Below are 112,461 nucleotides of genomic sequence, written 5' to 3' on the forward strand. Positions count from 1 at the left end.
CCGGGCCATCGGGCCAGATGATGCTTTCGACGTGTTTAAACGCCTCGGCTTCATCGTGCATGTAGGGTTTGCTCAGAACAGACATGGCGGTTTCCTCAACTCTATGAGTTAAATATAGGAATCCGCCTTGGGTTTGTCAAATATACAATCGCCTTTCTTTTTATCTGAGACGGCCGCGAGGTCAGTGCGCAGTGGCGCCCTGCCCCTTGTTATCCAGCGCGGCCTGGGCGGCGGCGGCCTCTTCGGCCTCCTCGTCCCAGTCGATGCCTTCCGGCTTGGCCGTCAAGGCCTGCTCCAGAACCTCCGAAACGTGACTGACGGGGATGATGGTCAGCCCCTCCTTCACGTTGTCGGGGATTTCTGGCAGGTCCTTTTCATTCTCTGCCGGGATCAGCACCGTGGTGATGCCCCCGCGAAGCGCGGCCAGCAGCTTTTCCTTCAACCCACCGATGGGCAGCACGTTGCCGCGCAGCGTGACCTCGCCGGTCATGGCGATGTCCTTTTTCACCGGGATCTGGGTCAGCACCGAGACGATGGAGGTCACCATCGCGATGCCGGCGCTCGGCCCGTCCTTGGGCGTGGCGCCCTCGGGGACGTGGACGTGGATATCCCACTTGTCCAGACGCGGCGGCTTCACCCCGATGGACGGCGCGATGGACCGTACGTAGCTGGCGGCGGCGTCGATCGATTCCTTCATCACGTCGCCCAGCTTGCCGGTGGTCTTCATCCGGCCCTTGCCCGGCAGGCGCAACGCCTCGATCGACAACAGGTCCCCGCCGACGCTGGTCCAGGCCAGCCCGGTCACGACACCGATCTGGTCCGCTTCTTCGGCGAGGCCGAACTTGAAGCGGCGCACGCCAAGGAAATCCTCGAGATTGGCGGGGGTGACGGTCACCGTCTCCTCCTCCTTCTTCAGGATCTTGGTCAGCGCCTTGCGGCAGATCTTGGCGATCTCGCGTTCGAGGTTCCGGACGCCGGCTTCACGCGTGTAGTAGCGGATCGCGTCGGTCAGCGCGGCCTCGGTCAGCTCGAATTCCTTGGACTTCAGGCCGTGATCCTTCACCTGCTTGGGGATCAGGTGGCGGATCGCGATCTCGCGCTTTTCGTCCTCGGTGTAGCCGGCCAGCGGGATGATCTCCATCCGGTCCAGAAGCGGCCCGGGCATGTTATAGGAGTTCGCCGTGGTCAGGAACATCACGTTCGACAGGTCGTATTCCACCTCGAGATAGTGGTCGACGAAGGTCGAGTTCTGTTCGGGGTCCAGCACCTCGAGCATAGCCGAGGCCGGGTCGCCCCGGAAATCCTGGCCCATCTTGTCGATCTCATCGAGCAGGATCAGCGGGTTCGTCGTCTTGGCCTTTTTCAAAGCCTGGATGATCTTGCCCGGCATCGAGCCGATATAGGTCCGGCGGTGGCCACGGATCTCGGATTCGTCACGCACGCCGCCAAGGCTGATGCGGATGAATTCGCGCCCCGTGGCCTTGGCGACCGATTTGCCAAGCGACGTCTTGCCTACGCCCGGCGGGCCGACGAGGCACATGATCGGCCCCTTCAGCTTTTTCGAGCGCTGTTGCACGGCAAGGTATTCGACGATGCGTTCCTTGACCTTTTCCAGCCCGTAGTGATCGGCGTCGAGAATGTCCTGCGCCCGGCCAAGGTCTTTCTTCACGCGCGACTTGACGCCCCACGGGATGGACAGCATCCAGTCGAGGTAGTTGCGTACGACGGTGGCCTCGGCCGACATGGGCGACATGTTCTTGAGCTTCTTCAGCTCGGCCTCGGCCTTTTCGCGCGCCTCTTTCGACAGCTTGGTGGCGGCGACCTTTTCTTCGAGTTCGGCCACTTCGCCGCCCTCTTCGCCGTCGCCCAGCTCGCGCTGGATCGCCTTCATCTGTTCGTTGAGGTAGTATTCGCGCTGCGTGCGCTCCATCTGCGATTTCACGCGCGTCTTGATCTTCTTTTCGACCTGCAGGACCGACATTTCGCCCTGCATCAGGCCAAAGACCTTCTCCAGCCGTTCGGCCACGTCCAGCGTTTCCAGAAGATCCTGCTTCTGGTCCACCTCGATGCCGAGGTGACCGGCCACGAGGTCGGCCAGCATCTCGGGGTCCTGCGCCTCGGCGACGGAGGCCAGCGCATCCTCGGGGACGTTCTTCTTGACCTTGGCGTATTTCTCGAATTCCCCGGAAACCGACCGGGTCAGCGCCGCGACCGAGGTCGGATCGCCCAGGCGTTCCTCAAGCTCGATCACGCGGGCTTCGAAGTAATCGTCGGTGGCGGTGAATTCCTCGATGCGCACGCGCTTCTGGCCTTCGACCAGCACCTTCACGGTGCCATCGGGCAGTTTGAGCAGTTGCAGCACGTTGGCGAGCACACCGGCGCGGTAGATCGCATCGGGCGTGGGGTCGTCCACCGCCGGGTCGATCTGGCTCGACAGGAGGATCTGCTTGTCGTCCTGCATCACCTCTTCCAGCGCGCGGACGGATTTCTCGCGGCCGACGAAGAGCGGCACGATCATGTGGGGGAACACCACGATGTCGCGCAGAGGAAGGACGGGATAGGTCGAGTTCTGGTCTGGCATGTTGCCTTCCTTGGTTCTTGGCAAGGGGGCCCGGCCCTGACTTGGCAGCAGCCCCGGCCCCTTCCGGGTAAGGATGTCATAACTTGGGGCGCGCGCAGGTGTGTTTCAAGCGGTCCAAAGCGCCGGTTTGCCCGTCAGCATGCTCTGCCACCGCCCGCCGCGCAAGGGAGGGATAGCGGTTTTGCACGGCGCGCACACAAAATGCTGTGGAAAGCGGCCGCGACGGCCATCCTTTGGCCGAAAGGCCCGGTCCAAGCCAGGGATCGGCGCGCGCACGAGACGAAACGCTCACACACCCGGCGCGACAGGCCACGTGCGCCAAGGACCCTCACGCCCCGAATAGCCCAACAGCCTTAAGACAAATCAAGGCTCTGAAATCGTTGCGCGCGCAACATTTTGCATGTGTCCGCAATTGTGTGCGAGGGTATGATGCGATCTTGAAACCTGGCCCTATTCGGGGCCGTGCCTGGCCTGCCCGGGGCCGGTGGGGCCATGACCTGCCCCAATCGCGCCTATACCGGCGCAACGGCAAGCTACACAGGCATGCGACTTTGCAGCCCGCAAGTGCTGTCGACCAAGACAACGGGGGTGCCATCCATCGTCCTGCGGCATCCCGAGGGCGCGGGTCTATGCCGCCGCGCAGCCCATCTTCACCTTCTGCCTGAGCCAGATGCAGGGGTATCGGCTGATATCTCGACGCCGACAGCAGTTGCGACACGACGCTTTTGATCAACGCCGCGGACGGGTCGTGGCATTTCAACAATGACTGCGGCGATGGCATCAGCCGGGCGGCCCATGCCGATACCGAGGCTGGCTACGGCTCCGTCGTGCGCCATCGCCCTCGGCCCGCAGAGCGTGGAACTCGGCCTCCCACGCGTCGAAGCGCCCCTCCGAGATGGCGGCGCGCATGCTCGCCATCAGCTCCTGGTAGTAATGCAGGTTGTGCCATGTCAGGAGCATCGAGCTGATGATCTCTCCTGCGCGGAAGACATGGTGCAGGTAGGCCCGCGAATACCCGGTGCAGGCAGGGCATGTGCAGGCCTCGTCCAGCGGGCGCGGATCATCGGCATGGCGCGCGTTCTTGATGTTGACGACGCCGCGGCGGGTAAAGGCCTGCCCCGTCCGCCCCGACCGTGACGGCAGGACGCAATCCATCATGTCGATCCCGCGCTTGACCGCGCCCACGATGTCGTCGGGCTTGCCCACTCCCATCAGGTAGCGCGGCTTGTCTGTGGGCAGCATCTCGGGCGCGTAGTCGAGGCAGCCGAACATCGCCTCCTGCCCCTCGCCCACGGCAAGGCCGCCCACGGCATAGCCGTCGAAGCCGATCTCCTTCAGCGCCTCGGCACTTTCTTCGCGCAGGTCCTGTTCCAGGCCACCCTGCTGGATACCGAAGAGCGCGTGTCCGGGCCGATCGCCAAAGGCTTCTTTTGAGCGCTCCGCCCAGCGCATCGACAGGCGCATGGACTGCACGATGCGGTCACGATCGGCGGGCAGCGCGGGGCATTCGTCGAAACACATCACGATATCGGAGCCCAGAAGCCTCTGGATCTCCATCGAGCGTTCCGGGCTGAGCATGTGTTTTGAGCCGTCGATATGGGAGCGGAAGGTCACCCCCTCTTCGGTCAGCTTGCGCAGATCGGCGAGGCTCATCACCTGGAAACCGCCCGAGTCCGTCAGGATCGGGCCGGACCAGTTCATGAACCTGTGCAAGCCCCCCAGCGCCGCGATGCGTTCAGCGGTCGGGCGCAGCATCAGATGATAGGTGTTGCCCAGCAGGATGTCGGCGCCGGTGGCCGCGACGCTTTCGGGCATCATCGCCTTGACGGTCGCCGCCGTGCCCACGGGCATGAAGGCCGGTGTGCGGATCTGGCCACGGGGCGTATCGATCACGCCGGTGCGGGCACGCCCGTCGGTGGCCTTGAGGGTGAAGGAGAAACGCTCTGTCATGGCCGCTCTGTGGCGTATCGGACCGCGCTTGCCAAGCCCTGCCCTAGTGTTCCAGCACGAGCGCCGCGACGCCGCCCGGGTCGGCGATCCGCCGCACCGGGAAGCGCGCCGCCCAGTCGCGCGCCTGCCCCGCCGCCTGCCCGATCAGCGGATCTCTTTCCGGCAGCATCCGGGAAAAGCGCCAATCCCCGTCGCCGGAGAGACCCGCGCGTGGCGCCACAAGGGCCGCGAATACCGCCTCTCCATCCGGCAGCCGCAGATCCTCGGCCTCTGGCCCGGCCCACGGGTCGCGCAACAAGCGCAGCAGGGACACGGGCCGCGCCGGGACGTCTCCCGACAGGCCCGGCGGCCGGTACGGGTTCACGCCGTCCCGAACCGCGCGCAGGCCGACAAGGTCCGAGGGGATGGGCACCTGCCGATAGATTCTTTCGCTGGCAAGCACGGGAAGCCCTGCGGCGTCGGCGAGATACGCCCCGAAACTCAGGCACCCCGCGCCGCCGCCATTCCAGGGGTCTTCCAGCAGACCGTAGCGCCGGGCGCGCTCGGAGGTTGCGAACCCTGCCAGCCGTTGGCGCATCGCGTGGCAGTCGGTGCTCTCCACCTCGACGGCCAGCACCGCGCCACGCCCCGTGGCGAAGGCCCTGTCCTGCGCCGCCGGGAAATCGGCCTCGGGCACCATCCCGCCGGTATCGTAAGTCGCCAAGACCGCCGACAGGCCCCAGCCCTGCGCCATCAGGCGCAGCGCCCGGCGGTCCCTGTCCCCGCTATGCGATGTCACGCCCTGACGGCCATCGCACTGCCATGCCACCGCGAGGTGCCCGATCCAGGCCGGGGACATCGCCACCGCCACCGGGTTCGACAGAAGCCGCACGAGACTTTGCCGCGCGAGGTCCGGGCCGCGCATGTCGAAGGGCACGCGCGGCGGAAGGTACGCCAGGATGACGTAATCGCGCGACGGGTCGAGCGTGATACGGTTCAGGAAACTGGGCCAAACCGCCTCTTCGAAGGGCGCAAGGGTCAGGTCGGTGGCATCGCGTGCCACGGCCGGCGTGCCGTGCATCCCGCTGGCTACGGCACGGGCGTCATGGCCTGCCTCGGGGCCAGCCGGCCCCATCGCGCATCCTGATAATGACAGGGCCAACAGCCCGGAGATCACAGCGCGCCGGGTTGCCCGTCTTGTCCTGTTGCGCCGCATGTGCCCCCGTGCTTTTGTCGCGCCGAACCCGCCTTCGACCCTGACGAGCGATTCCGCCCCCGCCAAGCCATCGACATGTCGCACGGCCCGCACACCGCGCCCGCCGTGGCCGAGGCACAACGCCCCTGCAAAGGACACCGCATGACCGAGAGTGACACGCCCCTTCGACTTGGATGGGAAGAATGGGTCGCCCTTCCCGGCCTCGGCCTGCCCGCGCTGAAGGCCAAGGTCGATACCGGCGCGCGGACCTCGGCCCTTCATGCCTTCGATATCGAAACCTTCGGCTCCATCAACCGTCCCAAGGTGCGCTTCGCCGTGCATCCCGTCCCCGGCCGCACCGACCTGACCATCGCCTGCTCGGCCGCCATCAAGGACCGGCGCGAGGTGACAAGCTCCAACGGCGAGGCGGAACTGCGCTACGTGATCGAGACGGACCTTGCCGTCGGTGGCACCTCGACCCCGATCGAGGTGACGCTTACCGACCGGGGGACGATGGCCTACCGGATGTTGCTGGGACGGCAGGCGATCCAGTCCGACTGGGTCGTCGCGCCGGCCGAAAGCTTCTGCCAGGAAAAGCTGAGCTACGACATCTACAGCACGGCCCGCGTGAAACAGGCCGCGCCGAAGCGCGCACTCCGCATCGCCGTCCTCAGCCGCGAGGACAATTACTCGACCCGCCGCCTTGTCGCCGAGGGCGAGGAACGCGGCCATACGATCGAGGTGATCGACACGACGCGCTGCTACATGGCGATCAATGCGCTGGCCCCCGAAATCCACTACGACGGCGCCCGCCTGCCCCGCTACGACGCGGTCATTCCTCGCATCGGGGCCAGCGTCACCTCCTACGGGACCGCCGTTCTGCGCCAGTTCGAGACCATCGGCACCTATTGCGTGAACGGGTCGGCCGGGATCACCGCCAGCCGTGACAAGCTGCATGCCCACCAGTTGCTGGCGCGCCACAAGATCGGCATGCCGCAGACCGCCTTCGCCGCCTCGCCCAAGGATACCGACAATATCATCGGGCTGGTTGGCAGCGGACCGCTGATCATCAAGCTGCTGGAATCGACACAAGGAAAAGGCGTCGTGCTGGCGGAAACCAAGAAGGCCGCGCAATCGGTGATCGACGCCTTTCGCGGGCTGAAGGCGAATTTCCTTGTCCAGAGTTTCGTGAAGGAAGCCGCCGGAGAGGATATCCGCTGCCTCGTGGTCGACGGAAAGGTCGTCGCCGCCATGAAACGCACCGCGGGCGGCGACGATTTCCGCTCGAACCTGCATCGCGGCGGCAAGGCAAGCGCCGTGCGGATCACCAAGGCCGAGCGCGAGGCGGCGTTGAAATCGGCCAAGCTGTTCGGGCTCGGCCTCGCCGGGGTTGACCTGCTGCGCTCGGAAGACGGGCCGAAACTGCTTGAGGTGAACTCTTCCCCCGGCCTGCAAGGCATCGAGGAAGCGACGGGCAAGAACGTCGCGGCCCATCTGTTCGACGCGATCGAAAAACATGTACGGCCACGGCCCGTGCGCAAACGGCGGGGCGCCTAACCCTTTGCCCTTCGCCGCATTCAAACGCGTCTCGCGCGGGTTTACGCCCCCGGAGATACTCCTTATATAAATGGTCGGATACTCAATGAGGCACAGAGCATGAGCGACCAGCAAGAGCATCTCGAAGGCACGCCGCTGATCAAGCCGTCGTCGACGGATCATCCTCTCTACGACCAGGTCGTCGAGGCCTGCCGCTCGGTCTATGACCCGGAGATTCCGGTGAACATCTATGACCTCGGCCTCATCTACACGATCGACATCTCGCCCGAGAACGAGGTTCACGTGACCATGACGCTGACCGCCCCGGGCTGCCCGGTGGCCGGCGACATGCCCGGCTGGCTGGCCGACTCGATCGAACCGCTCGATGGCGTCAAACAAGTCGATGTCGAGATCACCTGGGATCCGCCCTGGGGTATGGACATGATGTCCGACGAGGCCCGCCTCGAACTGGGCTTCATGTAAACAGCGGAAAACCTTAGTCTTTCAGCGCCCCGCCAAGACTGGACGGGGCGTTTCTTGCACGCCATGATCGGGTCGGAAGACGGAGGTGCGCCACGCGTGCCGCGACGGAGGACCTTGATCCAGACATGGCCGCACAGACCTTCGCCGCGCTGTTTCTCGCCCACGTGATCGCCGACTACCTCGCGCAGACGACATGGCTAGTCGAGAACAAGCGCCGCCCCCTCGCCCTCGGCGCACATATCACTTTGGTTTTCCTTGCCATGCTGCTGACAACATGGACGTTTTCGCCATGGTTCCTGGCGCTGACCGGGGCACATCTGCTGATCGATATTCTCAAGACCTTTGGCCTGCCCAATGGGCTGCCGGCCTATATCGCGGACCAGGTGCTGCATCTTACCTCGATCGTCGGGGTGACGCTGCTTGCCCCCGGCCTTTGGGCCGAAAGCCCGCTCTCGGACACTTCAACCTTGCCCATTATCTACCTGGTATTGGCCGGAATCATCTTCGCAGCGCGGGGCGGGCAATATGCCGTTCTGACCCTTGTCGCGCGCGAGGCGCCGCCCTCCCACGAAGGTATTGTGCTGGGCTGGATGGAACGCGCGGCCTTTTGCGTCGTGCTTTTGATGGGGCTGCCGGGTCTTGTTCTGCCGGTCATCGGCATCAAGATGATCTACGCCTGGCGCAGTTGGGCAGAGCGCAATTCCGAGGCGCGGCGGCGCCTTGTCCTTGGGACCCTCGTCAGTTTCGCCTGGGGGCTTGGCACCGCGATCCCCCTGGCCATGCTTGCGCCTACCCTTCTCGCCGGTTGAGCGGCGCGGCCACAGCCCCTACATTAGGCGTGACACGCGCAGGAGATTTCCGATGTTCTCTATTCCCGGCAAGCAGGCCGTCACCCTTACCCCGTCCGCGACCAGGCAGATCGCGAAGCTCATGGCGCAGGGGGGCACGAAGGGGCTGCGCATCGGCATCAAGAAAGGCGGATGCGCGGGCATGGAATACACCATGGATTACGTGACCGAGATCGACCCCAATGACGAGGTGGTCGAACAGGATGGCGCGCGGGTGATGATCGCCCCCATGGCGCAGATGTTCCTGTTCGGGACCGAGATCGACTACGAGGTGTCGTTGCTGGAGGCGTCCTTCAGGTTCCGCAACCCGAACGTGACCGACGCCTGCGGCTGCGGCGAGTCGATCAAGTTCAAGGAGCTTGACGAATTGGAAGCCGCCCGCCCCGCCACGCAAGGCGACTGACTTGGCCGTCGGCCGGGCCGATTTCGACCACGCGGTCGAGTTGTTCTTGGGCCTTGGCGACATCACCACGCGAAAGATGATGGGCGGGTTGTGCCTGTATCACGCGGGCACGATCTTCGCGATCCTGATGAGCGACGGCTCGCTCTGGCTGAAGGGCGCAGGCGAGATGGCCGACGTTCTGGAGGCCGAGGGCTGCACGCGCTGGACCTACCAGCGCGAGGGGAAAGCGCCGACGCAGATGCCGTATTGGTCGATGCCGGACGCGGCGCTGGACGATCCCGATCTTGCCTGCGACTGGGCGCGCCGCGCGCTGGCGCACCTATAGACCTGACAAACGCGGCGCACCGCCCCCCAAGTCACCCTTTTGCCTGCAAATGGACGTAGGTCTCGTTGTAGCGCCGCGAGAGATGCTCTCCGGCAAGGATCACGTCGCTCGACCCGATCGGAGCGACATTCGTGTCATGGTTGGGGTTGAAGAACAGCGGCACCGAGATCCGCTCGTCCGGGCCGCCAACGACGCGATGAAGCGTGGCGCGCACGCGCCCGCCGGTCCACATCTCCAGCATTTCGCCGAAATTCACCACGAAGGTCCCCGGCTCGGCCTGCACGCCCAGCCACGAGCCGTCGCGCATCTCGACCTCCAGTCCCGGCTGACCGTCTGTCGCCAGCAGCGTGACACAGCCATAGTCGGTATGGGCGGCGATGCCGAAATCCTTGTCGCCCGCCCAACCGGGCCGCGCCGGATAGTAATTGCCGCGCAAAAGCGCCATGGGGCGCGAGAACTTGTCCGCGAAATAGGCGCCATCCTCGCCGATGGCCCGCGCGATCCCCGACAGCAGGTCCAGCGCGACGCCGCGCGCGGCCTCGAAATACCCCTCGACCTCGGCCCGGAAGCCGTCGGGCGCAGCCGGCCATCGGTTCGGGGCGTAGAACTGCATGCTGGTCAGCGGATCGCCCTCGGGCAGCGTGATGCCGCAGTCGAACACCTCCTTGTAATCCGGGTTCGCGGTCGGATCGACCTGCTCGGATCGCGAGGCGCCCCAGCCCCGGTTCGAGCCGGTGGCGGCCATGTCGACACCGGCCTTCTCGGCCTCGGGCAGGTGAAAGAAGGCGCGGTAGGTCTCGATCACCCGCGACACGCGCTCGGGCGTCAGCGCCGTGTTTTCCAGCGTGAGAAACCCGGTCTCGAAAGCCCCTTCGCGCACCTGCGCCATGGCCTCGGCCTCCCCGCGCGCCAGTGCCGCCGCGTCGATTTTCGGGATCATCGTATCCTTCCCCTGCCTCATGGCCGCCTTGACCACTTGGCGCTTCCTTGCCATCCCAAGGGGACAAAGGACAAGGAGTGAGTGGCATGCGCGTCAAGCTGGCGGCTGGAAACTGGAAGATGAACGGCACCCGCGCGGCGTTGGCCGAGGTGGACACGCTGGTGGCCGAACATGGCGCGGCCTCTGTCGAGGTGCTGCTTTGCCCGCCCGCGACGCTGCTTGGCGCGATGGCCGAGCGGATCGGCGAGGCGCAGATCGCCGTCGGCGGCCAGACCTGCCATCCCGAAGCCTCGGGCGCGCATACCGGCGACATCTCGGCCGAGATGCTGGCCGATGCGGGCGCGACCTATGTCATCCTCGGCCATTCCGAACGCCGCGCCGACCATGGCGAGAGCAACGACATGGTCCGGGCGCAGGCCCGCGCCGCGCTGGCGGCCGGTCTGAAATGCGTCATCTGCGTGGGCGAGACCGAGGCCGAGCGCGATGCCGCCAACACGCTCGACATCATCTCGGGGCAATTGGCCGGGTCGATCCCCGACCTGTCGACCGGCGAAAGCCTTGTCGTGGCCTACGAACCCGTCTGGGCCATCGGCACCGGCCGCACGCCGACGCTGGACCAGATCGGCGAGGTGCATGACTACATCCGGGCCGAGTTGGAGCGCCGTTTCGGCACCGGCGTCGGGCGCTCGGTCCGCCTGCTCTATGGCGGGTCGGTGAAACCCTCGAACGCGGCTGACATCTTTGCCGTCTCGAATGTCGACGGTGCGCTGGTCGGGGGCGCCTCGCTGAAGGCTGCGGATTTCGGCGGGATCATCGACGCGCTGGAACAGGCCTGAGCCAAGGTACAGTCCAACGAAAAGGGCCGCCCGCTTTCGTCGCGGGCGGCTCTTCCTGTTTTTGCCGGCTCACTCGGTCGCGGGGACGAACCGTTCCGTCGCGATCCGGATGATGCCCTGGTAGCCCTCGGAATACTGCACCACCGACAGCATGTAGCGGCCCGGATCGAGGCGGACGGCCAATTGGCTGTTGAGCGTCCCGTTCGCATCATCGTTGAAGGCGATCTCGCGCCCCAGATCATCGAACAGCGCGATCATCGGGTCGCTGTCGGTCACCTCGACCGCGTCGATCAGGAGCATCCCGCGCGATGGCATCTCGAAGGCGAACCATTCCGCGTTGCGGCCAGACACCTGTGTATCGCGCACCGCGCGCGGCGGCAGCGGCCCCATGTCGACGACGGGCCAGGAGCCGTCCATCGGCGGCGCGGCCTCGCCCGACGCATAAAGCTCGTTGAGCGCGGCCTGCTGGTCGTAACGCATCACACGCACGGTCACCGGCAGGTCCGGGTTGGAGAGCGCCCGCATCCCGATGCAATAGTCGCCCGCCGGCAGCGGCTCGGTGAAATCGATCCGGCTGTTGAGGCTCTGGTAATCGTCGTTCTCGGCCAGAAGCGTCCCCTGCCCGTCGAAGATGTAGATATAGGGATCGGCGCTGGGGTTCTCGGCCCGGATCGTCAGGGGCTCCGGCGCGCCGAGCGTGAAGCGGTAATAGGGAACGCCGCTGATCGTGTTGGTCGCCTCGGCCCCGCCCTGGTCCAGAACGGGCGCAAGCGGTCCGGCCCCCAGCATTGTCGCGGGCGTATCGGGAAGGCACGGGTCGATGCCTACGAAAATCGGGCCATCCGGCGGGAAGACATCGCCACCGCCGACGAACCCGCCCGAGAGGCCCTGGGTGATCGCGGCATGCTCCAACTGGCCGACAGCGACATCCGCGACCAGGCCGGCACCGCCGAAACCGCGCGTCGCAAGGCAATACTCGCCCGGCTGAAGCAGGGTTTCCGCGCGCGAGGCCAGCCCCCCGCCCGAGTCGTCATCGGTCACCACCAGGGCCCCCGAGGCGTCGTAAAGCTCGATCACCGAGTCGCCGCCGGGCGCGGGTTGCGCCTCCACCCGGATCTCCATCGGCTGGCTGAGAGAGAACAGGGCCACGGCATTGCCGCCCGAGGGGACATCTTGCCCCGTCAACACGAGAGCGCCCGTCGCGGCAGCGATATCGGATTGCTCCGGCGACCCGCCGATCCAGGTGCCCCCCGCACCGATGCCGCCGCACTCGACGCCCTGAGCCATCACGGGCGCACCGGCAAAGGCCAGAATGGCCCCGGCTGCGGCAGCGCTCAAATTCAATTTCATCGCAAGTCCTCCAATGAGCCGGGGCGTGGTCAGTCCACCGGCCCAGGGAGCCTAACAAGGGCCGCCGCGCCAGCGCCAGAAAAAGCGGCGCGGCGCTGCGGGGAATTTTCTACCTTTGATGACGCAGCTTTGCCCGGCGAACGGATCGGGTCAGAGGTTTTCGCCGCGGATCGACTCGCACACCGCGTCCGTCACCTCTTGCGTAGTGGCGCTGCCGCCCACATCCGGCGTCAGGACGCCATCGGCGCAGACCTTTTCGACGGCCCGCATCAGGCGCGCGGCGGCCTCCGCCTCGCCCAGGTGCTCCAGCATCTGGCTCGCCGTCCAGAAGGTCGCCACCGGGTTGGCGATGCCCTTGCCGGTGATGTCGAAGGCCGAGCCATGGATCGGCTCGAACATGGACGGGTTGCGGCGTTCGGGGTCGATGTTTCCGGTGGGCGCGACGCCAAGGCTGCCCGCCAGCGCCCCGGCGAGGTCGGACAGGATGTCGGCATGCAGGTTGGTCGCCACGATCGTGTCGAGGCTTTGCGGGTTCTTCACCATGCGCACGGTCATGGCATCGACCAGCATCTTGTCCCATGTCACGTCCGGGAAGTCCTTGCTGACCTCGGCCGCGATTTCATCCCACATCACCATGCCGAAGCGCTGAGCGTTCGATTTCGTGACCACGGTCAAAAGCTTGCGGGGGCGGCTTTGGGCCAGGGCAAAGGCAAAGCGCATGATCCGCTCGACGCCGGTGCGGGTGAAGATCGACACCTCGGTCGCCACTTCCTCGGGCTGGCCCTGGTGCGCGCGGCCGCCAACGCCGGAATACTCGCCTTCGGAGTTTTCGCGCACGATCACCCAGTCGAGGTCACCGGGACCGACACCGGCCAGCGGTGAGGTGATACCGGGCAGGATCTTGGTGGGGCGCACATTGGCGTATTGGTCGAAGCCCTGGCAGATCGGCAGGCGCAGACCCCACAGCGTGACGTGGTCGGGCACATCCGGCGCGCCGACGGCCCCGAAGAAGATCGCGTCGAATTCCTTGATCTGGTCGCGGCCATCCTCGGGCATCAGCGCGCCTTCACGCTTGTAGCGCTCCGACCCCCAGTCGAACTCGGTGACGTCCAACTCGAACCCGCCATCGCGCCGCGCCAGGGCCTCCAGCGCCTGAAGGCCTGCGGCAATCACCTCGGGGCCGATACCGTCGGCGGGAATGGCTGCGATCTTGTAGGTTTTCATCTTGAGGGTCCTTGCTGAAGGCGCGGAACAGTTTGCGATGATCGCAACGCCGCGCGCGTCATCTTGCGCGGGACATGTCGCAACTCTGCCCTGCAACGGCAATATCCGCTCGATCATATAAAAATTTGATATTATTAGGGCGTATGGACCTACGCCAACTCAGGTGCCTGATCGCCGTCGCCGACACGCTGCATTTCGGCCGCGCGGCGCAGAAGATGGATATGCTGCCCGCCTCGTTCGGACGGCAGATCAAGCTGCTTGAAGACAGCCTCGGCAGCCGCCTGCTGGTGCGCACAACGCGCCATGTCTCGCTGACCGAGGCCGGGCGCAGTTTCGTCGAGGGCGCGCGCGATATCGTGGCGCGCGCCGACCGACTGGAAGCGGCCTTTCGCGCCGAGGAGCAGGATCGACGGGCCGTTTTGCGCATCGGGGCGATTGACAGCGCGGCGGCGGGCATGCTGCCGCAACTGCTGCCGCATCTGCGCCGCGCCCATCCCGAGATCGAGGTCGAGATCTTCGAACAGAAGACCATCCGGCTTTTGCCGCGTCTTCTGTCGGGCCGACTGGACATCGCCCTCGTCCGCCCGCCCGAGAGCCGCGATCCCCGCCTGCGGTTTCGCACGCTGTTCCATGAAACCGCCGTCGTCGCGGTGCCCGAGGGGCACAGGCTGGCCAAACATGACGCCGTCACGGTGGGCGACATGGCCGACGAGCCGTTGATCGTGCCCGACCGGCGGTCGCGCCCGCACAGCCATGACCTGACGATGAAACTGTTTCTCGAAGCCGGCTACAGCGCGCGCGTGGTCCAGATCGCCGAGGAAAAACAGACGATTGTCAGCCTCGTCGGCACCGGTGTAGGTCTTGCCATCGTGCCGAAATGGGCATCCCGGCTGGCTGTCGATGGCGTTGCGTTCGTGCCGCTGACGCTGCCGTCCGACACGGTACGGGACAAGCTGTCGCTATCGGCCGTCTGGCTGCGGGATACCCGCCACCCCGCCCGGAGCGCATTTCTCGACGTGCTTGAAGCACAGTTGGTCGAACTGGCCGAAACCGCGTAGGTTTATACAAGAATCCATGTATTCTCACTTTCCGCATCGCTCCAGTTTTTACCTTGAGCGAGGCACCGCGTGCTCTATACCATCATCGCAATGCGCCTCAGCAGGGTGCATGCCGCGAGAGACAGGGCTTGAGGCCCGGCGGCAAAGAACAGTGGAGGATTACATGAAAACGAACGCATTTGCGAAATTCACCGTCGTTGCGACGGCGACGGCCCTGACGACGGGCATGGCCTTTGCCGAAGCGCACGCGGACCGCGAAGGTTGGCCGGAAAGCTTTACCGTCGGTACGGCGTCGCAGGGCGGCACCTACTTCGCCTACGGCTCGGGCTGGGCAAACCTGGTCGCAGAAGAGCTGGGCCTTTCGGGCAGCGGCGAAGTCACCGGTGGCCCCATGCAGAACATGGCGCTGGTGCATACCGGCGAAGCGCAGTTCGGCATGACGACCATGGGCCCGGCGGCTGAATCGCTGGCCGGCACCAACCCGATCGCGCCCGGTCTGCAGATGACCAACGCCTGCGCGATGTTCCCGATGTACCAGACGCCGTTCTCGATCACGGCACTTTCGTCGTCCGGTATCACCTCGGTGTCGGAAATCCCCGAGGGCGCACGCATCGGCTTTGGCCCGGCAGGCTCGACCTCGGACACCTACTTCCCGCGCATGATGGAAGAGCTGGGCGTCGTTTTCGAGCGCCGCAACGGCGGCTGGTCGGACCTTGGCGGCCAGTTGCAGGACGGCCTGCTTGACGTCATCGCCTTCGCCGCCGGCGTGCCGGTTCCGGCCGTGTCGCAGCTTGAAGTGCAGACCGACATCAACATCATCGAGTTCACCGAGGAAGAGCAGGCGCAGATCCTCGAAGCCTTCCCGGTGTCGCAATTCGACATCGCCCCCTCGACCTACACCACGCTGGAAGAACCGGCGCGCTCGGTGTCGATGTGGAACTTCGCGATCGCCAATTGCGACCTACCGGAAAGCTTTGTCTACGCCGTCGTGGACATCGTCATGTCGGATAACGAGCGCATGGTGAACGTGCACCGTGCCGCCGCCTCGACCCTGCCCGAGAACTGGGATCGCAACACGGTCATGATGTGGCACCCCGGTGCGGCCCGCTGGTTCGAAGAGAATGCCGGCGCCGACATTCCCGATGACATGATCCACGGCGACATGTAAAACGTCCGGACCGGGTGCAACGGCCCGTCCGGTCCGATACGAAAAACGGCCGCGTCCAACACTGGGCGCGGCCTCTTTACAAGCTCCGAAGCACAGGGGCATGACGACCGAAACTCGGGTCACGGGGGGACAGCACATGAGCGACCAGGACAAGAAGGTCGATGACGACCAGGTCGGGGGAACCGTCCTCGCCGAGGGCGTCGATGAAGAACCGATCGAGTCCAACCGTCGGCTGTTCGAGGGCAAGGGGTACCTTGTCATCGCCACGCTCTCCACGATCTATGCCGCGTTCCACATGATCGCGCTGAACGGCGTGTCGATTTCCGATTGGACGGGGATCGAGATCCCGTTCCTGCCGCAATTCCCGATGGAGACGTGGAATTTCCGCATCGTCCACATCGCCGGCGCGCTGGCGCTCGGGTTCCTGTTGTTTTCCGCCCATACCTTCGACGGCAAGGCGCACAAAGACACGCCCTGGCTGTCCATCATCGCAGCGATCCTGTTGATACCGGCGGGCGTGGCGGGCTTCACCGCCATCGGCTTCATGCAGACCATCGCGTCGGGCGAGCTGCCGCAGATGGGCGGGCTGACCACATGGGCCGCCTTTCCCGGCACCGAGATCTACCAGACCGAGATCCGGTGGTTCGGCATTCCGCTGCTGATCGCCACCGGCGGCGCTATCGTCACCGGCTGGCTGGAACGGCGGGGGCGCGAACGTTACGCCGCCTCTGACGTGGTTCTGGCCGCTTGTGCTGTTGTCGTGGCTATCTACCTTGTCGCGATCTACGGCACGGCCGCGCGCAACTCGGTCGGCACGCCCTTCGTGCCGATCGGCGTCGCCTTTGCCGCGACGGCGGGGGCCGCGATGATCCTCGAACTGACGCGCCGCGTGGCGGGCCTCGCGCTGGTGGTCATCACGGGCATCTTCCTGCTCTACACGTTCACGGCCCATTTGTTGCCCGGCATCCTGGCCGTTCAGAATGCCTATAGCTGGCAGCGCTTCTTCGGCCATGTCTATTCGGACGCGGGCATCCTCGGGCCGACAACCGCCGTGTCCTCGACCTACATCATCCTCTTCATCATCTTCGCCGCCTTCCTGCAGGCCTCGAAAGTGGGCGACTATTTCGTCAACTTCGCCTTTGCCGCGGCAGGGCGCGCGCGCGGCGGCCCCGCCAAGGTGGCGATCTTCGCCTCGGGCCTGATGGGGATGATCAACGGCACCTCCGCGGGCAACGTGGTCGCCACCGGGTCCCTGACCATCCCGCTGATGAAGCGGGTCGGCTACCAGAAGAAGACCTCGGGCGCGATCGAGGCCGCGGCCTCGACCGGTGGGCAGATCATGCCGCCGATCATGGGCGCGGGTGCCTTCATCATGGCCGAGATCACCGGCATCCCCTACCAGGAGATCGCCATCGCCGCGATCATCCCGGCGATCCTCTATTTCGCGTCGATCTACTTCATGGTCGATTTCGAGGCGGCCAAGCTGCACATGCGCGGCATGCGCGAAGACGAATTGCCCAAGTTCCGCGCACTGGCGAAACAGATCTACCTGTTCGTGCCGATCATCATCCTGATCGTGGCGCTGTTCCTTGGCTATTCCGTGATCCGGGCCGGAACGCTCGCAACGGTCGCAGCAGCCGTGGTCAGCTGGCTGACGCCGCACCGGATGGGGCTACGGTCGATCCTCAAGGCCTTTGAACTGGCCGGTGTCATGTCGATCCAGATCATCGCGGTCTGTGCGGCGGCTGGCATCATCGTGGGCGTCATCAGCCTGACCGGCGTGGGCGCACGGTTCTCGGCGGTTCTGCTCGATCTGGCCGGGGCATCGAACCTGCTGGCCCTGATCTTCGCCATGGGCATTGCGATCCTGCTTGGCATGGGCATGCCCACGACGGCCGCCTACGCGGTTGCGGCCTCGGTCGTTGCGCCGGGTCTCGTCAGCCTCTTCGTCGAGAATGGCATGGAGCAAAGCACCGCCACGCTGACGGCACATTTCTTCGTCTTCTACTTCGCCGTGGTCTCGGCCATCACGCCCCCGGTGGCACTGGCCAGCTACGCCGCCGCCGGCATCTCGGGGGCCAATCCGATGGAAACCTCGGTCGCGTCCTTCAAGATCGGCATCGCGGCCTTCATCGTGCCCTTCATGTTCTTCTACAACAGCGCCATCCTGATGGAGGGCAGCGCGTTCGAGATCATCCGCGCCGGCATTACCGCGACCTTCGGCGTGTTCCTTCTGTCCTCGGGCGTGCAGGGCTGGTTCATGGGCGGGCGCACCGCGTGGTTCCTGCGCGTGGGCCTGATCGTCGCCGCCCTGTTCATGATCGAGGGCGGGCTGGTCAGTGACGTGATCGGCATAGGTGCCGCGGTCGGCATCTTCTTCATCCAGAAGGTCATCCGCCCGGATCCGAACGCGACCATCTCGGTGCGCGGCGCCGACTGACCGTCCATCCGGACATCCAAGCAAACCGGCTGTGCCTGGGGGCGCGGCCGGTTTTTCTTTTGGCCGGGACTGGGAACAGGGCAGCCTTTGCGCCACAACCACGGCCATGAAGACCTTGCACCAATCCCCCACCGACGACGCGTTCGTCCAGAACCCCTACCCGTTCTATGCCCGCGCCCGCGCTGCCGGTCCGCTTGTGGTCTGGGCCGACTACGACATGCCGGTGGCCACGACGCATGAGGCCGTCAACGCGCTTCTGCGCGACCGGCGGTTCGGGCGCGAACCGATCGCCCCCTTGCCGATCCCCGACCACCTCGCGCCGTTCTACGCCGTCGAGGCACATTCGATGCTGGAGCTTGAGCCGCCCCGCCATACGCGGCTGCGCGGCCTCGTCCTGCGCGCTTTCACCTCGCGCCGGATGAAGGCCATGGCGCCCGAGATCGACACCCTGTCCCGCAACCTGATCGCGCGATTTCCCGACGCGCCCTTCGACCTGCTCGATGCCTTCTGCCGCCCGATCCCGGTGATCGTCATCGCCCGGCAGCTGGGTGTGCCCGAAGAGATGGCCCCCGACCTGCTGCGCTGGTCCAACGCGATGGTCATGATGTACCGGGCCGGGCGCACACGGGCGGACGAAGACCTTGCCGTCGCCGCCACGGAAGAGTTCGTCGCCTTCATGCGCGGCTATATCGACCGCCGCAGGACCGACCCGCGCGATGACCTGATCTCGGCGCTGATCGCGACAGAGCAGGACGGCGCCAGGCTCTCGACGGACGAGATGATCACCACCTGCATCCTGCTCCTGAATGCCGGGCACGAGGCGACGGTTCACACGATGGGCAATGGGGTGAACCTCGCGCTCGACCGCGGTCTTCGCCCGACGGGCGATGCCGAGGGCTTCGTCGAAGAGATCCTGCGCCTCGACCCGCCGCTGCATCTGTTCACGCGATGGGCCTATGAAGATGTCGCGTATTTCGGCCACCAGTTCCGGCGCGGCGACCAGGTGGGCCTTCTGCTGGCCTCGGCGGGGCAGGACGACAGGGCCTATCCCGAGGCGACCCGTTTCGACCCGACCCGCGGTGGCCCGGCCAACCTCGCCTTCGGCGCGGGGCTGCATTTCTGCGTCGGCGCCCCGCTTGCGCGATTGGAGCTACAGATCGCGCTGAACAACCTTTTCGCGCTTTGCCCCGACCTGCGGTTGTCCGAACCCGCGCGCTACGCCGATATCTACCATTTCCATGGGCTGGAGCGCCTGATGGTCACGCCTTGAGGGTCAGCCCCGCCGCCTCCAGCGCACCCGCGATCTGATCGCGCTTGGCCAGCGCCGCCTTGCGCCCCGCCTCGATCGCCTTTTCCGCCTCGAAGAAGGACAGGGCCGACAGGTCCGTCAGATCGACCTCGATGCTCACATCCGGCGGATCGGCCGCCGCGCGGGTCCGGCGCAGGTATTCGGTCAGCATGTCGAGCGCCGCGTTGACCGCTTCGATAGCTTGCGGGGCCGGCTGGCCAGCCGCCTCGTCCGGCTCCGGACGCCAGTCCTGGGGCAGCAAATCCATGAATCGCTGCTCCAGCGCGGCCCAGATCCCCGCGCCCTCCCCGGCCTCCGGCACCCAGACCCGCCCCGAGGGTTTGGCATTCGGGTTGACGGCGATGATTACATCCGCCCCGCGCGCCCGGGCCACGGAGACAGGGACCGGGTTGGTCAGGCCACCATCGACCAGCCAATGCCCGTCGATGGACTGCGGCGTGAATAGCCCCGGAATGGCCAGGGACGCCCGGACAGCGGGCAGCAACGGCCCCTGCCCCAGCCAGATCTCGCGCCCGTTATCCAACCGGGTCGCCACGGCGGTGAAGGAGCGCGACAGGCTCTCGATCTCGCATTCGAGGCCCCATTCAGACAGGACATTGGCGATCTCGCGCCCCGCCACCAGCCCGCCCGCGGACAGGCGCAGGTCGACAAGGCTGAGAAACCTGGAATGGGTCAGCGCCAAGGCCCAGTCCGTCAGGTTCGACCGGACACCGCCCGCCTCGGCCGCGCCCACCAGCGCCCCCATCGAGCAGCCCGCCACGATATCGGCCTCGACGCCCATCTCGTCCAGAACGGACAGAACCCCGAGGTGGCACCACCCCCGCGCACCGCCCGACCCTAGCGCCAACCCGATTTTCGGCCGTCGTGCCATCACACCACCCCCGGTGACCAGTTCGCCCGATCTTTATCCTGAAAAATATGCCCGCCGGAGGCAAGCCGCGGAGGGGGCTCAAGGCCCCCGCCGTGGCTTCACCGGGCGACGCGTGACACGCGGCGCACCCTCTGGCCGATCACTCGGCGGCGTGCTTGCGGGGCTGCAACATCGGCTTGAGATAGCGCCCGGTATGCGAGCGTTCGACCTCGGCCACCTCTTCCGGCGTGCCTTCGGCCACGATCTGGCCACCGCCATCGCCGCCTTCCGGGCCGATATCGACGATCCAGTCGGCGGTCTTGATGACATCGAGGTTGTGCTCGATCACCACCACCGTGTTGCCCTGCTCCACCAGTTCGTGCAGCACCTCGAGCAGTTTCTTCACATCCTCGAAATGCAGCCCCGTCGTCGGCTCGTCGAGGATGTAGAGTGTGCGCCCCGTGGACCGCTTGGCCAGTTCCTTCGACAGCTTGACCCGCTGCGCCTCGCCGCCCGAAAGCGTCGTCGCCTGCTGGCCCACCTTGATATAGCCCAGCCCGACCCGCACCAGCGCGTCCATCTTCTCTCGGATCGAGGGCACCGCCTTGAAGAATTCCTGCGCGTCCTCGACCGTCATGTCGAGAACATCGGCGATGGACTTGCCCTTGAACTTGACCTCCAGCGTTTCGCGGTTGTAGCGCGCGCCCTTGCAGGTCTCGCAGGTGACGTAGACGTCCGGCAGGAAGTGCATCTCGATCTTGATGACCCCATCGCCCTGGCACGCCTCGCAGCGCCCGCCCTTGACGTTGAAGCTGAAGCGCCCGGGCTTGTAGCCCCGCGCCTTGGCCTCGGGCAGGCCCGCGAACCAGTCGCGGATCGGCGTGAAGGCGCCGGTATAGGTCGCCGGGTTCGACCGTGGCGTGCGCCCGATGGGCCGCTGGTCGATGTCGATCACCTTGTCGAGATGTTCCAGCCCCTTGATCGTCTCGCAGGGCGCAGGCGTCTGGCGCGCGCCGTTCAGTTTCATCGAGGCGGTCTTGAACAGCGTTTCGATGGTCAGGGTCGACTTGCCGCCGCCGGAGACGCCGGTCACGCAGACGAACTTGCCCAAGGGGAACTTGGCGGTCACCTCCTTGAGGTTGTTGCCGGTCGCCTTGACCACGGTCAGGGATTTCCCGTTGCCCTTGCGGCGCTTGGCCGGCACCGAAATTTCGCGCGTACCCGACAGGTACTGCCCGGTGATCGAGGCCGGATCGGCGGCGATTTCCGCCGGCGTCCCCTGCGCCACGATCTGGCCGCCATGCACACCGGCGCCGGGGCCGATGTCGAAGACGTAATCGGCCTCGCGCACGGCCTCTTCGTCATGTTCGACGACGATGACCGTGTTTCCCTGATCGCGCAGGTTCTTGAGCGTCGTCAGCAGCCGGTCATTGTCGCGCTGGTGCAGACCGATGGAGGGTTCGTCCAGCACGTAAAGCACCCCGGTCAGGCCGGACCCGATCTGGCTGGCCAAGCGGATACGCTGGCTTTCGCCGCCCGAGAGCGTCCCGGCATTGCGGCTGAGCGTCAGGTATTCAAGGCCGACATTGTTCAGGAACCCAAGCCGCTCGCGGATTTCCTTGAGGATCGCCCGGGCGATCTCGTTCTTCTGTTGCGTCAGGTGCGCCGGCACCGTCTCGCACCACTTGAACGCCTCCTTGATCGACATCTGCACGACCTGCCCGACATGCAGGCCTGCGATCTTCACCGCCAATGCCTCTTCGCGCAGGCGGTAGCCGCCACAGGCGCCGCAGGGGCGGTTGTTCTGGTAGCGTTCGAACTCTTCGCGGATCCAGGCGCTGTCTGTCTCGCGATAGCGGCGCTCCATGTTGGGGATCACCCCTTCGAAGCTGCGCTCGACCTGGTAGACGCGCCCGCCCTCGTCGTAGCGGAACTTGATTTCCGTCTCGCCCGACCCGCGCAGGAACACCTGCTGCACGTCGGGCGGAAGGTCCTTCCACTTGGTCTTGGGGTTGAACCCGTAGTGTTTGGCGATGGCCTGGATCGTTTGCAGGAAATAGGGCGACTTGCCCTTGCGCCAGGGCGCGATGGCCCCGTCTTCCAGCGACAGGGCCGCGTCGGGCACCATCAGGCGTTCGTCAAAGAACAGCTCGACGCCAAGCCCGTCGCATTTCGGGCAGGCCCCGAAGGGGGCGTTGAAGGAAAACAGGCGCGGCTCGATCTCGGGGATGGTGAAACCCGAAACCGGGCAGGCGAAATTCTCGGAGAAGGTGATGCGTTCGGGCTCCCCCTCGTCCTCGCGCGGGGCGGTTTCGAGGATGGCGATCCCGTCGGCGAGGTCCAGCGCGGTGCGGAAACTGTCGGCCAGCCGCGTCTCGGCGCCCTCGCGGACCACGATACGGTCGACCACGACGTCGATGTCATGGCGGAATTTCTTGTCCAGCGTCGGCGGTTCGTCCAACTCGTAGAAGGACCCGTCCACCTTCACCCGCTGGAAGCCCTGCTTGCGCAGTTCGAGGAATTCCTTGCGATACTCGCCCTTGCGGTCGCGCACGATGGGGGCCAGCAGGTAGGCGCGCGTCCCCTCCTCCATCGCCATGACCCGGTCGACCATGTCCTGCACCTGCTGCGCTTCGATGGGCTGGCCGGTGGCGGGCGAATAAGGCGTGCCCGCCCGCGCGAACAAAAGGCGCAGGTAGTCGTAGATCTCGGTCACCGTGCCGACCGTCGAGCGCGGGTTCTTGCTGGTGGTCTTCTGCTCGATGGAAATCGCGGGACTCAGGCCGCTGATGTGATCGACATCGGGCTTTTCCATCATGTCGAGGAATTGCCGTGCATAGGCCGACAGGCTTTCGACATAGCGCCGCTGCCCCTCGGCATAGATCGTGTCGAAGGCAAGCGAGGATTTGCCCGAGCCGGACAGGCCCGTGATCACCACCAACTGGTCGCGCGGAATATCGAGGTCGATATTCTTGAGGTTGTGCTCGCGCGCGCCGCGCACCTCGATCTGCTTCAACTCGGGCATGGGGGAACCTGTCGTTAACCGTCCTAGCGTAGATAGGGGAGCGGCCGTGAGTCTCCAACTGAAATTTGAGAACATTGCACGAACACGTCCGCCGCATGATGCCGAAATCCGCAGAATGCGATTTCATTGGGCGGACCCGTTTCGCCCTGCCTGCGTTTGGAAATTGCACCGCGCGGAGGCACCATGACGGATTTCATTGCACAGCACGCCCAGGTGATCTCTCCCCTGGCCAATCTGGCCATGGTGGCGATCTGGTTGATCTACCTGCAGGTTTTCCTCACGACCTATCGCCGCCAAAGGCGCAGCTCGATCCACATCGACCGCGGCGCGGCCAAGGGCGAAAATGCGCGCTGCCTCGTCACCAACATGGGACAGGAGCCGATCTACCTGCTGGCGGTGGTCGTGGATTTCGGCCAGCGGGACAGCACATCGCGCGCCGTTGTGACGGATCGCGATGAATTGAATGACGAGGCCGTGACGTCCCCGTTGGAGCGCACGACGCAAGGCCCCCTGGGTCAGGGCGAGGTACGTGACCTCGGCAGCCTGGCGGATTTGATGAACCGGGCCCGTGCGCGCCTGAACGTGGAAATCGAGCGTGATGCGCTCAGGTCCATGTGGGTCACGGTGGTCGCGATTTCGGATCAGGGGACTCATCTGGTGGCGGCCAGCAAGTGCTTCGAAGCCAAGCATTTCGAAAGCGGTGCGCCGATCTTCGTGCCGCAAACGATCTTGACGAAGCAGATCCGGTCCAGGTGGCAGCGCCGAACGCTGCGGAATTGGCTGGAAGACCGCGACGAGCTTTAGCCCCGGACGGGCAAGGCCCGTGTCGCGGCGCGGTATGCCACCAGCGTCGCCGCGCCGCCCAACACTCCGATCGCGATCGCAAAGGGCAAGGAGGCGCCGGCGCCCAGGGCGGCGAGGAGCGGGGTGCCCGAGAAGGTGCCGACATTGCCAAGCTGCGCCAAGGCCCCGTTGGAAAGCGCCCGGTCGGGCGCCGTGTCGTTCAGCCAGGGCACGGCGGCGAACCCGGCCCCGGCCACCACTCCGCTGACCGCCATAGCGATCACGGCCAGACCCGGCGCCAGCGGCCCGGCCGCCCATGTCGCCGCGAAAAGGATCGCCATGAGGAAAAACCCGAACGGGACCAGACGCCCCGGCGCGATGCGACGCGCCAGAAGGCCCGCCGCCAGGGACCCGGCCAACCCGGCAAGGGGCAAGACGGCCGCCAGCCAGCCGGCCCCAAGGGCTTGGGGGAGATAGGTGACCAAGGCGAGGAACAGGACCGCGTAGATGCCGTGGCCAAGCGCCGGGGCGAACAGGCGCGGCGTGGCGTAGATCGCCAGATGATCGGCAAGGCCCGGCGCGGCGCGACGTTCCCCGCTGACACCGCGCGGCAGCATGCGCCAAAGGACAAAGGCAATAAGCCCGGCAAGCCCGGCATGGACGCCGTAAACCCAACCGGCGGATTCGCCTGCCAGAACCGCCGTCAGGCTGAAGCCCACCCCGAAGAAGGTCGCCCAAAGCCCCATCACCATCGGGCGGTCGCGGTCACTGGCCAGCCCCGCCATCAGCGTGGGGATCGCGACAACAAGGCCGAGATGCCCCGCGCCTTCGACGACCCGCAGCCCCATCAACACGGGAAAGGGCGGCAAACTCGCCTGCAACGCCCCGGCGAACGCCGAGACACCAAGCGCGATCAGGATCGCGCGCCGCGGTCCGAGGCTGGCCACAACACCCCCGGCCAGCACACCGAAAAGCACCCCCATCACCGCCACGCCGGACACGGCAAAGGCGACGGGCGCGCCGGGATAGGCACGCTCCAACGCGTCGAGGGTGACGGAAACCTTGGCGAATTGCGCGGCGGCCACCAGCCCGGCAAGATACAGCGCCCCGATCAGGGGCCAGGGGGTGGCTTGACGCGTCATCCGGCGGGCTTCGCACCGCGCCACATGGCCGTCAAGCAAGCATGCGATGACGCTGCGGAAATCCCGACCTTTGCGGAAATGGCGACTCGGCCTAGCCTTCGGACGAGGCGGTGGTGTCTCACTGCCAATGCGCAAGCCAAAATTTCATTCTCGACGACAAGGACATCTTCAGATGCGCCGCATGATTTACGCCCTTCTCACCTTGCTTCTTCTGCCCTTCGCCGCCGTGGCGCAAGCTCCTGACCGGGCGAACACGATCCTCGTGCTGGACGGGTCGGGGTCGATGTGGGGCCAGATCGATGGCGTGAACAAGATCGTCATCGCCCGCGAAGTCATTGCGGATTTGCTTGGGGATATGCCGGACGAGCAATCGCTGGGGCTGACCGTTTACGGGCACCGCCAGCGCGGCAGTTGCACCGATATCGAGACCATCGTCGAGCCTGCCCCCTTCACGCAGGACCGCATCCTGGAGGCGGTCAATGCCATCAACCCGCGCGGGCGCACGCCGATGACGGATGCCGTGGTCGCCGCGGCCCGGTCGCTGCGGCATACCGAGGAACCGGCAACCGTCATCCTCGTCTCGGACGGGATCGAGAACTGCAACCCCGACCCCTGCGCCATGGCCGCCGAGCTTGAGGCCGCAGGCGTGGGCTTCACCGCGCATGTCATCGGCTTCGACGTCGCCTCTGAACCCGAGGCGCGGGCGCAGATGCAGTGCATCGCCGACAATACCGGCGGCCTGTTCCTGACCGCCGACAACGCGTCGGAGCTTTCGGCAGCCCTTGAGCAAGTCGTCATGGCCCCGGCGGTGCAACCCACGCCCCTGCGGATCGAGGCGCGGCTGACCCCCTCGGGCGGCGTGCCGACGCGGCCCATTGGCTGGACGCTCCTGTCCGGCGCGGGCGAGGTTCTGTCGACCGGCACGCAAGGCCCTGCGATCACGACCGAGCTGATGCCCGGCGACTACGTGGCCCGCGCCACGCGGGCAGAAGCCGATGGCCCGGCCACCTACCAGACGGCGTTCAGTGTGATTGAGGGAATGCCCGGCCCGATCGTCGTGTCCATGCCCGAGATCGTGGAAACCGTGCCCGTGACCTTCACCGCGCGGGTCGAGCCGGACATGACCGTGCCTGCCTCGCCCTTGATCTGGACCCTGTTCGACGGCGCGGGGCAGCACTTGCTCGGGCCGGTCGAGGCGCCGGGCGGCAATGTCGCGCTGTTGCCGGGCGATTACCGCCTGTCGGTCTATCGCGTGGCTCAGGAAACCACGCATGAGGCCAGCTTCACCGTCGCCGCGAACACTCCGCAAGAGGTGATCTTCCCCCTGCCCGCGCTGATGGTCGACGTGACCTTCTCGGCGCGGATCGGCGGCGAGGCCGGCCCCCTGATCACCGATCCGGTCATCTGGGAGGTCACGCCCCTTGCCACCGCCACCGAGATCGCACCGGCGAACCCGGCCGCGTTGGGCCTGACGCGCGGGGCCTACCGCGTCACCGCCTACTGGACGGCTCAGGAAATCGAACAGAGCGTTGATTTCGTCATCGTGGATCAGCCGCGCGAGATCGCCGTGGTCTTCCCTGAACCGCAACAACGCGCGACGATCACCGCGCCGGCCAGCGCCGTGGCAGGCTCGACCATCGAGGTTGGCTGGGACGGCCCGAACGAGGCCAATGACTATATCGGCATCGGTCGCGCCGACGGCGAAGGCTCGGCCTGGGTGAACTATACCGAAACCAGCCGTGGCAACCCCGTCAGCCTTCTGATGCCCATCGAAGCGGGCGACTACGTGATCCAGTATTTCCTGCGCGACGGTCGCACGCCCATTGCCAGCTCGCCGATCGCCGTCACACCGGTCGAGGCGTCGATCACGGCACCCGGCACCGCCGTGGCCGGCTCGACCATCGAGGTCGGATGGACCGGGCCCGATTACGACCACGATTATATCGGGATCGGACGGGCCGATGGCGGGGGCAGCGGCTGGGAGAACTATGTCGAAACGCGCAACGGCTCTCCGATCCAGCTTCTGGTGCCCGTGACGCCCGGGGAATACCTGATCAGCTACTATGCCCGTCAGGACCGCACCCGGATCACCTCGGTGCCGATTTCGGTCACGCCGGTCGAGGCCAGCATCACGGCGCCTGAGACCGCCGCTGCCGGATCGACCATCGAGGTCGGGTGGACAGGGCCTGACTACCGCGACGATTATATCGGCATCGGACGCGCCGATGGCCAAGGCAGTGCATGGGAGAACTATACCGGGACACGGCAGGGCAATCCGCTGAGCCTGACCGTGCCGGAAACCCCGGGGGACTATGTAATCCAGTATTTCCTCCGGCAGGACAGAACGCCCGTCGCCAGCGCGACGATCACGGTGACCGAAGTCGCGGCCTCGATCACCGCGCCGGAAAGCGCTGTTGCCGGGGCCACCATCGAGATCGGTTGGACCGGACCCGCCTACGAGGGCGACTATATCGGCATAGGCCGCGCCGATGGCCAAGGCTCGGCCTGGGAGAATTACTTCAACGTCTCCGACGGCAATCCCGGCCAACTTCTCGTGCCGGAAACGCCGGGGGACTACGTGATCCGGTATTTCCTCCGGCAGGACAGAACGCCCATCGCCAGCGCCACCATCGCCGTGACCGAGGTCGCCGCGTCGATCACGGCGCCGGCCACGGCAACGGTGGGATCGACCATCGAGGTCGGCTGGACCGGGCCGAACTACCGCGACGACTACATCGGCATCGGGCGCGCGGATGGACAGGGGTCCGCTTGGGAGAATTACGCCTACACCCGCGACGGGACCCCGGCGCGCATCCTGATCCCGACGGAGCCGGGCGATTATCTGATCCAGTACTTCCTGAACCAGGATCGCACCCCCATCGCCAGCGCCCCCATCACCGTGTCCGAGGTCGCCGCGTCGATCACGGCCCCGGCCAGCGCCACCGCCGGATCCATGATCGAGGTCGGATGGACCGGACCCAACTATGCCGATGACTATATCGGCATAGGACGGGCTGATGGTCAGGGCTCGGCCTGGGCCAACTACAGCTACACCCGCGACGGAAACCCGCTGAGCCTTCTGGTCCCCGCAGAACCCGGGGAGTACGTGATCCAGTATTTCCTGAACCAGGATCGCACCTCCATCGCGTCGGTTCCGATCACGGTCAGCGCCGTCGAGGCATCCTTGACCGCGCCCGCAAGCGCCGTGGCGGGCTCGACCATCGAAGTGGGGTGGACGGGGCCGGATTACCGCGACGACTATATCGGCGTGGGGCGTGCGGACGGTCAGGGCTCGGCCTGGGCGAATTATCGCTATACCCGAGACGGCAACCCCGCCCGCCTGGTCATGCCGCCGGAACCGGGGGCCTACGTGATCCGCTATTTCCTCAACCAGGATCGAACCGCGATCGCCGAGGTTCCGATCACGCTCAGCCCGGTCGAGGCCGCGCTGACGGTGCCCGGCACGGCGCAGGCCGGCACCACGATCGAGATTGGGTGGACCGGACCGAATTACGATGGCGACTATATCGGGATCGGGCGGGCCGACGGGCAAGGCAGCCAGTGGGCACGATACGCCTACACCCGTGATGGTTCCCCTGCGCGGCTTCAATTACCCGAAGAACCGGGCGCCTACGTGATCCGCTATTTCCTCGACCAGGACCGCACCGCCGTGGCGTCGGTGCCGATCACGCTGGAGTAAGGGACGAAAAAGAAAAGGGCGGCCCCAATCGGGCCGCCCCTTGTCCTGGGCGCCGTGGCCTTCAGATGTGGATAACCCGGTCGAAGGCGTCGAGCACGGATTCGTGCATCATCTCGCTGAGTGTCGGGTGCGGGAAGACGGTTTCCATCAGGTCCTCTTCCGTGGTCTCCAGCTTCTGCCCCACGACATAGCCCTGGATCAGCTCGGTCACCTCGGCCCCGATCATGTGTGCGCCAAGCAATTCGCCCGTCTTGGCGTCGAACACCGTCTTGATCATCCCCTCGGGTTCGCCAAGCGCGATAGCTTTGCCGTTGCCGATGAAGGGGAAGCGACCGACCTTGACCTGATGGCCCTTCTCCTTGGCTTTCGCCTCGGTCAGGCCGACGCTGGCGACCTGCGGATGACAATAAGTGCAGCCTGCGATGCTTTCGGGTTTCACGGGGTGGACGTTGTTCTTGCCCGAGATCAGTTCGGCCACCATGACGCCCTCGTGCGACGCCTTATGCGCCAGCCATGGCGCGCCCGCGATGTCGCCGATGGCGTAGAGCCCCTCGACGCCCGTGCGGCAGTAGGCGTCCGTCACGACATGGGTGCGGTCGATCTTCACGCCCAGCTTTTCAAGCCCGAGCCCCTCGGTGTTGCCGACAATGCCCACGGCCGAGATCACCGTGTCGAACTCGTGCTTTTCGACCTTGCCACCCACCTCGATATGGGCGGTCACCGTGTCGGCCCCGCGATCGAGTTGCTTGACCATCGCCTTTTGCAGGATCTTCATCCCCTGCTTTTCAAAGGACTTCTTGGCGAAGGCGCTGATCTCGGCGTCTTCGACCGGCAGGATGCGGTCCATCACCTCGACCACGGTCGTCTCGGTCCCCAGCGTATTGTAGAAGCTGGCGAACTCGATGCCGATGGCGCCCGAGCCGATGACGAGCAGTTTCTTGGGCATATGCGGCGGGGTCAGGGCCGTCTTGTAGGTCCAGACGCGCTTACCGTCGCCCTCCAGCCCGGGCAATTCGCGGGCCCGCGCCCCGGTGGCGAGGATGATGTTCTTGGCGGACAGCTCCTCGGTGCCCTTGTCGGTCTTGACCGAGACCTTGCCCTTGGCAGGGATCGTGGCCTCGCCCATCACGACGGTGACCTTGTTCTTCTTCATCAGGTGCGCCACGCCCGAGCTGAGCTGCTTGGCCACCCCGCGCGAGCGTTTGACCACCGCGTCGATGTCGTAACCGATGCCATCGGCCTTCAGGCCGAACTCCTTGGCGCGGTGCATCAGGTGGAACACCTCGGCCGAGCGCAGCATCGCCTTGGTGGGGATGCAGCCCCAGTTCAGGCAGATCCCGCCCATATGCTCGCGTTCGACGATGGCCACCTTCAGGCCAAGCTGGCTGGCCCGGATCGCGGCGACATAGCCGCCCGGCCCCGCCCCGATTACCACAACGTCAAAAGTCTCTCCGGCCACGGTCTGTCCTCCCGGCGAAATCCAATTTGTTCAACGTTAAACAAATTGGCCACGGGACGCAAAGCCACGAAATTGCGCGCAAGGCAGGTTTTCCCGTCACGCAAGGCACCCCCGGGTCAGGCCGCCTGCACCTCGGACAGGATGGCGCCGTAGCCACCGTTCTCAAGGAAATCGCGCTCGGCCTCGGTCGAGACCCGGCCAAGGGCCGCGTTCCGGTAGGGAAAGCGGTTGAAGCGGCGGATGATCTCGCGATGCACCCGTGCATGCAGCAGGTTGTCCGTGCCCTCCATCCGCCCGGCCATCAGGCGCACGCAATGATCCTGATCGGTCAGCCGTTCGGAATGCATGAAGGGCATGTAGAAGAACTGCCGCATCGGGCCATCGACACGCATGTCCCAGCGCCGTTCCAGCGCGTAGCAGGCAATCGTACGGGCGCGATCATCGGTGGCGAAGGCGCGCGGATCCTCGCGGAAAATGTTGCGCGGGAACTGGTCCAGCAGGATGATGAGGGACAGCGCCCCCTGCGGATTGGTCGCCCAACCTTCATCCAGCGCGCCGCCGGCGGCCTCGTCCCACAAGGGTCCGAAACGCTCGGTGATCTGCGCGTCGAACCCGTCGTCTTTCCTGTACCACATCTCTGGCCCGGACTTTTCCCAAAAGGCCAGCACCTCGTCTGCTCGATCGTCCATCTGCCGTGTTTCCTCCTCCAACAGGTGCCCGGTCTTGTCCCTTGGGACATGAAGCCGGCATCACTCCTTCGTTGCCGCCTCCTCCTCTGCGGCTTCGGCCATTTCCTCGGCCGCTTCGACATACAACTCCTGCGCGGTCTCGACCGCAACCGGCGACGCGGCACCGGGCAGGATCGCGGCGTAGGAGACGGCCTCGTAATCCCCTTCCTCGGCATAGGCCGACACACGCTGCGTCATCCGCCAGACCCCGTAGGCCGCGACAAGGAACAGGATTGCCGACATAAAGGACCAGTAGGCCGCGGGCCCCACCTGCCCCATGATCAGACCCATGACAGGCGGACCGGCGATGGCGCCCAGACCGTTCACGAAGATCAACCCGCCAGAGGCGGCGGCCATGTCCTCGGGTTCGAGATAGTCGTTCGTATAGGCGATGATGAGCGCGTAGAGCGGCTGCACGAACCCGCCGGAGACGACGCCGACCGCCAGGACGACGGTGAAGACGTCCCCGAACATGGCCCCGACCAGCCCCGCCACCCCGGCCAAGACCGCAGCCCCAATGATCAGCAGGCGACGGTCCATCCGGTCCGACATCCAGCCGATGGGATATTGGAACAGGATCGCCCCGATGAAGAAGCTCGACACGAAAAGCGACAGTTGCCCAAGGCCAAAGCCCGCCTCGGTCGCATAGACAGCGGCCATCGCGTATTGCCCGGCAAAGACGGCCCCCAGCATCAGCATGCCGACGACGCCGAAGGGCGACGCGGTGTAAAGCTGGCGCAGCGTCATCGGGCGCGCCGCCTCGAAAGCCGGGGTCGGCGTCGCGGACAACAGGATCGGCGCAAAGCTGAGCGAGACGAGGATCGACGGGATCACGAACAAGAGCCAGCCGGACGGATCGCCCGCCGACAGGATACCCTGCGCCGCGACGAAGCCGAGCATCTGAACCAGCATGTAGGCCGACAGGGATTGCCCGCGCGTTTCATTGGTCGCGGAATTGTTCAGCCAGCTTTCGGCTGTCACGTAGACCCCCGACAGCGAAAAGCCGATCACGACCCGCAGCGCCATCCAGACATAGGGATCACTGACGATCGGATAAGAGATCACCACCGCCGAGATCAGCGAGCCAAGCGCCGCGAAGACCCGCACATGCCCGACGCGCGCGATGAACTTGGGCGCGATGGACGAGCCGCCGAGGAACCCCAGGAAATACGCCGACCCGATCAGCGACAGCTGGAAGGTGGTGAACCCCTCCAACGCCCCGCGCACGCCCATCAGCGAGCCCTGCAACCCGTTTCCGACCTGCAAAAGGAACATTCCGAAGAGCAGGGCCCAAGAGGCCCGGATCACGTTCAACATGGCGCGTTTCCTTCGCTTTCCGGCAGGCTCACCCACCGATAGCGCCGCCGTCTGTCAGATTCGCGACGGAATCAAAAGCGATGCGTCGCCATAGGAAAAGAAGCGGTACTCGTTCGCCAGGGCATGGGCGTAGATCTGCTTGATCCGATCCTGCCCCATCAGCGCGGAAACCAGCATCATCAGCGTCGATTTCGGAAGGTGGAAATTCGTCATCAACGCATCGGTCACGCGCCAGACATACCCCGGATAGATGAAGATATCGGTATCCCCCTCGAAGGGCCGCATGGTGCCGTCCGCGTCCGCCGCCGTCTCGATCAGGCGCAGCGCGGTGGTGCCGACGGGAATGATGCGACCGCCCGCCGCGCGGGTCGCGTTGATCTCGTCGGCCGCCTTTTCGCGCACCTCGCCCCATTCGGCATGCATCTTGTGGGTGGTTACATCCTCGACCGTGACCGGCAGGAAGGTGCCCGCACCGACATGCAGGGTGACGAAGGTGAAATCGACCCCGCGTACGGTCAGCGCCGCGATCAAAGCCTCGTCGAAATGAAGGCTCGCCGTGGGGGCCGCGACGGCCCCGGCGCGCTTGGCCCAGATCGTCTGGTAATCTTCGCGGTCACGTTCATCCGGGGCCCGCTTGCCCGCGATATAGGGGGGCAGCGGCATGGCGCCGGCCGCGTTCAGCGCCGTGTCGAAATCGGCGCCCGACAGGTTGAAGCGCAGCCGCAAGCACCCCTCCAGCTCCACGACATCGGCGCTCAGATCCTCGGAGAACACCACCGTTTCGCCCAGGGCGAGCTTTCGCAGCGGCTTGGCCAGCGCAGACCACGCCCCGTCCGGCTGCGGCTCCATCAGCGTGACCTCGATCTTCGCCGAGACCGGGCCTTGCGCGGTATCGCGGTGCCGCCGCCCGGTCAGACGCGCAGGGATGACGCGCGTGTCGTTCAGAACCAGCCGGTCACCGGGCTGCAACAGGTCCGGCAGGTCGTGGACATGACAGTCCCGCGTCTCGGGCCCATCGGCCACCAGCAGCTTGGCCGAGGACCGTGGCCGCGCGGGCCGGGTCGCGATGCGATCCTCGGGAAGGTCGAAGTCGAAATCGTCCAGTTTCATTGGCCTTGGTCCTCGTCCGAGAAATCGGGCGGCGGCGCGCGAAAGATCTCGCGGAAGATGCCCGGCGTCAGGATCGAAAGCGGGTTCACCGTGACGTTCGTCGCGCCCCGCGCTCCGGTCAGCTGGTACGAGAACCCGAACAGCCCCTCGCGACGTGGCGCGAAGATCGCGCCGAACAGCCCGTTGACCATGTAGAACGGCGAAATGACACCCTGCATCTCGAATTGCCGGGTCGCGATGTCATATTCGCCGTCCATCGACAAGCCGAGAGACGGACCGAGGGCCGTTCCCTCGCGCAGGCGAATGCGTTCCGGGCTCAGCCGGAAGCGCGCGTTCACATCGCCCAGGCTGATCCCCTCGCCGCCAAGCTGTTCCAGCAGGCCCACGACCGAGATCAGATTCAGCAACTCGGCCACGGCGGGTGCGTTGCGCAGTCGGGGGCCGTCGATCGACAGGCGCCCGTTGTAATGGCCCGGCTCACCCGTCGCCCGCAGGATCAGGTCCATGTCACCGCCATAGGCATCGTCATAGATGCCGGCGGCCCGCATGACCGCCCCGCCATCGGCCGATTGCAATCGCACGGATGTGCCCTCGGCCGAGGACACCAGTACGCCCGAGACCTGCGCCGCCCCGTTGATCGCCCCGCGAAACTGGCCCTGGAGCCCGCCGACGCTGGTCAGATCGGCCCTGAGACCGGTCAAGGCGATGCCGTCGGCCACCTGCAACCGGTCCAATGCGACTGAAATCGGCCCCGATGCCTGATCGTTCGCACCGGCTCCGCCAGCGCCCTGCCCGGCACCGCCACCGGCGACCGCGGCAAGGTTGCGCATGTCCACGATGCCGCCCGTGATGTCGATCAGGGGCGGGCCGCCGCTACGCGCGACAAGCGCCCCCTGCACGTCAAGCCAGCTTGCGATGCTGAACCGGTCGGCGACGAGACGCCCGAACCCGCCTGCCGTGGACAGGCGCACGGCGCCGTTCAGCGTCAGCCCGGCGGCGTCGAGGTCCAGCCGCGTGATTTCGGCGTTGTCCCCAAGGCGGGCCTCGACCTCGAGACGGCCTGTGCCATCCCGGCCAAGCTGCCAGCCGAGCGACGGAATGGCGAGGCTGATCCCGGCCAGATCCGATTGCAGGGTCAGGGCGGGCGGCGCGTCGGGCATCAGGCGCAGATCGACCGCCGCGCTGCCGCGACCCGCGATCAGCCACTCGGGCAAGACCACACCGAGAGAAGCCAAGCCGCCCCGGCTTACCTCGGCCCTCGCGTCGAGCCGCGATCCCGGCGCGGCACCGCGCCCGATCTCGCGCTGCCAACTGCCGGTGATCGGCACACCGTCAAAGCTGGCGCGACCTGACACGACAAGCTGCCTGTCCGAGATCGCAACATCCAACCGATCCGCAGCCAGCCTGCGCCCGGTGACAAGGGTATCCGCGCGGTACGTTGCCACCGCGCCGGTCACGGTCAGGTCCACGCCCTCCAACGGGTCGCTGCCCTCCGGGCGGCGCTGCAACCGGGTGACGATCTGCGTGCGAGCGCTGAGTTGCCCGCGCCCAATCCGCTCCGGCGTCATCGGGCCGCTGCGCAGCACGTTGAGCGGGGGCGCATCGAGAACGTGCATCACTTCAACCAGATCGCCCGCAAGGCTCAGGTCCATTTCCGCCGTGGCAGGCCTGAGGGTTGTGTCGGGGATCACGAACTCCGATCCGGCAAGCGACACGCTGTCCGGCCGCCCCTCCGCCATGATGCGCCCCTCGTCGAGGCGAATGACAAGACGCCGGCCGTCCAACTGCAGGTAGCCCGCGCCATCCGTGATGGGCGGACCGACCCGAAAGGAATTCCACTCGGCATCTGAGAAATCGAACTGCACCATGTGGCGTGGCTCAGCGCCCGGCGCATGGCGCAGTGCGAAATCCACACCCTCCAGGCGCCCCGCGTGAACGCGGTCGGACACCCAGGCGCGCGGCTGCGACAGGGCCGTTGCGGGCCAATAGGACAGAACGGTGGCCACATCCGTTTCCGGCACATGCGCATCGACCGAGATCGCCAGACCGTCGGGCAAGGACACCACCTCGCCGCTTGCGGTCACCCGCAGCGGCCCGTCATGGAGCACGGCCCGACCGACCTCCAGCCTGATGTCCGGCGCAAGGGTCAGGCGCAGATCGACCGCCGCGCCGTCGAGCGCAAGCGGCGCGTCGTAAAAGCCCTCGGGCGCGGCCGTGATCTCGCTCAGGCGCAATTGCCCGACGAAGCTGGTGCCATCCTCCGAGACATCCGCATGACCGGCCGCGACGAAATTGAGCTGCGATGCCGTCAGCGCAAGCGTGCCGAATTCCATCCGGCGGCGCTGCGCGTTGTAGCTCAGCGTCGCATCTATCGCGTCGAAGCGCAGCGGCGGCGCCTCGGGGCCCAGGGTCAGCTCCCCTGCGCCGATCGCCAGGGTGCCGCCGAAATCCGACAGGGTGCCGTCATCGTCCAGCCGCGCGGTCATCGCGCCCGAGATCGGCGCGCGCATAAGGTCCAGCCAGGCAAGCGACGGGTCGAGCGCGGCAAGGTCCCGCGCGCCGAGCGAGGCGAACCGCATCGCGATCGAGGTTTCGCGCGCCCCGGTGCGCCGCGCGAACTCCATGTCGACCGTCGCGTCCCGCCGCCCCGAGAGATCGCCCGACACCGACAGGGCCACGCCCTCGGCATCGCGCGTCAGGGTGGCGGTCGCGTTTCTCATGCGCAGAACGGGGCCAGAGCGCGTGTCCTCCATCTCCAGCGTCACGTCCGTCGCCGTGATGGCCTGCAATTCCGAGAAGGTGGGCGTCGAGAACATCGCGTCGAGGCGCGCCATCGTGTCCGTCAAAGGCGCCTCGGAGACGGGAATCGGATCGTCCATCGCACCACCGATGAAATCGACATCGAACCGGCCCGTCTCGTCCCGGCTGAGCCGCATGCCGGGGCCGATCACGATGATCTGGCGGGGGCGCACCTGCCCACGCAACAGCGGCCCCGGCGCCATGCGGACACGCAGCACGGGAAAGGCCGCGCGTTCCGCGCCGGACAGATCGGTCATGACCACGTCGCGAAATTCGAAAGCCGGGGCGCGCCCCCCTTCGGGCAGGGCCAGCGCCATGTCGCCGATCTCGACGTGATTGGCGGCCATCGCGCCGTCGATCCGGGCCTCGATCCGGTCTTGCAGGCCAGCGGGCAGGCTCAGGGGGGACACGGTCAATCGCCACCAGAGACCGGCCGCCCCCAAGGCGGCCGCAAGGGGCAGAACGGCCAACAGGATCAGCCCCGCGAGCCGCCACCGACCGCGGGCGGCGCGCCCGCCTCTTCCGTGGGCCTCGCCCGTCTGGGGGGGAGGAACTGACATATCTGCCCGCGCTGTCCTGATCTGCCTGTCGCGTTATGGGCCTTTATCTTCGCGCCAAACCGCCTAGCTTGCAATGCGCCGCAACGTCGGCCCACCCATGGCCAGAGAGGAGACCCGCGATGCCCGAAGCCGGAGACATGGCGCCCGATTTCACCCTGCCCCGCGACGGGGGCGACACGATCACCCTGTCGGGCCTGCGCCCCAAGCCGGTGGTCGTCTATTTCTACCCGCGCGACGACACCTCCGGCTGCACCAAGGAGGCATTGGCCTTCACCGAGCTTGCCGGCGAATTCGAGGCCGCCGGTGCCGTCGTAATCGGGATCTCCAAGGACAGCGTCGCCAAGCATGACAAGTTCATCGCCAAGCACGGGCTTGGCGTGATCCTCGCCTCGGACGAGGAGAGCGACACCTGCGAGCGCTATGGCGCTTGGAAGGAAAAGAGCATGTACGGCAAGAAGTTCATGGGCATCGAACGCTCGACCTTCCTTGTCGATGGCGAAGGCAAGATCGCGCGCGCATGGCCCAAGGTGAAAGTGCCCGGTCACGCCGAAGAGGTACTGGAGGCCGTCCGCGCCCTGTGACGCGAGACCGGTCGGCGCCCACCTGTCCGGGCGCCGACCGCACAGCCGCTTGTGTCTTGACCGCAGGACCACGGTCTTTCACATCGCATCCCATGACCGAGATGCCCCCCCTTGCCGAGATGGCCGACGCGGTGCTGCGCACAGCGGATGGTCGGGACAAAACCGCCCTGTCCCGGCACTATGCCGGGCTTTGGCAAGCGGCCCGCGCCCGCGGGGAAACGCCCGAGGTCGGCACGGCCAGCCCGCCCGATCGCCCCGCCCGGCCCGAGCGCCCAGAGCTTCTGGACCCGCGCGACGTGCCGCGCAGGCGGCCCGGAAGCCCGCAGGGGCGGCGCGCCATCCTGCACGCGGTCGCCCATATCGAGTTGAACGCGGTCGACCTGCACTGGGATATCGTCGCGCGCTTCGCCCATATCCCCATGCCCATTGGCTTCTACGATGACTGGGTGAAATCGGCCGATGAAGAATCCAAGCATTTCAACCTGATCTGCGACGTCCTTGATGCGATGGACTGCCCCTATGGCACCCTGCCCGCCCATGCCGGGATGTGGCGCGCGGCCGAGGATACGAAGGACGATCTGATGGGCCGCCTCGCCGTGGTGCCCATGGTGCTGGAGGCGCGCGGCCTGGACGTGACACCGGGCATGATCGAGATCTTCGACAAGGCGAAAAAGGACGAACCGGCCGCCGCGCAAGCGGTCGACGCCATGCGCGTCATCTATGCCGAAGAGGTGCACCACGTCGCCTATGGCTCCAAGTGGTTCCACTTCCTCTGCGGCCGCCACGACACCGACCCGAAAGACGCCTTCCACGACCTCGTGCGCCGCTATTTCCACGGCGCCTTGAAACCGCCCTTCAACGAGGAAAAACGCGCCGAGGCCGGCCTGCCGCCCGATTTCTATTGGCCACTTGCGGATTGACTGCGGCGAAAAGCGCAATTCGAATCGCAAATTCGCCATGCGCAATCGGCGGTTTTTTGCCCAATACGGCAGAATTTAGCTGCCTTTTATGCCCAATGTGGGTAGTGTGTTGCCCAATGAAACGGCTTGTCCTATTCCCCGGACAGTCGTTGCCGCTACCGGGACAGGGTGGGACGGCGATAAAAACTGGGGAAGACGAGGCATAGGATAGTGACATCTCGGCTAATCAGCCGCGTGAATGCGGCGCTAGAGCGGCACTTGCCGGAACAACGGCTTTTCCTGAAATCGGACGAAGGCACTCGGTTCGTGCGTCTGCGTCCCGCGACACAGGCAGGGATGATCCTCGGATCCGCTGCGCTGGTCGGATGGACGATCATCGTGACGTCCTTTTTCCTGATCGACACCATCTCGGCCGGCAATGTGCGCGAGCAGGCACAGCGCGAACAGATGATGTACCAGGAGCGTCTGAACACCCTCGCCGGAGAGCGGGACCTGCGCGCCGCCGAAGCGCGCATGGCCCAGGAACGCTTCACCCTCGCGATGGACCAGGTGTCGGAGATGCAGACGCGCCTGCTCGACGCCGAGGAACGCAGCCGCGAACTTGAAACCGCCGTCGACGTGATCCAGTCGACTCTGCGCACGACGATCGAGGAACGCGACAGCGCCCGGCTCGAGGTCGCGACGCTCCAGGCAGAGCTTCAGGCGGACACCGGCACCATGCAGACCGCCGCCGCCCGCGAGCGCGAGTTGAACCGCACGCTGGCCTTCCTGACCGAAGCCCTTGAGGAAACCGCGGAAGATCGCGACCTGACGCTTCTGGCGATGGCCGATGCCGCACAAACCATCGATGAGCTGAATTTCCGCGCCGCCCTCTCCGCCGAGCGGCAGGAGCGCGTGTTCAGCCAGATCGAAGATGCCGTCGCCCTGTCGATGGAGCCGCTGGACGAGATGTTCCGCGCCGCAGGCCTCGCCACCGAAGATATCATCGGTCAGGTCCGCGCAACCTATTCCGGCCAGGGCGGACCGCTCATGCCCATCGCGATGTCCACCTCGGGCGGCACGCCCGACCGTTTGTCGGCCCGCGCCAACGAGGTTCTGTCCGACCTCGACGAATTGAACCTCTTCCGCATCGCGGCCGAGCAGCTTCCCTTCTCGATGCCCGTGGGCGGCAGCTATCGCATGACCTCCGGTTTCGGGTATCGCCGCGACCCCATCAACGGCGGCGGGCGCATGCACAATGGAACCGATTTCGCAGGGTCGCGCGGCACGCCGATCCTTGCCGGCGGCGACGGGGTCGTCACCCATGCGGGCCGCATGTCGGGCTACGGAAACCTGGTCGAAATCCGCCACGCCTTCGGGATCACCACCCGTTACGGCCACATGTCGCGCATCCGGGTGAGCGAAGGCGAAAGGGTCTCGCGCGGGCAACTCATCGGTGATATGGGCAATACCGGGCGGTCCACGGGCACGCATCTCCACTACGAGGTGCGCAGGAACGACGAGCCCGTGAACCCCATGACCTTCATTACGGCAGGACGCGATGTTTTCTAAATCCAAGATCAACGAACCCGGGCCGAAGCAGGGCGCTGGCGACAGCACGCCCGCCGCTTCCGGGAGCTCGGCATCGTCTGGCTCGACCTCGACCACATCGGGAGACCCCATGAACAAACCTTCGAACGCCCCCGCAAAGTCCAAGCCGAGCCCCTCGGTGCTCAGCTCCGACCTGACGGTTGTCGGCAACCTGCGTACGTCCGGCGACATCCAGGTCGAAGGCACGGTGCAGGGCGACATCCGCGCGCATCTGCTGACCGTGGGCGAAAGCGCGAATATCGAGGGTGAAATCGTCGCCGACGATATCGTCGTGACCGGCAAGGTCGTGGGACGCGTGCGCGGCCTGAAGGTGCGCCTGACCTCGACCGCGCGTGTCGAGGGCGACATCATCCACAAGACGATCGCCATCGAAAGCGGCGCCCATTTCGAAGGCTCGGTGCAGCGCGCCGAGGATCCGCTGGCCACGGGTCAGCGCAGCACGCCGGGCGCCGGTCAGAGCGCCCGCCCCTCCTCGCCGCCGCCGGTGCAGCGCCCAGTGTCGTCCCTGCCGGGCGACAGTGGCAAATCGGATAGCTGAGCGCACAGCACTCAGCCCAGGAATTGGAAAAGCCGGACCGCTTGGTCCGGCTTTTTCCTTTCTGCCGCCCCGCTGCCCCGGTGCCTCAGTCGAGCGAGGTCAACGCCCGGCGATACACATGCCATGTCGCGTGGCCCAGGATCGGCAGCACCACGAAAAGCCCCACAAGGAACGGCAGCAAGCCCAGAAAGGTCAGCCCCGCAATCATCGCCGCCCAGACCAGCATGACGCGCTTGTTCTGCTGCACCACCTTGAGCGAGGTCAGCATCGCGGTGACGAAATCCAGTTCCTTGTCCAGCAGCAGCGGGAGCGAGACCACGGTCAAAGAGAACAGAACGATCGCGAACACGGCGCCGAACGCCGTGCCGACCAGCAACATGGTCAGCCCCTCTGGCTCCAACAGGTAGGCATAGGACGTGGTGACATTGGTCAGGACGGCCGGTCCCATGAACAGCGCGAAAAGCATATGCGCGAAGAAGGACCAGAACAGGAAATAGACGATGATCACCCAGGCCATCGACGGCAATTGCCGCAACCGCTGCCGCCAGATCACGCCGAAAATGTCGTTACGGCGGAAATCCGTGTCGCCGATTTCCAACCGGCGGGACACCTCGTAAAGCCCCACGGCAAGGAACGGCCCCAGCAACGGGAAGCCGACGGTGAAGGGGATCGCCCACCACACCTGCTCGGTCACGAACAGGAACAGGTAGATCAGCCAGCCCCCCACGACATAGACGTGGGAAAAGAACAGGCCCATCATCGGTTTGCGGTAGAAATCCCGCGCGCCCATCTTCAGTGCGTAGACCAGATCGCCTATCGCCATCTGGTTCACGCGCGGCACCTTGGACGGCGCGGCGTGGCCCGTCACGTCACTCATGTTCGCACTTCCTCCCGCGGAAACTCTAGACCGCGGGTTTCGCGTGCGTAAAGCGTCTTAGCGATGGATCGGGCGCGGGCCCATCATCTCTTCCCACCGGCGCGCCATGGCCAGCAACCGCCCATCCGAGCCGGACGGCCCGATCAGTTGCAGCCCGTGGGACAAGCCGTTCTGCGCGATCCCGGCGGGCAGGTTCACCACCGGCAGGCCGGCAAGGCTGGCCGGGATCACCACTTCCATCCAGCGGTGATAGGTGTCCATCCCCTGCCCCGCGATCTCGCGCGGCCAGTCCCAGTCGACCGGGAAGGGCCAGACCTGGGCCGAGGGCAGCACCAGCGCGTCGAAGCGTGTGAACAGGTCGTCCAGTGCGGACAGCCAATCCCGGCGCAGCGCCGCCGCGCGCTCGACCTGATCGCCGGTCATGGCGAAACCGCGCACGATCTCCCAGATCGCCTGCGGGTTCAGCAGGGCGCGCTGCCCCGCATCGCGGTAATGCGGCCCGAGGTCTTGCGACACGGCAAAGCTGCGCAGATCGGTCCAGCTTTGCCACAGCAGGTCCGAGGGCACCGGTGGGGCCAGCGCCTCGACCCGCCATCCAAGAGAGTCCATCCGGGCGACAGCGCCCTCGGCCGCATCCAGAACGCCCCCCTCCATCGGGTAGGCCCCGCCCCAATCCGCCAGCCAGCCGATACGTGGCGCCTTTGGGGATGCCGTCTCCCCCTCGAAGAGACCGCCCGAGAGCGTCTCCAGCAGCCGCGCCACGTCATCGACACAGCGCGCCATGGGGCCCAGTGTTGACAGCCGATGCAGCAACACCGCGTCGCGCACATCGCCCGACACCACCCCGACCGTCGGGCGCATCCGCCAGACATCGCACCACGCGGCGGGGTTGCGCAGGCTGCCCATCATGTCCGATCCGTCGGCAACCGCCAGCATGCCGGTCGCAAGGGAGGCCGCCGCACCGCCCGAACTGCCCCCTGCGGTGCGTGACAGGTCCAGCGGGTTGCGCGTGGGACCATAGACAGGGTTGGTCGAATGCGAGCCGAGGCCGAATTGAGGGACGTTGGTCTTTCCGATGATGATCGCGCCTGCCGCCTTCATCCGGCGCACGATGGCGTCATCCTCGTCGGGGATATTGTCAGCCAGGATCGGCGAACCCCAGGTGGAGCGCACGCCCTTCACGCCGACAAGGTCCTTCACCGCGATGGGGATACCGTGCAGCCAGCCTTGCGGTGCCATCGCCTCGGCCAGCCGCGCTTCGCCCATCAGGCGTTCGCGGTCGCGCAGGGCGACGATGGCGTTGACCTCGCCATTCACGGCGTCGATCCGCGACAGGGTCGCGCGCATCACCTCCACCGGAGACAGCGTGCGCCGTGCAATCGCCGCCGAGATGTCCGACGCGCTCAACCCAAGCAGATCACTCATGGTGCTTCCCCGTATTGCCCGCGAAATCTCTATCCCGGATGCGACGACACGCGCAATCGGCCGGGGTTGATCCGGCGGGACGCTTCGGCCCATAAGTCCGATAGAAAGACTCGGAAAATGTTCCCCCGTGTGAGAGTTCCCCATGCGTATCAGGTTCCTTCCCCCCGCCGTCAGCGCCGGCATCTTGGCGGGCCTCCTCGCGGCAACGGCTGCGATCCCAACCGAACCCGGGGTTCCAAGCACGCTTGAGGAATTGGGTCAGCGCCTCTTCTTCGACACCAACCTGTCGGCCAACCGCACGCAAGCCTGTGCCACCTGCCACGACCCGGCGCGCGGCTTTGCCGATCCGCGCGGGGCGGCCTCCATCGGCGATGACGGTCACTCCATCGGCGACCGCAACGCCCCCACGGCGACCTATGCGATGTTCTCGCCGGACTTCCACCGGCGCGAAGATGGCATGTGGGTCGGGGGACAGTTCCTCGACGGGCGCGCCGCCACGCTTGAGGATCAGGCGGGCGGGCCGCCCCTGAACCCGATCGAAATGGCCCTGCCCGACAGGGAGACCGCCGTCGCGCGGCTGGCCGAAAACCGGGATTACGTCGCCGCCTTCGAGACCCTTTTCGGCGAAGGCGTGCTGGACGATCCCGAGGCCGGGTATGCCGCCATGACCCGTGCCATCGCGGCCTTCGAGCGGACCGAGGAATTCGCCTCCTTCGACTCGCGCTATGACCGTTACCTGCGCGGCGAGGTTGAATTCACCAACGAGGAAGAGCTTGGGCGGCTGCTGTTCTTCTCGGAGCAGTTCACCAACTGCAACCAGTGCCACCAACTGTCGCGCAGCGCCATCGACCCGCAAGAGACCTTCACCAATTACGAGTTCCACAATATCGGCGTGCCGGAAAACACCGACCTGCGGGCACGCAATGGCGTCGAGACTGCCGACCTCGGGCTATTGGCGCATCCGGGCGTTGACGATCCCGCCGCCGCGGGCCGGTTCCGCACCCCCACGCTCCGCAACGTCGCCGTCACGGGGCCCTACATGCATAACGGGGTGTTCGAGGATCTGCGCACCGTCGTGCTGTTCTACAACGTCTATAACACGCAGAACGACGCGCGCCTGATCAACCCGGAAACCGGGGAACCCTTCGGCCCGCCCGAGGTGGCCGAGAATATCTCGATGGAGGAACTGACCCATGGCCCCGCGCTCGACGATCAGCGCATCGACGCCATCGTCGCGTTCCTCAGGACCCTGACGGATCGCCGTTACGAATACCTGCTGGACGAGACCTGAGGCGCGGCCTCAGGCTTCGCTACGCGCGTCCGCCCGGCTTTTCCCCGAGACGTTCTGCGCCAGAACGCTGGCCATCAACCCATCGAGGTCGCCGTCCAGCACGCCTTGCGTGTCGCTGGTCTCGAAGCCTGTGCGCAGGTCCTTCACCATCTGGTAAGGTTGCAGCACGTAAGACCGGATCTGGTTGCCCCAGCCCGCGTCGCCCTTGGCCTCGTGGGACTCGCGGATACTGGCGGTGCGTTTCTCCAACTCCAACTGATACAGGCGCGATTTCAGGGCCTTCATGGCGATGTCGCGGTTCTGGTGCTGCGATTTCTCGGAGCTGGTCACGACGATACCGGTCGGCGCGTGCGTGATCCGAACCGCCGAGTCCGTCGTATTCACGTGCTGGCCGCCCGCCCCCGAGGAGCGGTAGGTGTCGATGCGGATGTCGGCGGGGTTCACCTCGATCTCGATATTGTCGTCGACCACCGGGTAGACCCAGACCGACGCAAAGGAGGTCTCGCGCGTGCCCTTGCCGAAGGGCGAGATACGCACCAGCCGGTGCACGCCCGATTCCGATTTCAGCCAGCCATAGGCATTGGGACCGGAAATCTTGTAGCTGACCGATTTGATGCCTGCTTCGGTGCCCGCTTCCTGCGACTGCAGCTCGACCTCGTAGCCCTTCTTCTCGGCCCACCGGGTGAACATGCGCGCCAGCATCTGCGCCCAGTCGCAGGCCTCGGTCCCACCGGCGCCGGCGTTGATTTCGAGGAAGGTGTCGTTGCCATCGGCCTCGCCATCCAGCAACGCTTCCAGCTCCTTCGCGGCGGCAACCTCGACCAGGTCGGCAAGCGCCTGTTCAGCCTCGGCGACAACTTCCTCGTCGCCCTCCATCTCGCCCAGTTCGATCAGTTCGACATTGTCATCGAGGCCTGACTTGATCTGGTCATAGATGCCCATCTTGTCGACCAGCATCTGGCGGTCGCGCATCAGCTTCTGCGCGCCGGCCTGGTCGTTCCACAGGTTGGGGTCTTCGACGCGCGCGTTGAATTCCTCCAGCCGGTGCTGGGCGGTCTCGATATCCATCCGCTGCCCCAGAAGCTCCAGGGAATTGCGGATCTTTTCGATATTGGCTTGGGTCTCGGCGCGCATGTGTGACTTTCTCTCTCGCTCGGTGCGGCAGAGATAGAGGATCGCGCGCGCACCCTCAAGCGGGCGCGCGCATCTGGTGGTTTGGTCAGTACAGGCCGCCGGAGCTGAGTGTGCCGAAGCCCGTGCCAGTGGGCACACGCGCCTCGCCCCCGCCCGTGGTCTCGACGGTCGCCTCGTCGGTCACCGGCCTCGACATTTCGTCTTCGGGGTCCCCCTCGCCACGGCCGAACATCGGCAGGTCCGAGCCCATGCCCCAGCCGCCGTCGATCACCGACAGCAGGCCTTCATAGGGGGCCTCGCCCTCGCGGAAGAGTTCGTAAACCACGTGCTCGCCCTGGCTGCCCTCGGGCAGGCGAGCCCCGGAATAGCGGTCGATCGGGTAGAACGTGCCGCCCTCGGGCACCTCGAAGCTGCCGCCGCCATACTCGCGGACCGCCTCGCGCATGAACTGCGCGAAGACCGGGCCGCACATGCCGCCGCCCGATGCCCCGCGCCCCAGGCTGCGCGGCTGGTCGTAGCCGATGTAGCAGCCCGCCGCGATGGTCGAGGAGAAGCCCACGAACCATACATCGCGCGCATCGTTCGTCGTGCCGGTCTTGCCGGCAAGCGGCACGCCGATGCCCGCCGCACCGACAGACCCGGCCGCCGTGCCGCGCTGCACCACGCCCTGCATCATCGAGGTCAGCTGGTAGGCGGTGATCGGGTCGATCACGCGTTCGCGGTTCGACACGATGCGCGGCGCGAGGCCTGCGTCGATGGCCTCCAACTCGCAATCGGGGCACAGGCGCTGGTCATGGCGATAGACGGTGCGCCCATAGCGATCCTGGATGCGGTCGACCAGCGTCGGGTCCACCCGTTCGCCGCCATTGGCGAACATCGCGTAGGCCGCCACCATGCGGAACAGGGTCGTCTCCTGCGCGCCAAGGCTGTTGGCGAGGAAGGGCTGCATGTCGTCGTAGACGCCGAAGCGCTCGGCATAGCGCGCGACCGTCTCCATCCCCACATCCTGGGCAAGGCGGACGGTCATCAGGTTCCGCGACCGCTCGATCCCGGTGCGCAGCGGCGCGGGGCCGTAGAACTGGTTCGAGGCGTTCGTCGGGCGCCAGATACCGTCGCCGGTCTCAACCTCGATCGGGGCGTCGATGACGATGGTGTTGGGCGAATAGCCGGAGTCGAGCGCGGCGGCATAGACCAAGGGTTTGAAGGACGAGCCCGGCTGGCGCGTCGCCTGCGTGGCGCGGTTGAAACTGGAGGCCTGGTAGGAGAACCCGCCCTGCATCGCCAGAACGCGGCCCGTGTTCACGTCCATCGCCATGAAGGCGCCCTGCACTTCGGGGATTTGCCGCAGCGTCCAGCGCATGAAACTACCGTCGCTGTCGCGGGTCATGGCGCGGACATGCACCACGTCGCCCACGCTCAGCAGGTCACCGGCGACGCGCGCCTGCGGACCGCGATTGCCGTCTTCGTCCAGCGGACGGGCCCAGGTCACGTCCTCGGCGGGAATGAAATGCCCGTCCTCGTCTTCGTCGACGCCCTCGATCCCGATGCGGGCGCTGGTATCGCCCACCGACAGAACGACGGCGGCATACCAGCCGTCGATATCGCGCGGGATGTCGGCATCGGCCAAGGCCGCCCGCCAGCTTTCCTCGTCGGTCAAGTCCGCCGGGTCGATCGTGTCGGCCGGACCGCGCCAGATGCCGAGGTTGCGGTCATATCGCTCCAAGGCCCGGCGCAGCGCGGCTTCGGCCACCTGCTGCAAGCTTTCATCCATCGACGAGCGCACGGCATAGCCGCCGGTGAAGAACTCGTCTTCACCGTATTGAGCGGACAACTGGCGGCGGATCTCGTCAGTGTAGTAATTGCGCGGCGGTATGCTGCCCCGGTAGGCCTCGATATGTCCGCCCTGCACGGTTTCCAGCGGCGAGGCCTGGGCCGCCTCCATCTCGTCCCGCGAGATATAGCCGTTCTCGTACATCTCGCGGAGCACGTAATTGCGGCGGCTGATCGCGCGCTCGTAATCCTCGACGGGATGGAAATTCGACGGCGCCTGCGGCAGCGCGGCCAGGTAAGCGACCTGCTCCAGCGTCAGATCTTCGAGGGGCGCGTTGAAATAGGTCTGCGCAGCCGCGACCACGCCATAGGAGTTCTGACCCAGGAAAATCTCGTTGAGATACAATTCGAGGATGCGATCCTTGGACAGGGTCCGCTCGATCCGGGCGGCGAGGATGATCTCGCGCACCTTGCGCTCGATGGTGCGCGACCCGTCGAGCAGGAAGTTCTTCATCACCTGCTGCGTGATGGTCGAGGCACCGCGCACGTCCCGGCCACGGGACCGGACGGCCTCGACGAAGGCGGCGGCGATGGCGCGCGGGTCATAGCCCTGGTGCTCGTAGAAATTCCGGTCCTCAGCCGACACGAAAGCCTGCGCCACGATATCGGGGATTTCCTCGGCGCTGACGTAAAGGCGGCGTTGGGCGGCAAATTCATCGACCACCTGCCCTTCGCGCGAATAGATCCGGCTGATGGTGGCGGGCGCGTAATTGGCCAGCGTTTCATGGTCCGGCAGATCGCGGGAATACATGAACAGAAGACCGCCAATGCCAAGCGCGGCAAAGACCAGCCCAAGGGTCAGCGCGCTGAACAACGCGCCGAAAATGCCTGTAATGAATCGGACCATGCCCGCGCCTTTTGCAATGTTCGGCGCTTATACGCGCCGGGCGGTCTCCGGTCAAAAGCAACAGGCGGGTTTTCGCGTGCTCGTGATGCCGGCAAACTGGCGCCATGAGCAAGAAAACCGGGCCAGAGGCGATTCTGCCGAGCTACGAGGCCGAAGCCGCGGGCTGGGCGCAAACGCGCAATCAGGAGTTGTGGGAACGTCCGGCGTTGGAGGCCTGCGTGGCGGGCCGCGCGCCGGGGTTGCGGGTGCTCGACCTCGGCTGCGGATCGGGGCAGCCCATCGCGGCCTGGTTCGTGGCGCGCGGGGACCATGTGACCGGCGTGGACGGGGCCGCCGCCATGGTGGAGGAGGCCCGTCGCCGCGTCCCCCGGATGGAGGTCATCCACGCCGACATGCGCGGCCTGTCGCTCGGGCAGAGCTTCGATATCATCCTGGCGTTCAACAGCTTCTTCCACCTGTCGCCCGACGATCAGCGGGCGATGTTCCCGGTCTTCGCCGCCCATGCCGCCGCCGATGCCCGCCTCTTGTTCACCAGCGGACCGGACGCGGGAGACGCTTTCGGCACGGTCAGAAACTCGCCGGTGTACCATGCAAGCCTCGCCCCGAAGGACTATCGCGCCGCGATGGATGCGGCAGGGTTCGAGGTCATATGGTTTCGCCCGGAGGATGCCGAGTTGCGCGGGCATTCCGTCTGGCTCGCCCGGTTTCGAGGCTGACCTGTCCTGCCCTATTGCCTTAGCAAGGCCGCGCGCGCCGCATCTGCTTCGGCCCAATCCAGGATCGCCGTTACAAGCGCCGCCTGCATCTCGGCCCGCCAGTCGGGATTCATCAGGTTGTCGAGGTCGCCCTCGGCCGACATGAAACCGATCTCCAGCAGGACCGACGGGATGTCGGCGGCCTTGAGCACGGTGAACCCCGCCTCGCCGCGCGGGCTGGAATGCAACTCCAACCCGGACGCGGAGATCTGGGCCACCAACCCATCCGCCAGGGCGGCGGCGCGCGGTGCCGTTTCGACACGGGCCAGATCCATCAGGATATCGGCCACCACGTCATCCGCGCCCGACAGGTCCACGCCCTCCAGCAGATCGGCGCGGTCATGCTGTTCGGCCAGCGCAGCCGAGGCCGCGTCCGACGCCATCTCGGACAAGGTGTAGACGGTGGCCCCCTGCGCCCGACCTTCGGCCACGGCATCGGCATGGATCGAGATGAACAGGTCGGCACCGGCGGCCCGGGCCAGCGTGATGCGCGTCGGCAGCGGCACGAAGATGTCCGCGTCGCGGGTCATCACCACCTCGACCCGGCCCGTGCGGCGCAAGGCCTCGCGCAACTCGCGGGCGAAGGTCAGGACGATATTGGCCTCGTGCAGATCGCCGCGCACCGCGCCGGGGTCCACGCCGCCATGGCCGGGGTCCAGGACGACGACCAGCCGCCCGTCGGTGCGGCTGAGCGCGCTGGGGTCCGGTTGACCAGCAGTGACGAGCAGACCGGCCTCGGCCCCGGGCGGCGGGCCGGCCTGCGCCGCGAACCCGTCCTCGGTGGCAGGATCGAGCCGCAAGATCACCCGCGCTTCGCCGGTCGTGGGGTCGGTCTCCATCGCGGCGACGGCGGGCATCAGCGGCGCGTCGAGCGTCAGGACCATGCGCGACCATCCGGGCTGGAACGCGGCCCCGGTTTCGACGGATGTGACCGCATCAGACGCGTCGAACCCGGGCGGCAGGCCGGACCATGCAACCTGCCGGAAGTCGATCACCACGCGATAAGGGTCGGCCAGCGTGAAAACGCGGAACGGCACCGCCTGCGTCAGCGCCAGTGTCATCTCGGCCCCCGGACCGCGATCCTCCAAGGCGCTTTCCGCGCCCAAGACACGGGCCATCGCGCCGAACCCCTGCGCAGAGGCAGGCAGCGCGGCGGCAAGCGTCAGAAGAAAGATCAGGGCTGCTCTCAGCACGGCGTTCGCTCCCGTGTCGTTTGGCGGGAGCCTAGCAAAATCCCGCAGGAGCCCCAAGCGCAAAGGCCGCGTGCCCTACCCTTGCCCGAAGAAGCGGATCAGGCGAGAAACGCCCTCTTCGATCTCGGCCGTGCCGCGCGCGTAGGAAAAGCGCAACGTGCCGCCGCCGCGCGCCTTGTCGAAGTCGAGCCCCGGCGTGACGGCGACCCCGGCCTCGGTCAGGATCCGGTCGGCCAGGGCAAGGCTGTCATCGGTCAGGTGCGAGACGTCGGCATAGACATAAAAGGCCCCGTCGGCCGGGGCGGAGTTGCTCAATCCGGCCTTGGCCAGCCCCGCCAGCAGGATTTCGCGGTTCTTGGCGTAAACCTCGCGGTGGCGGTCCAATTCTTCCCGCCCCTCGGGCGAGAGCGCGCCAAGCGCCGCGATCTGGCTGGCGTGGCTGGGACAGATGAACATGTTCTGCGCCAGCCGCTCGATGGTGCGCACGTGATCCTCGGGCACGACCATCCAACCCAGCCGCCAGCCGGTCATCGAGAAATACTTGGAGAAGGAATTGATGACATAAACCTCGTCCGTCACCTCCAGCGCCGAGATGGCGCGCCCTTCGTATTGCAGGCCGTGATAGATCTCGTCCGAGATCAGCGCGATGTTCTGGGCGTCGCAAGCGCCCGCCAGCGCGTCCAGTTCGCCTTGGCCCAGCATCGTGCCGGTGGGGTTCGCGGGGCTGGCGACGATCACGCCAGCCAGATCCTCGGTCAGCTGCTCGGGCGTGGGCTGAAACCGGGTGTCGGCGGTGGTGACAAGGCCCACCGGGTCCAGGCTCATGGCCCGCAGGATCTGTCGGTAGGACGGATAGCACGGCTCCCCGAGCGCCACCCGGTCGCCCGCGTCGAAGAGCGCGGAAAAGGCCAGCAGGAACCCACCCGATGCGCCGGAGGTCAGCACCACGCGCGCCGGGTCCAGGTCGAGACCATACCATTCGTCATAGAGGGCCGCGATGGCCGCGCGCAGATCGGGGCGACCAAGGGAGACGGTGTATCCCAGCGGGCCCTTCTCCATCTCCTCGGCCAACCTGCGGCGCGCGGCCTCGGGCGCGCCGCTGCCCGGCTGGCCGACCTCCATGTGAACGATATGGCGTCCCGCTTCTTCCGCGGCACGCGCGGCCTCCATCACGTCCATCACGATAAAGGGATCGACGTTTGACCGGCTTGATGTGCGCATGTTCTGCCCCCTATGCTTTGCGCCGATCAGAAAGCAGCCCCGCGCCGGGGCGTCAATGCGACCGGCCCGCCTGCCCTGCCGCTTGTGGTTCATCGTGCGCCTGTGTCGCGCAGGACCGTTTGGCGCTTTGTGCTAGGTGAGCCTTTAACGCCCGACAACCGGAGAGAGTGACCCGAATGAAATTCCTTGCCCCGCTGGCGCTTGCCGCCACGCTCGCCACGCCCGCGCTGGCCGACCTGACGGAACTGACCGATGCCGAGCGCGCGGCGTTCCGCGCCGAGGTGCGGGCCTACCTGCTCGACAATCCCGAGGTGCTGATGGAAGCGATCGCGGTTCTGGAACAGCGGCAGGCCAATGCCGAGGTCGAGCGCGACCAGATGGCCGTGGCCGCCAATGCCGACGCGCTGTTCAACTCGGCCTTCGACTGGGTGGGCGGCAATCCCGAGGGCGACGTGACCATCGTCGAATTTTTCGACTACCGCTGCGGCTATTGCCGCCGCGTGCATCCCGATGTCGAAGCGCTGATCGAGTTCGATGGCAACATCCGCTACATCGCCAAGGAATTCCCGATCCTCGGCGAGCAGTCAGTGCTGGCCTCGCGCTTCGCCATCGCGACGCGGATCGCGCTGGGTGACGACGCCTACGAGACGATCTCCAACGCGCTGATGGAGATGCGCGGCGACATGACCGAGGCGTCGCTGATCGCGCTGGCCGAGGAAAACGGCCTGGACTCGCAGGCGATCACCGCCGCGCTGTCCGATCCGCTGGTGGACTCGACCATCGGCTACAACCACGACCTGGCTGGCCGGATGCAGATCACCGGCACGCCGACCTTCATCTTCGGGGACCAGATGGTGCGGGGCGCCATCGGCGTCGACGACATGCAGCGGATCGTGGCCGCGATCCGGGCCGACGCCGACTGAACTTAAACGCAGTCGAAACGCGAAGGGCGCCCCGTGGGGCGCCCTTTCTTTTTTCGGTTCAACCGGGATCAACCGAGGGACCACCAGCCTTTTTTCTTGGGCTTGTCCGGCTGTTCCACCGCCTCGGGTTCCGGCTCGAGCTGCGGGTCCGGCTCGGGGTCGGCGGGGGGCTCGGCGGCCTCCTCCTCCGGCGCGGGGGCCTCGGCTGCTTCGGCCTCCACAGGCTCGGATGCCGTGTCATCCGCAGTGGCCGGGGCCTCGGTGTCCTCGGCGGGCGCTTCGGCGGCCTCCGCCTCGGCACTCTCTTTCGTCTTAGCCCGGCTGGAGCGGCGACGGCTGCGCTTGGGTTTTTCTTCCGGCGCCGCCTCCTCGGGCTGCGGGTCGGCAGGTTGTTCGGGCGCGCTATCGTCAGCCGTCACATCCTGGGCCTCGGTGCTCTCGGTCTGGACATTGGCCTCGGGGCTGTCGCCATCCTCCGCCTGACCGTTTTCGCCGTTGTCGTCGTTGTCGCCGTTTTCACCGGTCTCGCCGTTTTCACCATTGTCGCCGTTTTCACCGTTCGTCTTTGACTTGCGGCGACCGCGGCCACCGCGGCGGCGACGGCGCTTTTTCTTGGGCTGTTCATCGCCCTCGGCCTCCGGGCGATCCTGCGCCTCGGCGGTGTCTTCCTCGACCTCCTGGGCCTCGCCCTCGATCTCTTCCATCAGGGCGGCGTCCATCGAGACTACCGGGGCCACGGCCACGACCTTGCGGGTCGCGGTCTTGAACTTTTCGATCTTGAAATCGGGCGAGATCAGCGCGGTGTCCGCCTCAAGCCGGATGGCCATGCCGTAACGCGCCTCGATCGAGGCGATGTAGTCGCGCTTGTGGTTGATCAGGAAGTTCACGATGCCCACAGGCGCGGTCAGCAACACCTCGCGCGACCGGCCTCGCGTGCCCTCTTCCTCCAACTGGCGCAGGATCGACAGGGCAAGGCTGTCATCCGAGCGCTGGATGCCCGTTCCGTGGCAATGAGGGCAAGGCTGGGTCGTGGCCTCGATCATGCCGGGACGCAGGCGCTGGCGGCTCATTTCCAGCAGGCCGAAGCTCGAAATACGGCCCACCTGGATGCGGGCGCGGTCGGTTTTCAGCTTGTCCTTCAGGCGCTTCTCGACGGCGGTATTGTTGCGCCGCTCGTCCATGTCGATGAAGTCGATCACGATCAGACCGGCAAGGTCGCGCAGGCGCAACTGGCGTGCCACCTCTTCCGCAGCTTCCAGGTTGGTCTTGGTCGCGGTTTCCTCGATCGAGCCTTCCTTGGTGGCCCGGCCCGAGTTCACGTCGATCGCCACCAGCGCCTCGGTCACGCCGATCACGATGTAACCGCCCGATTTCAGCTGCACGACCGGGTTGAACATGTCGGCCAAGTAGCCCTCGACCTTGAACCGCGCAAACAGCGGCATCGGGTCGGTGTAATGCTTCACGTTCTTGGCGTGGGACGGCATGATCATCTTCATGAAGTCCTTGGCCTGCCGGTACCCGGCATCGCCCTCGACCAGAACCTCGTCGATCTCGCGGCTGTAAAGGTCGCGGATCACGCGGTGGATCAGGTTGCCCTCTTCGTAGATCGGGGCGGGCGCGACCGATTTCAGCGTCAGTTCGCGGACCTGTTCCCACTGCCGCTGAAGATATTCGTAATCGCGCTTGATCTCGGCCTTGGTGCGCTTGGCGCCTGCGGTACGGATGATCAGGCCCGCGCCCTGCGGCACGTCCAGCGATTGCGCGGTTTCCTTGAGCTTCTTGCGGTCGGCGGCGTTGGTGATCTTGCGGCTGATGCCACCGCCACGGGCGGTGTTGGGCATCAGGACGCAGTAGCGGCCAGCCAGCGACAGGTAGGTGGTCAGCGCCGCGCCCTTGTTGCCGCGCTCTTCCTTGACGACCTGCACCAGCATGATCTGGCGCACCTTGACGACTTCCTGGATCTTGTATTTGCGCGGGCGCGGCTTGCGCACCGGGCGAATGTCTTCCTCGGTGTCGTCATCGGCGACGGTTTCGGCGTCGCCGTCGTCCTTGTCGTCGGCATCGCCTTCGTCATCGGACTCATCGTCGTCCTCGGGCTCGGCATCCGCCTCGCCTTCGTCAGCGCCGCCCTCGTCGGAGCCGTTCTCCTCGTCCTCGCCGTTCCCGGCATCGGCGTCGGGGTCGATCTCTTCGGTGTCATCCGCGGGGGGGATGTAGACCTCGGGGCCGTTTTCGGCCTCGGCTTCGGGCGGCGTGCTTTCGTCGGAGGCCTCGGCTGCTTTCGCTTCATCCGCCGGGGCATCGTCGGCCTTTGCCGCGTCTTGCGAGAACCCTTCGACCGGGCCGTCTTTGGCGGCGTCTTCCGCCAGGTCGACCACGTCCATGCCCGCAGGGCCGCTGGTCACCGCGTCGCTGTCGTTGCGCGCGGCCATCGTCTCGGACGAACTGCCCTCGCCCTCGGGTTTGTCGGCGCTTTTCTTGCGGCGCGACCGGCGGCGCTTGGGTTTCTGTTCTTCCTCGGCCTCGGCGGCCATCGCCTCGGCATCGGCGCGTTCCTCGGCCAACAGCGCTTCGCGGTCGGCGACGGGGATCTGGTAATAATCGGGATGAATTTCCGAGAAGGCGAGGAAGCCGTGGCGATTGCCGCCGTAATCAACAAAAGCGGCCTGAAGCGAGGGTTCGACCCGCGTGACCTTTGCCAGATAGATGTTGCCTGCCAGTTGCCGCTTGCTCAGCGACTCGAAATCGAATTCCTCGACCTTGTTTCCATCAACCACGACAACCCGGGTTTCCTCGGGATGGGTGGCATCGATGAGCATCTTCTTTGCCATGATGTCCTTGCTCGCAGCCCGACCGGCGGTCGCCCTGGGGGTGCCGCCGCGGAAAGACTGCGTTGTTCTGAGGGGGCGATGGGGCGCCGGAGAGGGCCGGGGCAAACCGCCCCGGTCCATTGTCCGATATGTGCGTCGCGCCGTTGCATCGCGTCCGTGACTCCGGCGTGCGGGCCACGGCCCGTCCGCCAATTCAAGCCCCCGCGAGGAGCAGGGGGCGGTTCCAAAGGGCCAGAGGGCGGTATCGCGCTTTGACCCGAGTGACCTGCTGCCCCCCGAACGCGGCGGGGTTTTGTGTCGCGGCGTCGGACGGGTGCAGAGAAACTGTTTCGCCGGTCGCCTTTGCGACCGTACGTTCACATTAGGGGATGAAATGCGGCAATGACAATGGAGAAACGTGCAGTTGGTGCATGAATGCACGTGTCAATTGCGGGCCGCCGCATCCCTGCCCGGCCCGCATCCGCCGCATTCAAAGGCGATCAGAGATAGTCGGACCGGCTCAACCCGTACTTCGCCATTTTTTCGTTCAGCGTCCGGCGCGGCAGGCACAACTCTTCCATCACCGCCGCGATGGAGCCCTTGTGACGCCGCATCGTGTTGTCGATCAGCATGCGCTCGAAGGCTTCGACATACTCTTTCAGAGGCTTGCCCTCGGTCGAGATGGTGGGGCCCGTCGCCTCGTTATCGGCCATCAGAAGGGACGTGATCGAGCCCGACCCACGCCGGTTCTGCAAGACGGCGCGCTCGGCGATGTTCACCAGTTGCCGCACATTGCCCGGCCAGGGCGCTTGCAGCAGTTGCGCGGCCTCCTGCGCGGTGACTTGCGGCGCGTCGCATCCGTATTCCTCGGCGAATTGCTCGGACATGCGGTTGAAAAGCGTCAGGATATCCTCGCCACGGGCGCGCAGCGGCGGGCACAGGATCGTCATCGCCGACAGCCGGAAGAACAGGTCGGGGCGCAGCACGTCTTCGAGCGTCTGGCCCTGCGCATGCTGGTTGCAGATCGCGATGATGCGGGTTTGCGGCGGGGTTTCCTGATCGTTGATGAAGGTCAGCAGCCGCGATTGCAGCGCGTTGGGCAGCGCCTCGATATCCTCGAGGCAGAGCGTGCCGCCCCGCGCCTCTTCGACCAGCGGCAGCGCATCGTCAGGCGCCGGACCGAACAGACGCGCGCCCAGTTCCTCCTCGCCGAAGGCCGAGCAGGAGACATTCACGAATTTCTTGGTCGCGCGCGGCCCCACGGCATGCAGGGCATGGGCCACCAGCGTCTTGCCGGTGCCGGTCTCGCCATCGATCAGAACATGGCTGTCGGCCTGACCGAGGTCGAGGATATCCTCGCGCAGGCGCTCCATCTCGGGCGAAGAGCCGATGAGCTTTTTCATCAGCACCTTGCCGTCGCTGAGTTCGCGCCGCAGCGCCCGGTTGTCCAGCGTCAGGCGGCGCTGGTTGCTGGCGCGCTTGGCCAGGTCGGTCATCCGGTCGGGGTTGAACGGCTTTTCGAGGAAGTCATAGGCGCCGATCCGCATCGCCTCGACCGCCATGGGCACATCGCCATGGCCGGTGATCAGGATCACCGGCAAACCGCTGTCCTGCGCCATGAGCCGTTTCAGCAGCGTCACCCCATCCATGCCCGGCATCTTCACATCCGTCACGACCACGCCGGGAAAATCCGGGCCGATCGCCTTCAGCGCATCCTCGCCCGAGGCATAGGTCTCGGTTTCGAAACCCGAGAGCGCCAGCCACTGGCTGATCGATTGGCGCATGTCCTGCTCGTCATCCACGATCGCAATCTTCATCGCGGGCATCCTTTCTTGTCATTCATTGCGCGGCCTCCAACCCATCGTCGTCGGCATCGCGGTCGCCCAGGCGTGGCAAGCGCACCTCGAACACCGCGCCACCGCCCGCGCCGTTGCGCGCGGTCAACCGGCCGCCGAGGTCGGACACGATGCCGGAGGAAATGGCAAGACCCAGCCCCACGCCCTCGCCCGGCTTCTTGGTCGTGAAGAAGGGTTCGAACAGGGACTCGAGATCGTCGATCCCGTCACCCGAGTCGCGCACCGTCAGCACGGCCTCTTCCCCTTCCACGATCATCAGGTCCAGTTCCCGTCGCGCACTGTCCTTCATCGCGTCGAGCGCGTTGCGCAACAGGTTGATGATGACCTGCTCAAGGCGCAGGCGATCGGCCAGAACCATGACCGGACGGCGCGGCACGCTTTGCGTGATCTCCACCGCCGTGGTGCGCAGTTGCGGCTCCATCATGGTCATCGCACCTTTCAGCGCATCCCGCAAATCAACGGGTTCCAGCGCATCGCCGCCCTTGCGGGCGTAGGATTTGAGTTGCCGGGTGATGGCCCCCATCCGCTCGATCAGGTCGTCGATGCGCTGGAAGGACGAGGCGGCCTCGTCCACGCGGCGGCGCTGCAACAACAGACGCGCCCCGGCGAGGTAGGTTTTCATCGCGGCCAGCGGCTGGTTCAACTCGTGGCTGACGGCCGCCGACATCTCGCCCAAAGCGGCGAGTTTCTGGCTTTGCGCAAGGCTTTGCTCGGCCTCTTCGAGGGTCCGTTCGACCCGCTGCCGCTCGGCGATTTCCCGCTGTAGACGGGTGTTCAGGCGGCGAAGCTCCGCCGACTCGCGCTGCAGGACAACTGACTGCAACCGCGCCCGGCGGCTCAACACATAGAACGCGCCCGCAAGCAGCAGGGCGAATCCCATGATCTCGAGCGCGAGGACACCGTTCACCCGCTCCCGTACCGAGGCGTAGGCGGTGTAGCTGACGATCCGCCAGCCACGAAATGGAATGCGGCTTTCCAGCCGGATGGTTTCATTGCCGAAGAAATACGGCCCCGGATCGCCGAACGCCCAGTTTCCCGTCGCCTCCAGCGCGCGCTGGATCGCGGTGGGCGCGGGTTGCCGCTCCAGCGCCTCGGCCTCGGTCAGGCTGCGCCAGCGCGGCTCGGTCGACAGGATGATCTGGCCGGTGCTGCTGGTCAGGAAGACCGCCTCGGACGTGCCCCGCCAGCGATCGACGACACGGGCAAGATCGACCTCGACAAGGATCACACCCAGCAGACGGTTATTCGCCTCGACCCGGCGCGAGAAGGTGAACCCAAAGGCGCCCACGTCACTTTCGGAGATGTTGAACACCGTGTCGGAGGAGCGCACGGCCTCAACGAAATAGGGTTGGTTGGCGCGCAACTCGGACAGGTGGGCGCGGTTGGTGGCGGCCACCACCCGCCCCTCGCGGCTCAGCAGCGTCAGCGAGGCCGCGTCGATCTCGTCCACATAGTCGATCAGGTGGGCCGAGGTGCTGGAAAAATCGTTCTGCTCCAGCGACCGGATCAACACCGGGTCCCGCGACAGCAGGAGTGGCACGACCGAGTTGCGCTGCACTTCGGACAGGATGTTGCCGGAATAAAGCGCAAGGCGCAGTTCGGCCCGGTTGCGCGTCGTTTCGGTGAACCGCTCGGTCAGAAGGATGTTCGAAATCCACACCACCGCCACGGCCAGCGCGAGGAACACCAACATGACAAGGCGTGTCACCCAAGGGCGGCCCAGCCGGGGAACACGGCTGGCGGAAGCGGAGGTCTCGGTGACGCTCATGGAGAGAGGTTACGCCTTTGGGGCCTCGGCGCTCAAGCCTCGCCTGATAACTTGCCGTGATCCGGCGAAAATCACGCGCTGACCAGCGCCTCGGCAAGGCTTGCGAACAGGGGCGCGCCATCGGTGCCGCCATGGGCCTCGTCCACCACGCGCTCGGGATGCGGCATGAGGCCAAGAACCCGGCGATTCTCCGACAAGACACCGGCGATATGCGCGACCGAACCGTTGGGGTTCCCCTCGTAGGCAAAGGCGATGCGATCCTCGCCCTGCAAACGGGCAAGCCCGTCCTCGTCGATCTGGTAATTGCCGTCGTGATGCGCGACCGGGATCACGATCTCCTGCCCCGGCTTGTAGGCGCTGGTGAAGGGGCTGTCGGTGGTCTCGACCGTCAGGGCCTGCATCTTGCAAGTGAACTTGAGCCCCGCATTGCGCATCAGCACACCCGGCAGCAGGCGCGTTTCACACAGCACCTGGAAGCCGTTACAGATGCCCAGAACATGCCCGCCCCGCGCGGCAAAGCCTGCCACGGCGCGCATGATCGGCGATTGCGCGGCGATGGCGCCGCAGCGCAGGTAATCGCCATAGGAAAACCCGCCCGGCACCCCCACCACGTCGAGGCGTTCGGGAAGCTCCGTATCCTTGTGCCAGACCATGTGTGTTTCAAACCCCGCCCGCTGGAAGGCCACGGCAAGGTCGCGGTCGCAGTTGGAGCCGGGAAAGACGAGAACGGCGGCACGCATGGGCGAAACTCCTGGTCAGGCGGTGAAATCGGTGATGACGGCCACGCCCGGGGGCGCGGCGCGGTCGAAAAGCTCAAGCTCGGCGGTCGCGTCCGACAGCGCCACGCGGCGCGCGATCATGGGCGAAAGGTCCAGATCCGTGGCCGTGATGAAATCGAGCAGCGAGGGGTAGCGATGCGCGGGCATGCCACGCGTGCCATAGATGGCAAGCTGGCCGGAATAAACGGCATCCCATGGCAGCTCCATGCGCAGATGCTCACCCGCCGGCATTCCCACCTGCACCATGCGGCCCAGTTTCCGGCAGGATTTCAACGCGTTCTCGGTCGTCGTTGTGAAACCCAGCGCCTCGACGGACAGGTGCACGCCGCCGCCGGTGGCCTCGCGCATGGCCCCCGCCGGGTCGTCGCCGCGGGCGTCGATCAGCACTTCGGCGCCGAGCGCCTTGGCCTGCTCCAGCTTTTCGGGCACCACGTCGGCCACCGCCACGCGCGCGCCCATGGCGCGGCCCAGCATCAGCGCGGCGATGCCGACACCGCCGCCGCCCCAGACGCCAAGCCATTCGCCGGGCTTGAGCGCCGCACGGCCCGTCAGCGCGTGCCATGCCGTCGTCACCCGGCAGCCAAGAGCCGCGGCCAGCGCCGGGTCCATTCCGTCGGGCAGGCGCGTGAGGTTGGCATCGGCATGGGCGACCGCGACACGCTCGGCAAAGGCCCCGTCACAGGTGAAGCCGGGCAGCACTTGCGTCGAACAGATCGTCTGATGCCCCGATTGGCAGTCGGGACAGGTGCCACAGGCGAGGATGAAGGGCGCGATCACCCGGTCGCCCAGGCGCCAGTTGCGCGTCTCGGGGCCGGTCTCGACCACCACGCCGCAATATTCATGGCCGGGGATATGGGGCAGATCGACCGGGTCGCCACCGGTCCAGACATGCCAGTCGGACCGGCAGACGCCGCAAGCCAGCACCTCCAGCACCACCCCGTCACGCGGGCAGGCCGGGTCGGGCGCGGTGCCGATCTCCAGCGGCTGGCGCCAGCCGGTCAGCCGCGCCGCCCGCATCAGGCGATCTCCACCCGGTAGCTTTCGATGACGGTGTTCGCCAGCAGCTTCTCGCACATCTCGGTGACTTGCGCCTCGGTCGTGCCGGGGGCGAGGTCCAGTTCGATCACCTTGCCCTGGCGCACGCCCTCGACCCCGTCGAACCCCATGGAGCCGAGCGCGGATTTCACCGCCTCACCCTGCGGATCCAGAACACCGGGTTTCAACATCACGGTCACGGTGGCCTTCATCGCCCTGCCCCTTCGTCTTTCCTAATATGCGCAGCACCCGGCCCATGGCCGGGCATGTCGTCAGTTGATCAGTGTCGGCTTGGTCGGTCCGGGCTCGCGCTGCGGCATCACGCCGAGCCTGCGCGCCACCTCGGTATAGGCATCGGCCAGATCGCCGAGGTCGCGGCGGAACACGTCCTTGTCCAGCTTCTGCCCGGTCTCGATATCCCACAGGCGGCAGCTGTCGGGGCTGATCTCGTCGGCCACGATCAGGCGCATGTAGTCGCCGTCCCAGATGCGGCCGATCTCGATCTTGAAATCGACCAGCTTGATGCCGACGCCCAGGAACAGGCCCGACAGGAAATCGTTCACCCGCAGACCAAGCGACACCATGTCGTCGAGATCCTGCTGCGTGGCCCAGCCGAAGGCGAGGATATGTTCCTCGGCCACCAGCGGATCGCCCAGCGCATCGTCCTTGAAGTAGAACTCGATGATCGGGCGCGGCAGCGGCGTGCCCTCCTCGATCCCGAGGCGCTTGGCGATGGACCCGGCGGCGACGTTGCGCACGACCACTTCCAGCGGAATGATCTCGACCGCGCGGATCAGCTGCTCGCGCATGTTGATGCGCTTGATGAAATGCGTCGGCACGCCGATGGTGTTCAACCCGGTCATGAAGAACTCGCTCAACCGGTTGTTCAGCACGCCCTTGCCCTCGACCGTCGCGCGCTTTTCAGCGTTGAACGCGGTGGCGTCGTCCTTGAAATACTGCACCAGCGTGCCGGGCTCGGGCCCTTCGTAAAGGATCTTGGCCTTGCCTTCGTAGACCTTCTTGCGCCGTGCCATGCGATGCGTCTCCCGGGGAAATGCGGAAGGCGGCCCTGCCATCTCGGACCGGCCGCCATTTGGCCGAGCCTATAGGCCAAAGCGCGGTGTGTCGCAAGGCGCGGTGAAGATCGCGGCTTGCGGGCGGGGGCGTGTGCCACGTATTGTCCGCGCAACACGCCCATCTGGACGCAGGAGACACCGATGACGACCTTCGATGATCGCGAAAGCGCCTTCGAGAACAAGTACGCCCATGACGAGGAAATGAAGTTCAAGGCCGAGGCCCGCCGCAACAAGCTGATGGGGCTGTGGGTGGCCGACATCCTCGGCAAGACGGGCACGGAGGCCGAGGAGTATGCGAAATCGGTCGTCCTGTCCGATTTCGAGGAAGCCGGCCACGAGGACGTGATGCGCAAGGTGATGGGCGATCTCGGCGACAAGGTCTCCGAGACCGAGGTGCGCAAGAAATACGACGAATTGCTGGCCGTCGCCAAAGGGCAGATGGTCGAAGAGAACTGAGCGCACACCGCGCAAGCAACGGCCCCGCGCAGCCCGCGCGGGGCCGTTGCTGTTTCCCGGCCGGCGTTTCCACCCGGCAACGGCACCCGCAAATGACCCCGACGCAGGTCTTTTTGCCCTTGTTTCACGAAACCGCCCACATCATGTGACCCCTGCGCGCAAGACCGGAGAGATGTCCCGATGACCAATGCCCTGAGCGAGATGCTGCAAACCCGCGACTGGCTGATGGCCGATGGCGCCACCGGCACGATCCTGTTCAACATGGGGTTGCAATCGGGCGACTCGCCCGAGCTTTGGAACGTCGACCACCCCGACCGGATCGCGACGCTGTATCAGGGCGCGGTCGATGCGGGGTCGGACCTGTTCCTGACCAACTCCTTCGGCGGCACCAGCGCGCGGCTTAAACTGCATGACGCCCAGGACCGGGTGCGCGAGCTGAACCGCGCCGCCGCCGAGATCGGGCGCGAGGTGGCCGACAAGGCGGACCGCAAGGTGATCGTGGCAGGCTCCATGGGGCCGACCGGAGAGATCATGGCGCCCATGGGCACCCTGACCCACGAGAGCGCCGTCGAGATGTTCCACGAACAGGCCGAGGCCCTGAAAGAAGGCGGCGCGGATGTCGTCTGGGTCGAGACGATCAGCGCGCCCGAGGAATACGCCGCCGCCGCCGAAGGTGCGCGGCTGGCGGGCATCGCGTGGTGCGGCACGATGAGTTTCGACACCGCCGGGCGCACGATGATGGGCTTCACCTCGGCCGATCTGGCCGCGCTGGTGGAAAAGATCGACCCCGCCCCCATCGCCTATGGCGCGAATTGCGGCGTTGGCGCGTCGGACCTGTTGCGCACCGTTCTGGGCTTCCGCGCGGCGGGCAGCGAGCGCCCGATCATCGCCAAGGGCAACGCGGGCATCCCGAAATACCATGACGGCCATATCCATTACGACGGCACGCCCGAGTTGATGGCGCGCTACGCGGTGATGGCGCGTGACGCGGGCGCCAAGATCATCGGCGGCTGCTGCGGCACCACGCCCGAGCACCTTCGCGCCATGCGCGCCGCGCTGGAAGAGACGCCACGCGGCGACGCGCCGACGCTGGATCAGATCACGGAAGAACTCGGCGGCTTCTCCTCGGGCTCGGACGGCACCGATGGCGAAGGCCCCAAGCGCAGCCGGGGCGGCCGCCGCCGCAGCCGCGCCTAGGCGGGCTTGCGCGCGATCAGATCGACCAGGGCGGATCGGCCCGCGTGCCCGATCCCTTCCTCGATCTCGGCGTCGTAATCGGCGAGGCGCAGGATCTCCCACCCGTCGAAGGCGGCCGCCAATTGCGTTATCGTGTACATGTTCTCGCGGCGTCCTGGGCCGCCGGTGCCGTACTCGACCTGCCGCGGCGCATAGCCATGCAGCAACATCAGCCCGCCGGGCCGCACGGCGCGCGCCATGTCGGCCAGCATCCGGTCTCGTTGCGGCGGGCCGAGGAACTGGATGAAGATGCCGACCACGGCGTCGACTTGCTGCGACCAGTCCCACGCTTCGATGCCGGCGACCTGGAAATCGACCACGACACCGCGCGTCGCTGCCAGCTTTCGAGCCTTCTCCACGGCGACGGGACTGGCATCGAAAGCGGTCACGTCATGGCCCAGCGCCGCCAGGTGCACCGAGTTGCGCCCCTCGCCATCGGCCGCTGAAAGAACCCTGCTGCCGGGTCCGAGCACATGCGCCCAGTCCGCAAGGAACCCCGCTGGCGCGGTTCCGTACACGTAGTCTTCGCGGTCGAACCGCGCGTCCCATCCGCTCATCGCCTGCCCCCATGTCCGGTCCCCCCGCAGGTATGGGGCGCAACTCCCTCCGACAAGGCCGTTTTTCTCGAGAAAAACGGACCGGAAAACCGGGGTTTTCCGAAACGGAAATCTCGAGATTTCCGGTCCCTTCCGTTACAGCAGGTCCAGTTGATCACCCGGTCGCGGCGGGCGGTGAAACAGGTCGCAGCGCAGGCGCGGCTGTTCGGTATCGAGGCCCAGCGCCCGGGTCGCGCGGGCAACGCGCTGCTGGATCAGCTCCGCCCAGATCCCCTGCCCTTTCAGGCGCTTGCCCCATTCGGGATCATAGTCGCGCCCGCCATGCATGTCGCGGATCTTGGACATGATGCGCGCGGCCCTGTCCGGGTAATGTTCGGCCAGCCAGTCGGCCCACAGCCCCGCCACCTCGCGCGGCAGGCGCAGGGGAATGGTCGAGGCGGCCACCGCGCCCGCCTCGCGCGCGGCGCTCAGGATCGCTTCCAGCTCATGATCGCTCAGCCCCGGCACCAGCGGAGAGGCCATGACCCGCACCGGGCACCCCGCCCGTGCCAGCGTCTCGATGGCGCGCAACCGGCGCGCGGGCGACGGCACGCGCGGCTCCATCCGGCGCGATAACTCGGGGTCCAGCGTCGTGATGGAAATCCCCACGCGCGCCAGCCCCGCCAGCCCCATCTCGCCCAAGATATCCGCGTCACGTTCGATCAGCGCCCCCTTGGTCACCACGGCGACCGGGTGGCGATAGTCGGATAGCACCTGCAGCAGCGCGCGCATGATGCGCCGCTCGCGTTCGATCGGCTGGTAGGGATCGGTGTTGGTGCCGATGGCGATGACCTTGGGCACGTAACTTGGCGCACGAAGTTCCCGCTCCAGCACCCGGGGCGCCTCGGGGCGCGCGATCAGCCGGGTTTCGAAATCGAGGCCGGGGGACAGGCCCAGATAGGCATGGCTGGGCCGGGCAAAGCAGTAGATGCAGCCATGCTCGCACCCCCGATAAGGGTTGATCGACCGGTCGAAACTGAGGTCGGGCGAGGTGTTGCGCGTGATGACCTTGCGCGGCACCTCGTCTGAAACCTCGGTGCGCAAAAGCGGCGCATCCTCCCCGTCGCCATGCCATCCATCGGGTTCGGCCACGCGGTCGAAGCGTTCGAACCGCCCGGCATGGTTGGCCGTGGCCGCCCGTCCACGCCGACGCGCCGTTGTCATGTCGGGGTCATGCACCATGGCGCGAAACTAGAACATACAGGGAACATTCTCAAGCGCAGGTCGCGGCCTGCAAGAACCATGTCGCAAATCGCCATGTGCGCCCGCCGCAATTGACTAGGTATCTGGCTCAGGCCATGTGGCCGGGCCCGCATGAAGGAGACGCGCGGATGTCCGAAGAAGAGGACGACATCATCCTGTCGGAACTGGATGACGAGGAACTCGTCCAGCAAATGTTCGACGACCTCTATGACGGGTTGAAGGAAGAGATCGAGGAAGCGGTTCACATCCTGCTCGACCGCGGGTGGGAGCCGTATGACATCCTGACCAAGGCCCTAGTGGGCGGCATGACCATCGTCGGCAACGATTTCCGCGACGGGATCCTCTTCGTGCCCGAGGTGCTGATGGCGGCCGGCGCGATGAAGGGCGGCATGGCCATCCTCAAGCCGCTGCTGGCCGAAACAGGCGCACCGCGCATCGGCAAGATGGTGATCGGCACCGTCAAGGGCGACATCCACGATATCGGCAAGAACCTCGTGTCGATGATGATGGAAGGCGCAGGGTTCGAAGTGGTCGACCTCGGCATCAACAACCCGGTCGAAGCCTATCTCGAAGCGCTGGAGACCGAAGGTCCGGATATCCTCGGCATGTCGGCGCTGCTGACCACCACGATGCCCTACATGAAGGTCGTCATCGACACGATGACCGAGAAAGGCATCCGCGACGATTACATCGTTCTGGTCGGCGGCGCGCCTTTGAACGAGGAATTCGGCCGCGCCATCGGGGCCGACGCCTATTGCCGGGATGCCGCCGTGGCGGTGGAGACGGCCAAGGAATTCGTCCTGCGCAAGCACAACCAGATGGCCGCCGGCGCCTGACGCCCCGGAGCATATGGCATCGAGACGGGCGGCGCGACACGGGCGCCGCCCTTTTTCGTTTCGCAGGGTGAGGCTTGTGAAGAGGCGCGCCCTCTTTGGGCTTGCAGGCGCCGTGCCATAGGTCTTTTGTCGCCGCATGACCCTCTATGCCATCGGCGATATCCACGGACACCTGACCAAGCTGCGCGCGGCGCACGCCCGCATCGACGCGGACCGGGCCGCCCATGGCACCGGCTCGGCCCCGCTGATCCATATCGGCGATCTGGTGGATCGCGGGCCGGACAGCGCGGGCGTGATCGCCTACCTGATGCGCCTGCGGGCAAGCGATCCGCGCATTGTCACGCTGACCGGCAATCACGACGCCATGCTGACGCGCTGGCTGGAGACGGGGCCCGGCCCCGATCCGCGCGACCCGCCGCATGTGCGCTACCTCTCCGACAAGGCCGGCGGCGGTGCAACGCTGGCCTCCTACGATGTCGATCCGACAGGGCCGCCCGACGAGGTGCATGAAGAGGCCGTCGCCCGCATTCCGCGCGCCCATCGCGAGTTCCTTGCGGGCTTGCCGCGCTGGCACCGAGCGGGGGAGTGCCTGTTCGTACATGCGGGCATCCGCCCCGGCATCCCGTTCGAGGACCAAGACCCCGAGGAGCTGATCTGGATCCGCGACGGGTTCCTCGACGACCCGCACGATCACGGGCCTCTGGTCGTGCATGGCCATACCCCGGTCGAGGATGTCACCCATGCAGGCAACCGGCTGGCCATCGACACCGGCGCGGCCTATGGCGGGCCGCTTTCGGCGGTGGCGATAGAGGGGCGCGACGTGTTCCTGCTGACCGAGGACGGACGCCTGCCCGTCCCGCGCCCGCGCTGATGCCCGCCCGCGACATCCTGCTGGTGCTGGTGGTCGTCCTCGCCTGGGGGTCGAACTTCACCGCGATGAAGATCGGGCTGGAGGAGTTGCCGCCGCTTCTGTTCGTCGGATTGCGTTTCGCGATCCTGCTGCCGCTTCTGGCCTTCTTCCGCAAACCCGCGCCCTGGTGGACGATCCTCGGCGTGGGCGCGTTCATCAACACCGGGCAATTCGCGTTTCTGTTCACCGCGATGCGGGCCGACGTAACGGCGGGGCTGGCCAGCCTGATCCTGCAAAGCCAGGCCCCGATCACCATCATCCTGGCCGCGATCTTCTTTCGCGAACGGGTCCGCTGGGTGCAGGCGGTGGGGATCGCGCTGGCCTGCGCGGGCCTTGCGCTGTTCGGGATCGCGGGGGGCGGCAATGTCACCCTGTTGGGGCTTGGCCTCATCCTGATCGGCGCGCTTTCCTGGGCCTGCGGCAACCTCGTGCTGCGCAAATCGCCCGGCGTGAACATGACCGCGTTGTTTGTCTGGGCGAGCCTCGTGCCGCCCCTGCCCATGCTGGGCCTGTCGCTGGCCTGGGAGGGGAGCGACCCGTTCGGCCAGATCGCGGCACTCAGCCTCACGGGCTGGCTGGCGGTGGCCTATGTCGCCTTCATCTCGACGGTGCTGGGCTTTTCGATCTGGGGCAACCTCCTGTCGCGCCACCCTGCGGCCTCGGTCACGCCCTTCGCGCTGCTGATCCCGGTGGTGGGCCTTACGGTCGCTGCGCTCGTTCTGGGCGAAACCATCACCGGGGGCGAGGCGCTGGCGGCGCTGGTGGTGCTGTCGGGGCTGGTCCTGGCCGTTCTGGGGCCGCGTTTCGTCGCGCGCTGACCTTCACGCCCGCCCGGCGCAGCCCCATATTGGTCGCGTGAAAGAGGACACCCCATGCCCCCTGCCCGTTTCGCCCTGATCCTTGGCCTCGTCATCACCGCCGCCGCCGCAACTGTGGCGCTTGCGGCTTGGGTCGGCCCGGTGGCGGGCGGTGCGTCGATGGGCGGCCTCCTGCTTGCGGCCCTTGTCGCCCGCGCATTGCTGGGACGCCGCGCGTGACCTGGCTCGACGATGTCGAACTGACCGAGCATGGCCTGCCGCCCGAGGGGCGTGGCCGTGTCCTGCTGATCGGCTGCGGGGCGCTGGCGCGCGAAGTGCTGGCGTTGAAGGCCGCGAATGGCTGGGATCACCTCGACCTCGCCTGCCTGCCCGCGATCCTGCACAACCACCCCGAGAAGATCCCCGATGCCGTCGCACAGGAGGTGGCGGCGAACCGGGGCGATTACGCGCAGATCTTCGTGCTCTACGCCGATTGCGGCACGGGCGGTCTGTTGCAGGCGCGCTGCGCCGAGCTGGGAGTCGAGATGCTGGACGGCCCGCATTGCTACAGCTTTTTCGAGGGGAATGAGGTGTTCGCCGAACGGGGCGAGATGACGGCCTTCTACCTGACGGATTTCCTTGTCCGGCAATTCGATGCCTTCGTGACGCGCCCGCTCGGCCTCGACCGGCACCCGGGGCTTCGGGACATGTATTTCGGGAATTACGAGACACTGGTCTACCAGGCCCAGACCGACGACCCCGCGCTGACGGAAAAGGCGCGCGCCTGTGCCGAGCGGCTGGGGCTGGGGTTCGAGCGGCGGTTCACCGGCTACGGCGACCTGGAAACGGCCCTGCGGCGGCTTTGAGTCCTCGGGGGATTGCGCCGGGCCTGCGGCCCGTCGCCCCGCGCGGGCTGCGCCCGCGTTGGGGGCTCTGCCCCCGCCGCCTTTGGCGGCTCCCCCGGCATATTTTTCCGGATAAAGATGGGTGCAGGTCCGGGCGCGGCGTGACACCGAACGCAGACAGAAGCCGGGACAGGAACATCGGGCGCAAGGCCGACACGGGGCCGCAGAAAATTGCCGAATTTTCTGCTCGGGCGGCGTCGCGCGGGATCGGAGGCGATCCAGCCGGTCTTTCCCTCGCCGCGGCGGCGATGTAGGCCAGCCAGGACCCACCCGCGAGGACAGAAATGGATAACATCAAGGGCATGGCATGGATGACATTGGCGATGCTGGCCTTCGCGCTGGCCGATATGTTCATCAAGATGACGGTCGACCGCCTGCCCGTGGGCGAGGTGATTCTGTTCTTCGGCGTCGGCGGGGCGCTGGTTTTCGGGGTCGCGGCCAGGATGCAGGGGGCGAACCTTGCCTCTCCGGCCTTCCTGTCCAAGCCGGTTCTCGCGCGCAATGCCTCGGAAATCCTCGGCACGGTCTGTTTCGTCATCGCCCTGTCGAAGATCGAACTGGCGACGCTGTCCTCGGTCATCATGTCGTCGCCGCTGCTCGTGACGCTCGGCGCCGCCGTGATCCTGGGCGAGCATGTGGGCTGGCGGCGCTGGCTTGCCATCGGGATCGGGATGGTCGGCGTGCTGGTCATCCTGCGCCCCGGCCTGTCCGGGTTCGAGCCGGCAGCGCTTTGGGCCGTGGGGGCGGCGATCGGCCTGTCGGGCCGTGACCTCGCCACGCGGCCCATCCCGCGCGAGATCTCGACGCTGCTGCTGGGGTGCTGGGGCTTTCTCGCCGCCGCCAGCGCGGGGGCGGTGCTGCTGATCCTCTTCGGCGGCGCCGTGATGCCCGACGCAACTGAAACCGCGCAGCTTTTCGGCGCGCTGGCCTGTGCGCTGGTGGCCTATTACGCGATCACCGCGGCCATGCGGGTGGGCGAGATCGGCGTTGTGTCCCCCTTCCGCTACACGCGGCTTGTCTTTGCCTTCATCATCGCCGCCGTCGTCTTCGGCGAGCGCCCGGATGCGGCGACCCTGATCGGCGCGGGCATCGTGATCGCCACGGGCCTTTATACGTTCTGGCGCGAAACGGCGGCGCGGCGGGCTGTGGCGACCTCCCCCCTTCCCACGGGACGCCCCGGGCGTTAGACCCTGCGGCAACCGAAACGGCTGCAAGCGGAGCTGCCCCACATGAGCTACATCATCGACATCCACGCGCGCGAAATCCTCGACAGCCGTGGCAACCCGACCGTCGAAGTGGACGTCACGCTGGAAGACGGCACCCTGGGTCGCGCCGCCGTGCCCTCGGGCGCGTCGACCGGCGTGCATGAGGCCGTCGAGCGCCGCGACGGCGACAAGGCCCGCTACATGGGCAAGGGCGTGCTGGAGGCCGTGGCCGCCGTGAACGGCGAGATCGCCGAGGCACTGGTGGGGTTCGACGCCACCGAGCAGGAGGCCATCGACGCCGCCATGTGCGAGCTGGACGGCACCGAGAACAAGGGCCGGCTGGGCGCAAACGCCATCCTCGGCGTTAGCCTCGCCACCGCCAAGGCCGCGGCCGATTTCACCGCGCAGCCGCTGTATCGCTACGTCGGCGGCACCGCTGCCCATGTCCTTCCCGTGCCCATGATGAACATCATCAATGGCGGCGAGCATGCCGACAACCCGATCGACATCCAGGAATTCATGATCATGCCGGTCGCGGCCTCCTCGGTCGCCGAAGCCGTGCGCATGGGGGCCGAGGTGTTTCACACGCTGAAGAAAGAGCTGTCGGCGGCGGGCCTGTCCACGGGCATCGGCGACGAGGGCGGCTTTGCGCCCAACCTGAACTCCACCCGCGACGCGCTGGATTTCATCCTGCGCTCGATCGAGAAGGCGGGCTACACGCCGGGCGACGACATCATGCTGGCGCTCGACTGCGCCTCGACCGAGTATTTCAAGGACGGCAAATACGTCATGGCGGGCGAAGGCAAGACGCTCTCGGCCGAGGAAAACGTCGCCTATCTCGAGGCGCTCTGCGGGGATTACCCGATCCTGTCCATCGAGGATGGCTGCTCCGAGGATGACTGGGAAGGCTGGAAGATGCTGACCGACACGCTGGGCGACCGCGTGCAGCTGGTGGGCGACGACCTGTTCGTGACCAACCCCGCGCGCCTGGCCGAAGGGATCGAGAAGGGCTGCGGCAATTCCCTGCTGGTGAAGGTCAACCAGATCGGCACCCTGTCCGAGACCATGGCCGCCGTGAACCTCGCCCATCGCAACCGCATGACCTGCGTCATGTCGCACCGCTCGGGCGAGACCGAGGACGCCACTATCGCGGACCTCGCCGTGGCCACGAATTGCGGACAGATCAAGACCGGGTCGCTGGCGCGCTCGGACCGGCTGGCGAAATACAACCAGTTGATCCGCATCGAGGAAATGCTGGACGAGACCGCGCATTACGCGGGCAAGGGCATCCTGCGCGGCTGAGCCTGCCGCCTGAATGACGCTTTCGAAAAGGCCGGGTCCAAAAACCCGGCCTTTTCCACATCCCGCTTGCATCACCCCAAAAGGTAAACCCGGGCAATGCAACGCTTTCTCTGGACCTCGGGGGGCGTGCGTTTCAATCTGGGCATGGAATGAACATGGTCCCGCAACCCCACGGCCCACCCGGCCACGCGCAAGCGCCCGCCACGCCCGAGGCTGTTGCGCCCCCTACCGGCGGCACGGGCGCGACGCGGGACCTTCATCCGCAGATGGCGCTTCTGATCGAGGCCGATGGCAGCCATTGGACGGAGATGATCTTTCGCTGGTCGGGGATCACGGCCGGCGGCTTCCTGGCCTGGTTCTTCTCGGGCGACTGGCTGTGCCTTGCTTGGATCGTCTCCTACCTTACCCTGAACGCGGTCTATCTTGTCGCGCTTTCGGGCGTCGAACGACCGGTAGGGCGCAATCGCTACCTTCTGGCGCTCCTCCTGAATTTTTCGCTCTCGGGGCTCTACACCGCGCTGCCCGTCTATCTGGTGACGTTCTCCGATCCGGCGCTGCATTTCATCGGCATCGTCGGCTTCCTGGCGCTTGCACTGCACAATCTGGTGCAGCACCGCGGCCTCGGGATCGTCGCCGTGTGGGACCAGGGGCTGATCGTGATCGGCGGCGGGGTGGTGGCGAACGATCTCTACCAGGGTGCCGAAAGCTGGCCTGAGCAAGTCATGGTCGTGACCGGCACCATTATCCTGATGGCCTACTTCCTGCTCAGCTACCGCTCGAACATCGCCGTTCACAATCGGCTGAGACGGGCCGAGCGGTTGCGCGCCGAGGGCCAGAAGATGGAGGCCGTGGGGCGGCTGACCGGGGGCGTGGCGCATGATTTCAACAACATCCTGACCGTCATCCTCGGCAATCTGGACCTCTACCGCGAGATCGAGGATCGGACCGAGCGCGACCAGTTGATCGACGAGGTCGAAAAGGCCGCCCGCCGCGCCGCCACGCTCACCGCGCAACTGCTGGCCTTTTCGCGGCGCGCGACGCTTTTGCCCGAGACCATCCGGCTGCCGGGCTACCTCGACAGCCTCGGCGCGATGCTGAACCGCGTCCTGCCGGCCAATGTCGATCTGGACATCCACCTTCCCGCCGCGACGCTGACCGTGCATGCCGACCCCAACCTTTTGTCCACGGCCCTTCTGAACCTTGTCATCAACGCGCGCGACGCGATGACCGATGGCGGCACGATCGAGATCTACGCCGAACGCCTGGCCCTCCCGACCCCGCAGACCAAGGGCCCGATGCGCCGCGACGGGCATCGGCTGGTGGGCGAGTTCTGCGCCATCCATGTGTGCGATACCGGGCCGGGTATTCCGCCTGACATGATGGAAGACGTGCTGCATCCTTTCGTCACGACCAAACCCCTGGGACAAGGCTCGGGCCTGGGCCTGTCCATGGTGCTGGGCTTCGCCGAGCAGACCCGTGGAACGCTTCTCCTCGAAAACCGGCCTGAGGGCGGTTTGCAAGCCTCCCTTATCTTGCCCGCGACCGGACCGAACCGCCCCGCCGGAGCCACGCAGGCAAGTTCCGTAACGCTAGCCTGACGCAACGCCCGGTTTGACAGGGCATCCACCAGCGGGAAACATGCCAAGGTCGCGTCACCGGCTTTGGGAGGGGCCGCAACCGATGCAATTGGAATTGCTCCTGGCGCTGGTGTTCGGCGGCATCGCGGGGATCGCGCTGCTGCTGCACCTTTTCGGCTATTCCAGGCCGCTGACCTTTGACGAGGACAGCGCCCGCACCCATTGGTTGCGGCAATACCCTATCAGCCGACCGGGCACCGTCCACCTGTCGCAGGATCGCGCCGCGGCCCTTGTCGAAACGCCCGACGGGCCTGGCCTCGTCTGGGCCATGGGGGCGGATTCCACCGCGCATCTGCTGACCGGCGCCACCCTGCGCACCACGCGACGCGGGCTGCGCATCGACCTGCATGAATTCGCCGCCCCCGGCGTCCGCGTCCGCCTGTCGCCCGAGGCGCGCGAGACCTGGGCACGGCTGATCCCGACACATGAGACGAAAGGGGCCCTGCCCGCATGACCGACCAACTCACCTACCCGGACGTCGTGCAATGGGCCGTGCCGATCTTCATCGCCGCCATCCTGGTCGAGCTGATCTGGATCCATATCTCGGGCCGCGGCGGGCGTTACGAGACGCGCGACGCCGTCACCTCGCTCATCATGGGGGCGGGCAATGTCGCCTCGGGGATCGCACTGGGGTTCATCGCCTGGGGCTTCTTCATGGCGCTCTGGGCGATCACGCCGCTGGATCTCGGCACCTCGCTTTGGGTCGTGGCGCTGTGCTTCGTGCTGGATGACCTGCGCTACTACTGGGTGCACCGCTTCGGGCACCGCATCCGCTGGGTCTGGGCCAGCCACGTGAACCACCATTCCAGCCAGCACTACAACCTGACCACGGCGCTCAGGCAGACATGGACCGGCACCTTCACCTTCATGATGGTGGTGCGCGCACCGCTCATCCTGATGGGCTTTCACCCGGCCATGGTGCTGTTTGTCGGCGGGTTGAACCTGATCTACCAGTTCTGGATCCATACCGAGGCGATCGGTCGGATGCCCCGCTGGGTCGAGGCGGTGATGAACACCCCCTCCCACCACCGCGTGCATCACGGCCGCAACCCGCGCTACCTCGACGCGAATTACGCCGGTGTTTTCATCATCTGGGACAGGATGTTCGGCACCTTCGTGCCCGAGGACGCGGCGGAGAAACCCGATTACGGGCTGGTGCAGAACCTTGGCACCTTCAACCCGATCCGCGTGGCCTTCCATGAATGGGTGGCGATATTCCGCGACCTCTTTCGCCCCGGCCTGACCTGGCGCGAGCGGTGGAACTACGCCGTGAAACCGCCGGGGTGGAGCCATGACGGCTCGCGCCTGACCTCGGACCAGATCAAGGCGCAGGCCATGGGCAATCCCTCTGCGGGCGCGGCAAGCGACTACGCCGCGCCAAACCGCCCCGCGTCATAGGGCGCGACCAGATCCGCATAGGCCTCGCCGCCCGCCATCCGGTCGGCCAGGGCCTCGGCCACGATCGCGGCCAGCGTCACGCCGGAGTGCATCACGGCAAGGTATAACCCCTCCGGCCCCGCCGCCCCGATCACCGGGCGCTTGTCGCCGGGAACGGGCCGCATCGCCACGCCAATCCGCGCCCAGTCGATGGTCACGCGCGGGAACAGCGCCGACACCGCCGCCCGTGCGCTGTCGGCCAGCGCCTCCGGCGGGCGGTCCAATGAGGCGCTCTCATCGCCCTGGTGCGAGACCGAGCCGGGCACGATCAACCGCCCATCCGCGTCCTGCCGGATCTCCCGCTCGGGTGCGACGAGGATCGTGTCGAGCAGCCGTGGCAAAGGTCGGCTGATCATCAACCCGCCCGGACGCGGCAACATGGGGAGCGCGACCCCCAGCGGCTCCACCAGTGCAGGCGCCCCGGCTCCGGCGGCCACCACCACGGCATCGCCCGGCACCATGCCCCATTCCGTGCGCACCCCGGCCACCCGGCCCGCACGCTCCACGATTTCCAGGACGCGCGCGCCGGCCACCTGCCGCGCGCCCGCATCCACGGCACGGGCCATCAGAGCCGCGGCGGCCTGCCCCGGCTCCACCGACCCTTCCGTGGGGCAGACCAGCGCCGCCTCCGGCACCATCGCCAGCCCCGGCACCCGGTCCCGTATGGTCTTCGCCCCGACCCGCTCCACCGGGTAGCCGAACCCCTCCAGTTCCGCTTTCATCGCCTCCAGCGCCGCGCCCTGCACCTCCCAGCTCAACGACCCCTGCCAGTTCAACCCCGGCAGGTCCCCCAGCCGCCGCCATGCCGCCATCCCGGCCTCGCGCAGGCGAAAATGATCGGCATCGAGGGAGAAGCTCGCATTGATCCAGCCAAAGGACTGCGCCGTCGCCCCTGCCCCAGCGTCGATCACCACGACCTCCTGCCCGGCCTGCGCCAAGCGGCAGGCAATCGCCGCCCCGATGATCCCGCCCCCGATGACGATGGTTTTCATGCCCGCGCTCCCGCTCTAGCCTCGGCCCGACGCTAGCGACACCTTCCGCAAGGAACCAGCCCCCGGAGCGCCCCATGACGGCAGACGAGATCATCGCCACCCTCCACCTCGACCCGCACCCCGAGGGCGGCCATTACCGCCAGACCTGGATCGACGAGGGCACCCCCGGCCGCCCCACCGGCACCAGCATCTACTTCCTGCTGAAACAGGGCGAAACCAGCCATTGGCACAAGGTCGATGCCACCGAGATCTGGCACTACCACGCCGGCGCGCCCCTCCTGCTGTCGCTGGCCGGATCCGAGGCCGGCCCCGCCACCGACCACCTGCTCACCCCCGATCTGACGCAAGGCCGCCCGCAGCTGATCGTCCCCAAGGACCACTGGCAAATGGCACGCCCCACAGGCGCCTACACACTGGTCTCCTGCACCGTCTCCCCCGGTTTCCGCTTCGAGGGCTTCACCCTCGCCGCCCCCGGCTTCGACATCCCGCGCGGCTAGAGCCAAATCTTTATCCAATCAAATATGCCGGGGGGTCGTCATTGGAACGCCATTGGTCCGAGAGACAATGGCGACGGGCAGAGCCCCCAAAACCTGAGCCGAGGCCCGCAAGGGCCGCAGGCGAGGCAAGACCAACGCGGCGCCAGCCGCTCCGCTTCATTGGTCGCCCTCAGGGCCGCGACCGCCGACCGCCGCCCACCGGCGCCGCCACCCCCGTCGTGCCCGGCGCGCTGGTGGGCAAGCCACGCATCACCCGCGCGGCAAGATAGGCAAACGCCTGCGCCTCGAGGAAATCGCCGTCGAGGCCCACCGCCTCCATCGGCTCCACCGGGCAGGAGAGCGTCGCCCGCAAGCCCTGCATCAGGCCCGCATTATGCCGCCCGCCGCCCGTGACCAGCACGCGCGCGGGCAAGGATGGCAGATGCTGCATCCCCACCCCCACCGCCGAGACGCAGAGCGCGGCCAGCGTCGCCGCCCCGTCGGCATCGGACAGCCCGTCGAGACACTCCAGCAGCCCCGAGAAGTCGTCCCGGTCCAGCGATTTCGGCGGCATCCGGGCGAAATACCGCTCGCCCAGCGCCGCGCGCAGCACGTCGCGGTCGGGCCGCCCGCGCAAGGCCAGCGCCCCGCCCTCGTCGCGCGGCCCCAAGCCCCGCGCCACCATGAAATCGTCGATCGGTGCATTCGCAGGCCCCGTGTCGAAGGCGATGCAGGCCCCCGGCACCTCCGGCCCCGAGGCCAGCGGGTCCACCCAGGTGATGTTGCCCACCCCGCCCAGGTTCAGGAACGCCACAGGCGCTTCGGCCCCGATCCAGTGCGCGCAGGCCCAGTGATAGAACGGCGCAAGCGGTGCGCCCTGCCCGCCCAACTCCATGTCCGTGCTGCGAAAATCCCAGATCACCTGCCGCCCCGAGGCCTTGGCCAGCCGCGCGCCATCGCCCGCCTGGTGCGTGCGCCCGCCCTCCGGGTCATGGGCCAGCGTCTGCCCGTGAAAGCCCAGCGCCTCGACCTCCTCCAGCCCCTCCAGGGCCTCCAGATGCGCCGCCTCGACCACGCGCGCCGCCGCCTCGGCCCGCCCGTCCCCGGGCCATGTGCCGAACCCCTCGCGGATCACCGCGCGCTCGGCCTCGGTATAGGGGCGATAGCGCGTCTCGCCGAAGCCGGTGACGCTCACACCGTCGGTTTCGATCACGGCCAGGTCCACGCCATCCAGCGACGTGCCCGACATCGCGCCCGCCATGCGCCACCGCTGCCCCTTTTCCTTCATGCCCGCGCCCGTTATAGCCAGCTTTCACCACCGCAGCATGGACGCAAAGTGCGATGACCTACCAGCCCAAATCCGACTTCCTGCGCATCATCAAGGAGCGTGGGTTCCTGGCCGACTGCACCGACCTGCAGGGCCTTGACGAGAAACTGATCGAGGGGCCGGTCACCGCCTATATCGGCTATGACGCCACCGCGCAGTCGCTGCATGTCGGGCACCTGTTGAACATCATGCTGCTGCGCTGGTTCCAGAAGACCGGCAACCGCCCCATCACCCTGATGGGCGGCGGCACGACCAAGGTGGGCGACCCCAGCTTTCGCGCCGATGAGCGCCCGCTTCTGACGCCCACCCAGATCGACGCCAATATCGCGGGCATGAACCGCGTCTTCGCGCGCTACCTCGATTACGGCCAACCGCCCACCGGCGCGGTGATGATGAACAACGCCGATTGGCTCGACGGGCTGAACTACCTCGACTTCCTGCGCGATATCGGGCGGCATTTCTCGGTCAACCGGATGCTCAGCTTCGAAAGCGTGAAATCGCGGCTCGACCGCGAACAATCGCTCAGCTTCCTCGAATTCAACTACATGATCCTGCAGGCCTACGATTTCCTCGAACTGTACCGCCGCGAGGGCTGCGTGCTGCAGATGGGCGGCTCGGACCAATGGGGCAATATCGTCAACGGAATCGACCTGACCCGCCGCGTGCTGGATCAGGAGATCTACGGCCTGACCACGCCGCTTCTGACCACCTCGGACGGGCGCAAGATGGGCAAGAGCCAGGGCGGCGCGACATGGCTCTCCGCCGAATTGCTCAGCCCCTACGAGTTCTGGCAGTTCTGGCGCAACACGACCGATGCCGATGTGGGCCGGTTCCTGAAGCTCTACACCGAGTTGCCGGTCGCCGAATGCGACCGCCTCGGCGCGCTGGAAGGCTCCGAGATCAACGAGGCCAAGATCCTGCTTGCCAACGAGGTCACGACCCTTCTGCACGGGGCCGAGGCCGCGCAAGCCGCCGAGGCGACCGCGCGCGAGGTGTTCGAGAAGGGCGGCATGGGCGAGGATCTTCCCACCCTGACGCTCTCGGCGGACGAGGTCGGCGATGGCATTTCGGTGGTGCAACTCATCACCCGCTCGGGCCTCGCCAAATCCGGCAAGGAGGCCAAGCGCCTGATCGCCGACAATGGCGCGCGGCTGAACGACGAACCGCTCACCGATGCGGGGCTGATGGTCTCGGCCTCCGACCTGGCCCAGCCGATCAAGCTGTCGGCCGGCAAGAAGCGGCACGCGCTGGTCGAGCTGGGAAACTGATCCGCGCTTAACCGGATCTTCATCATGGGCGCGTAGGGTCGTGCCCATGCTTGAGTCTACCGATTTTCATGCGAGTCGCCCTGACGCGACCTGCCTTGCCGTGCTGCCCGGCGTGCCACTCCAGCAAAGCGCGCTGTGGTTCGCGGCCTGCGCCCACCTCGGTGCCGACAGCCGCCCGGTGCCCGGATGGCCCGGATGTCGCGCGCTTTTGCGACGCGTGCCGCTGCTGGGGCCGGTGGCGATGCTGTCGCGCCCGACAGGCGATCTCGCCCCCGGCTTGGCCCCTGGGCTGCGCGCCGATCTGGGCGCGCGGCATCTGGTCATCCATGCGGACAGGCCCGCACAGGCGCAGGTTCTCGCCCGCGCCGGCTATCGGCGGATCGCCGGGCCGCGTTGGATCGCCGAGCTTGCCCTGTCCCCCGATCTCGACCGAATGGCCGCACGCCTCGATCCCCGCTTCCGAAACCGGGTGCGCCGCGCGCTTTGCGGCGGGCTGCATGTCACCCGCCGCCCCTTCCCCGCCGATCCGGGTCACTGGCTGCTGCGCGCCGAACACCGTGCCGCGCGCCGCCTCGGCTACCGCCCGCTGCCCCCCGTCCTGATCGCGGCGCTGGCCGCCGCCCACCCCGGCGGGGCGCAGCTTTTCACCGCGCATCTGGCCGGGCAGCGCGTGGCCGCGATGCTGTTCCTGCGCCACGGACGCCGCGCCACCTACCAGATCGGCTGGTCCCGCCCCGAGGGGCGCGCGGCCTCGGCCGGAAACCTGCTTCTCTGGCGCGCCATGGTGGAGCTTCAGGCCCTGGGCTGCGACGCGCTCGACCTTGGCGCTGCCGATCCCGTCGCCGCCCCGGGCCTCGCCCTTTTCAAGCGCCATGCAGGTGCGCAGAGTCGCCCCCTCGGCGGCACGTGGCTCGATACCGCCCTGTTGCGGCCCCGCCGGACGAAGGGCGCTGAACCGCCGGGGCGCCAGCCCCGGCGCGGATCGCGCGCGCCAGCGCGGGAAACCTCTGCCGATGAGCTCGCGCCGTCAGGTCTCGCGCGTCACCGGCATCCCCAACTCGCGCTCCAGCTGCCTCAGCAGGGCCACGACGCGCGGGTTGCGTGTGCTGCCGACGGCGGCCTCCACCTCTTTCCTCCGCCCCTTGCGACCGGCGCGGATCAGGTCCATCGGACTCATCCCGCCGGTCGAGGTCTGGGCGCTGCCATGCAGGTAGATCGTCCGGCCCGGATCGGGGTGGCGCAACTCGATCACGTCGAGCGGCACCGCTTTGGAACTGCCCACGCCGGACGGGTCGAACCCGGTCACATGGCCGATCCGGTGGTGGATATCGCGATAGGCGCTCAACGGTTCCTTCCACGTCTCCACGGCCTTGCCGCTCCGGTCGGTCACCCGGACCTTGCGCTTGGTGATCTCGACCTCGCGGCGCCATTGCAGCGTGCCGTTCATCTTGCGCCGGATCTGCGGCCCGACCAGCACGAGGAGAACGATCACGATCAACCCGGCCGCACGCAGCTGGCCCCCGTCCAGCACCCCGCTCGACAGGTTCGCGACAAGGATCGCGACCAGCAGCACGGCCATGAACACGCCAAAAACCAGGGGGGCGGTGGCGGCATTGAGCCGAAACCCCGACCGCCCCGGCGCACCCGCGCCGTAGGACCAGCGCCAAGGCCGGGCACCGGGGCTCAGGCGCGGCATCGGGCCGATCCGCTCAGCGGCCGGCAAGTCGGTCAGAAGGGTTTCGACTTTGTTGGGCATGGGATCTTCTCGGTCTTGAGGTCCCTTTTCGCAAAACACCGCGCGGGCGTCAGGTGGCGCGATTCCCTACCCCGCCACCATCCGCAGCAGCCGCGCGCGCCCGGGCGGCACGGCGCGAATCTCCAGCCCCGTGAAGACATGCAGCGTGCCGAGGTCGCGGTCGATCACCGCGTGGTCGCTGACCCAGCCGCCCATCAGCAGGTACGTGCGCAGAAGCGGCGGCATCTTGGCCTGCGCGCGCTTCAGGTCGGGCTTGCGCCGAAGCCGCTTGGCGAAATCGAAAACGGCGGGCGCCTTGACCCGCGGCAGCCAGCGCGGCGGCGCAAGGTGCCGGTCGCGCAGCAGTGCGAAAGCGTCGTAATAGTCCCGCGCCTCGGTCCCGTGGAAGGACGAGCAGCCGAACAGCATCTCGACCCCCTGTTCATCGACATAGGAGGTCATCGCGCCCCAGGCCACGCGCAGGATATCGGGGTCGCGCCGGTCCGGGTCGATGCAGAAGCGTCCCATCTCGACCATCGGCCCGTCGAATTCGGACAGGGCCGACAATTCGTAGAATTGCGCCGAGTAGCTCCGCCCGATCTCGGCCCCGGAGGGCAGGTGCAGCATCCGGAAACAGCACACCAGCGCCCCGGTCCTGGCCTCTTCGATCAGGACATGGGCGCAGGCCGCGTCGAAATCGTCGCTGTCGCGCCCGTCACCGGGGGTGCCCTGCCCCCGGAACGCGCGCCACCTCAGCCGCTGCGCCGCCTCGATATCGTCCGGCGTCGAGGCCAGCCGCGCCCGATAGCGTCCTTTCGCGAGGTTCAGCATTCTCGCACCTCCTGCCCTGCCGAGACTCGCCCCGGTCCTAGCGGCCCCGAATGACGGGGATTTGACACGAGATGAAAATGACCTCTGCGGCGTGTCGCGGCAAGCAACGCCTTGCCGCACACGACACCTTCTTCAAGAAATCAGAGTGTGTCGCCAAGATTGATCCGGCCGAAATTCGAAAGAAGCTGCTGGAAGAAGCCGAGGTTCTCGACCGTGGCCGCGGTCGTGCGGCGCGAAAGCTGCACATACTGCCCGTCTTCCAGGCCGAATCGTTCGACATTGCTGACCCGGCCGCCGGCATCGAAGGAGATGGCGACGATATCGCGCTCGATCACCTCGGGGGCGCGATAGGTGAAGTTCCGCACGCGATAGGCGGTGTAAAACCACGCCTCGTCCCGCATGACACCGGACGTCGCGGGGCGGCCCACCGTTTCGGCAACCTGCTCGCGGCTGTCGCCGATCTGCACCTGTGCAAGGTCCTCGGCCGGCGGAACGTATCCGTGATTGTCATAGGTCGCCGAACAGGCCGCCAGCCCAAGACCAAGCGCCATGGCCAGCGCGATCCGGCGGCTGTTGCGGGAAAGACGGGTGGCGAATGTGGTGCCCATGGTGCCTCTGATCTCTCTCTGCCCGAACCGATCCGGGTCCGGCTGCGACTTGCACGGCGCGTCTGGCCTTTGTATCGCCTTAACTTATGGCAGACGACGGGGCAAGTTCAGCGCCTGACCCGGCTTGCCCAGCCCGCTGTCCCCTTTTTCCGCCCGACAGGAGCCGCCGGAATGACGACCGAGACCCCGAAGGCCACGCCACCACTGACGCCCGCGCGCCTGTCGCGCGCCGCCTCGCATGGCTTTTCCCTGACCCCCGACGCCACAGAGCGCGCCGCGCTGGCCGAGGAGCTTGGCATCGACGGCATCCGCAAATTGCGCTTCGAGGGCGAGTTGATCCCCGAGGGCAAGGCCGATTGGCGGCTTGAGGCGACGCTCGGCGCGACGGTCGTGCAGCCCTGCGTCGTGACACTGGACCCGGTCGTCACCCGCATCGACATGCCGATCACGCGCCGATTCCTCGCCGACATGACGCCCCCCGATCCCGACGACAAGGGCGAGGCGGAAATGCCCGAAGACGACACGACGGAACCGCTGCCCGACCGGATCGACCCGGCCTTTGTCATGGCCGAAGCGCTGGCCCTGCACCTGCCGGATTACCCGCGCGCCGAGGGCGCCGACCTTGGCGAAGCCGTCTTTGCCGAGCCGGGCACCGACCCGATGACCGACGAGGATGCCAAGCCCCTGGCCGGTCTGAAGGCGCTGCGCGACAAGCTGGCGGGCGGCGAAAACGGCGACGGCTGAGGCCTCGAAAAAGGCCCTTGGAAAAACGCTTGCATGGCGGGGGAATCCGAGTATGTTCCCGGCCTCATTCGCCCCCGGATGTCGAGTGTGGCGCGCAAGCCCGTGCGCTGCCGAAACGGTGGACCAGATCGGCCCGCCAGACCCGGATCAGCGCCTTGGCGCAAGGGGGCAGACGAGATAAAGAGACGATGGAACACGGGGCCGGCGCGATTGGGCGGGGCCCCTCGAAATTCGAGGTTGAGACATGGCTGTCCCCCAGAACAAGGTCACGCGGTCCCGCCGCAACATGCGCCGCGCCCATGATGCGCTGACCGCGGCCAATCCGAACGAGTGCCCCTCCTGCGGCGAACTCAAGCGCCCCCACCATGTCTGCCCGTCCTGCGGCACCTATAACGACCGTGAGGTCGTGGCCCAGGCCGACGAGATCGATCTCGACGAAGACGCGGCATAAGCCGGTCTCGGCGGCAGGCCGAAGATGGGTGACGGCACGGCACTAACCGGTGACTCGATTCCCGGAACGGTCCTTTCGATCGACGCCATGGGCGGTGATCGGGGACCGTCTGTTGTGATTGACGGCATGGCCGCCGCGGTGGCCAAGAATCCGGACCTGCGGTTCATCCTGCACGGAAACCGCCCGGATCTCGAACGTTTGGTCGAGCGCAAGCGCGGCCTGTCCGAGCGGTGCGAGATCCGCCATGCCGAGGGCGTGGTGCGCATGGACGAGAAACCGTCCAGCGTGCTCCGCCATGGCAAGAACACCTCGATGTGGTCGACCATCGAAGCCGTCCGGGCCGGCGAGGCCGAGGTTGCGATTTCCTGCGGCAACACCGGCGCACTGATGCTGATGTCGATGACACGGCTGCGCAAGATCGAGGGCGTGAATCGTCCGGCCATCGCCTGTCTCTGGCCATCTCGCAACCCGTCGGGCTTCAACGTGATGCTGGACGTGGGCGCCGATATCCGCGCCGATGCCGAGGATCTGCTGCAATACGCGCTGATGGGCGCCAGCTATGCCCGCAACGGCATGGACCTGGCCCGCCCGCGCGTCGGGCTGCTGAATGTCGGCACCGAGGAACACAAGGGCCGCGCCGAGATCAAGGTTGCGGCGGAGTTGATCGCGCGCGTGGCCCCGGCGGCCGATTTCGAATTCGTCGGCTTCGTCGAGGGCGTCGATCTGCCCTCGGACAAGGTGGACGTGATCGTCACCGACGGCTTCACCGGCAATGTCGCGCTGAAGACCGGCGAGGGCACCGCCAAGATGATCAGCGGGCGCCTGCGCGAGGCCTTCACCTACACGCCGCTCAGCCGGATCGCGGCGCTGCTGGCCTATACCTCGCTGCGCCGTCTGTCCAAGAGCATCGACCCCCGCCGCGTGAATGGCGGGGTGTTCCTTGGCCTGAACGGGACGGTGGTGAAATCGCATGGCGCCTCGGACGCGACCGGCGTGGCCGCGGCGATCAAGCTGGCGGCCCGCCTGTCCGCCTCTGATTTCAACAAGCGCCTCGCCGCACGGATTTCGCAGGCTGAACATGCCGCCGCCGCCGCCATGCAGGGCGACCAGGGCAAAGGGGCCGTTGAATGACCTTGCGTGCCGTCCCGGTCGGAATCGGCCACTACCTCCCCTCTCGCGTGGTCGAGAATGCCGAGTTCGAAAAAACGCTCGATACCAGCGACGAGTGGATTCGGTCGCGCTCGGGCATCGAGCGTCGGCATTTCGCCGCCGAGGGCGAGACCACCAGCCAGATGGCCGTCGCCGCCTCGCGCGCCGCGCTGGACATGGCCGGGCTGACCCCGGCCGATATCGACGCCGTCGTCGTCGCCACCTCGACCCCCGACCTGACCTTCCCCTCCGTTGCCACCATGGTGCAGGCGGGCCTCGGGATGGAGGGGGGATTCGCCTTCGACGTGCAGGCGGTCTGCGCGGGATTCGTCTATGCGCTGGCCAATGCGAACGCGCTGATCGTCTCGGGGCAGGCGCGCCGCGTGCTGGTGATCGGGGCGGAAACCTTCAGCCGGATCATGGATTGGGACGACCGCACAACCTGTGTCCTGTTCGGCGATGGCGCGGGCGCGCTGGTGCTGGAAGCGCAGGAGCAGGCGGGCACGGCCGCCGACCGCGGCGTGCTGGCCACCGACCTGCATTCGGATGGCCGGTTCCGCGATCTGCTTTATGTCGATGGCGGCGTCTCGGCCACCGGCTCGGCCGGCGTGCTGAAGATGGAAGGCCGCGAGGTTTTCCGACATGCCGTTGAAAAGCTTGCACAAACCGCGCATTCCGCGCTGGAGAAAGCAGGCGCCACGGCCGAGGATGTCGACTGGATCGTGCCGCACCAGGCGAACCTGCGCATCATTACGCGCACCGCGCAAAAGATGGGTGTCGGCATGGATCGGGTCGTTGTGACGGTCCAGGATCACGGCAATACTTCGGCGGCGTCCATCCCGCTGGCCCTGTCCGTCGGGGTCGCGCGTGGCCAGATCAAGCGCGGCGATCTGCTGGTGGCCGAGGCCATTGGCGGCGGCCTGGCCTGGGGCGCGGTGGTGCTGCGCTGGTAGCGCGGATCCGCGCGCAAACACCGGGCTCCAAACCCCTGCATTGACTTGAGAAATCGCATCCCGCATCTTGGTAGGCAACCAAGGCGGGGGGTGAACGGAATGGCTGGCAAGACTTTGACCCGGATGGACCTGTCCGAAGCGGTGTTCCGCGAAGTGGGCTTGTCGCGCAACGAAAGCGCGCAACTGGTCGAACGTGTGCTCGAAATGATGTCCGACGCGCTGGTCGAGGGCGAACAGGTCAAGATCTCGTCCTTCGGTACGTTCTCGGTCCGGTCGAAATCGGCCCGGGTCGGCCGCAACCCCAAGACCGGCGAAGAGGTTCCGATCAGCCCGCGCCGCGTGCTGACCTTCCGCCCCTCGCACCTGATGAAGGATCGCGTGGCGGCCGGAAACAAGGCCTGAGCCGGCCGGACAAGACAGCGCACAGGTCGGGCCAAACCCGACCGTGACACGAGGATCAGTGCAGGACCCGGGGACAGGACAGGCCCATGAGCAAATCCCCCGATGCGTTTCGAACCATCCGTGAAGTCGCCGACTGGCTCGGCGTCGCCCCTCATGTTCTGCGCTTCTGGGAATCGAAATTCAGCCAGATCCGCCCGGTCAAACGCGCCGGGGGTCGGCGCTATTACCGGCCCGCGGACATGGAATTGGTGGGCGGGATCAAGGTGCTCTTGCATGACCGGGGCATGACGATCCGCGGCGCGCAACGGATGATCCGCGAAGAAGGTGTCGCCGCGGTCATGGCGCTCTCCCCGTCGCCGGACGAGTCGCAAGGCCCCAGCGAACCCATCGAGGGCATCGCCGAAGAGACGGCATGGCAGAGCGATGCCGGGGCCGAGATCGCAGAAGCCGGGGCGGAGCCATCCGCCGACGACGGCCCCGCGACCGAATCCAAACCGGAGCCCGACTTGGCGCCCGAATCCGAACCCGAACTCGACCTGCCGCCCCAGACCGCGCCTGAGCCTGCAAGCCCTGCCCCAACTGAAACGCCAGCAGAAAGCGGCATCGCCGACACGCCGCAACCCGCGCCGGTCGAAATGGGCGCGCCCGATGCGCCAGAAGACAGCGTCGAGAACCAGGCCGCTGCCGAGGCCCCGACCGAAGTCGCCGGGCAAGACGACGCCCCTGCCCCATCCGACACCATCGCACCGGACACCGATGCGCCGAAGCCGGACCAGCCCGATCTCACCCCCGCCGACGCGCTGGACCGGCTGGCACAGCTTGCAACGACAAGGCCGGTGCCCGCGGAAACACTGGCCGCGATGCGCCGCTTGCAGCAGCGTCTCGAAACGCCCCCGGCAGAGCTTTGACCCCGTCTGGCAGCCCCGCCGGAAAACTGCCGCAAGCCGCTCTTGGCCCCCTTGCGCCCCGGCTCAAAATCGCTAGAACACCCCTCACGTCGGGCTATGGCGCAGCCTGGTAGCGCGTCCGTCTGGGGGACGGAAGGTCGCAGGTTCAAGTCCTGCTAGCCCGACCATGGAAAAACCGCCTTGCCCTCCGGGGTTGGGCGGTTTTTTCTTGCCCAATCCGAACGCCCGGGCCGAACGCCCAGGAACGAGAGGCCTGCCATGACCGACACCGCTTCCGGAGTGCTGCCCGACCACCGCCTGCGCGCCATGATCGACGCGGGCGAAATCGCGGCCGATCCCGCCGTCACGGCCGGGCAGATCCAGCCCGCCTCCCTCGATCTGCGGCTCGGGACGGTGGCCTACCGCGTCCGCGCGTCCTTTCTTGCGGGCGAAGGCAACAAGCTCTCCGACCGCCTGCCGGAATTCGAGATGCACCGCATGGACCTGAGCAAGGGCGCGGTGCTGGAAAAGGGCTGCGTCTATGTCGTCCCGCTGATGGAGCGGCTTGCCCTGCCCGCCGGTGTCTCGGCCGTCGCCAATGCCAAAAGCTCCACCGGCCGGGTCGATTGCCTGACCCGGGTCATCACCGATGGCGGGACCGAGTTCGACCGCATCGCGCCGGGCTATGCCGGCCCGCTCTATGCCGAGATCTGCCCGCGCTCCTTCTCGGTGCTGGTCAAGCCCGGCCTTGCGCTGAACCAGATCCGCTTTCGCCGGGGCGAGGCGGTGCTGGACGACGACGAATTGCGCAACCGTCACGCCGACACCCCGCTGGTCACCGGCACCGACCGCGCCGTGATCGACGACGGGCTCGGCTTCTCGGTCGATCTTCAGCCCGAGACCGGGACGCTGGTCGGCTACCGCGCCAAGCCCCATGCCGGGGTGATCGACCTGACGCAAATCGGCGCCCATGACGTGGCCGAGTTCTGGGAAGAGGTCCGCAGCGACCGCGGCCGCATCATCCTCGACCCGGGTGCCTTCTACATCCTCGTCAGCCGCGAGGCGGTGACCATCCCGCCCGATTGCGCCGCCGAGATGGCCCCGTATCTCGCCATGGTCGGCGAATTCCGCGTGCATTACGCGGGTTTCTTCGACCCGGGTTTCGGTCACGGCATCCCGGCGCGGGGCGTTCTCGAAGTGCGTTGCCACGAGGCCCCTTTCGTGCTGGAACACGGGCAAGTGGTGGGCCGCCTCGTCTACGAACGCATGGCCGAGGCGCCCGAGCATCTCTACGGTGCCGATCTGGCCTCGAACTACCAGGGCCAGGGGCTGAAGCTCTCCAAGCATTTCAAGGCCTGACCCGCCCCTTCATCTTGGCAAAAAAACCTCCGGGGGAGCGCGCAACGCGCGCGCGGGGGCAGAGCCCCCGTCCCGGCCCGCCCCAACGCGCAACCCTGGCAGAAAAGCCCAACCGCAGCGCGTCAGCGCTGCCACCGCCGTCGCAGATCGCAGGCCGAAGGCCGAGACGCGCGGCAAGCCCCCCGCTCAGACCGACCGGCCCGCGTAGTCGATCGGGTGACGCGCAAGCTCCGCCTGCTGCTCGGGCGTCAACCGCTCGAAGGGCAGGACATAGGTGTGGATCGAGAACACCACCGCCCCCGTCCGCGGCAGGCGCAACAGGCATTGCCGTTCTGAGCGCAGGTAGTCGGGCCGGGTTGTCGGCGTGACGCGCGGTTGCGCCTCGGTCGCGGGCTGAAACAGCGTCGGGTCGGCATAAAGCAACGCGTTCTGCCGCCACAGCGGCCGGCCCGGCTTGATCCCGTCGAACAGGCGCTGCACCCGCGGCGCGATGCCGTCGTCATATTGCGCCACGGGGATATGGATCGCTGTCAGCGGGCGGCCGATCTTCTCGGCCAGCGTCCAACTGGCCGGGAAACACAGAACCGCCGCCGTCAGGACATGCTCATCGGCCCCATCCGGCTTTTGCAGCAAGCACAGATCCTCCTGCACCAACCGCGCCGCGACCACCAGCGGCGTGTCGGAGGCGAGGTCCACCGCCACGCCATCCGGCCGCGTGACCGTCTCGCCCCGCCGTGAAAACCCCTTGGGCAGGTGGGCGAGCACCGTTTCCAGCAGCTCCGCCGACGCGGCCTCAGACCCTGGCGTCTCGGCCCAGACTCGGCCGCGCGCCTCGGCGATCAGCCGGTCGCGCAGCGCCATCTGCCCGCCATAGGCTTCGTCCGTGACCAGCCATTCCGCCATGTCGAGCGGTGCGATCCCCGGCAGCTTGCGGCCAACCGGCGTCATCCAGGGCGCGCTCGGCAGCCGTTCATACAGGACAGGGTCACCCATTTCCGACCTTTCTTGCCGCGAATTGGCGCGCCGGGCCAGTATGACCCTCGCAGGATTTTCCCCATCGCCGCCATGCGCGTGAGGGAGGTGCGCCATGAATGAAGCCTATCGACTGCCCGCGCGCAAGATCGACCCGACCAAGGGCGTCACCCTGCCCGACGGCACCCTCAACGACCAGGACCGGATCGAGATCGGCCCCACGCCGCTGGCCTATGCCGAGTGGGAGGCGGCGGGCCTGACCCTGCCCGATCTGCCCGCCATGCGGGCCTGGCGCTTGCACCGGCTGGTGGACCGTCTGGCCGAGCGCGATTACGCAGGCGTGTTGATGTTCGACCCGCTCAACATCCGCTACGCCACCGACTCGACCAACATGCAGCTATGGAACACCCACAACCCGTTCCGCGCCTGCCTCGTCTGCGCCGATGGGCACATGGTCTTGTGGGATTACAAGAATTCCCCCTTTCTCGCCGATCACAACCCGCTGGTGGCCGAGGTCCGCTCGGGCGCGTCGATGTTCTATTTCGCCACGGGCGACAGCGGCGGTGCGGCGGCGGCGGACTTCGCGGGGCAAGTGTCCGAGATCCTCGGCACCCATGCGGGTACCAACACGCGGCTCGCCGTGGACAAGATCATGTGGCAAGGCGCCCGCGCATTGGAGGCGGCCGGCCTGATGCTGTTCGATGGCGAAGAGGTCACCGAGAAGGCCCGCGCGATCAAGGGCCCCGACGAGGTCCGCGCCATGCGCTGCGCCAGCCATGCCTGCGAGGCCTCGGTCGCCGCGATGGAGGATGCCTGCCAGCCCGGCCTGACCGAGGACGATATCTGGGCCGTGCTGCATGCCGAGAACATCCGCCGCGGCGGGGAATGGATCGAAACGCGCCTTCTGGCCTCGGGGCCGCGCACCAACCCGTGGTTCCAGGAATGCGGGCCGCGCCGGGTGCAGGAGAACGAGATCGTGGCCTTCGATACCGACCTGATCGGCTGTTATGGCATCTGCATCGACATCTCGCGCACCTGGTGGGTCGGCCCCGACCGTCCTCGCCCCGACATGGTCGAGGCGATGCAGCATGCCCATGAGCACATCATGACCAACATGGCGTTGCTGCGCCCCGGCGTTTCGTTCCGCGAGTTGACATTCGGCGGCCACCAGCTCGCCCCGAAATACGACGCGCGCAAGTATTCCTGCCGCTTCCACGGTGTGGGCCTGTGCGATGAATGGCCCCTGATCGCCTATCCCGACCACTACGTCGAAGGCGCCTTCGACTACGAGGTGGAACCCGGCATGACCTTCTGCGTCGAGGCGCTGGTGGGCGAAGAGGGCGGCGATTTCTGCATCAAGCTGGAGGATCAGGTTCTGATCACCGAGGATGGATACGAGACCCTGACGCGCTATCCGTTCGACGCGGCGCTCATGGGCAGCGCCTAGACCGACTCGACACCGCACGGTGCGACACGACCGCGTGACCGAACCCGGCTTCGGGTTGCGACCCGAGGCGACTGCACACATGCTCTGCCGGACTGAAGGAGCGCGTTCATGCCCACCGAAAAACTGACCTTTCCCGGACATGCGGGCGACACGCTCGCCGCGCGGCTGGACCTGCCCGAGGGGCCGCATCTGGCCACGGCGCTGTTTGCGCATTGCTTTACCTGCGGCAAGGATATCGTGGCGGCGCGGCGCATCGCGGCACGTCTTGCCGCCGAGGGGATCGCGGTTCTGCGCTTCGATTTCACCGGGCTGGGCCACAGCGCAGGAGAATTTCGCAATACCTCCTTCACCTCGAACGTGGCCGACTTGCACGCGGCAGCCGCGGCGCTGGCCGAGCGTGGCATGGCCCCGGGTCTGGTGATCGGCCACTCGCTGGGGGGTGCGGCGGTGCTGAAGGCGGCGCGTGGCATCCCGTTGGCCAAGGCAGTCGTAACCATCGGCGCGCCCTTCGACCCGGCCCATGTCACCCACAATTTCGGCGACGCGCTGGAGCGGATCGAACGCGACGGGGCGGGCGAGGTGGATCTGGGCGGGCGGCCCGTGCAGATCGGGCGCGGCTTTGTCGAAGACGTGCAGGGCGAGGCGATTGCCGGGGACATCGCGCATCTGGGACGCGCCCTGCTCGTCCTGCATGCACCGCGCGACGCGGTGGTGGGGATCGACAACGCCACACGGATCTTCATGGCCGCCAAGCACCCGAAAAGCTTCGTCACGCTCGACGATGCGGACCACCTGATCACGCGGGCCGGCGATGCAGAATATGCCGCCGGTGTCATTGCAAGCTGGGCGCAGCGCTACCTTGCGCTGTCGCCCCCGGCCCCGCCGCCCGGCGCCCCCGAGGGCATCACCCGCGTCTCCGAGGCCGACCCGGACGGCTTCCTGCAAGACGTGATGGCCGGGCCGATCCACCATGCGTTGGCGGATGAGCCTCGCAGCTATGGCGGCACCGACCGGGGTTTTACCCCTTACCAGTTCCTCGCCGCGGGTCTGGGCGCCTGCACCTCCATGACCATCCGCATGTATGCGCGGCGCAAGGGCTGGCCGCTGACCCATGTGTCGGTCGATGTGCGCCACGACCGGGTGCATGCGCAGGACGCCAGTGCCCACACCCCGTTAGACCGGTTCACCCGGATCATCACGCTGGAGGGGCATCTGAGCGACGACCAGCGCCGCCGATTGCGCGACATCGCTGACCGGTGCCCCGTGCACAAGACACTGGAGGCCGGTGCGACCGTCGACACCGAGGTAAAATCCACGCCGGCCGCGCCTTGATCCCGATCAAGGCGCGCGGCGTTGCGCCGTCCCAAGCTGCGCCAACCCAAAATGGCAAGGAGCCGCGCGATGGGACTGTTTCGTAAACTCGACTCTGCCAATGAACTGGCAACCGGCATGGCCGTCCGGCTGGGGGTCGATCTGGAATCGGGGTTCGAAACCGGGCCGGTTCAAGCCGCCTACCAGTTTCGCGACATGGTGATGCGCTGCTCGACCTGCACCCACCATGAAGAGTGCCGCCGCCTTCAGGCCCACGCCATCGAGCTGGACTTTCCACCCGCCTATTGCCGCAACCGCGACCGGTTCGAGCGCGGCTAAAGCTCGGCGTCCAGGGGCAAAAGCGGCGACGCCTTGATCTCCTCCATGCTGAGGAGAGCGGTCACGTTGTGGATTTTCACCTCGGAAATGAGCGCCTGGTAAAAGCGGTCATAGGCGCGGGCATTGGGCACCCGCACCTTGAGGATATAGTCGATATCGCCCGCCAGCCGGTGCGCCTCCATCACCTCGGGATGGGCGCGCAGGGTTTCGAGAAAGCGGGTCTGCCACTCGGCCTCGTGCTCGGAGGTGCGGATCAGGACGAAGAAACAGGCCTCCAGCCCCAAGGCGTCGGCATCCAGCAAAACGGTCTGCCGCCCGATCACGCCCGCCTCGCGCAGCTTGCGAATCCGGGTCCAGACCGGCGTCTTGGACGAGCCCACCACGCGCGCGATATCCTCCAGCGACCGGCTGGCATCCTCTTGCAGCGCGGCGAGGATTTTCCTGTCGAGCGCATCGATCTGAACGGGCATTCCGGCCTCCTGACCTGATTGGAACGGTGATCCTGACCCGACCCAGATACGGAACGAACGTCCCTTTTCGCAAGGGATATCTGCCGCCGGTTAGGAAATTATTCTATCTTCGTGGCGAAACACAGCTTCGAGGTTCGCCATGCGACATTTCCCGATCTTCCTAGACCTCGACGGTGCCCGTGTCGTGGTATCGGGCGGTGGCGAGGCGGCGTTGGCCAAGCTGCGCCTGCTGATGAAGACGCGCGCACGCCTGACCGTTTTCGCGACCGATCCCGCGGACGAGGTGATCGAATTGGCCCGCGAAGGACGGATCGCGCTGGTGCGGCGCGCGGTCGAGCCGGGCGATGCGCTCTGTGCACGGCTGTTCTACGCCGCCAATGACGACGATGCCGAGGATGCGCGCGTGGCCACCCTCGCCCGCGCCGATGGCGCGCTGGTCAACTGGGTCGACAATCTGAATGCCTCGCAGTTCATCACGCCCGCGATGGTCGATCGCGACCCGGTGACCGTGGCGATCGGGACCGAGGGCGCGGCCCCGGTCCTGGCCCGCCGCATCAAGGCGCATCTGGAAAGCCACCTGCCGACAAACCTCGGGGTGCTGGCGCGGGCCGGCCAGGCCTTTCGCAAGGCTGCCGAGGCGCTGCCCATGGGTCGCACGCGGCGGGAGTTCTGGGCCGCGTACTACGACCGCGCCGGCCCTCGCGCGCTGGTGCAAAACGGCGCGGATGCCCTCCCCCGAACCTTGCAAGACCTGCTGGACGACCACCTGGCGGCCAAGCCATCGACGGGGCATGTGGACCTTGTCGGCAGCGGGCCGGGCGACCCGGACCTGCTGACGCTGAAGGCGCGGAAATTGCTGGACGAGGCCGATGTCGTGATCCACGACCGGCTGGTCTCCCCCGCGATCCTCGAGCTTGCCCGGCGCGAAGCGGTGCTGATCAACGCCGGAAAGAAGGGCTTTGGCCCCGCCATGTCGCAGGAGGAGATCGGCCGCCTCATGGTCGAGCACGCTGCCCAAGGTGCCCATGTGGTGCGCCTGAAATCGGGCGATCCGGGCGTCTTCGGACGGCTGGACGAGGAGTTGGACGCCCTGAATGCCGCCGGCATCGACTGGGCCATCTGCCCCGGCATCACGGCGGCCAGCGCCGCCGCCGCGCAACTGGGCCAGAGCCTGACCAAGCGGGGCCGCAACTCGGACCTGCGGCTGCTGACCGGCCATGACGTGAAGGGCTTTGCCGAGCAGGACTGGCGCGGGCTGGTACGGCCCGGGATGGTCGCCGCGATCTACATGGGCGCGCGTGGGGCGCGGTTCCTGCAGGGCCGTCTGCTGATGCATGGGGCCAGCCCCGATACGCCGGTCACGGCGGTGGAGAACGCCAGCCGCGTCGAGGCCCGCGTGATCGCCTCGACCCTGGCCGACCTTCCCGCCGATCTGGAGGCCGCCGCGCCCGACGGCCCGGTCATCCTGATGCTGGGCCTTGCCCCCCGCGCCGCCGTCGCCCGCCTGCCCCAGTTGCAAGAGGAGCTTGCCTGATGCCCCGCCCCTTCACCCCCAAGGTGCTGACCGCGAACGACCTGCTGCTTGGCGATGCCGTCTGGCTTGCCCCCGACGGGTCCTGGACCCGGCACATGTCCGAGGCCCTGCTGATCGAGGATCAGGCCAGCGCCGACCTGCACCTGCTGGATGCCGAGGCGCGCGGTCACGAGGTGGTTGGCCCCTACCTCGCCGATGCGCAATCCGGCCCGCATGGTCCCGAACCCACCCATTTCCGCGAAGCGTTTCGCACCCGCGGGCCGTCGAACCGCCCGCACGGCAAACAACAGGCCGCCTGAGCCGCGACAGGAGATCCCCGATGTATCGCTATACCGAGTTCGACCGCGATTTCGTCCGGTCGCGCGTGGCCCAGTTCCGCGCGCAGGTCGAGCGCCGCCTTGACGGCAGCCTGACCGAGGAAGAGTTCAAGCCCCTGCGCCTGATGAACGGGCTTTACCTGCAACTCCATGCCTACATGCTGCGGGTCGCGATCCCCTATGGCACCCTGTCGGCGGAGCAGATGCGCCAGCTCGCCATGATCGCCGAGCGGTGGGACAAGGGCTATGGCCATTTCACCACGCGCCAGAACATCCAGTTCAACTGGCCCAAGCTGGCCGATGTGCCCGACATCCTCGACGCGCTGGCCGATGTGGGGATGCACGCCATCCAGACCAGCGGCAACACGATCCGCAACGTGACCGCCGACCATTTCGCCGGTGCTGCCGCCGACGAGGTGGCCGACCCGCGCCCGGTGGCCGAGCTGATCCGGCAATGGTCGACCGACCACCCCGAATTCCAGTTCCTGCCGCGCAAGTTCAAGCTGGCGGTCACAGGCAGCCCCGAGGACCGCGCGGTGACGGCCGCCCATGACATCGGCCTGCGCCTCGTGCGGCAGGACGGAGAGTTGGGCGCGCAGGTGCTGGTGGGCGGCGGGCTGGGCCGCACGCCGATGATCGGCAAGGTGCTGCGCGACTTCCTGCCCCTGCCCGACCTTCTGCCCTATCTCGAAGCCATCGTGGCGACCTACAACCTGCTGGGGCGGCGCGACAACAAGTACAAGGCGCGGATCAAGATCACCATGCATGAACACGGGCTGGAGGAAATCCGCGATCTGGTCGAGGCTGAATTTCCGGCCCGCAAGGCGCTGTTCGGCGGCATCGATCAAGAGATGCTGGCCGCCATCACCGCGCAATTCGCCCCGCCCACCTTCGAGACGGATGCCGAGGGCGATGTCCCTGCGTGGTATCACGGCGACCCGGTCTTTCGATCCTTCGTCGATACCAACACCGCCCCGCACCGCGCCCCCGGCTACGCGATCCTGACCGTCTCGCTGAAGGCGCCGGGGGAGACGCCGGGCGATGCCACGGCTGAGCAGATGCGCGTCCTCGCCGATCTGGCCGAGCGCTACGGCCATGGCGAATTGCGCATCAGCCACGAACAGAACGTCATCCTGCCCCATGTGCCGCGCCGACACCTCAAGGCGATCCACGATGCGCTGCGCGAGGCAGGGCTGGCCAGCGCCAATGTCGGGCTGGTCTCCGACATCATCGCCTGCCCCGGCATGGATTACTGCGCCCTCGCCACCGCGCGTTCGATCCCGGTCGCGCAGCAGATCGCCAAACGGTTCGAGGAGCTGAAGCTGGAGCATGAAATCGGCCCGCTGAAGATCAAGATTTCGGGCTGCATCAATGCCTGCGGGCATCACCATGTCGGGCATATCGGCATTCTCGGCCTCGACCGAGCCGGGGTGGAGAATTACCAGATCACGCTTGGCGGTGATGGCGGACCCGACGCCGTGATCGGCGAACGGGCGGGGCCGGGCTTTGCCTATGACGAGATCGTGGATGCGATCGAACGGCTGGTTCGTGCCTATCTGTCCTTGCGTGAGACCCCGCAGGAGACTTTTCTGCAGGTGCATAATCGGATAGGGTCCGACCTGTTCAGGAGCGCGCTATACGATCTGGAAAAGGACAGTGCCGATGCTGCCTGAGCCCGTCGCGTTTTCGCCCGTGCCCCAACGGGTGACGCGCCTGAACGAGCGATACCGACACCACTCCGCCACCTCCGTTGTCGAACGCGCGCTTGCCGATGCCGATACGGGCCGTGTCGCGCTGGTCTCGTCCTTCGGGGCGGAGTCGGTGGTTTTGTTGCACATGGTTGCCGTGATCGACCCGCAAGTGCCGGTCCTGTTCATCGATACCGAGATGCTGTTTCCCGAAACGCTCGACTACCAGCGCGAGGTGGCCGACCACCTCGGCTTGCAGGATCTGCGCGTGATCCGGGCCAGCCGGACGCGGATTGCCGCGATTGACCCGCAGGGCGACCTGCACCGGACCGATCCCGACGCCTGCTGCACCCTGCGCAAGACCGAGCCGCTGGAACATGCCCTCGCGCCGTTCGACGCCTGGATTACCGGGCGGAAACGGTTCCAGGGCGGGCAGCGGTCCGCGCTGGAGTTCTTCGAGGCCGAGGGGGCCGCGCGGATCAAGGTGAACCCGCTGGCCCATTGGCGGGCCGAGGACGTGCAGGACTACATGGTCAACAACCACCTGCCCCGGCATCCGCTGGTCGCGCGCGGTTTTCCGTCAATCGGCTGCGCGCCCTGCACCACCCCCGTCGCACAAGGCGAAGACCCGCGCGCCGGGCGCTGGCGCGGCACCGGGAAAGAGGAATGCGGTATCCATTTCGTGGATGGAAAGATCGTGCGCGGCCCGTTGCGGCACGCATCCTGACGCCCAAGGAAAGGACAGATCAGATGACCGAAACCGTGATCGTGCGCGACGATGGCTTTGCCGCCGATGGCGTGACCCATACGTTTGCCCCCCTGGCCGAGCTTGGCCCGGGCGGCGCAACGGCTGTCGAGATCGGCCCCTCCGACGACGTGGCCGCGCTTGCGCCGCATCTGGGTCACATCTCGATCCTGCGCATTGCCTTCCCGAGTTTTGCGGATGGGCGCGGCTTCACCCTTGCCCGGCGCCTGCGCGCCATGGGCTATACCGGGACGCTGCGCGCCTTCGGGCATGTGCTGGCCGATCAATACGCCATGGCGCGCCGCGCGGGCTTTGACGAGGTCGAGATCGACGCGGCGCTGGCCGCCCGGCAGCCCGAAGCGCAATGGCTGGCCCGGGCCGATTGGCGTGCAAACGACTACCAGGGGCGGTTGCGCGGCCAAGCTGCCGGTTGACGCCACGCCGCCCCTGATCCAGATCAAGGATAGCGCCAGGCCCAAGGGCTAAGCCCTCACTGTTCCCAAACGAGCGAGCCCAATCCCGTGAAAGACATCGACGCAGCCGCACCCGCCAAGGCCAAACCCGCCCTTCCCGACGCCCAGACCGTCACCGAAGTGAAGCATTGGACCGACCGTTTGTTCAGCTTCCGGTGCACGCGGCCCGCCTCGCTGCGGTTCCGCTCGGGCGAGTTCGTGATGATCGGCCTGATGGGCGATCCCGACCCGAAAACCGGCAAGTCCAAACCGATCCTGCGCGCCTATTCCATCGCCTCTCCCGCCTGGGACGACGAGTTGGAGTTCTACTCGATCAAGGTGCCGGACGGCCCGCTGACCTCGCGCCTGCAACATATCGAGGTCGGGGACGAGATCATCCTGCGGCCCAAGCCTGTCGGCACGCTGGTGCATGACGCGCTGCTGCCGGGCAAGCGGATCTGGTTCTTTGCCACCGGCACCGGCTTTGCGCCCTTCGCAAGCCTCCTGCGCGACCCGCAGACCTACGAGGATTACGACGAGGTCATCATCACCCATACCTGCCGCGAAGTGGGCGAGCTGCAATATGGCAAGGAGTTGATCGACTCGATCCGGCAGGACGAATTGCTGGCCGAACTGATCGGCGAGGGTTTCGCCGACAAGCTGCGCTACTACCCGACCACCACGCGCGAGGAGAGCGCGAAGATGGGCCGCATCACCGACCTGATGCGCTCGGGCGAGGCGTTCCGCGACCTCGGCGTCGAGCCGCTGAACCCCGAAACCGACCGCGCGATGATCTGCGGCAACCTCGCCTTCAACCTCGAACTGAAGGACATGCTCGAAGAATACGGGCTGGAGGAAGGCGCCAATTCGCAGCCCAAGCAATACGTCGTTGAAAAGGCGTTCCTCGACTGAACGACACCGGGCAACGCGCCGGAAACAAACAAAAACCCCCGCTGGCCTTGGGCCGCGGGGGTTTTCTTTTCGCCTGGCGGGCGGCCCGCCGTTGCAAGCCGCCCGAAGGGTTTACTGGTCGAGACCGAGCAGACCGCGCACGGTTTCCAGCGCGCCCGGCAGAAGATCCGGGTTGTCGCGGGCGCCTTCCAGCGCGGTGCGGGCGGTCGTTTGCGCGACCGGGCCAAGGTCCGAGTTCTCGACCGCCTCGATGGCGGCGTCGTAGTCGAACCCGTCGACGCTGAAGATCTCGGCCATGTCGGCGTCACCGGCCTCGGCCGCGACGGCTTCGGCAGCGGCCTCGGTTTCGGCGGCTTCCTCGGCGACCGCGTCAGCGGCCCCTTCCACGGCATCCGCGCCCTCGGCAGCAGCCTCAGCCGCGGCTTCGGTCGTTTCATCGGCGGCCTCGTCGATGGCGTCCGCCGCCTCGTCGGCGGCGTCGGCGGCTGCATCCTCTGCCGCGTCAGCAGCCTCGGCGGCCTCATCAACGACGTCTTCCGCGGTCTCTTCGGCGGCGTCGGCGGCATCCGCCGCAACGTCCGCGGCGTCATCGGCGGCTGCGGCAGCCTCGTCAGCGGTTTCTTCAACCACCTCTTCGGCTGCCTCGGCGGCCTCGTCAGCCTCGCCCATCACCTCGTCGACCACCTCTTCGACGGCATTCTCGGCTTCGGTCACGGCCTCTTCCACGGCTTCGGCGGCCTCCTCGGCCATCTCACCGGCGGCGTCGACCGCTTCCTCGACCGCTTCTTCCACGGCTTCAGCGGCGGCGTCGGCGGCATCGCCCGCCTCTTCGGCGGCATCACCGGCTTCTTCCACGGCGGTGTCGACGGCCTCATCCATCTCTTCCGAGGTCATCTGACCCTGGCTCAGGAAATACCCGCCCGCGCCAAGCGCGGCGAGTATGACGATAATAATCAGCGCACGACTCATTTTTTCCCCCATGGGTACTGCAATACGATGGCCGAGGTTTACATGGCGCCCTCGGCGTCTGCAATGCTGCAACCGCGAAGGCGCGAACACCGGCAAGGCCCCGCTGTCGGCTTTCCACGCCAGCGCCTAGCAATTCGCCTTGAACATAGGGGGGTTGAAGGATACTTTATCGGCCTCGAACCAAGGTTACAGAAGGACGATAACCATAGCCCGCAGACCCCATAACGCGCCGCCCACCCGTGACACCGGCCCGCGCGTGAATGAGAAGATCCGTGCCCCCGAATTGCGCCTGATTGGCGCAGAGGGTGAGAACATCGGCGTCGTGACGCCGGAACAGGCGATGGATCTGGCCGCAGAGGCCGGCCTCGATCTGGTCGAGATCTCTCCGAACGCCACGCCGCCCGTGTGCAAGATCATGGATTTCGGCAAGTTCAAATATGAACAGCAGAAGCGTGAAAGCGAAGCGCGCAAGAAGCAGAAGACCATCGAGGTCAAAGAGGTGAAGTTCCGTCCCAACACGGACACCCATGACTACGAGGTCAAGATGCGCAACGTGACCCGCTTCCTGGAGGCGGGCGACAAGGTCAAGGTGACCCTGCGCTTCCGCGGCCGCGAGATGGCGCACCAGAGTCTCGGGCGCGAATTGCTGGAGCGGGTCGCGGCGGATGTCGAGGGGCTCGGCAAGGTCGAGAACATGCCCAAGATGGAAGGCCGCCAGATGGTCATGATGATCGGGCCGTCCAAGTAATCGGCTGGACCCGGCTGACCGTCGAACAAGGCGCGCCCGCAGCGGCGCGCCTTTTGCGTTTCATCCATGTGACGCGGAGGTGAGTGGTGCCGCGTCGGAAAACAGGATAAACTGCGCAGGTCGCATCCCGGAGGCCTTGGCATGAAATCCGCCGCCCTGCCCGTTCTGATCTGCCTCGGCCTTGGCGCACCAGCCGGGGCCGATGGCATCCAGTTGTCCGGCACCGCCGAAATGGGCCTTGTCGGCGGAAGCGCGTACGAGGGTGGCGCGCAGCTTCTCACCAGTGTTGAGGCGACCGTCCTGTTCAGCACGACGACCGATGGCGGGCTGACGATCGGCTTCGAGGCCGATCTTTCGGAACTCATGACCGAGGATGGCTTGCAGTGGCCACCGCCTTCCGCCCGACAAAGCCGGCCACCTTACCATCCGCGTTTTGGCGACAGAGCATTGGAATGACCCCGCGCTGTCTTGCGCGCGGGGCTCTCGGCGTGGGCCGGCCAATCACCATACACCCTTGATTTAGTGCACGAAGTGAACCCGGTCGAAGGATTGGCGCCAATCCGAGACCTCGGGCAGAATCGCCTCTCCGCCCAGGCCGCGCGTGATAAGGTCGGCAAGGCGATCCGCATCACTGGCGGTCATGCCCCAGCGGACGAGTTCGGGCGTACCGATCCGAAGGCCGTTCATGTCCCCCTCGACCGGGTCCACCGGCAGGCCGATGCCGCAGGCTAGGAACCCCGCCTTGCGCAGCAGTTTCGACGCCGCCTGCCCGCCGCCATAGGGCGCGGCCAGGACCGCGAACTGGTGTGACTTCGTGGCCCCCTCGGCGCCGTTGAAGACGGGAACGCCCTTGGCGTCCAGCGCCGCGGCCAACGCCTGGGACATGGCGATCATCTCGGCGGCATAGGCTTCGCCGAAATCGCGCCAGTCCAGCATGGTCACCGCCAGCGCCGCGGTTTTCGCCGCGTCGAAATTCGCGGTCATGCCGGGAAAGGCGATGGTGTCGAGCGCCTTGGCGATCTCGGCATCGTTGGACACGATCAAGCCGCCCGCCGGGCCACCGAGGCTTTTGTAGGTGCTCATCGTCATGAAATGTGCGCCCTGTTTCAACGGGTTGGACCACGCGCGGCCCGCAATGATCCCGCATTGATGGGCGGCGTCGAACATCAGCCTGGCGCCGACCTCGTCGGCAATTGCGCGGACCTCGGCGACGGGATGCTCGAACAGGTTGAGGCTACCGCCGATGGTGATCAGCTTGGGACGCTCGGCCAATGCCAGCGCGCGCAGGCCCTCCAGATCGACGGTGTAGCCATCGGCATTGACCGGCGCTTCGACCGTGCGCAAGCCGAACAGCCCCGCGCAGCCCGCCAGGTGGTGCGTCACATGCCCGCCGATCGAGGCCGGGGGCGCGATGATCGTGTCGCCCGGTTTGCAGGTCGCCATGAAGCCGTAGAGGTTGGCAATCGCGCCCGAGGGCACCCGCACCTCGGCAAATTGCGCGTCGAACACCCCGGCGCAGAGTTCGGCCGCGATGACCTCGATCTCTTCGATGGCCTCAAGCCCCATCTCGTACTTGTCGCCGGGATAACCCAATGACGGGCGCGACCCGATGCCCGAGGACAAAAGCGCCTCGGCCTTGGGGTTCATCACGTTGGTCGCGGGGTTGAGGTTGAAACACTCTTTCTCGTGGATGCGGCGGTTTTCCTCGGCCAGCGCCTCGATCCGGGCCAGGGCCGCTGCGGACGGGGTGGTGGATGTTTCGCCCGCGATCTTCTGAACGAGGGTTTCGCTGGGGCTGGGTACCCATTCTCTCTGAGCAAGCGTCATCTGCAGGCCTCCTGTTTGGGGCCACTCTGGCGCGGCCGGCGTGACGGCGCAAAGCAGATTTGCTAATTCTCGGGCTAGAAAAACTAAGGCTACATGATGAGCGTTTCCCCCAAGCGACCCAAAGGCCCTCCCCTGAATGCCATGCGGGCGTTCGAGGCGGCGGCACGCCATGTCAGCTTCGCCGCCGCGGCCGAGGAGCTGAACGTCACGGCGGGCGCGATTTCTCAACATATCAGGACTTTGGAGGATTGGGCAGGCACGCCGCTGTTTCGGCGCAATGCCCAGGGGGTCGCGCTGACATCCGCCGGGCGGGCGCTGGTCGCAGATTTCACCGTGGCGTTCGACCGCTTGGCCGATGCCACCCGCGCCCTGCGCAATCTCAAGCCGAATGCCGATTTCCACATCGCCGCCCTGCCCTCGGTTGCCCAGCTCTGGTTGCCCCGGCGGCTCAGCCGGATCCGGGCGCAATTCCCCGAGATCAGCTTTTCGGTGACGGCGATGGAAACCCCACCCAGCCTGTCGCGCGAGTTGTTCGACCTGTCGATCTTCTTCGCCACGCCGGACGGGTCACCGGGGCAACGTGTGATCTGCCCCGACGAGATCGTGCCGGTCTGCGCCCCGGACCTTCTGGCGCGCGCTGGCAAGCCGTTGGAGTTCAGCCGCCTTCCGCTACTGCATGACCAGACATGGCAAGAGGATTGGCACCTCTGGTCGCAGGCGGCGGGCGTCCCGCTCGGCGATGACCAGAAGGGCGCGCGGTTTTCGCTCTACAGCCTTGCGGTGGAGGAGGCGAAGGCAGGCGCCGGGCTGTTGATGGGCCATCTCTGCCTGCTGGAGGATGCCCTGGCCAGCGGCGCCCTCGTCAAGGCGCATGGGCGGTCATGCCGGACCGGGCGCGCGTTGGTCGTGCAGGCCCCCGCGCAGCACCCGCAGACGGCCCGAGACGGACCGCGTCATCGCGCTTCTGAGCGATTGATCCAAGCCGGGCGCGAACGGACAAACGACCGGACATGAAAACGCCCCCGCCCGTGTCAGGCGGAGGCGGAGTGATGGTCTCAAGGGCAGGTTCAGGACGCGGCGGCGACCGCGCGGCCTGTCATGACCTTGACCAGATGGGCGCGATACTCGGCCGAGCCGTGCAGGTCCGCGATCATGTCGCCCGAGGGCGGAGACAGCGCATCGATGGCGTCCTTGGTGAAGGACCCGTTCAGCGCCTCTTCGGCCTCGGTCCAGTGGAACACCCCGTCGGACGAGGCCCCCGTCACCGCGACGCGCACCCCGTCGGCGTATTTCGCGACGAAGACACCCACCAGCGCAAAGCGCGAGGCCGGCTGCACGAATTTCTGGTAATTCGCAGCCTCGGGCACCGGGAAGCGCACCTCGGTGATGATCTCGCCCTCGTCGAGGGCGGTGGCGAACATCCCTTGGAAATAGTCGTCCGCCGCGATCTCGCGCGTATTGGTGATGATCGTGGCCCCCGACCCCAACGCCGCCGCCGGGTAACAGGCCGAGGGGTCATTGTTGGCAAGGCTGCCGCCGATCGTGCCCCGGTTGCGCACCGCCGGGTCGCCGATGCGCCCCGCAAGCGCCGCCAAGGCCGGGTAATGCGCCGCGGCCTCGGCCGCGACGGTGGCGTGGGTGGTGGCCCCGCCGATGCAGACCTCGCCCGCGTCCGACAGGCAGATGCCCTTCATCTGGTCGATCCCCGTCAGGCTGACCAGAACCTCCGGCGCGGCGAGGCGCTGTTTCATGGTGGGCAGCAGGGTTTGCCCGCCCCCCAACGCCTGCGCCTCTTCGGCACCGAGGGCCGCGACGGCCTCGTCGATGGTGCCGGGCTTGGAAAATTCGAAATTATACATGAGCCTCTCTCCTTTTCCTCAGGCCTGGTGCATGGCCTGCCAGACGCGATGGGGCGTCAGCGGCATGTCGATATGCATCACGTGGGAATGTCCACCCCGATGCAGCGCGTCCACCACGGCATTGACCACGGCGGGCGGTGAGCCGATGGCCCCGGCCTCGCCACAGCCCTTTACCCCAAGCGGGTTGTGGGTGCAGGGCGTCTGGCAGGAATGGTCCACCGCATAGAACGGCACGTCGTCGGCGCGCGGCATGGCATAGTCCATGTAGCTGGCCGACAGAAGCTGCCCATCCTCGTCATAGGCGCAGTTTTCGAGCAAGGCCTGCCCGATGCCTTGCGCGAGGCCGCCGTGAACCTGTCCATCCACGATCATCGGGTTGACGATATTGCCGAAATCGTCGGCCGCGGCGAAGGACAGGATCTCGACCTTGCCGGTATCGGGGTCGACCTCGACCTCGCAGGCATAGGCGCCCGCCGGGTAGGTGAAGTTGTTGGGATCGTAGAAGGCGGTTTCCTCCAGCCCCGGCTCCAACTCCTCCAACGGGTAGTTGTGGGGGACGTAAGCGGCCAGCGTGACATCGCCCCAGGCGACCGACTTGTCGGTGCCCGCGACGGTGAACTCGCCGTCCTTCAACTCGATATCGCCCTCGGCGGCCTCCATCAGGTGGGCGGCGATCTTTTTCGCCTTGGCGATGATCTTCTCGGTCGCCCGGACCATCGCGGACCCGCCCACGGCGAGAGAGCGCGAGCCATAGGTGCCCATGCCCATCGGCGTGTTGGCGGTATCGCCATGGACGATCTCAACCATGCCTTCGTCGATGCCGATCATATCGGCCACGACCTGCGCGAAGGAGGTCTCGTGCCCCTGCCCGTGGCTGTGGCTGCCGGTCATCACGACCAGACCGCCGGTGGCATTCACCCGCACGGTGGCCGATTCATAGAGACCCGCGCGCGCGCCCAACTGGCCGACAAGGGCCGAGGGGGCGATGCCGCAGGCCTCGATGTAGGTGTTGATGCCGAGGCCACGCAGCTTGCCGCGCGCCTTGGACTCTGCCGCGCGGGCCTCGAACCCGTCGCGGTCGATCATCTCCAGCAGCTTGTCCATCGTCGCGTGGTAGTCGCCCGTGTCGTATTCCACGGCGACCGGCGTCGCGTAGGGGAACTCGGTCACGAAGTTCTGGCGGCGCAGTTCCACCGGGTCGACGCCCAACTCGCGCGCGGCCTTGTCGATCACGCGCTCAAGCTGGAAGGTCGCCTCGGGCCGGCCCGCGCCGCGATAGGCATCGACGGGCACGGTGTTGGTGAAGACCGCCTTCACGTTCACGTAGATCAGCGGCGTCTTGTAGTTGCCCGCCATCAGCGTGCCGTGCAGCCACGTGGGCACCGAGGGCGCGAAGGTCGACAGATACGCGCCCATGTTGGCGTAGGTTTCCGTGCGCAGCGCGGTGAAGTTGTTATCCGCGTCCAGCGCCAGTTCGATCTTGGTGACATGGTCGCGGCCCTGCGCGTCCGAGATGAAGGCCTCGGACCGGCTGGCCGTCCATTTCACCGGGCGCTGGATCGCCTTGGCGGCAAAGGTGCAGAAGGCTTCCTCGGCATAGTGGAAGATCTTGGAGCCGAAGCCGCCGCCCACATCGGGGGCCACGACGCGCAGCTTGTGTTCGGGGATGCCCAGCACGAAGGCGCCCATCAGCAGGCGGATCACATGCGGGTTCTGCGAGGTGGTGTAGAGCGTGGATTCGTCCGTGCCGGGCGCATAGTCGCCCACGGCGACGCGCGGCTCCATCGCGTTGGGGGCGAGGCGCTGGTTCACCAGTTCCAGCGTGGTGACATGCGCGGCCTCCTCGAAGGCCTTGTTCACCGCGTCCTTGTTTTCCTCGACGAAGCCCCAGTCATAACAGAGGTTGCTGTCCAGCTCGTCATGCACCTTGGGCGCACCGTCCTGCACCGCGGCCTTCATGTCGATGACGGCGGGCAGTTCCTCGATATCCAGCTCGATCGCCTCGGCGGCAGAGCGCGCCTGCGCGGCGCTTTCGGCCACCACGGCGCAGATCGGGTCGCCCACGTGGCGCACCTTGCCCTGGGCCAGGATCGGGTGCGGCGGCTCCTGCATCGGGTTGCCGTGCCGGTCCGTGACCTGCCAGCCGCAGGGCAGACCGCCCACGCCTTCGAAATCCTTGCCGGTGAAGATGCGGATCACACCCGGCATCTTTTCGGCCTCGGACGTGTCGATCCCGTTGATCTTGCCATGCGCCATGTCCGAGCGCAGGAAATGCACATAGGCCTGGCCCATGAGGTTGATGTCGTCGGTGTAGCGGCCGCGCCCGGTCAGAAAGCGCAGGTCCTCGCGCCGCTTGCTGCTGGCGCCGATGCCATGATCCTTCGGCATGGTCGTCCTCCCTGTAAATCAGATCGCTGATCCGCGGCCCGCCACCATAGGGGGCCGTCGGGAAAGGGGGGCCTCCTCCTGCCCCCGCGGTCGCGGTTATTCCGCGGCGATGGCGCCGACGTCCTGCCCCGAGGCCGCCATGATCGCCTTGACGATATTGTGGTAGCCCGTGCAGCGGCAGATATTGCCTTCGAGATACTCCCGGATCTCGCGCTCGGTCGGCTTGGGGTTGTCCTTGAGCAGCGCCGCCGCCGACATCACCATGCCCGGCGTGCAGAAGCCGCATTGCAGCCCGTGATGATCCTGGAACGCCTGCTGGATCGTCGAGAGCGAGCCATCGGGGTTTGCCATCCCCTCGATCGTCTTGACCTCTGCGCCCTCGGCATCGAGGGCCAGCACCGAGCAGCTTTTGACCGCCTCGCCGTTCATATGCACCACGCAGGCGCCGCATTGGCTGGTGTCACAGCCGATATGGGTGCCGGTCATCTTGAGCCCGTCGCGCAGGAACTCGGCCAGCAGCGTGCGGCCCTCGACGTCGCCGGAAACGGTTTTCCCGTTCACGGTCATCGTTACCTGGGTCATTCAATTCCTCCCTTGGTTATTGCGCGGTATCCAAGCACGGAACCGGGCGTCTGCAAACGGAAAATTTTCGTGACCGGCGCAACGGTTCGTTCGCGTTGATCTGCACGACCGGGCGGTGCTACCGCTTGACCAACGGGAGGCGCGCAGATGCAGTTCACACAGGACGTTGCGGGACAGGAACCCGAGGTCATCGCCTTGTTTTCGCGGGTTTTCACCGAGTCCGAGGGCGAAGAGGAAGGCGCGCTGATCGGCACGCTGGTGCGCCAGATGCTGACCCGCACACCCGAACCCGACCTTGTCCCCTATGCCGCCTGGGAAGAGGGCGCGCTGATCGGCGCCGTCCTGTTCAGCCGGCTTGCCTTCGCGCAGGACCCACGCACCGTGTTCCTGCTGTCGCCGATGGCGGTGGAGACGGCGTGGCAGGGAAACGGGGTGGGCCAGGCCCTCATCCGCCATGCGCTGAACGATCTGCACGGTCGCGGGGTGGATGTCGCCGTCACCTATGGCGATCCGGCCTTTTACGGAAAGGTCGGGTTTCAGCCCGTCACGGTCGAGGAGGTCGCCGCCCCCCTGCCACTCTCGCATCCCCATGGCTGGATCGCGCAATCGCTGGATGGGGCGCCCTTGTCCCCGCTCGTCGGCGGGTCGGCCTGCGTGGCGGCGTTGGATAACCCGGTCTACTGGTGAAATAGTCCAAAGTAGCAAGCGCTGGAAGTAACAAATGATATCCCCGCAAAAACGCTCTGACGACATCACGCAATTGATCGTGAAGGCACATTCTGACTACCAAAAAATGAGCGGGGTTTGGTTATGGGAAGGAGCCGAGTATTATCTCACATGCAAGGTTGCCGAAGGAATTTGGGGATTTAGCAATGGAAAGCTGTTGTGCTCTGTCGAGAACCCAGTAAAAGAATTTCCCGTTTCACCGGGGCGACCCGCTCTCGATACTAGAAACAATGGTAGGTTTGACATTGGCATTTGGACACCTGATTGGTACCCCAACGGGGTTATTGAAGTGAAGAGTTCCGTCAGCCCTTCAACTTGCGAACCAGATATCAGGAGATTGGCGGCCTTTTCGGTCGCCTCCGCAGACCCAGTTCTCGCTTCCTTCGCATACTACAAATCGTTTTCTGCTCTGCGACCGGAGGCATTGGAGAGATCCATCCAAACGCATACTCAAAAGTTAACTAAACTATTTGAAGTGCAAAAAACTGCGAGAAATCTGAGTGTTTCTTACTCCAGTCGAAAGACTGAGGCCGAGAGTGGTGAAAGCGATTTGAGTCAAGCATTAGCATTTTCGGCCACGTTTCGAAGAAAGAGTTGACAGTAATCTTTGCGGCACCTTGGCATTGTGGCCGTGAAGCAAACCAAGAAAAACTCGCATCAAAAAAAGGGGCGGCCCGAAGGCCGCCCCACCCTGTCCTGTCAACGCTGTCACAGGCTCTCGTCCAGGAACTCCAGCAGGCCGGTCCAACTGCCTTGATCGGCCTCGAGATCGTAATCGCGCGAGCCGTAGACGGTGAAGGAATGGCGCGCGCCGCCGAAGATCTGCGCGTCATGGGGCACGCCCGCCGCGTTCAACTCCGCCATGACAGCCGCCAGGTCGCCGGGGCCCGAAACCGGATCCGCGGAGCCGTGGAAGAACATGATCGGTGCGCCATTGGCCGAGGAATAGTCCTGACCCTCCGGCGTGGGCAGACCGCCATGGAAGCTGACAAACCCGTCGAGGTCGGCCCCCGCACGAGCGGCCTCCAGAACCGCCGCACCACCGAAGCAGTAGCCCATCAAGACCATGTCGTCGCCGACCCCCTCAAGGCCCTCGGCCGCCATGATCGAGCCCATCAGGCGCTCGCGGAAGGTCTCCCGGTCGCCGTAAAGCGCGCCGGACAGCGCACGATACTCGTCCATGCTCTGCGGGTCTGTCTCGGCGCCGTAGACGTCGATGGCAAAGGCGGTGTAGCCAGCCTCGGCCAGCATCTCGGCGCGGCGCTCCTCGTAGTCGGTCATGCCGTCCCAGTCATGGACGATCAGAACCGTTCCGCGCGTTTCCTCCAGCGCGGTGTTTCGTGCCAGGTATCCTTCGAATTCCATGTCGCCGACCGTGTAGGTCACGTGTTCGCCCACAATCTCGGCCGTGGCGAGCGAGGGCAGAGCCGCCGCGATCAGGGCGGTGGCAAGAAGGCGCTTGGGCATGTGGGTCTCTCCCTTGGAGTGTGTCCGTTCGCAAACCGGACAATAGCGCGGATCGCGCCGTTTCCAGTTCGCGAATGCGCGGCCCCTGTGCGGCAACGCGCGGCTCAGTCCCGGCGTGGGCCGTCGCGTGGCTGCGGGCGTGTGGGGATTTCCTTGAGCAATCCGCCAACGCCCATGGCGGCGATATCCTCGGCGGAGACCGGCACACCGCAGGCGATCCGTTCCAGCACCCAATCCGCCCCGTTCAGCGCAGGCGAGCGGGCGCACCCCGGCAGGCCGATGACGGGCACCTTCCCCAGCGACCCGAGAAACAACAGGTTGCCGGGATCGACCGGCATCCCGAAGCGGGTCAGTATGCCGCCTGCGCGAACCAGCCCCGCCGGGGCCTCGTCGCACACATCTGAGGTGGCCGAGGCTGTCAGGATCAGCGCGAGGTCCGTCCCGAGGCGGGCCAGCGCATCGGCAATCGCGGCGGCGCTGTGGTCCACATGCTGCGTGTCGGCCAGGGACATGCCCAAGGCCTCCAGCCGCCCGGAAATCGCCTTGATGGCCTTGGCATCGGGCTTGGGCGGCATGGCCTCGGTCTGCGTGATGATCAGGCCCGCCGTCTTCAAGACCGGCTTGCGGCGGATCAAGGCCCCCTGCCCCGCGGCGCAGGCCCGGGTCAAGGCGCTCTCGGGCACGGCGTAGGAGATGATCTTGACGGTGCCGACCATCATCCCCTCGGTCACGCGCTGCCAGGGGGGCACGGTCGCCAGCGTGATCATCGGATCGACCCGGTTCAGCGCATGGATCGCCCCGGCCTCCAGCGCGATGACGCCGGGACCGGTGGCGCGGATATTGACGCGGCCCGTGAAGGCGGGATCGAGGCGCAGGCCCGCCGCCTCGGGGTCGGGCACCAGGGCGCGGGCAAGGCGCAGCGCCGCATCGTTTTCGGCCACGTCACCGGGATCGAGTTGCGCCACGGTGACCTCGCTCATCCCGGCATCGGCCAGCAGCGCAAGATCATCGCCGGAGAAGCGGTGCCCCTTCTTGAACCGCCTGTCGCCCACGCGCAGGCTGTAGGCGAGGATACCGCCCGCGGCCTCGGCCAGTGGCACCGGGCCGAACCTCATCCCTTGCGCAGCCGTTGCGTGACCTCGGCGAGGATCGACACGGCGATCTCGGCCGGGCCGCGCGCCCCGATATCGAGGCCCACCGGCGCATGGATGCGCGAGATCTCGTCCTCGGAGAACCCCGCTTCGCTCAAGCGGTCCACGCGCTTGGCATGGGTGCGGGTGGAGCCGAGGCAGCCGAGGTAGAACACGTCCGAGCGCAGCGCGCGCATGATCGCCGGATCGTCCAGTTTCGGGTCATGGGTCAGCGTCACGACGGCCACGCGCGGGTCGAGGCCGAGCGCGTCCAGCGCCTCGTCCGGCCAATCCTCGACGATGGGTTCGCCGGGAAAGCGCGCCTCGGCCCCGAAGGCGGGTCGCGGATCGACAAGGATGGGGTCGTAGCCCGCGATCCGCGCCATGGGCAACAGCGCCTGCGCGATATGGACCGCGCCCACGACGATTATCCGCAGGGGCGGGCTGTGGACATGGACGAAGGTCCGGCCGTCCTCTTCCATGCCCGAGCGGTCCATGCGGAACCGGTCGGGCCAAGCGTCGGCCGGATCGAGACGGCGCTCACCGGTTTCGGTGTTCAGCACGTAGGCCACCGGGCGACGGGCCGCGCGGGCCGCAACGAGGTCTTCCAGAAGCTCTGCGGGAAGTGCGCCACCCACGGGCTCCAACCAGACCCGGATGCGCCCGCCACAGGCAAGGCCCACGGCAAAGGCCTGGTCGTCGGAGACCCCGAATTCCAGCATCTGACCGGCACCCGACCCCACCGCGTCCATCGCCTCGACCACGACCGCGCCCTCGACGCAACCGCCCGAGACCGACCCCTCCATCTCGCCCGCGCCGGAAATCACCAGCTGGCTGCCCACGGGCCGGGGCGCGCTGCCCCATGTCTCGACCACGGTGGCCAGCACCGCGCCCTTGCCCGCCCGATGCCAGTCGAGCGCGATCTCGGGCATGTTCTCCAGATCGTGAGCCATGATGCGCACCTCCCCGGCCCCCACCCTAGCCGGGCGCGGGCGGCGTTCAAGTGGACAGGACAAACCCCGGCGCGCGGGACCGCGCCGGGGCAGACTTGCCAAGACCGCTTCGCTGCGGGTCAGTCGGCGTGCGCGACCTGCAACAGCGGCGTGATGCGGCGTACGACCACGCGGCGGTTGGCGCGTTCGGCCTCGGCCGTGGACACCCTCAGATCGCTTTCGCCATAGCCCTGAAGCACCATGTTCGCCGGCGACACGCCGAAATACTCGGTCAGGGCGCGGGCCACCGACTCGGCGCGGCGATCGGACAGCGTGAGGTTGCTGACCGCGCTACCCACGGCATCGGTATGGCCCTCGATCAGGAAGACCTCGCCGGGGTTTTCGTCGATCAAGCCGGTCATCAGTTGCCCCAGGTCAAAGAGCGCCTCGGCCTGCCCCGGCTGGATGGCGGCAGAGCCGGTCTCGAAGGTGATGTTCTCGACCTGCACCGCGGGCGCGAGGTAGCGCACGCGCTCAATCTGGCGCACCTGGTTCAGCGAAAAGCCACGGTCGATCGCAGCCTGCTCCATCAGCGCGGCGCGCAGGGCATCCTCGTTGCCCGGCTCGATGCGCGGGGCTGCGGCCCGGTCGGGTTCCGGCAGGGTCGAGACATCGACGGGCGCAACGGCCACGGTGTCGTCGAACAGAACGGTTTCACGACCATCGGGCGAGACGACAAGGCGGCGCACGACACGGGCCTCGGCATTGCGGATGGTGATGACGGTGGAGCCATCGGGTTGCAGCACCTCGGTCCGGCTGGACCCGTCGGCGTAGTTGCGCGTCGTCACCTCGGCGCCGGGCTGGCGGAGGATGGCGTCGTCATCGCGCAACACTTGCAGGTTGCCGTCCGGGTCCTGCACCACCACCCGGTCCGGCGCGGTGCTGACCACCTCGCGGTTGCCGTTGAGAAGCGAGCCTATGACAAGGGCGCCCGCAGCACCCAGCAGCGCGCCTTCGAGAAAGCCCGGCCCGTCATCGTCGCGATTGCGTGCGGTCCCGGCAGCCCGGTCTCCGGCGGGGGCACCTGCCTCGGCCTCGGTGAAATCCTCGTCCGAGCGGCGGGCCGTGTCCTCGGTGACGGTCTCGGTCGTTTCCTCGACCACCTCGGCATCTTCGCCCCCGGCCATGGTGTCTTCGGCTTCGCCGGTGGCGGCCTCTTCGGCGGCGAGGTTGGTTTCGGGCAGGCCCGGCGTTTCCTCCTCGACCTCAACGACCACGTCGGCCTCGGGTTCAGACGCCCCCTCGGCATCCGGCGCGGGGTCGACGGTTTCGACCGGAGCGGTGTCAGCCGGCGCGGTCCCCGGCTCGGCCGCGCCTTCTTCGGTCAACGCCTCTTGCATTTCCTCGGGAGAGCGCACTGGCGCGTCCCCGGTCTGCGGCGCAGGGGCGCCCTCGTCCACGATCTCTTCGGACGGCGGCGTTTCGGCAGGCTGCTCCGCCCGTTCATTCGGCCTTTCGGCGGGGCGGGGTTCCGGCACCCCGCTGTCTTCCGGTGCGGCGCTCTCGGCCTCGGGGGCTGCCGGTTCGGGGGCTGCTTCGGTCGCCGGGGCCTCGGGGGCTGGCAGAACCTCCTCGACCACTTCACCTGCGCTGTCCACGGCTCCGCCGACGGCCTCCGCGCCCTCTTCCATGGCCTCGCCCGCGTCGTCCAGCACCTCGGCGGCGCCATTCAGAACGCCCTGTTCGGCCTGCGCGGCGCACTCCTCGGGCGACAGACCCGGCGGGCATTCGATGGGGGCCGCGTCCTGTGCAACCAGCGGCGACGGGACGGGCAGCGCCAGCGCGAGGCTGGCCACGAGGGCGGTGGTGGTCGTCAGATTGCGGCGCATGGGGCCTCCGATCGGTTCGTTCAGATTGCTGGATCAACGTCCCTTCGGTGGGACGGTTCCCATGGCACAACGCGCCCTTGCGCCCGGCTGGCGGATTTCCGCCAGATGCTTTCACGCGCGAATGTGATACGTATTCTCCATGTGGTTTCGCCGTTTTTCACCCGTCCTGATCTGCCTCGCCCTTGGCGCGTGCCAAGACACTGGCGCGTCCGACGAAGTCGACCCTTTCGCTCCGCCCACCGAGCAGGAGATCGCGGACTGCGCCGCGTCGGGTGGCTATATCGGCTCGGGCGGGTTGATGCCCTGGGCCTGCCGCTACGATCTTTCGGATGGGGGGCAGGCCTGCACGCGGTCAACGGATTGCGAGGGGATGTGCCTTGTGAACCCGGAGGCGAACCGCGGGGAATGCGCTGCCGTCTCTCCCGTCTTCGGTTGCGTCGGCATGCTGGACGAGCGCGGCGAGCGGGTCGAGATCTGCATCGATTGAGGGCGCTCAGTCGGCTAGCAG

Annotated in this window: 101 protein-coding genes, 1 tRNA gene and 1 pseudogene (1 of these 103 only partly in view); 57 read left to right on the top strand and 46 right to left on the bottom strand. The window is 66.6% G+C overall.

Annotated elements, in window-relative coordinates; genetic code table 11:
• Positions 1–181: 181 nt before the first annotated feature.
• The 3 genes from lon to ABD923_RS14860 form a co-directional block, all read right to left on the bottom strand.
• Positions 182–2,581: an endopeptidase La gene (gene lon, locus ABD923_RS14850; RefSeq protein WP_259553078.1), complete on the bottom strand. Its 2,400-nt coding sequence runs from the start codon at positions 2,579–2,581 to the stop codon at positions 182–184.
• Between the two features lie 780 nt (positions 2,582–3,361).
• Entirely contained in the window at positions 3,362–4,531 is a 1,170-nt protein-coding gene (gene tgt / locus ABD923_RS14855; protein ID WP_259553077.1) for a tRNA guanosine(34) transglycosylase Tgt, read from the bottom strand.
• 43 nt (positions 4,532–4,574) lie between these two features.
• Entirely contained in the window at positions 4,575–5,645 is a 1,071-nt protein-coding gene (locus ABD923_RS14860) for a hypothetical protein (RefSeq protein ID WP_259553075.1), read from the bottom strand.
• 222 nt (positions 5,646–5,867) lie between these two features.
• Between ABD923_RS14860 and rimK the strand changes: the two genes are divergently transcribed.
• The 5 genes from rimK (at position 5,868) to ABD923_RS14885 (ending at position 9,300) form a co-directional block, all read left to right on the top strand.
• Entirely contained in the window at positions 5,868–7,262 is a 1,395-nt protein-coding gene (gene rimK / locus ABD923_RS14865; protein ID WP_259553074.1) for a 30S ribosomal protein S6--L-glutamate ligase, read from the top strand.
• Positions 7,263–7,361: 99 nt separating this feature from the next.
• Positions 7,362–7,724: an SUF system Fe-S cluster assembly protein gene (locus ABD923_RS14870; protein ID WP_222187108.1), complete on the top strand. Its 363-nt coding sequence runs from the start codon at positions 7,362–7,364 to the stop codon at positions 7,722–7,724.
• Positions 7,725–7,849: 125 nt separating this feature from the next.
• Positions 7,850–8,533, top strand: a complete 684-nt coding sequence (locus ABD923_RS14875; RefSeq protein ID WP_259553072.1) for a DUF3307 domain-containing protein — start codon at positions 7,850–7,852, stop codon at positions 8,531–8,533.
• Between the two features lie 52 nt (positions 8,534–8,585).
• Positions 8,586–8,975, top strand: coding sequence for a HesB/IscA family protein (locus ABD923_RS14880; protein WP_259553070.1), 390 nt, complete (start codon positions 8,586–8,588; stop codon positions 8,973–8,975).
• A 1-nt stretch (position 8,976) separates the two neighbouring features.
• A complete protein-coding gene (locus tag ABD923_RS14885) occupies positions 8,977–9,300 on the top strand; it encodes a TfoX/Sxy family protein (RefSeq protein ID WP_259553068.1) in 324 nt (107 codons plus the stop codon).
• A gap of 31 nt (positions 9,301–9,331) precedes the next feature.
• Here the strand turns inward: ABD923_RS14885 and ABD923_RS14890 are convergent, their stop codons facing one another.
• Positions 9,332–10,240 carry an isopenicillin N synthase family dioxygenase gene (locus ABD923_RS14890; protein WP_259553066.1) on the bottom strand — a complete coding sequence of 303 codons (909 nt, stop codon included), beginning with the start codon at positions 10,238–10,240 and terminating at the stop codon, positions 9,332–9,334.
• Positions 10,241–10,326: 86 nt separating this feature from the next.
• Here ABD923_RS14890 and tpiA point away from each other — a divergent pair, with 86 nt between their 5' ends.
• A complete protein-coding gene (tpiA, locus tag ABD923_RS14895) occupies positions 10,327–11,076 on the top strand; it encodes a triose-phosphate isomerase (RefSeq protein WP_259553064.1) in 750 nt (249 codons plus the stop codon).
• A 69-nt stretch (positions 11,077–11,145) separates the two neighbouring features.
• Here tpiA and ABD923_RS14900 read toward each other — a convergent pair whose 3' ends face one another.
• Together ABD923_RS14900 and ABD923_RS14905 are read right to left on the bottom strand one after the other, a co-directional pair.
• On the bottom strand, positions 11,146–12,426 hold the full coding sequence (locus ABD923_RS14900) for a PPC domain-containing protein (protein ID WP_259553050.1): 1,281 nt from the start codon (positions 12,424–12,426) through the stop codon (positions 11,146–11,148).
• 150 nt (positions 12,427–12,576) lie between these two features.
• Positions 12,577–13,650 carry a tartrate dehydrogenase gene (locus tag ABD923_RS14905; RefSeq protein ID WP_259553044.1) on the bottom strand — a complete coding sequence of 358 codons (1,074 nt, stop codon included), beginning with the start codon at positions 13,648–13,650 and terminating at the stop codon, positions 12,577–12,579.
• A 143-nt stretch (positions 13,651–13,793) separates the two neighbouring features.
• Here ABD923_RS14905 and ABD923_RS14910 point away from each other — a divergent pair, with 143 nt between their 5' ends.
• From ABD923_RS14910 to ABD923_RS14925, 4 genes are all read left to right on the top strand, one after another.
• The gene (locus ABD923_RS14910) at positions 13,794–14,708 is read left to right on the top strand and encodes a LysR family transcriptional regulator (RefSeq protein ID WP_259553028.1); all 915 of its coding nucleotides are present in this window, start codon (positions 13,794–13,796) and stop codon (positions 14,706–14,708) included.
• 163 nt (positions 14,709–14,871) lie between these two features.
• A complete protein-coding gene (locus tag ABD923_RS14915) occupies positions 14,872–15,876 on the top strand; it encodes a TAXI family TRAP transporter solute-binding subunit (RefSeq protein ID WP_259553027.1) in 1,005 nt (334 codons plus the stop codon).
• A gap of 136 nt (positions 15,877–16,012) precedes the next feature.
• On the top strand, positions 16,013–18,316 hold the full coding sequence (locus ABD923_RS14920; RefSeq protein ID WP_259553119.1) for a TRAP transporter permease: 2,304 nt from the start codon (positions 16,013–16,015) through the stop codon (positions 18,314–18,316).
• A 106-nt stretch (positions 18,317–18,422) separates the two neighbouring features.
• Positions 18,423–19,586: a cytochrome P450 gene (locus ABD923_RS14925; RefSeq protein ID WP_259553020.1), complete on the top strand. Its 1,164-nt coding sequence runs from the start codon at positions 18,423–18,425 to the stop codon at positions 19,584–19,586.
• Here the strand turns inward: ABD923_RS14925 and ABD923_RS14930 are convergent.
• Positions 19,576–20,496, bottom strand: coding sequence for a patatin-like phospholipase family protein (locus ABD923_RS14930; protein WP_259553013.1), 921 nt, complete (start codon positions 20,494–20,496; stop codon positions 19,576–19,578). The two genes, ABD923_RS14925 and ABD923_RS14930, sit on opposite strands and share 11 nt — an antisense overlap.
• A 139-nt stretch (positions 20,497–20,635) precedes the next feature.
• Positions 20,636–23,500: an excinuclease ABC subunit UvrA gene (uvrA, locus tag ABD923_RS14935; protein ID WP_259553011.1), complete on the bottom strand. Its 2,865-nt coding sequence runs from the start codon at positions 23,498–23,500 to the stop codon at positions 20,636–20,638.
• Between the two features lie 183 nt (positions 23,501–23,683).
• Between uvrA and ABD923_RS14940 the strand changes: the two genes are divergently transcribed.
• Positions 23,684–24,304 carry a hypothetical protein gene (locus ABD923_RS14940; protein ID WP_345229522.1) on the top strand — a complete coding sequence of 207 codons (621 nt, stop codon included), beginning with the start codon at positions 23,684–23,686 and terminating at the stop codon, positions 24,302–24,304.
• Here the strand turns inward: ABD923_RS14940 and ABD923_RS14945 are convergent.
• Positions 24,301–25,425: an MFS transporter gene (locus ABD923_RS14945; protein ID WP_259552986.1), complete on the bottom strand. Its 1,125-nt coding sequence runs from the start codon at positions 25,423–25,425 to the stop codon at positions 24,301–24,303. The genes ABD923_RS14940 and ABD923_RS14945 overlap by 4 nt on opposite strands.
• Before the next feature lie 172 nt (positions 25,426–25,597).
• Between ABD923_RS14945 and ABD923_RS14950 the strand changes: the two genes are divergently transcribed.
• Positions 25,598–29,125 carry a VWA domain-containing protein gene (locus tag ABD923_RS14950; RefSeq protein ID WP_259552984.1) on the top strand — a complete coding sequence of 1,176 codons (3,528 nt, stop codon included), beginning with the start codon at positions 25,598–25,600 and terminating at the stop codon, positions 29,123–29,125.
• A 61-nt stretch (positions 29,126–29,186) separates the two neighbouring features.
• On the opposite strand, the gene lpdA is transcribed toward ABD923_RS14950, so the two are convergent.
• The 5 genes from lpdA to ABD923_RS14975 all read right to left on the bottom strand — a co-directional run bounded on the left by lpdA (position 29,187) and on the right by ABD923_RS14975 (position 36,954).
• On the bottom strand, positions 29,187–30,584 hold the full coding sequence (lpdA, locus tag ABD923_RS14955) for a dihydrolipoyl dehydrogenase (RefSeq protein WP_259552983.1): 1,398 nt from the start codon (positions 30,582–30,584) through the stop codon (positions 29,187–29,189).
• Positions 30,585–30,700: 116 nt separating this feature from the next.
• Positions 30,701–31,273, bottom strand: coding sequence for a DUF924 family protein (locus ABD923_RS14960; protein WP_259552982.1), 573 nt, complete (start codon positions 31,271–31,273; stop codon positions 30,701–30,703).
• Positions 31,274–31,333: 60 nt separating this feature from the next.
• A complete protein-coding gene (locus tag ABD923_RS14965; RefSeq protein ID WP_259552980.1) occupies positions 31,334–32,629 on the bottom strand; it encodes an MFS transporter in 1,296 nt (431 codons plus the stop codon).
• A gap of 54 nt (positions 32,630–32,683) precedes the next feature.
• On the bottom strand, positions 32,684–33,739 hold the full coding sequence (queA, locus tag ABD923_RS14970) for a tRNA preQ1(34) S-adenosylmethionine ribosyltransferase-isomerase QueA (RefSeq protein ID WP_259552975.1): 1,056 nt from the start codon (positions 33,737–33,739) through the stop codon (positions 32,684–32,686).
• Entirely contained in the window at positions 33,736–36,954 is a 3,219-nt protein-coding gene (locus tag ABD923_RS14975) for a hypothetical protein (RefSeq protein WP_425584033.1), read from the bottom strand. Before ABD923_RS14975 ends, queA begins: the two co-directional genes overlap by 4 nt.
• A 263-nt stretch (positions 36,955–37,217) precedes the next feature.
• Here ABD923_RS14975 and ABD923_RS14980 point away from each other — a divergent pair, with 263 nt between their 5' ends.
• The 4 genes from ABD923_RS14980 to ABD923_RS14995 all read left to right on the top strand — a co-directional run bounded on the left by ABD923_RS14980 (position 37,218) and on the right by ABD923_RS14995 (position 40,727).
• Positions 37,218–37,679, top strand: coding sequence for a peroxiredoxin (locus ABD923_RS14980; RefSeq protein WP_259552959.1), 462 nt, complete (start codon positions 37,218–37,220; stop codon positions 37,677–37,679).
• A gap of 101 nt (positions 37,680–37,780) precedes the next feature.
• Positions 37,781–38,599, top strand: a complete 819-nt coding sequence (locus ABD923_RS14985) for a ferritin-like domain-containing protein (RefSeq protein ID WP_259553117.1) — start codon at positions 37,781–37,783, stop codon at positions 38,597–38,599.
• Between the two features lie 210 nt (positions 38,600–38,809).
• A complete protein-coding gene (locus ABD923_RS14990; RefSeq protein WP_259552957.1) occupies positions 38,810–40,150 on the top strand; it encodes a M23 family metallopeptidase in 1,341 nt (446 codons plus the stop codon).
• The gene (locus tag ABD923_RS14995; RefSeq protein WP_259552955.1) at positions 40,140–40,727 is read left to right on the top strand and encodes a bactofilin family protein; all 588 of its coding nucleotides are present in this window, start codon (positions 40,140–40,142) and stop codon (positions 40,725–40,727) included. Before ABD923_RS14990 ends, ABD923_RS14995 begins: the two co-directional genes overlap by 11 nt.
• A gap of 85 nt (positions 40,728–40,812) precedes the next feature.
• Here ABD923_RS14995 and ABD923_RS15000 read toward each other — a convergent pair whose 3' ends face one another.
• Positions 40,813–41,604 carry a DUF2189 domain-containing protein gene (locus ABD923_RS15000; protein ID WP_259552953.1) on the bottom strand — a complete coding sequence of 264 codons (792 nt, stop codon included), beginning with the start codon at positions 41,602–41,604 and terminating at the stop codon, positions 40,813–40,815.
• A gap of 57 nt (positions 41,605–41,661) precedes the next feature.
• Positions 41,662–43,029 (bottom strand): amidase, encoded by a 1,368-nt coding sequence (locus tag ABD923_RS15005; protein WP_259552951.1) that lies wholly within the window; start codon positions 43,027–43,029, stop codon positions 41,662–41,664.
• Positions 43,030–43,171: 142 nt separating this feature from the next.
• Here ABD923_RS15005 and ABD923_RS15010 point away from each other — a divergent pair, with 142 nt between their 5' ends.
• Entirely contained in the window at positions 43,172–44,320 is a 1,149-nt protein-coding gene (locus ABD923_RS15010; protein WP_259552948.1) for a cytochrome-c peroxidase, read from the top strand.
• A 9-nt stretch (positions 44,321–44,329) separates the two neighbouring features.
• Here the strand turns inward: ABD923_RS15010 and prfB are convergent, their stop codons facing one another.
• Together prfB and ABD923_RS15020 are read right to left on the bottom strand one after the other, a co-directional pair.
• Positions 44,330–45,454: a peptide chain release factor 2 gene (prfB, locus tag ABD923_RS15015; RefSeq protein ID WP_259552941.1), complete on the bottom strand. Its 1,125-nt coding sequence runs from the start codon at positions 45,452–45,454 to the stop codon at positions 44,330–44,332.
• 85 nt (positions 45,455–45,539) lie between these two features.
• On the bottom strand, positions 45,540–48,131 hold the full coding sequence (locus ABD923_RS15020; protein WP_259552918.1) for a penicillin-binding protein 1A: 2,592 nt from the start codon (positions 48,129–48,131) through the stop codon (positions 45,540–45,542).
• Positions 48,132–48,235: 104 nt separating this feature from the next.
• Between ABD923_RS15020 and ABD923_RS15025 the strand changes: the two genes are divergently transcribed.
• Entirely contained in the window at positions 48,236–48,847 is a 612-nt protein-coding gene (locus tag ABD923_RS15025; protein WP_259552915.1) for a class I SAM-dependent methyltransferase, read from the top strand.
• 11 nt (positions 48,848–48,858) lie between these two features.
• On the opposite strand, the gene ABD923_RS15030 is transcribed toward ABD923_RS15025, so the two are convergent.
• Positions 48,859–50,079: an N-acetylmuramoyl-L-alanine amidase gene (locus tag ABD923_RS15030; protein ID WP_259552912.1), complete on the bottom strand. Its 1,221-nt coding sequence runs from the start codon at positions 50,077–50,079 to the stop codon at positions 48,859–48,861.
• A gap of 75 nt (positions 50,080–50,154) precedes the next feature.
• Positions 50,155–51,300, bottom strand: coding sequence for a pyridoxal phosphate-dependent aminotransferase (locus tag ABD923_RS15035; RefSeq protein WP_259552900.1), 1,146 nt, complete (start codon positions 51,298–51,300; stop codon positions 50,155–50,157).
• A gap of 176 nt (positions 51,301–51,476) precedes the next feature.
• Between ABD923_RS15035 and ABD923_RS15040 the strand changes: the two genes are divergently transcribed.
• Positions 51,477–52,223: a DsbA family protein gene (locus ABD923_RS15040; RefSeq protein ID WP_259552894.1), complete on the top strand. Its 747-nt coding sequence runs from the start codon at positions 51,477–51,479 to the stop codon at positions 52,221–52,223.
• Between the two features lie 68 nt (positions 52,224–52,291).
• On the opposite strand, the gene ABD923_RS15045 is transcribed toward ABD923_RS15040, so the two are convergent.
• The 7 genes from ABD923_RS15045 to purC all read right to left on the bottom strand — a co-directional run bounded on the left by ABD923_RS15045 (position 52,292) and on the right by purC (position 61,505).
• A complete protein-coding gene (locus ABD923_RS15045; RefSeq protein WP_259552889.1) occupies positions 52,292–55,054 on the bottom strand; it encodes a ribonuclease E/G in 2,763 nt (920 codons plus the stop codon).
• A 479-nt stretch (positions 55,055–55,533) separates the two neighbouring features.
• The gene (locus ABD923_RS15050; RefSeq protein WP_259552888.1) at positions 55,534–56,850 is read right to left on the bottom strand and encodes a sigma-54-dependent transcriptional regulator; all 1,317 of its coding nucleotides are present in this window, start codon (positions 56,848–56,850) and stop codon (positions 55,534–55,536) included.
• Positions 56,851–56,872: 22 nt separating this feature from the next.
• Positions 56,873–58,657 carry an ATP-binding protein gene (locus ABD923_RS15055; protein ID WP_222187071.1) on the bottom strand — a complete coding sequence of 595 codons (1,785 nt, stop codon included), beginning with the start codon at positions 58,655–58,657 and terminating at the stop codon, positions 56,873–56,875.
• A gap of 71 nt (positions 58,658–58,728) precedes the next feature.
• Positions 58,729–59,397: a phosphoribosylformylglycinamidine synthase subunit PurQ gene (gene purQ, locus ABD923_RS15060; RefSeq protein WP_259552886.1), complete on the bottom strand. Its 669-nt coding sequence runs from the start codon at positions 59,395–59,397 to the stop codon at positions 58,729–58,731.
• 15 nt (positions 59,398–59,412) lie between these two features.
• Positions 59,413–60,453 (bottom strand): alcohol dehydrogenase catalytic domain-containing protein, encoded by a 1,041-nt coding sequence (locus ABD923_RS15065; RefSeq protein WP_259552884.1) that lies wholly within the window; start codon positions 60,451–60,453, stop codon positions 59,413–59,415.
• Positions 60,453–60,683, bottom strand: coding sequence for a phosphoribosylformylglycinamidine synthase subunit PurS (gene purS / locus ABD923_RS15070; protein ID WP_222187068.1), 231 nt, complete (start codon positions 60,681–60,683; stop codon positions 60,453–60,455). Before purS ends, ABD923_RS15065 begins: the two co-directional genes overlap by 1 nt.
• A gap of 60 nt (positions 60,684–60,743) precedes the next feature.
• Positions 60,744–61,505 (bottom strand): phosphoribosylaminoimidazolesuccinocarboxamide synthase, encoded by a 762-nt coding sequence (gene purC, locus ABD923_RS15075; protein ID WP_259552872.1) that lies wholly within the window; start codon positions 61,503–61,505, stop codon positions 60,744–60,746.
• Positions 61,506–61,688: 183 nt separating this feature from the next.
• On the opposite strand from purC, the gene ABD923_RS15080 reads away from it, so the two are divergent.
• A complete protein-coding gene (locus tag ABD923_RS15080) occupies positions 61,689–62,003 on the top strand; it encodes a DUF1476 domain-containing protein (RefSeq protein ID WP_222187066.1) in 315 nt (104 codons plus the stop codon).
• A 180-nt stretch (positions 62,004–62,183) separates the two neighbouring features.
• Entirely contained in the window at positions 62,184–63,200 is a 1,017-nt protein-coding gene (gene bmt / locus ABD923_RS15085; RefSeq protein WP_259552870.1) for a betaine--homocysteine S-methyltransferase, read from the top strand.
• Here the strand turns inward: bmt and ABD923_RS15090 are convergent.
• Both ABD923_RS15090 and ABD923_RS15095 read right to left on the bottom strand, forming a co-directional pair.
• Complete coding sequence (locus tag ABD923_RS15090; protein WP_259552868.1) at positions 63,197–63,796, bottom strand: SAM-dependent methyltransferase; 600 nt, start codon at positions 63,794–63,796, stop codon at positions 63,197–63,199. The genes bmt and ABD923_RS15090 overlap by 4 nt on opposite strands.
• 135 nt (positions 63,797–63,931) lie before the next feature.
• Positions 63,932–65,017, bottom strand: a complete 1,086-nt coding sequence (locus ABD923_RS15095) for a PA0069 family radical SAM protein (protein ID WP_345229523.1) — start codon at positions 65,015–65,017, stop codon at positions 63,932–63,934.
• Positions 65,018–65,166: 149 nt separating this feature from the next.
• Here ABD923_RS15095 and ABD923_RS15100 point away from each other — a divergent pair, with 149 nt between their 5' ends.
• The 10 genes from ABD923_RS15100 to ABD923_RS15145 all read left to right on the top strand — a co-directional run bounded on the left by ABD923_RS15100 (position 65,167) and on the right by ABD923_RS15145 (position 74,028).
• Entirely contained in the window at positions 65,167–65,874 is a 708-nt protein-coding gene (locus ABD923_RS15100) for a corrinoid protein (RefSeq protein WP_259552864.1), read from the top strand.
• A gap of 136 nt (positions 65,875–66,010) precedes the next feature.
• Positions 66,011–66,745: a metallophosphoesterase family protein gene (locus tag ABD923_RS15105; protein WP_259552863.1), complete on the top strand. Its 735-nt coding sequence runs from the start codon at positions 66,011–66,013 to the stop codon at positions 66,743–66,745.
• Entirely contained in the window at positions 66,745–67,602 is an 858-nt protein-coding gene (locus ABD923_RS15110) for an EamA family transporter (RefSeq protein ID WP_259552861.1), read from the top strand. Before ABD923_RS15105 ends, ABD923_RS15110 begins: the two co-directional genes overlap by 1 nt.
• Positions 67,603–67,656: 54 nt before the next feature.
• Positions 67,657–67,821 carry a hypothetical protein gene (locus tag ABD923_RS15115; RefSeq protein WP_259552859.1) on the top strand — a complete coding sequence of 55 codons (165 nt, stop codon included), beginning with the start codon at positions 67,657–67,659 and terminating at the stop codon, positions 67,819–67,821.
• On the top strand, positions 67,818–68,447 hold the full coding sequence (locus tag ABD923_RS15120) for a DUF1638 domain-containing protein (RefSeq protein ID WP_259552857.1): 630 nt from the start codon (positions 67,818–67,820) through the stop codon (positions 68,445–68,447). Before ABD923_RS15115 ends, ABD923_RS15120 begins: the two co-directional genes overlap by 4 nt.
• 323 nt (positions 68,448–68,770) lie before the next feature.
• Positions 68,771–69,673: a DMT family transporter gene (locus ABD923_RS15125; RefSeq protein ID WP_259552855.1), complete on the top strand. Its 903-nt coding sequence runs from the start codon at positions 68,771–68,773 to the stop codon at positions 69,671–69,673.
• Between the two features lie 42 nt (positions 69,674–69,715).
• Entirely contained in the window at positions 69,716–70,993 is a 1,278-nt protein-coding gene (gene eno / locus ABD923_RS15130) for a phosphopyruvate hydratase (RefSeq protein WP_259552846.1), read from the top strand.
• Between the two features lie 155 nt (positions 70,994–71,148).
• Positions 71,149–72,591 carry a sensor histidine kinase gene (locus ABD923_RS15135; RefSeq protein ID WP_259552843.1) on the top strand — a complete coding sequence of 481 codons (1,443 nt, stop codon included), beginning with the start codon at positions 71,149–71,151 and terminating at the stop codon, positions 72,589–72,591.
• A gap of 82 nt (positions 72,592–72,673) precedes the next feature.
• A complete protein-coding gene (locus tag ABD923_RS15140; protein ID WP_259552835.1) occupies positions 72,674–73,084 on the top strand; it encodes a hypothetical protein in 411 nt (136 codons plus the stop codon).
• Positions 73,081–74,028 (top strand): sterol desaturase family protein, encoded by a 948-nt coding sequence (locus ABD923_RS15145; RefSeq protein ID WP_259552834.1) that lies wholly within the window; start codon positions 73,081–73,083, stop codon positions 74,026–74,028. The genes ABD923_RS15140 and ABD923_RS15145 overlap by 4 nt, the downstream gene beginning before the upstream one ends.
• Here ABD923_RS15145 and ABD923_RS15150 read toward each other — a convergent pair.
• Positions 73,998–75,059 (bottom strand): NAD(P)/FAD-dependent oxidoreductase, encoded by a 1,062-nt coding sequence (locus ABD923_RS15150; protein WP_259552833.1) that lies wholly within the window; start codon positions 75,057–75,059, stop codon positions 73,998–74,000. The two genes, ABD923_RS15145 and ABD923_RS15150, sit on opposite strands and share 31 nt — an antisense overlap.
• 74 nt (positions 75,060–75,133) lie before the next feature.
• Here ABD923_RS15150 and ABD923_RS15155 point away from each other — a divergent pair, with 74 nt between their 5' ends.
• Complete coding sequence (locus ABD923_RS15155; RefSeq protein ID WP_259552831.1) at positions 75,134–75,556, top strand: cupin domain-containing protein; 423 nt, start codon at positions 75,134–75,136, stop codon at positions 75,554–75,556.
• A 169-nt stretch (positions 75,557–75,725) separates the two neighbouring features.
• Here the strand turns inward: ABD923_RS15155 and ABD923_RS15160 are convergent, their stop codons facing one another.
• The gene (locus ABD923_RS15160; protein WP_259552830.1) at positions 75,726–76,823 is read right to left on the bottom strand and encodes an anhydro-N-acetylmuramic acid kinase; all 1,098 of its coding nucleotides are present in this window, start codon (positions 76,821–76,823) and stop codon (positions 75,726–75,728) included.
• 53 nt (positions 76,824–76,876) lie between these two features.
• On the opposite strand from ABD923_RS15160, the gene tyrS reads away from it, so the two are divergent.
• Both tyrS and ABD923_RS19165 read left to right on the top strand, forming a co-directional pair.
• Positions 76,877–78,130 carry a tyrosine--tRNA ligase gene (gene tyrS / locus ABD923_RS15165; RefSeq protein WP_259552828.1) on the top strand — a complete coding sequence of 418 codons (1,254 nt, stop codon included), beginning with the start codon at positions 76,877–76,879 and terminating at the stop codon, positions 78,128–78,130.
• Positions 78,131–78,563: 433 nt separating this feature from the next.
• Positions 78,564–78,905, top strand: a pseudogene (locus ABD923_RS19165) (GNAT family N-acetyltransferase); the annotation flags it as partial.
• 252 nt (positions 78,906–79,157) lie between these two features.
• On the opposite strand, the gene ABD923_RS15175 reads toward ABD923_RS19165, so the two are convergent.
• The 3 genes from ABD923_RS15175 to ABD923_RS15185 all read right to left on the bottom strand — a co-directional run bounded on the left by ABD923_RS15175 (position 79,158) and on the right by ABD923_RS15185 (position 81,304).
• Positions 79,158–79,886 carry a hypothetical protein gene (locus tag ABD923_RS15175; protein ID WP_259552824.1) on the bottom strand — a complete coding sequence of 243 codons (729 nt, stop codon included), beginning with the start codon at positions 79,884–79,886 and terminating at the stop codon, positions 79,158–79,160.
• Between the two features lie 66 nt (positions 79,887–79,952).
• A complete protein-coding gene (locus ABD923_RS15180) occupies positions 79,953–80,696 on the bottom strand; it encodes a GNAT family N-acetyltransferase (protein WP_259552823.1) in 744 nt (247 codons plus the stop codon).
• Positions 80,697–80,836: 140 nt separating this feature from the next.
• Positions 80,837–81,304 carry an outer membrane protein assembly factor BamE gene (locus tag ABD923_RS15185; RefSeq protein ID WP_259552814.1) on the bottom strand — a complete coding sequence of 156 codons (468 nt, stop codon included), beginning with the start codon at positions 81,302–81,304 and terminating at the stop codon, positions 80,837–80,839.
• 171 nt (positions 81,305–81,475) lie between these two features.
• Here ABD923_RS15185 and ABD923_RS15190 point away from each other — a divergent pair, with 171 nt between their 5' ends.
• From ABD923_RS15190 to ABD923_RS15225, 8 genes are all read left to right on the top strand, one after another.
• Positions 81,476–82,048, top strand: coding sequence for a YceD family protein (locus ABD923_RS15190; protein ID WP_259552804.1), 573 nt, complete (start codon positions 81,476–81,478; stop codon positions 82,046–82,048).
• Between the two features lie 244 nt (positions 82,049–82,292).
• Positions 82,293–82,499, top strand: coding sequence for a 50S ribosomal protein L32 (gene rpmF / locus ABD923_RS15195; RefSeq protein ID WP_222187046.1), 207 nt, complete (start codon positions 82,293–82,295; stop codon positions 82,497–82,499).
• 24 nt (positions 82,500–82,523) lie between these two features.
• On the top strand, positions 82,524–83,630 hold the full coding sequence (plsX, locus tag ABD923_RS15200) for a phosphate acyltransferase PlsX (protein WP_259552802.1): 1,107 nt from the start codon (positions 82,524–82,526) through the stop codon (positions 83,628–83,630).
• Complete coding sequence (locus tag ABD923_RS15205; RefSeq protein ID WP_259552781.1) at positions 83,627–84,601, top strand: beta-ketoacyl-ACP synthase III; 975 nt, start codon at positions 83,627–83,629, stop codon at positions 84,599–84,601. The genes plsX and ABD923_RS15205 overlap by 4 nt, the downstream gene beginning before the upstream one ends.
• Before the next feature lie 99 nt (positions 84,602–84,700).
• Positions 84,701–85,003 (top strand): integration host factor subunit alpha, encoded by a 303-nt coding sequence (gene ihfA, locus ABD923_RS15210; protein WP_222187043.1) that lies wholly within the window; start codon positions 84,701–84,703, stop codon positions 85,001–85,003.
• 86 nt (positions 85,004–85,089) lie between these two features.
• Positions 85,090–85,911, top strand: coding sequence for a MerR family transcriptional regulator (locus ABD923_RS15215; RefSeq protein WP_259552780.1), 822 nt, complete (start codon positions 85,090–85,092; stop codon positions 85,909–85,911).
• 90 nt (positions 85,912–86,001) lie between these two features.
• Positions 86,002–86,078 (top strand) — tRNA-Pro (locus tag ABD923_RS15220).
• Positions 86,079–86,169: 91 nt separating this feature from the next.
• Positions 86,170–87,249 carry a 2'-deoxycytidine 5'-triphosphate deaminase gene (locus tag ABD923_RS15225; protein ID WP_259552778.1) on the top strand — a complete coding sequence of 360 codons (1,080 nt, stop codon included), beginning with the start codon at positions 86,170–86,172 and terminating at the stop codon, positions 87,247–87,249.
• A gap of 186 nt (positions 87,250–87,435) precedes the next feature.
• Here ABD923_RS15225 and ABD923_RS15230 read toward each other — a convergent pair whose 3' ends face one another.
• Positions 87,436–88,242 (bottom strand): heme-dependent oxidative N-demethylase family protein, encoded by an 807-nt coding sequence (locus tag ABD923_RS15230; RefSeq protein WP_259552763.1) that lies wholly within the window; start codon positions 88,240–88,242, stop codon positions 87,436–87,438.
• A 94-nt stretch (positions 88,243–88,336) separates the two neighbouring features.
• Between ABD923_RS15230 and dddP the strand changes: the two genes are divergently transcribed.
• The 3 genes from dddP to ABD923_RS15245 all read left to right on the top strand — a co-directional run bounded on the left by dddP (position 88,337) and on the right by ABD923_RS15245 (position 91,318).
• Positions 88,337–89,668, top strand: coding sequence for a dimethylsulfonioproprionate lyase DddP (dddP, locus tag ABD923_RS15235; RefSeq protein WP_259552756.1), 1,332 nt, complete (start codon positions 88,337–88,339; stop codon positions 89,666–89,668).
• Between the two features lie 108 nt (positions 89,669–89,776).
• Positions 89,777–91,000, top strand: coding sequence for a bifunctional alpha/beta hydrolase/OsmC family protein (locus ABD923_RS15240; protein WP_259552754.1), 1,224 nt, complete (start codon positions 89,777–89,779; stop codon positions 90,998–91,000).
• A gap of 69 nt (positions 91,001–91,069) precedes the next feature.
• Entirely contained in the window at positions 91,070–91,318 is a 249-nt protein-coding gene (locus tag ABD923_RS15245) for a DUF6455 family protein (protein WP_259552752.1), read from the top strand.
• Here the strand turns inward: ABD923_RS15245 and ABD923_RS15250 are convergent.
• Entirely contained in the window at positions 91,315–91,788 is a 474-nt protein-coding gene (locus tag ABD923_RS15250; RefSeq protein ID WP_259552749.1) for an Lrp/AsnC family transcriptional regulator, read from the bottom strand. The genes ABD923_RS15245 and ABD923_RS15250 overlap by 4 nt on opposite strands.
• Before the next feature lie 139 nt (positions 91,789–91,927).
• On the opposite strand from ABD923_RS15250, the gene cysG reads away from it, so the two are divergent.
• From cysG to ABD923_RS15280, 6 genes are all read left to right on the top strand, one after another.
• On the top strand, positions 91,928–93,322 hold the full coding sequence (gene cysG / locus ABD923_RS15255; protein ID WP_259552746.1) for a siroheme synthase CysG: 1,395 nt from the start codon (positions 91,928–91,930) through the stop codon (positions 93,320–93,322).
• The gene (locus ABD923_RS15260) at positions 93,322–93,621 is read left to right on the top strand and encodes a DUF2849 domain-containing protein (RefSeq protein ID WP_259552744.1); all 300 of its coding nucleotides are present in this window, start codon (positions 93,322–93,324) and stop codon (positions 93,619–93,621) included. The genes cysG and ABD923_RS15260 overlap by 1 nt, the downstream gene beginning before the upstream one ends.
• A 20-nt stretch (positions 93,622–93,641) precedes the next feature.
• Complete coding sequence (locus ABD923_RS15265) at positions 93,642–95,312, top strand: nitrite/sulfite reductase (RefSeq protein WP_259552741.1); 1,671 nt, start codon at positions 93,642–93,644, stop codon at positions 95,310–95,312.
• Positions 95,302–96,054, top strand: a complete 753-nt coding sequence (locus ABD923_RS15270) for a phosphoadenylyl-sulfate reductase (RefSeq protein WP_259552740.1) — start codon at positions 95,302–95,304, stop codon at positions 96,052–96,054. The genes ABD923_RS15265 and ABD923_RS15270 overlap by 11 nt, the downstream gene beginning before the upstream one ends.
• 23 nt (positions 96,055–96,077) lie before the next feature.
• The gene (locus ABD923_RS15275; protein ID WP_259552732.1) at positions 96,078–96,506 is read left to right on the top strand and encodes a DUF934 domain-containing protein; all 429 of its coding nucleotides are present in this window, start codon (positions 96,078–96,080) and stop codon (positions 96,504–96,506) included.
• 87 nt (positions 96,507–96,593) lie between these two features.
• Positions 96,594–97,436, top strand: a complete 843-nt coding sequence (locus ABD923_RS15280; protein WP_310796436.1) for a ferredoxin--NADP reductase — start codon at positions 96,594–96,596, stop codon at positions 97,434–97,436.
• 111 nt (positions 97,437–97,547) lie between these two features.
• Here ABD923_RS15280 and ABD923_RS15285 read toward each other — a convergent pair whose 3' ends face one another.
• Positions 97,548–98,405 carry a translation initiation factor 3 gene (locus ABD923_RS15285; protein ID WP_259552731.1) on the bottom strand — a complete coding sequence of 286 codons (858 nt, stop codon included), beginning with the start codon at positions 98,403–98,405 and terminating at the stop codon, positions 97,548–97,550.
• Between the two features lie 256 nt (positions 98,406–98,661).
• Between ABD923_RS15285 and infC the strand changes: the two genes are divergently transcribed.
• Complete coding sequence (infC, locus tag ABD923_RS15290; RefSeq protein WP_259552722.1) at positions 98,662–99,153, top strand: translation initiation factor IF-3; 492 nt, start codon at positions 98,662–98,664, stop codon at positions 99,151–99,153.
• A gap of 141 nt (positions 99,154–99,294) precedes the next feature.
• On the top strand, positions 99,295–99,609 hold the full coding sequence (locus ABD923_RS15295) for a hypothetical protein (RefSeq protein ID WP_259552717.1): 315 nt from the start codon (positions 99,295–99,297) through the stop codon (positions 99,607–99,609).
• 63 nt (positions 99,610–99,672) lie between these two features.
• Here the strand turns inward: ABD923_RS15295 and ABD923_RS15300 are convergent, their stop codons facing one another.
• Positions 99,673–100,980 (bottom strand): serine hydroxymethyltransferase, encoded by a 1,308-nt coding sequence (locus ABD923_RS15300; RefSeq protein ID WP_259552715.1) that lies wholly within the window; start codon positions 100,978–100,980, stop codon positions 99,673–99,675.
• 141 nt (positions 100,981–101,121) lie between these two features.
• Here ABD923_RS15300 and ABD923_RS15305 point away from each other — a divergent pair, with 141 nt between their 5' ends.
• The gene (locus tag ABD923_RS15305; RefSeq protein ID WP_259552709.1) at positions 101,122–101,994 is read left to right on the top strand and encodes a LysR substrate-binding domain-containing protein; all 873 of its coding nucleotides are present in this window, start codon (positions 101,122–101,124) and stop codon (positions 101,992–101,994) included.
• A 53-nt stretch (positions 101,995–102,047) separates the two neighbouring features.
• Here the strand turns inward: ABD923_RS15305 and ABD923_RS15310 are convergent, their stop codons facing one another.
• The 3 genes from ABD923_RS15310 to ABD923_RS15320 form a co-directional block, all read right to left on the bottom strand.
• A complete protein-coding gene (locus tag ABD923_RS15310) occupies positions 102,048–102,839 on the bottom strand; it encodes an FAD binding domain-containing protein (protein WP_259552708.1) in 792 nt (263 codons plus the stop codon).
• 18 nt (positions 102,840–102,857) lie between these two features.
• Positions 102,858–105,227: a xanthine dehydrogenase family protein molybdopterin-binding subunit gene (locus ABD923_RS15315; protein ID WP_259552706.1), complete on the bottom strand. Its 2,370-nt coding sequence runs from the start codon at positions 105,225–105,227 to the stop codon at positions 102,858–102,860.
• A 96-nt stretch (positions 105,228–105,323) separates the two neighbouring features.
• Positions 105,324–105,809 (bottom strand): (2Fe-2S)-binding protein, encoded by a 486-nt coding sequence (locus tag ABD923_RS15320; protein ID WP_259552704.1) that lies wholly within the window; start codon positions 105,807–105,809, stop codon positions 105,324–105,326.
• Positions 105,810–105,956: 147 nt separating this feature from the next.
• Between ABD923_RS15320 and ABD923_RS15325 the strand changes: the two genes are divergently transcribed.
• Complete coding sequence (locus ABD923_RS15325; RefSeq protein ID WP_259552702.1) at positions 105,957–106,496, top strand: GNAT family N-acetyltransferase; 540 nt, start codon at positions 105,957–105,959, stop codon at positions 106,494–106,496.
• 34 nt (positions 106,497–106,530) lie between these two features.
• Positions 106,531–107,133 (top strand): hypothetical protein, encoded by a 603-nt coding sequence (locus ABD923_RS15330; protein ID WP_259552699.1) that lies wholly within the window; start codon positions 106,531–106,533, stop codon positions 107,131–107,133.
• A gap of 110 nt (positions 107,134–107,243) precedes the next feature.
• Here the strand turns inward: ABD923_RS15330 and ABD923_RS15335 are convergent, their stop codons facing one another.
• The 4 genes from ABD923_RS15335 to ABD923_RS15350 all read right to left on the bottom strand — a co-directional run bounded on the left by ABD923_RS15335 (position 107,244) and on the right by ABD923_RS15350 (position 111,953).
• Entirely contained in the window at positions 107,244–108,002 is a 759-nt protein-coding gene (locus tag ABD923_RS15335; RefSeq protein ID WP_259552697.1) for a dienelactone hydrolase family protein, read from the bottom strand.
• A 104-nt stretch (positions 108,003–108,106) separates the two neighbouring features.
• A complete protein-coding gene (locus ABD923_RS15340; protein ID WP_259552695.1) occupies positions 108,107–109,117 on the bottom strand; it encodes a molybdopterin-binding protein in 1,011 nt (336 codons plus the stop codon).
• The gene (locus ABD923_RS15345; RefSeq protein WP_259552694.1) at positions 109,114–110,085 is read right to left on the bottom strand and encodes an XdhC family protein; all 972 of its coding nucleotides are present in this window, start codon (positions 110,083–110,085) and stop codon (positions 109,114–109,116) included. The genes ABD923_RS15340 and ABD923_RS15345 overlap by 4 nt, the downstream gene beginning before the upstream one ends.
• A gap of 119 nt (positions 110,086–110,204) precedes the next feature.
• Positions 110,205–111,953: an OmpA family protein gene (locus ABD923_RS15350; RefSeq protein ID WP_259552692.1), complete on the bottom strand. Its 1,749-nt coding sequence runs from the start codon at positions 111,951–111,953 to the stop codon at positions 110,205–110,207.
• Between the two features lie 139 nt (positions 111,954–112,092).
• Here ABD923_RS15350 and ABD923_RS15355 point away from each other — a divergent pair, with 139 nt between their 5' ends.
• Positions 112,093–112,440 (top strand): hypothetical protein, encoded by a 348-nt coding sequence (locus tag ABD923_RS15355; protein WP_259552691.1) that lies wholly within the window; start codon positions 112,093–112,095, stop codon positions 112,438–112,440.
• A 6-nt stretch (positions 112,441–112,446) separates the two neighbouring features.
• Here the strand turns inward: ABD923_RS15355 and ABD923_RS15360 are convergent, their stop codons facing one another.
• Positions 112,447–112,461, bottom strand: the end of a protein-coding gene (locus ABD923_RS15360) for a vWA domain-containing protein (protein ID WP_259552683.1). 1,245 nt of this gene lie beyond the right edge of the window; 15 of the gene's 1,260 nt are visible here — the last part of the coding sequence; the start codon falls outside the window, past its right edge; the stop codon is at positions 112,447–112,449.

Origin of the sequence: [Roseibacterium] beibuensis, assembly GCF_039542305.1 — a bacterium.
In the GTDB taxonomy this organism is placed as follows: domain Bacteria; phylum Pseudomonadota; class Alphaproteobacteria; order Rhodobacterales; family Rhodobacteraceae; genus Roseibacterium; species Roseibacterium beibuensis.

What these genes read in the sequence shown, in the direction of transcription:
- lon (WP_259553078.1), bottom strand. Translation starts at nt 2,581, where the DNA reads ATGCCAGACCAGAACTCGACCTATCCCGTCCTTCCTCTGCGCGACATC.
- tgt (WP_259553077.1), bottom strand. Translation starts at nt 4,531, where the DNA reads ATGACAGAGCGTTTCTCCTTCACCCTCAAGGCCACCGACGGGCGTGCC.
- ABD923_RS14860 (WP_259553075.1), bottom strand. Translation starts at nt 5,645, where the DNA reads ATGGGGCCGGCTGGCCCCGAGGCAGGCCATGACGCCCGTGCCGTAGCC.
- rimK (WP_259553074.1), top strand. Translation starts at nt 5,868, where the DNA reads ATGACCGAGAGTGACACGCCCCTTCGACTTGGATGGGAAGAATGGGTC.
- ABD923_RS14870 (WP_222187108.1), top strand. Translation starts at nt 7,362, where the DNA reads ATGAGCGACCAGCAAGAGCATCTCGAAGGCACGCCGCTGATCAAGCCG.
- ABD923_RS14875 (WP_259553072.1), top strand. Translation starts at nt 7,850, where the DNA reads ATGGCCGCACAGACCTTCGCCGCGCTGTTTCTCGCCCACGTGATCGCC.
- ABD923_RS14880 (WP_259553070.1), top strand. Translation starts at nt 8,586, where the DNA reads ATGTTCTCTATTCCCGGCAAGCAGGCCGTCACCCTTACCCCGTCCGCG.
- ABD923_RS14890 (WP_259553066.1), bottom strand. Translation starts at nt 10,240, where the DNA reads ATGATCCCGAAAATCGACGCGGCGGCACTGGCGCGCGGGGAGGCCGAG.
- tpiA (WP_259553064.1), top strand. Translation starts at nt 10,327, where the DNA reads ATGCGCGTCAAGCTGGCGGCTGGAAACTGGAAGATGAACGGCACCCGC.
- ABD923_RS14900 (WP_259553050.1), bottom strand. Translation starts at nt 12,426, where the DNA reads ATGAAATTGAATTTGAGCGCTGCCGCAGCCGGGGCCATTCTGGCCTTT.
- ABD923_RS14905 (WP_259553044.1), bottom strand. Translation starts at nt 13,650, where the DNA reads ATGAAAACCTACAAGATCGCAGCCATTCCCGCCGACGGTATCGGCCCC.
- ABD923_RS14910 (WP_259553028.1), top strand. Translation starts at nt 13,794, where the DNA reads ATGGACCTACGCCAACTCAGGTGCCTGATCGCCGTCGCCGACACGCTG.
- ABD923_RS14915 (WP_259553027.1), top strand. Translation starts at nt 14,872, where the DNA reads ATGAAAACGAACGCATTTGCGAAATTCACCGTCGTTGCGACGGCGACG.
- ABD923_RS14920 (WP_259553119.1), top strand. Translation starts at nt 16,013, where the DNA reads ATGAGCGACCAGGACAAGAAGGTCGATGACGACCAGGTCGGGGGAACC.
- ABD923_RS14925 (WP_259553020.1), top strand. Translation starts at nt 18,423, where the DNA reads ATGAAGACCTTGCACCAATCCCCCACCGACGACGCGTTCGTCCAGAAC.
- ABD923_RS14930 (WP_259553013.1), bottom strand. Translation starts at nt 20,496, where the DNA reads ATGGCACGACGGCCGAAAATCGGGTTGGCGCTAGGGTCGGGCGGTGCG.
- uvrA (WP_259553011.1), bottom strand. Translation starts at nt 23,500, where the DNA reads ATGCCCGAGTTGAAGCAGATCGAGGTGCGCGGCGCGCGCGAGCACAAC.
- ABD923_RS14940 (WP_345229522.1), top strand. Translation starts at nt 23,684, where the DNA reads ATGACGGATTTCATTGCACAGCACGCCCAGGTGATCTCTCCCCTGGCC.
- ABD923_RS14945 (WP_259552986.1), bottom strand. Translation starts at nt 25,425, where the DNA reads ATGACGCGTCAAGCCACCCCCTGGCCCCTGATCGGGGCGCTGTATCTT.
- ABD923_RS14950 (WP_259552984.1), top strand. Translation starts at nt 25,598, where the DNA reads ATGCGCCGCATGATTTACGCCCTTCTCACCTTGCTTCTTCTGCCCTTC.
- ABD923_RS14960 (WP_259552982.1), bottom strand. Translation starts at nt 31,273, where the DNA reads ATGGACGATCGAGCAGACGAGGTGCTGGCCTTTTGGGAAAAGTCCGGG.
- ABD923_RS14965 (WP_259552980.1), bottom strand. Translation starts at nt 32,629, where the DNA reads ATGTTGAACGTGATCCGGGCCTCTTGGGCCCTGCTCTTCGGAATGTTC.
- queA (WP_259552975.1), bottom strand. Translation starts at nt 33,739, where the DNA reads ATGAAACTGGACGATTTCGACTTCGACCTTCCCGAGGATCGCATCGCG.
- ABD923_RS14980 (WP_259552959.1), top strand. Translation starts at nt 37,218, where the DNA reads ATGCCCGAAGCCGGAGACATGGCGCCCGATTTCACCCTGCCCCGCGAC.
- ABD923_RS14985 (WP_259553117.1), top strand. Translation starts at nt 37,781, where the DNA reads ATGCCCCCCCTTGCCGAGATGGCCGACGCGGTGCTGCGCACAGCGGAT.
- ABD923_RS14995 (WP_259552955.1), top strand. Translation starts at nt 40,140, where the DNA reads ATGTTTTCTAAATCCAAGATCAACGAACCCGGGCCGAAGCAGGGCGCT.
- ABD923_RS15000 (WP_259552953.1), bottom strand. Translation starts at nt 41,604, where the DNA reads ATGAGTGACGTGACGGGCCACGCCGCGCCGTCCAAGGTGCCGCGCGTG.
- ABD923_RS15005 (WP_259552951.1), bottom strand. Translation starts at nt 43,029, where the DNA reads ATGAGTGATCTGCTTGGGTTGAGCGCGTCGGACATCTCGGCGGCGATT.
- ABD923_RS15010 (WP_259552948.1), top strand. Translation starts at nt 43,172, where the DNA reads ATGCGTATCAGGTTCCTTCCCCCCGCCGTCAGCGCCGGCATCTTGGCG.
- prfB (WP_259552941.1), bottom strand. Translation starts at nt 45,454, where the DNA reads ATGCGCGCCGAGACCCAAGCCAATATCGAAAAGATCCGCAATTCCCTG.
- ABD923_RS15020 (WP_259552918.1), bottom strand. Translation starts at nt 48,131, where the DNA reads ATGGTCCGATTCATTACAGGCATTTTCGGCGCGTTGTTCAGCGCGCTG.
- ABD923_RS15025 (WP_259552915.1), top strand. Translation starts at nt 48,236, where the DNA reads ATGAGCAAGAAAACCGGGCCAGAGGCGATTCTGCCGAGCTACGAGGCC.
- ABD923_RS15035 (WP_259552900.1), bottom strand. Translation starts at nt 51,300, where the DNA reads ATGCGCACATCAAGCCGGTCAAACGTCGATCCCTTTATCGTGATGGAC.
- ABD923_RS15040 (WP_259552894.1), top strand. Translation starts at nt 51,477, where the DNA reads ATGAAATTCCTTGCCCCGCTGGCGCTTGCCGCCACGCTCGCCACGCCC.
- ABD923_RS15045 (WP_259552889.1), bottom strand. Translation starts at nt 55,054, where the DNA reads ATGGCAAAGAAGATGCTCATCGATGCCACCCATCCCGAGGAAACCCGG.
- ABD923_RS15050 (WP_259552888.1), bottom strand. Translation starts at nt 56,850, where the DNA reads ATGAAGATTGCGATCGTGGATGACGAGCAGGACATGCGCCAATCGATC.
- ABD923_RS15055 (WP_222187071.1), bottom strand. Translation starts at nt 58,657, where the DNA reads ATGAGCGTCACCGAGACCTCCGCTTCCGCCAGCCGTGTTCCCCGGCTG.
- purQ (WP_259552886.1), bottom strand. Translation starts at nt 59,397, where the DNA reads ATGCGTGCCGCCGTTCTCGTCTTTCCCGGCTCCAACTGCGACCGCGAC.
- ABD923_RS15065 (WP_259552884.1), bottom strand. Translation starts at nt 60,453, where the DNA reads ATGCGGGCGGCGCGGCTGACCGGCTGGCGCCAGCCGCTGGAGATCGGC.
- purS (WP_222187068.1), bottom strand. Translation starts at nt 60,683, where the DNA reads ATGAAGGCCACCGTGACCGTGATGTTGAAACCCGGTGTTCTGGATCCG.
- purC (WP_259552872.1), bottom strand. Translation starts at nt 61,505, where the DNA reads ATGGCACGGCGCAAGAAGGTCTACGAAGGCAAGGCCAAGATCCTTTAC.
- ABD923_RS15080 (WP_222187066.1), top strand. Translation starts at nt 61,689, where the DNA reads ATGACGACCTTCGATGATCGCGAAAGCGCCTTCGAGAACAAGTACGCC.
- bmt (WP_259552870.1), top strand. Translation starts at nt 62,184, where the DNA reads ATGACCAATGCCCTGAGCGAGATGCTGCAAACCCGCGACTGGCTGATG.
- ABD923_RS15090 (WP_259552868.1), bottom strand. Translation starts at nt 63,796, where the DNA reads ATGAGCGGATGGGACGCGCGGTTCGACCGCGAAGACTACGTGTACGGA.
- ABD923_RS15095 (WP_345229523.1), bottom strand. Translation starts at nt 65,017, where the DNA reads ATGGTGCATGACCCCGACATGACAACGGCGCGTCGGCGTGGACGGGCG.
- ABD923_RS15100 (WP_259552864.1), top strand. Translation starts at nt 65,167, where the DNA reads ATGTCCGAAGAAGAGGACGACATCATCCTGTCGGAACTGGATGACGAG.
- ABD923_RS15105 (WP_259552863.1), top strand. Translation starts at nt 66,011, where the DNA reads ATGACCCTCTATGCCATCGGCGATATCCACGGACACCTGACCAAGCTG.
- ABD923_RS15110 (WP_259552861.1), top strand. Translation starts at nt 66,745, where the DNA reads ATGCCCGCCCGCGACATCCTGCTGGTGCTGGTGGTCGTCCTCGCCTGG.
- ABD923_RS15115 (WP_259552859.1), top strand. Translation starts at nt 67,657, where the DNA reads ATGCCCCCTGCCCGTTTCGCCCTGATCCTTGGCCTCGTCATCACCGCC.
- ABD923_RS15125 (WP_259552855.1), top strand. Translation starts at nt 68,771, where the DNA reads ATGGATAACATCAAGGGCATGGCATGGATGACATTGGCGATGCTGGCC.
- eno (WP_259552846.1), top strand. Translation starts at nt 69,716, where the DNA reads ATGAGCTACATCATCGACATCCACGCGCGCGAAATCCTCGACAGCCGT.
- ABD923_RS15135 (WP_259552843.1), top strand. Translation starts at nt 71,149, where the DNA reads ATGGTCCCGCAACCCCACGGCCCACCCGGCCACGCGCAAGCGCCCGCC.
- ABD923_RS15140 (WP_259552835.1), top strand. Translation starts at nt 72,674, where the DNA reads ATGCAATTGGAATTGCTCCTGGCGCTGGTGTTCGGCGGCATCGCGGGG.
- ABD923_RS15145 (WP_259552834.1), top strand. Translation starts at nt 73,081, where the DNA reads ATGACCGACCAACTCACCTACCCGGACGTCGTGCAATGGGCCGTGCCG.
- ABD923_RS15150 (WP_259552833.1), bottom strand. Translation starts at nt 75,059, where the DNA reads ATGAAAACCATCGTCATCGGGGGCGGGATCATCGGGGCGGCGATTGCC.
- ABD923_RS15155 (WP_259552831.1), top strand. Translation starts at nt 75,134, where the DNA reads ATGACGGCAGACGAGATCATCGCCACCCTCCACCTCGACCCGCACCCC.
- ABD923_RS15160 (WP_259552830.1), bottom strand. Translation starts at nt 76,823, where the DNA reads ATGAAGGAAAAGGGGCAGCGGTGGCGCATGGCGGGCGCGATGTCGGGC.
- tyrS (WP_259552828.1), top strand. Translation starts at nt 76,877, where the DNA reads ATGACCTACCAGCCCAAATCCGACTTCCTGCGCATCATCAAGGAGCGT.
- ABD923_RS15175 (WP_259552824.1), bottom strand. Translation starts at nt 79,886, where the DNA reads ATGCCCAACAAAGTCGAAACCCTTCTGACCGACTTGCCGGCCGCTGAG.
- ABD923_RS15180 (WP_259552823.1), bottom strand. Translation starts at nt 80,696, where the DNA reads ATGCTGAACCTCGCGAAAGGACGCTATCGGGCGCGGCTGGCCTCGACG.
- ABD923_RS15185 (WP_259552814.1), bottom strand. Translation starts at nt 81,304, where the DNA reads ATGGGCACCACATTCGCCACCCGTCTTTCCCGCAACAGCCGCCGGATC.
- ABD923_RS15190 (WP_259552804.1), top strand. Translation starts at nt 81,476, where the DNA reads ATGACGACCGAGACCCCGAAGGCCACGCCACCACTGACGCCCGCGCGC.
- rpmF (WP_222187046.1), top strand. Translation starts at nt 82,293, where the DNA reads ATGGCTGTCCCCCAGAACAAGGTCACGCGGTCCCGCCGCAACATGCGC.
- plsX (WP_259552802.1), top strand. Translation starts at nt 82,524, where the DNA reads ATGGGTGACGGCACGGCACTAACCGGTGACTCGATTCCCGGAACGGTC.
- ABD923_RS15205 (WP_259552781.1), top strand. Translation starts at nt 83,627, where the DNA reads ATGACCTTGCGTGCCGTCCCGGTCGGAATCGGCCACTACCTCCCCTCT.
- ihfA (WP_222187043.1), top strand. Translation starts at nt 84,701, where the DNA reads ATGGCTGGCAAGACTTTGACCCGGATGGACCTGTCCGAAGCGGTGTTC.
- ABD923_RS15215 (WP_259552780.1), top strand. Translation starts at nt 85,090, where the DNA reads ATGAGCAAATCCCCCGATGCGTTTCGAACCATCCGTGAAGTCGCCGAC.
- ABD923_RS15225 (WP_259552778.1), top strand. Translation starts at nt 86,170, where the DNA reads ATGACCGACACCGCTTCCGGAGTGCTGCCCGACCACCGCCTGCGCGCC.
- ABD923_RS15230 (WP_259552763.1), bottom strand. Translation starts at nt 88,242, where the DNA reads ATGGGTGACCCTGTCCTGTATGAACGGCTGCCGAGCGCGCCCTGGATG.
- dddP (WP_259552756.1), top strand. Translation starts at nt 88,337, where the DNA reads ATGAATGAAGCCTATCGACTGCCCGCGCGCAAGATCGACCCGACCAAG.
- ABD923_RS15240 (WP_259552754.1), top strand. Translation starts at nt 89,777, where the DNA reads ATGCCCACCGAAAAACTGACCTTTCCCGGACATGCGGGCGACACGCTC.
- ABD923_RS15245 (WP_259552752.1), top strand. Translation starts at nt 91,070, where the DNA reads ATGGGACTGTTTCGTAAACTCGACTCTGCCAATGAACTGGCAACCGGC.
- ABD923_RS15250 (WP_259552749.1), bottom strand. Translation starts at nt 91,788, where the DNA reads ATGCCCGTTCAGATCGATGCGCTCGACAGGAAAATCCTCGCCGCGCTG.
- cysG (WP_259552746.1), top strand. Translation starts at nt 91,928, where the DNA reads ATGCGACATTTCCCGATCTTCCTAGACCTCGACGGTGCCCGTGTCGTG.
- ABD923_RS15260 (WP_259552744.1), top strand. Translation starts at nt 93,322, where the DNA reads ATGCCCCGCCCCTTCACCCCCAAGGTGCTGACCGCGAACGACCTGCTG.
- ABD923_RS15265 (WP_259552741.1), top strand. Translation starts at nt 93,642, where the DNA reads ATGTATCGCTATACCGAGTTCGACCGCGATTTCGTCCGGTCGCGCGTG.
- ABD923_RS15270 (WP_259552740.1), top strand. Translation starts at nt 95,302, where the DNA reads ATGCTGCCTGAGCCCGTCGCGTTTTCGCCCGTGCCCCAACGGGTGACG.
- ABD923_RS15275 (WP_259552732.1), top strand. Translation starts at nt 96,078, where the DNA reads ATGACCGAAACCGTGATCGTGCGCGACGATGGCTTTGCCGCCGATGGC.
- ABD923_RS15285 (WP_259552731.1), bottom strand. Translation starts at nt 98,405, where the DNA reads ATGAGTCGTGCGCTGATTATTATCGTCATACTCGCCGCGCTTGGCGCG.
- ABD923_RS15295 (WP_259552717.1), top strand. Translation starts at nt 99,295, where the DNA reads ATGAAATCCGCCGCCCTGCCCGTTCTGATCTGCCTCGGCCTTGGCGCA.
- ABD923_RS15300 (WP_259552715.1), bottom strand. Translation starts at nt 100,980, where the DNA reads ATGACGCTTGCTCAGAGAGAATGGGTACCCAGCCCCAGCGAAACCCTC.
- ABD923_RS15305 (WP_259552709.1), top strand. Translation starts at nt 101,122, where the DNA reads ATGCGGGCGTTCGAGGCGGCGGCACGCCATGTCAGCTTCGCCGCCGCG.
- ABD923_RS15310 (WP_259552708.1), bottom strand. Translation starts at nt 102,839, where the DNA reads ATGTATAATTTCGAATTTTCCAAGCCCGGCACCATCGACGAGGCCGTC.
- ABD923_RS15315 (WP_259552706.1), bottom strand. Translation starts at nt 105,227, where the DNA reads ATGCCGAAGGATCATGGCATCGGCGCCAGCAGCAAGCGGCGCGAGGAC.
- ABD923_RS15320 (WP_259552704.1), bottom strand. Translation starts at nt 105,809, where the DNA reads ATGACCCAGGTAACGATGACCGTGAACGGGAAAACCGTTTCCGGCGAC.
- ABD923_RS15325 (WP_259552702.1), top strand. Translation starts at nt 105,957, where the DNA reads ATGCAGTTCACACAGGACGTTGCGGGACAGGAACCCGAGGTCATCGCC.
- ABD923_RS15330 (WP_259552699.1), top strand. Translation starts at nt 106,531, where the DNA reads ATGATATCCCCGCAAAAACGCTCTGACGACATCACGCAATTGATCGTG.
- ABD923_RS15335 (WP_259552697.1), bottom strand. Translation starts at nt 108,002, where the DNA reads ATGCCCAAGCGCCTTCTTGCCACCGCCCTGATCGCGGCGGCTCTGCCC.
- ABD923_RS15340 (WP_259552695.1), bottom strand. Translation starts at nt 109,117, where the DNA reads ATGAGGTTCGGCCCGGTGCCACTGGCCGAGGCCGCGGGCGGTATCCTC.
- ABD923_RS15345 (WP_259552694.1), bottom strand. Translation starts at nt 110,085, where the DNA reads ATGGCTCACGATCTGGAGAACATGCCCGAGATCGCGCTCGACTGGCAT.
- ABD923_RS15350 (WP_259552692.1), bottom strand. Translation starts at nt 111,953, where the DNA reads ATGCGCCGCAATCTGACGACCACCACCGCCCTCGTGGCCAGCCTCGCG.
- ABD923_RS15355 (WP_259552691.1), top strand. Translation starts at nt 112,093, where the DNA reads ATGTGGTTTCGCCGTTTTTCACCCGTCCTGATCTGCCTCGCCCTTGGC.